The sequence below is a fragment of the Rufibacter sp. JT3400010 genome (assembly GCF_054956755.1).
This window is the reverse complement of record NZ_JBUDXA010000015.1, coordinates 1-115,343: the sequence shown is the minus strand read 5'-3', so window position 1 is coordinate 115,343 and position 115,343 is coordinate 1. Positions and strand designations below refer to the sequence as shown.

Below are 115,343 nucleotides of genomic sequence, written 5' to 3'. Positions count from 1 at the left end.
TCATGGTATGGCGCAACGCCAGAACAGACCATTTTTACGCCCCTTACCCCGGCCAGAAATCGGCCGATGATTTCAAGGTCTTTTACCAAAACCCCAAGGTATTCTTTATCAACAAGGTGAAGCAAGAGAACCTGTACGCACCGGTTCAGCAAGACAAACAGGCTGCTAAATAAAAAGAAGGCACGGTCACCTCATTACATCCAACTAACATCAAACACACCTCATGAAGTTAACAGCACTTGACGTCGGCATCATCCTCCTTTACCTGGTTTCGGTAGCGGCCATCGGGTTGATTTTGCAGAAGAGAGCCAAGGCCAATAAAGAAGCTTATCTGCTGGGTGGCAACACGCTGCCCTGGTACGCGCTAGGCCTTTCCAACGCCTCGGGCATGTTTGACATCTCAGGCACCATGTGGATGGTGATGCTGGGCTTTGTCTACGGCCTCAAAAGCATCTGGATTCCGTGGCTGTGGCCGTCCTTCAACCAAATCTTCCTGATGATGTTCCTGGCCGCCTGGCTGCGCCGCTCCAATGTGACGACTGGGGCCGAGTGGATGCTCACCCGCTTCGGGCGCGGCAAAGACTCAAACAAATCACACGCCATTGTGGTGGTATTTGCCTTGCTCAGCTGCATGGGCTTCCTGGCGTATGGTTTCATTGGCTTGGGTAAGTTCGTGGAGATTTTTGTGCCGTGGTCTGTAGTGCAGCCGTACCTGCCATTCACCATCCCGGCGGAGTACGTGCCTCATTTCTACGGTATGCTCTTCACCTTCTTCGCGGTATTTTACTCTATTCTGGGCGGTATGGCCAGCATTGTGTGGGCCGATGTGCTGCAATATTTAATCATGACCGCCGCGGCGGTGGCCATCGCGGTTCTGGCCATGAACAACCTGGAGGTTGCCCAACTAAACGTACCGGAAGGCTGGAGAACGCCCTTCTTTGGTGCTACGCTGGATGACCTGAACTGGACCGGCATTATTGACGAGGTGAATGCTAAGATTCAGGCAGATGGTTACTCTTTGTTTGGCATCTTCTTCATGTTGATGGTTTTCAAAGGCGTGTTAGCCAGTTTAGCCGGACCTACGCCTAGCTATGACATGCAGAAAGTGCTTTCGGCTAAGTCTCCGCAGGATGCTGCAAAAATGAGCGGTTTCGTGTCGGTGGTGTTGATTCCTACGCGCTACTTGATGATCATCGGGTTCACCGTATTGGCCATCCTAAATTACGACCAACTTAACCTGGAATCTGCGAAGGGGATTGACTTTGAGCGCATACTGCCCGCCGCTATCCAGAACTTTGCTCCGAGCGGTTTGATGGGCCTAATCTTGGCTGGTTTGTTGGCAGCCTTCATTGGAACCTTCGCGGGCACGCTGAACGCGGCGCAGGCGTATCTGGTGAATGACGTTTACCTGCGATATGTGAACCCAAAAGCCAGCAACACAACCGTAAACAGCATCAACTATCTCACAGGTGTTGTCGTGGTGTTGGTGAGTATGGTGCTGGGCTTGTTCGCCAAAGACGTGAATAGCCTGCTGCAGTGGATCGTGGCCGGTCTGTACGGAGGCTACATCTCGGCCAACGTGCTCAAGTGGTACTGGTGGCGCTTCAACGGCAGCGGTTTCTTCTGGGGCATGCTGGCAGGTATTATCCCAGCCTTGGTTTTCCCTTACTTCACCGAAGGCCTGGATCTGTACTACTTCCCGTATCTGTTGCTTATCTCTTTGGTGGGTAGCATTGTGGGTACCTACCTGGCTCCGCCTACCGACATGGAGACCCTGAAAAGCTTCTACCGCAACGTGCGTCCGTGGGGCTTCTGGGAACCGGTAGCCGAGCAGGTGAAAGCCGAAGACCCATCCTTTGTGGGAAACAAGAATTTCTGGCTAGACGTGTTCAACGTGCTCATTGGTGTGGTTGGCCAGATGGCGCTCACCCTTTTGCCTATCTATCTTGTCTTAAGCATGTTCACCGAACTCATGGTGGTACTGGGTGTCATTCTGGTAGTGGGGGTTATCCTCAAGAAAACCTGGTGGGACCGGCTGGACCATGACGGCGACAGCGTGGCCTCTTCTCTAAAAAGAAAATTAGTTTCTCATACATAAGTAATCCGCGGCCCAACGCTCGCCGCACGTTCAACCCTTTACCATTACCATCATGGAAAATATCTTCCAGAAAAGACAGCAAGAACTTGAGCAGTTTCATTCTGCCCTAATCACCAGAAAGAACGAGAAGCAGCCCCTTGGCAACGGCATCTATGACAAATATAAATTCCCGGTTTTAACTAACCAGCACGCCCCCATCGCTTGGCGCTACGACCTGAACCCGGAAACCAACCCGTACTTCATGGAGCGCATCGGCGTGAACGCGGCCTTTAATGCTGGCGCCATTAAGCTGAACGGTAAATACCTGCTGGTGGTGCGGGTGGAGGGAAATGACCGCAAATCGTTCTTCGCGGTAGCGGAGAGCCCGAACGGCATTGACAACTTCCAGTTCTGGGAGCGGCCTATCACCCTTCCAGAGACGGAAGACCCAGACATCAACGTGTATGACATGCGCGTGATACAGCACGAAGACGGCTGGATTTACGGCCTGTTCTGTACCGAGCGCAAAGACCCAACTGCCCCCGAAGGCGACCAATCTTCAGCCAACGCCCAATGCGGCATCGCCCGTACCCACGACCTGAAAACCTGGGAAAGATTGCCAGACCTGAAGACCACCTCCCCGCAGCAGCGCAATGTGGTTCTGCACCCCGAGTTTATCAATGGCAAATACGCCCTGTACACCCGTCCGCAGGATAGCTTTATTGAGGCGGGAAGCCGCGGCGGCATTGGTTGGGGTTTAACAGATTCCATGGAGAACGCCGTGGTAGCCGAGGAACTCATTGTAGACCCTAAGGCCTACCACACAGTATACGAGGTAAAGAACGGCCAGGGCCCCGCCCCTATCAAAACCGAGAAAGGCTGGCTGCACATGGCGCACGGCGTACGGAACACTGCCGCCGGCCTGCGCTACGTGCTCTACTTATTCTTGACCGACCTGCAAGACCCGTCCAAGGTGATCGCCAAGCCCGGCGGGTACTTCATTGCCCCTGAAGGCGAAGAGCGGGTTGGGGACGTTTCTAACGTAGTGTTCGCCAACGGCTGGATTTTGGACGAGGACGGCACCGTGTTCATCTACTACGCTTCCTCAGACACCAGAATGCATGTGGCCACTTCCACTGTGAACCAGCTTCTGGATTACGTGTTGAACACCCCGGCCGACGGGCTCCGTTCCGCCGCCTCCGTGGAGCAGATCAATCTGCTGATAGACAAAAATCAGGCGTACATCCAAAGCAAAAAGCAGGCAGTAGCCCCTGAGTTAAACAGCGTTCCTTCATGATTTCCGCTTCCAATACGGCTTTGGCACCCCAGCTTTCGGTCTACCAGCAGGAGATGGAAACCGAACTGGAAAGAATATTGGCTTTCTGGATGGAGCGCACCCTTGACCACCGGAACGGCGGTTTCGTGGGGCAGATGGACAACACCGGAACCGTCAACCCCGAGGCTCCCAAAGGCAGCATCTTGAATGCCCGCATCCTCTGGACGTTCTCCGCGGCGTACCGGCACACCAGAAAAGAAGAATACCTGACCATTGCCACCAGAGCCTTCCATTACTTAACCAACTCCTTCCTGGATACCGCTCACGGCGGTATTTACTGGATGGTGGACGCCAAGGGCCAGCCCCTGAACACGCGCAAGCAGATTTACGCGTTGGCGTTCACCATCTACGGCATGAGCGAGTATTACCTGGCTACCCAAAACCCCAAAGCGTTAGAGGTAAGCCAGGAGCTTTTCAGGTGGATTGAGAAAAACAGCTTCGATCCGGAGCACGGTGGCTATCTGGAGGCTTTCAGCCAGACGGGCAAACTGCTGGAGGACCTGCGCCTGAGCGAAAAAGACCGCAACGACCCCAAGACCATGAATACGCACCTGCATATTCTGGAAGCCTACGCCAACCTGTACCGCGCCTGGCCAGACCAGCAGCTGGCAAATCAGCTTAGAGGTTTAATTGAGGTGTTTCTGCAAAAGATAGTAGATACTTCCACCGGCCACATGAAGCTATTCTTCTCCCGTGACTGGACTTCTTCGGCCAACCTGGTTTCCTATGGCCATGACATTGAGGCCTCCTGGCTGTTGCAGGAAGCCGCCGAGGTGCTGGGTGACCAGGCACTTTTATCCGAAGTAAAGGAAGTGGCCCTCACCATGGCAAACGCTACCGCGGAAGCCCTGCTCCCAGACGGCAGCCTGTACCATGAGCTCAACTTGGACGAGAACCACTATGACAAACACCGCGAGTGGTGGGTGAGCGCCGAGGCGATGGTGGGCTTCTTCAACGCCTATGAGCTGACCGGCTCCCAGGACTTTCTGCAACGGTCTCTGAACTCCTGGAAATTCGCCCAAACCTACTTCCTGGATTTGACCGGCGGCGAATGGCACTGGGGCGTGAACGATGACTACACGCTTATGTCAAAGGAAGACAAAGTAGGTTTCTGGAAATGCCCTTACCACAATGCAAGGGCCTGCCTGGAAATTATTCACAGATGCAAGAAAGAACTAAGCCATAGCTAAACTGCTTCGGCAAGGTTTACAGCTTGTTTTTCGCAAAAGAACTCAGAAACGCCATCTGTTTTCTCGCTGAAGCAAACCATACATTTTGTCATCCTGAAAGTATCTTTTGGGCGAACTAGAAAGTCTCTTTTGAACCGCCATTATCGTTCGCAACCAAGATCCTTTCAGGATGACAAAGAAATAGGGCATCGTTCTTCTTGTCCTTGTGCTTACAACTAAACAAAACATCAGATTCCCTTACTTCCCCTGACCTAACTCATCAAACAAACATGAAAAAACTATTGCTCTCTTTAGCAGCCCTCACCCTCTCCTTTACGGCCTTAAGCCAGGGAAACAACTACACGCAGAACTACAAGAAGTTTGAAGGCTTAGCCATGACCCCGCCCATGGGCTGGAACAGCTGGAACAAATTCGCCTGTAACGTAGACGAGAGACTCATCAGGGAAACCGCCGATGCCATGGTGAGTTCGGGCATGAAAGCCGCCGGCTACGAGTACATCAACATTGATGACTGCTGGCACGGCGACCGCGACAGCCTGGGCTTCATCCACGCTGATCCTAAACGTTTCCCATCGGGCATGAAAGCCCTGGCAGATTACGTGCATTCCAAAGGCTTGAAGCTGGGGATCTATTCTGATGCCGGTTCCCAGACCTGCGGCGGCCGCCCCGGTAGCCGCGGGTATGAGTTTCAGGATGCGCAGATGTACGCCCAATGGGGCATCGATTATCTGAAATATGACTGGTGCAACACCGAAGGCCTGAAAGCCGAAGGTGCCTACAAAACCATCACTGCTGCGTTACGCAAAGCGGGACGCCCCATGGTGCTCAGCATCTGCGAATGGGGCACCGACAAGCCCTGGGATTGGGGTCCGGCTGTTGGTCACCTGTGGCGAACTACCGGCGACATCTACAACTGCTTTGACTGCGTGGAAGACCACGGCACCTGGAAATCTTTTGGCGTGATGCAGATTCTCGACAAGCAGGACGGTTTGCGTCAGTACGCCGGTCCGGGCCACTGGAATGACCCAGATATGCTGGAAGTTGGCAACGGCATGGCGGTGAATGAAGATCGTGCTCACTTCACTATGTGGAGTATGATTGCTGCCCCACTCATCGCTGGAAACGACTTACGCAAGATGAGCAAAGAAACCATAGCTATCCTCACTGATAAGGAAGTAGTGGCCATCAACCAGGACAAACTGGGCGTACAGGGTTTGAGATATACAGTCAAAGACAGCCTGGAAACCTGGGTAAAACCGCTGGACGGCGGTAAGTGGGCCGTGGCTTTTCTCAATCGGGCCAAGAACCCGCAGAAGGTAGATTTTGACTGGAAGAAGAATGTCATCACCGATGACGTAGCCAAAAGAGAACTGGACGGCGGTAAAACCACCTACAAAATCCGGAATGTGTGGACGAAGAAAAATCAGGGAACAACCAAAAAAGACTTTGAAACGACTGTACCGGCCCATGACGTGGTTTTGTTAGTGCTATCCGAATAGTTAATCTTACTCCGTTTAAGGCCTGTTTTGCAGAAAACAGGCCTTAGATGCATTTACAGCAGGAGCTAACGCTAACCACCGTTTTTTCAAAGCTTCTGCTTACCTTAAGAAAACACGCAATAGCTTAGGCAAGATGAAATTGAAATCACTAGGAAAACTCTTTTTAGGCATGCTCCTCACCGGTGCCACAACCTCGGCGGGAGCCGTTTCTTTGCCTGCCATCATCGGGAACCACATGGTTTTGCAGCGTAACGCTGAAGTGACCATCTGGGGGTGGGGCAATACCGGCGAGGAAGTCACGGTAACCGGAAGTTGGGACAACAAACCCGTCAAAACCAAGGTGAACAATCTGGCTAAGTGGGAAGTAAAGCTTCAAACCTCTGCAGCTGGAAGTCCACAAACGGTAACGGTGAAAGGCTACAACACCATCGTGCTGGAAGATGTGCTGTTGGGCGAAGTCTGGTTATGCTCGGGTCAATCTAACATGGACTGGAACGCCAACGCCGGCATTGACAACGCCGAGCAACACGTCAAAGAAGCCAATTACCCGTCCATCCGCTTTTTCCAAGTGGGCAAGCGCTCCGCCGATGCCCCGCAAGTAGACCTACAAGGCCAATGGGTGGTTTGTACACCGGAAACCATGAAACACTTCAGCTCGGTAGGTTATTTCTTCGGAAGGGAGATTCACCAGAACCTGAAGGTACCCGTAGGATTGATCAATAGCAGCTGGGGCGGCACGCCCATTGAGATTTGGTTTAGCGCCCCAGCCATTGCTGCCAACCCAGTTTTAGCCGAATCTGCCGCGAAACGCAAAGAGGTAGAATACGGCCCGGTACAGCCAGCCAAAGCCTACAACGCCATGATTGCGCCGCTCATCCCCTTCCGCCTGGCCGGAGCCCTTTGGTACCAAGGCGAATCTAACGTAGATGCCCCAGACGTTTACGCTCAGATGCTACCCGCTCTCATTCAAGACTGGCGCACCGCTTGGAAAAATGAATTCCCGTTCTACTACGTGCAGATTGCGCCTTACAAATACGGTGGGGCCGAAGAATGGCCGCGCTTAGCCGAAGCCCAAGTGAAAACCCTCAGCGTTCCCAATACCGGCATGGCCGTAATCAGTGACGTGGGCAACGTAGAGGACATCCACCCCAGAAACAAGCTGGACGTGGGCAAGCGCCTGGCTGCCCTGGCTATGAACAAAACATATGGCAAACACGAGGTGCCTTTCTCTGGTCCCATTTACCGCGAGATGAAGAAAGAAGGAAACAAGATCCGCCTGTATTTTGACCACGCTGACCAAGGCTTGGTGATGAAAGGCAAGGAACTTACCCAGTTTGAGATTGCCGGAGAAGACCAGAAGTTTATGCCCGCTACCGCTAAAATAGACGGCAAAACCGTGGTAGTAAGCGCCAAAAGCGTGAAGAACCCGGTAGCCGTACGCATGGGCTGGAGCAACACCGCCAACCCGAATCTTTTCAACAAGGCAGGCCTTCCCGCCTCCAGCTTCAGAACTGATACGTGGCCTCGGAAATAACGAGCTTGTAGTTTGTTTTTCAGCTGCTTTTTGGAAAATGGCTGTAAAAAGGACTTCAGAATAATCTTTAAGATCCCTTCTCTCCCCACCCCTCTTTGTCATCCTGAAAGAACCTTGTGGGCGTACTAGAATTCCTTTCTTTTTCCGCCACTGCCGTTCGCCACAAGGTCCTTTCAGGATGACAGAATGAAAGTTTGACTTTTTCTTCAGGCTAGGTTCGCCCCTATAGATGAGCCTTATTTAATTGAAAAGTAAATGAAAAGAATAGTTCTCCTACTCGCATTCCTATGCGCGGCTTTAACTCAGGTTCACGCCCAGGAGTCCGCCGACTTTGTGAAGACCGACGGCCACCTATTCACCCTCAGCGGCAAGCCTTACTATTACGTGGGTACCAATTACTGGTACGGTAGCCTGTTGGCATCTACCGGGCAAGGCGGCAACCGTGCCCGGCTCACCAAAGAACTGAATATCCTTAAAAAAGCTGGCATCACCAACCTGCGCATTTTGGCCGGCGCCGAAGGGCCCAACAACCAACCCTACCGTGTGTCGCCGGGATTGCAGATGTCGCCGGGCGTGTACAATGACACGCTGCTAGCTGGTTTGGACTTCCTGTTAGCCGAAATGGCCAAGCGTGACATGAAAGCGGTGCTTTACCTGAACAACGCCTGGGAATGGTCGGGTGGCTTCAGCCAATATGTGAACTGGAGCACCAACGTGCCTATTCCTTACGCACTGGCCAACAACAATGACTGGGCGAGTTTCATGAAGTACTCCGGGCAGTTTCACCAGTGCGGACCCTGTAAGCAGCAGTTCGCTGATCACGTGAAATTTATGCTGAGCCGCACCAATCAGTTCACAAACCGGAAGTACACCGAGGACCCAACCATCATGGCTTGGCAAATCGCGAATGAGCCGCGCGCCTTCTCCATGGCCAACGTTCCGGCGTATGATAAATGGATCAAAAACACCGCGGCGTTGATCAAGTCTCTGGACAAAAATCACCTGCTGTCTACCGGCTCCGAGGGCTCACACGGTTCTGAAGGCTCCATGGACGTGTTCAAACAAGTGCACACGGATTCCAACATTGACTACTTCACCATGCACATTTGGCCTAGAAACTGGGGCTGGCTGGACAGTAAAAACATTGCCGGTACGCTGGATTCTGCCATCGTGAAGACAAACCAATACATGGAACGCCACATCGCGTTTGCGCGGGAACAGAACAAACCTATTGTAATGGAGGAATTCGGTCTGCAGCGGGACAATAATGAGTTCAGTCCTTCGGCCAAAACCACGTTCCGGGACAGGTATTACCAAAACGCCTTTGAGCGGGTCTTGACCAGCGCGAAAGAGAAAGATGCCTTAGCGGGAGCCAATTTCTGGGCCTTCAACGGAACCGCCCGCCCTCACCCTACCCGTCACTTCTGGCAACCCGGTGACGAACTCATGGGCGACCCTCCGCAGGAAGAGCAGGGCCTGTATGGGGTGTATGACACAGACACTTCCATGCCGTTGATTGCCAAGTACACCAAGGCCGTTTCTAAGGCAGGTAAGAAAAAGAGGAGGTAAAACGCCCTTCTACCAAGCCCTCATTTGAACCAATTCTGCAATGAGAAATAAAAAAGCCCCGCTACTAGCTGGGCTTTTTTATGCTATTTCTTCAAAGGTGCACCTACCGGAATACTACAGTCATGCCCAAGTTGTCCGTGCGGAGGGTTCAGGCCCTTTGCGGTAGAGATGGGAGGCCCTGACGGCAAAACAGGTGCGGGTGGCAAAGGCGTAGCACTTGACGTAGCGGCGGCCCCTGGGGTTGAATTCAAAGGCGCACCTACCTGAATATCGCACCGGTGGCCGGGTTGGCCGTGAGGTGGGTTCAGCCCTACAGCCGTCGTTGGCTGCGTAACTGGCAGCGTTGTACTAGTTGCCGATGGTTGAGCCGTTGCCGCAGATTGTCCGGATGCGGAAGATGGGTTGACCACGGAAGGCGGAGTTGTTACGCTGGAAGAACCCACCGGCAGCGCGGTCTCCTGTGTTGGGGTCGTTTGGGTTACCGGCTTATCAGTGCTTTTAGAACACGCAGCAAAGCAAAACAAAGAAGTCGCCAACACAACTGGCATTGAATATTTCATAATTCAAGTAGTAAAGAAACGAGCCACCTTACCGGGCAGCCCATAACGTATAGCACATTTATTCTAGGAGAATTTATGAGTCAGTGGCCCTTTTGTCTGTTCAGGCAGCATCATAATGGAACTGACCTAAGTCTCAGTTGCAAGTGAATATACCAGAATAATCTGGTTTTCACCTTGCGGCAAACCGATGATTACTCTTTTGGCTTCAGAGCACTGCACTTAGAAGTAATCCGCTAGGCGGACTCCTTAGTTCAACATAGGGTTTTGCGGAAACTTGGAGAGCTTTGACTTGGAGGCGAAAACCAGCATTTGAATCAAAACCCCGATGGCGACAATCAAGACTAGTTCAAACTGGGTGAGAATGGCTGAACCGGCCATAATTTGCTTTGACTGCTCGTTCAGGCGCTTACCTTCCGCCACCTGTATATGGGACAATTGATTTAGATGAACCGCCGCCATTTTGTACTGGGTATCCATCTGGATTTTGGCTCGTTCCCGCTCCTCGCCCCCTGCTGGCTGCAGCAGAAACTGATTTTCTAGTTTTCTCAGCTCCTGCAGGTTTTGCTTGAAAGCACTAAAATACCGAGCCTCGTCTTCGGTTAACTCGGTCTTCTCGTACTCTTCCACCAGCCCCATAATGGCTGAATTATTTCCCTGCAACTGCCCCGGAAGCAGTCTGTGGTTGTCAGAGAAGAAAGAGTTGTCTACCATCATCTTCTTCTGGAACAGATGCCCCGAAAGCTGATAGATATAACTCTCCACCAGTAAACGGTCTTCATAGACAGAGGCAAAAGAAGATCCTAGTTTCGTCACGTTTTTACTGTCCATCATATTTTTGGCCAGCACCAATACCAACACTACCGCCAACAGCAACGCCGCTTTTGCTTTATGCTTCACACTATATGCCCATCTCATTTTTCAGGAAGTAAGAATTACAAAAACAGGATATGGGAAAGCACCTACTGCAAAACTCTCTTTTCTAATTCTCAAGAGATAACAAGGCTTCGCCCTGCTAGTAAGATACAAAAATTAAACGCTAAATACCAGTTCTTTACCTCTTTAATTCCTTCTTGAGCTTCCCAGGCAACCAGCAAAGAAAATCAACTGACAAATGGTTTAGGACCTGCTTTTCGGAAAACAGGTCCTAAACAGAGTTTATGACCATCGGGAGTTCATCTCCAGGAAGGCCGCATCATTCTCTTCCCTAGAAGCCTTCCTCCTGGTCTCAGAAGTCCCGAAACCTACCTCCAATTCACCGTTATCAATGCGGCTCATCACCGAATCTGCAAACTCATCTAACGGTGCCCCGAAGGTGTGCAAGCCCGTTCCGCCTAAATCTGTATTCACCGCAGGCGGCACTATCTCTACCACCTCTACACTGGTTTTAGAAAGCAGATACCGCAAAGACATGGTGAAGGAATGCAGGGCCGCTTTGGTAGCGCAATACACCGGCGCGAAAACCCCGGGCGTAAAGGCCAGTCCCGAGGTCACATTCACGATAGCCGCCGTGGGCTGCTGCCGGAAGTGCGGCGTAAACAGACTGCACAAGTGAATGGGGGCTTCCAGATTAATAGCTATTTCTTGCTGCGTCTGGCTCCAAGGTTCCTGCTCGTCTACCAGGTTCACCCGCCGTTGAATGCCGGCATTGTTCACCAGCACATTGAGCGCCGGAAACTCTTTTGTCGCCCACTCTACCAGCGCCAGCCGCTCTGCCTCTTGCGCCACGTCACAAACCCTGATTTGCAACCCAGGATGCTTCTGCTGCGCCTCTTGCAACTTATCTTCGCGCCTGCCACACACAATGACGGTGCTACCCGCCTGTAAAAATCGTTCGGCAATGGCTAGCCCAATCCCCGAGGCTCCTCCGGTTACCAATACTGTATTTCCTGCTAATTTCATTTTTCTATTTAAAGTTATAGGACCAACATGTACCTGCCTTTACTCCTTAGCCACACCCCAGGTTTTACCTGGCGCTCTGCTCGTCCAAAGCACATTGGCAAGATGGCAAAGGGGAAAATTTAAAATCATTTCCATTCTGTCAACACCTCCCACCTGCCCTGCGGAGCGTGTTTTCAGGTCATTTTTCTGAAAACAGGTTGAAAAAGCCATTCAGTAGCGAAGCCCTTTTGCTGGCAAACTTATCACCAAGCATGCAACCGAAACATCTTGGGGTTTAATAAAATAAAAGCCTCCTCTGTTAGCTAATGAGTAAACAAAGACAGTCATAAGTGACTTACTCCACATATATGCTTAAGCAGATACTACAAACCCAGCATTAAAAAATTTACATTTACCTTTTATACAACAAACACGCCTCACCTAAAATGATATTTATCATTTTCCAAAGCAAACTATTTTATTAAAGTTGATTTCACAAATACAAACAAGCTTATTAGCAAAACGAACCAAGACAACAATTTGCACTTAGCAAATCAATACTCAACTAAGACTCATGTATATAGTTTGCACTATTATAATTTAATATAGTTGTTATAGTTACTTTTAAAGTATTTTTATTATACTTTTTGTATTTATAAAATTATACATAAGATTTGCATTGTTAATAGTTCTTCTCCCCCCAAAGGAACTTTACAGTGTAAACCTCATCTTGGCAGCTTATGCTATCATTTAGCAATAATCCAAGCATTGAGTTAAATCTTAATTTAAACAAACAGATATATTCTTAAGCAACCCATTGCTTGCAACTTCATTATTTACCATTACCTACATAACCTCAACCCCAATAACGCACAGATAGCAGAAGAAACAGACCAGACAGAAGAGAACAGCCTATCAACAGATCTTAAAACAGTAATTTCAATCTAAGCACTATACCCATACTCTAACTTTACTACCCAACCCTTTATGAAAACCTTTACTATTAACTCTTCCCAAAAGAGTGAAAGTATACGGCATGCCTTTTTCAAGTCCTACTTAAGAAGGCCCATGCTTCGTCCATCAGGGCAAGTACTCAATTCTACTGGTACCTGTGATGGCATTCTCCCTACCTAATTTATGGGCAACGGACCTAAGCCTCTCTCTGAGAGATAGTCCTGCAGTAGGCATTCTGCAAGAAAAATCAGTGCCTGTAATTTCAAGAGCAAACAATCAACTCTAATAATGAAACACTCTTACGAAATGCCATCAAAACTACGGTGGCAGAAATTAGTTTTTGAAAGAGCGAAATCCAAATCGCTCTTGCGATGGATGGTTCCCATCCTTCTTTTAGGAATTTCCTTCACCAGCAAAGGACAGACAACTGAATTTACCTATACAGGGAATGTTCAGACTTATACTGTTCCTGCTGGTGTTACCCGCATAAAAGTGGAGGCTTGGGGAGCCCAAGGCGGAACGGCGGCAAATAATGCCCCAAGGTGCCCCAATATGGGTGGTTTAGGCGGTTATGCCGCCGGCGAGTTATCTGTCACGCCAGGGCAGGTCTTATCTGTTTATGTTGGGGGAAAGGGTACTGCCGGAAATAACGGCGGCTTTAACGGGGGAGGCCGCGGAGGTTCTGACGCCAATACTACCGCTACTGGCGGAGGTGCCTCTGATGTTAGAGCAGGTGCCGGAAGTTTAACTGATAGACTTATAGTAGCAGGCGGCGGCGGAGCAGCAGAATGGGCTGGTGGCTGTGGAATTGCAGGTGCTGGCGGCGGACTTACCGGTGGCACAGGGCCTGGTGACTCTCCTGCAAATAGCGGGGGAGGAGGAACGCAAACCACAGGAGGCATTGCTGGCCCGGGAGGTGGCTCACCCGGTGCTCTTGGTTTGGGTGGAAACGCAATCATTAATCACTCTGGTGCCGGCGGCGGCGGCTGGTATGGCGGCGGTTCTGGAGGAAGCAATGGGCATGGCGGCGGCGGCTCCTCTTATATAGGAGGTGTGCTAAATGGGTCCACTCAATCTGGAGTACGGAGCGGTGATGGGTCTGTAAAGATCATAGTTCTTACTTCAACCTATTACCAAGACTCTGATGGAGATGGGTACGGTAACTCTGCTGTAAGCGTAACAGGTTTAACTCCTCCAACAGGCTATGTACTGCGTGGAGGAGACTGCAATGACAATGACCCTACCATCAACCCAGGTGCAACCGATCTATGTGATGGTATTGACCGCAACTGTGACGGTGTAGTACTAACAAGACCAACCGGCGTTTTAAGCGGCGGCAATACTACGTGTGCAGGCCAAGCGACTACCCTTACTTTCACCTTAACAGGCACGGCTCCATGGAGCATTACCTATACAAATGGAACCACACCAGTTACTGTGAACGGCATACTGACCTCCCCTTACACCGTTTCAGTGAACCCAACGGCAACTACAACCTATTCCTTGACGGCTGTCTCTGATGCACGCTGTGAGGCCACTTCTTTTACTGGCTCTGCCACGGTAACTGTGAACGGAGCAGCGTCAATTACGGCACCTGAAAACATTACAGCATCAACAGAAGCAGGCAAGGCAGGCGCTACAGTTTCCTTTGAGGCAACTGCCACTGGTACACCAGCACCAACTATCACCTACACAATCAATGGTGTAACAGTTGCGTCTCCTTACTTCTTCCCTGTAGGCACCACAACTGTTACCGCAACAGCCACTAACAGCTGCAATGCCGATTCCAAGACATTTACCGTAACAGTAAATGACACCGAGAAGCCTACTATAACGGCAACCAACCTAACAGTGAATACAGATGCAGACCGGTGCGATGCATTGCTCACTATTCCAGCTTTGACACTGAATGACAACTCTGGTTCAGTCGGTTACATTGAGACCTTTGAGAACTTTACTCTGGGAAATATAAGTGGCCAGAACAACGTATGGGCAGCATGGCCCAATGGTCCTCTCTCTTCCCAGGTAAGTTCTGCCCAGGCAAACAGCGGCCAGAAGAGTCTTAAAGTAGAAGGAGGCCATAATGAAGACCAACTGTTCTTTATGGGAGACCAGACTTCGGGTATTTGGACCATAAAGTTCAAGATGTTTATTCCGGCTGGCAGCAAAGGCTACTACAACATACAACATGCAGAGGAACCTGGCTTAGAGTGGGCACAAGAAGTTCACTTCAACGCAGACGGAACCGGTGACCTATATGTGGGCAACTCCGTTCAATTCTCCTACCCTCAGAACCAGTGGTTTGAAGTTTCCCAAACAGTGAATTTAGATACCGACCAGGCAACTATATCCATCAACGGGGTAGTTGTTACAACTTGGCAGTTCTCTAACAATGAAATGGGAGAGCCAGGTATCAAAAAATTGGGAAGTATAGACTTCTATCCAATGGATGAGACAACACTATTCTACGTGGATGATCTTGCTCTTTATGGAACACCAACTGAAATGGGACAATACGTTGCCCGTACCCTGTCCAAATCGTATCCTACTGGCAAAACCACTGCTACTGTCTCAATCTCTGACCCATCAGGCAACACAGAGGCGGTTAGCTTTGATGTTACAGTAGAAGATAAACAAGCCCCGGTAGCCATTGCGAAGAACATCACCGTTCAACTGGATGCAACTGGAAATGCTACTATCACCGCAGAGCAAGTGAACAACAACTCTACCGATAACTGCGGCATCGCCACCATTGCACTTGACAAGACCAGCTTCACGTGTGCCAATGTGGGCGCCAACACAGTTACGTTAACGGTAACAGATAACAGCGGCAACACCCACACGGCCACTGCCACCGTAACGGTAGAAGACAAAGTTGCGCCGGTAGCCATCGCGAAGAACATCACCGTTCAACTAACCGCGGCAGGCACCGTGACCATCGCGGCAGCGGACATTGACAACAACTCTACGGATAACTGCGGTGTTGCAAACCTGGCTCTGTCTAAAACTAGCTTTGACTGCTCTAACGTAGGCGCCAACACGGTGACCTTGACCGTAACAGACGCACATGGAAACGCATCTACAGCCACGGCTACTGTAACCGTTGAAGACAAAATCAACCCAACTATTACTGCTCCTGCAGCGGTAACGGTAACCGTTGACCCAGGAAAAACAACGGCTTCTAATGTAACGTTGGGCACCCCGGTAACGGCAGATAATTGCTCAGTTGCTACCGCTACTAACAATGCTCCTGCTACTTTCCCAACTGGTAACACCACCGTTACCTGGACCGTGACCGATGCTTCTGGTAATACCGCTACTGCCACTCAAATTGTGACAGTGAAACCGAACGCGGTTTCTGCGGCAAGACCAGCCACGCTGGAAGTTCCTATCAGAACCACGTTCGCTAATGTAAACAAGCCTGCTACCGTAGCGGTGACCTTTACAGACGGAAACGCCGTGCAAGTGCCGGTAACCTGGCAGCAAGGAACCTACAACAGACTGGAAAGCGGAGACTACGAAATCACGGGTACGCTTACCATGCCTGCCGACCGGTCTAACGTGAACAACGTGGACGTAAAATGGACAGTGCGCGTGATGCCTAACCAGGCTCCAACCAACATCACGTTGAGCAAATCGTCCTTCCAGCCTAGCATTGGACCAGACCAAGCCATAGGAACCCTCACCACCACAGACGTGGATGATCCTATTGACAACCAACCAGAAAACCAGCACTTGTATGAATTGGTAACGGGCGCAGGCAGCACAGACAACGTGCTGTTCGAGATTGACGGAAACCAACTGTTCCTGAAATCAAACAAAGGCCTGTCTGGTAAAACGTCCTTCTCTATCAGAGTGAGAACGGTAGACCCTTACAACAACACGTTTGAGAAAACCTTCACCCTTACCAAAGAAGGCTACAACGTGGCCACGGTAGACCTGAAGATAGTGAATGCCTTCTCTCCTAACGGCGATGGCGTGAATGACACCTGGACTGTACCAGAACTGAAGTTCTACAACAACGTGGAGGTACAAGTATTTGACCGAGCTGGAGTTCGCCTTTTCCACACCACCAACCCTGAACAAGGCTGGAACGGACGCAACCAGCACGGCGATGTATTGGCAGGACCTTACCTGTACATCATCCACGTGAAAGACATCAACTATGTGAAGAAAGGTACTGTGACTATCCTTAAGAAATAACGAAAATGAAAAAGTTGACCTTATCCATTTGTTTACTGCTTTCTGCTCTGGGCGCTTCCGCCCAGAGCCGGAAACACATTGCTAACTTCTCCCTGTTCCAGCAGTACTTCAATCCGGCGCTGACCGGCTATGAGGGCTCCATGGTGAAGACCTTTTACCGCGACCAGTGGACCGGCTTTGAAGATGCCCCGCGCACCCTCTTCGCCTCCGTGGAGTTAGACCAGGCAGATATCTCGGCTTGGAGAAAAACCGATGTACTTAAAATCCGCGAAACCGATGAATACAGCCGCCAAGCCGGTGCCAAGCACGCCTGGGGTCTGTCTGTGCTGCATGATTCGTTCGGTCCGTTTGTAGAGACGCAGGTAAACCTGAGCTACGGTTCGCGCATCCGGCTTTCTGAAAGCCTCAGCCTTCGCGCGGGCGCGGCCCTAACCTATGACATCCAGCGCATGAACGGCAACAAGCTGGTCATAGACCAAGCCAATGACCAGGAGTTCGCCAATTACCTGGGCAACGAGAACCGCGTGAACAAGCTGGACGTGAACCTGGGCGTGATGCTGACTGGCGAGAACTTCTATGCCGGGTACGCGCTGCAAGATGCCACCAAAGGCGGAATCTCCTCGGGAGACGAGTTCATGGACGGCACCTACACCATCCAGCACGTGGCCCAGTTAGGTTACCGCACCGCGTTATCTGAGCAAGTAGGCCTGGTGGCTAACGGAATCTTCCGCTATGACAGCAAGCAGAAAGAAACCACTGAGGTACAAGCCAAGGCCGTGTTCCAGAACATCTTCTGGGCGGGCGGCGGCTACCGTCACAACCTGGCTTACACACTAAACGCGGGCGTTCGCCTGAATCAGTTTAGAGTTGGCTACGTGCACGAGATGCCTACCGGCGATGCCCAATACATTGGCAAAAACACAAGTGAGTTCATGGTGACCTACAACCTGTTTCCGGCCAAATACCCCAAAATGGGGAGAAAAGTAACCATGTGGTAACCAGAATTTTTCAGAAAAAAATGAAAAGAACCTTTTACACAATTGCCCTACTTCTGTCTACCGCAGCAGTTTCCCGCGCCCAATCTCCTATCAAAGAATCGCGCGAGCAGATGGCCGATGTTTTTCTGGTGGGTGAGGATTTAATGATCTATGCCGTAAAAACCGACGACGGACAGTACCTCTACTCTGAAAAACGCGGCGATCAGGCATCCTACAAGAAAGAGCCCATCCTGAACACCGGCGCGGTAAACGCCCTCATTGGCTCTAACGCCACCGGCGATGAAGTGTACGTGTATCAGAAAACCGGCCGGAAAAACGAGAAGATTGTTACCTACCGGTGGGATGGCGCTACTTTCCAGAAAACAGGCGAAAAACCATTTCCTAAACTCAAGAACCATTCTTATAACTTAGGCTCTTACCTGTCGCCAGACCAGAACACGCTTCTGATTACGGCAGATCTGCGCAAAACCAAAGGCTACGAAGACCTGTACCTGAGCAAGTGGGAAAACGGCAAATGGTCTAAACCGGCCAACCTAGGTGCGCCCCTCAACACCCGCCAGGCGGAGTTTTCGCCTTACGTGGTGAATGATTCGCTGTACTACTCGCAGAAATCTGGTGAGCAGGCGTACGTGTATTCCATGCCCCTGGACAAAGATTTCAAACCAACGGGCCAGCCCCTGAAAGTAGGAAGCAGCGTGAACAAGGAAAACGCCTTCACCTCGGCCTACAAACGGAAAGGAAACACCGAGATGTGGATCACCCGCACGCCAGACGGTCTTTCTACCGCTTACCTCACCCAGCCTGCTCCCGTGCAAGAGACACCTGCGGTAGTAGAAGCAGCGCCCGTAGTGCAAGCCGCTCCGGCACCCGCGCCAACCGAAATCACGTTAGGGTACGGCTTCAACGAGGTATTCTTGGTTCCTGACCAAACCGCGGCCTTAGACGCCTTCCTCACGCAACAACCCGACAACGCCTCGCTGTGGGTGAAAGGGTATTCTGACAGCATAGGGTCCGCCAAAGTCAAAAGCAAGGTAGCTCGCCAACGGGCCGAGTTCCTGAAAAAGTACCTTCAGCAGTACCACGGAGACCGCCAGTTCAAGGTAGAAACCGCCAGTGATGTCTTGGGCAGCGAAGGCCCGGATTTCAGAAAAGTGGAAGTGCACCTGCATTCTAAATAATAGCACACCACCCGTTCCAAAAGGGAGGCTTCTGACTAGAAGCCTCCCTTTTCTTTTTTGTGACGATCAGTTATCTCCTTCCTGCGCTGAAAAATAGAGGATGGAGCGATAGCGTTTCAGGCCCGTTTTGGCAAAACAAGGCAGAAACTACATCTTCTTCTCCCCTCTTTTATCTCTTTGTCTTTGTCTTTATCCCTTTGTCATCCTGAAAGGATCTTGTGGGCGAACTAGAATGGCTTAAAAGAAGCGCTAGTACAGTTCGCCACTAAGACTGTTTCAGGACGATAAAGAAAGCACTATTCTGTTGGTGGTTCCCGGCGAGTCTGGAGACTCGCTTCATCCTATGTCACTAGACTGGAGTCTCGCGCCAGTTGAGCTAACACTTTTTAAACCTGTTTTCTACAAAACAGCTCCAAAGACCTCGTAATGTGCGCAGCTCCTACAAGTATCTACGCCCGTGCCGTTTTCATGCCTGCTTTCCGCAAAACAGCCCAAAAGAGATTGCCGATGCTTTCTGGCTAGATTTTCCGAAAACAAGCTGTAAACAAAAACGCCTCACCTGCATAGCAGGTGAGGCGTTTTCAAAACATCAGAAAAGATTATTCCTGAATACCGGGCACGCCCAGTGGAAGGGCGCTGTGCCAGTCAAAGTCTGGGGCTTTCTTCTTGGTGGGGGCCAGTTCATCCAAGGTGTTAGCATCATAGAGACGACCGTTGCGCATCACGTATTTGATAGTGTTGGTGTTCCGGATGTTCTCCAGTGGGTTCTGATCCATGATTACCAGATCCGCCAGCTTGCCGTTCTGGATAGAACCTAAGTCACCGTCCAAACCTAAAGATTTCGCGCCGAGGATGGTAGCTACTTTCAAGGCATCTAGGTTCTTCATGCCGCCAGATTGGATAGACCAAAGTTCCCAATGGTAGCCCAAGCCTTGCAACTGCCCGTGGGAGCCAACACCGGCCAGACCGCCATCTTTCACCAGGTTGTTTACAAACTGCGCGTGCTTGTCAAAGATGTGCTCTTCCTTCATGAACCAACCTGGTCTGCGGCGCGATTTCTCGTCCAGCTCTACTTTAGGCGTGAAGTAGTTCAGCTTTTTGTCGCCGGCCAGATCCTCAGTGGCATAGTAGTAGTTCTCGGCCCAAGGTCCACCGTAGGCTACCAACAGCGTAGGCGTGTAAGCGATCTGTGACTTAGAAGCAAAATCAATCACGTCTTTGTACAGCGGATAGATGGGGTACGAATGCTCGTGGCCTGGGTAGCCGTCCAGAATCTCCGTCAGGTTCAGTTTGAAATCCAGACCTCCTTCGGTGGTTGGCATCAGACCTTGCTCTTTGGCGGCCATGATGATCCACTGACGGTGCTGGCGGTTCCCCACCATGTACATTTTGATGGTTTTGGTGTTGTAGTAGTCTGAGTACTGTTTCAGCACGCTCTTGGCATGATCCAGGCTTTTAAGGTTGTAGGACCAATACCCCACACCCGGACCTGTAGAGTACACCCGTGGCCCGATCATTTTGCCGGTTTCTACCATGTCTGAGTAAGTCAGTACGTCGGTAGTAGCGGTTTGCGGGTCGCGGGTGGTAGTCACGCCGTAGGCCAGGTTTGCAGCGTAGATCCATACCTGGTTGGAGTGTACGCCCCAACGTGGCCACATGTGCGCGTGGGTGTCTATGAAGCCTGGGGTGATGGTTTTGCCTTTCACGTCCATCACGGTAGCGTTCTGCGGAACAGTTAACGTACCAGAAGCACCTACAGCTTTGATGCGGTTGTCCTGGATGAGGATGTCTCCGTTTTCAATCACTTCATCACCGTTCATGGTAATGATGCGGGCACCTTTCAACAGGATGTTTCCGGTTGGGATGTCACGCGGTACCGTGATGGCTATTCTGGTTTCCACCGGCTTGTAGCCCTCAATCTTCACGGCTTCTTTGGCGCCGGTGCTGTCTTTCTTAACTTCAGTGCTTGGCTTGGCGTCTTTCTTCAGCTCCTCAGCGGCTTCCATTTCGCGCTTCTTCGCGAAAGCAGCGTCTAAATTGTAAGCGAAGAAGGCATTACCGATAGACCAGTACACACTCTTACCATCGGCTGACCAGCTCGGGAATTGACCACCAATGTCCGTTAATTTCCAGCTTGGAAACTGAGAGCTAGCTACATCAGCCACCGAGATGGTTGGGGTTTCGCCGCCCACAAACGGGATGGTCACCACGTAGATCTCGTTGTTGATCAGGGCCAGGGCTTTGTCACCTTTAGGGGCTTTGATCACCGTAGTAGCAGTAGAAGCCTGCATTTGCGGCTCACGCTCGTTCACGTGCGTGTTGTGGCTCATCTCCTCCTCCAGCATATCGGCGAACGAGCCGAAGGTGGTGATTCCTTTCACTTTCACGAACGGCTTCTTATCCGTACCATCCCAGCGGATGGAAATCAATCCGTCTGAGGAGCTGTACAGGTGAATGCGGTCATCGCCTTGCACGAAGTGCGGGTTAGCGCCCAGGTTGGCTTTGGTCACAAACGTGCTGGGCCCGCCTTTAGACGAGATCCAGTTAATGGTCTGCCGCGCGTCAAACGCACTTGGCCCCGCTGATTCTCTATAGGTTTGAGCAGCGCCTTTGATGAACACGATTTTATCGCCTTTGGGCGACCAAACCGGCTCCTGGAACACCGAGTTCTCCTGGCTCAGTTTCACGGGTTTCGCTTTGCCGTTGGCTGTTACTTTGTAGATAGCACCGCCGGTTTTCTCGTGCCAGGTCACAAACACCAGCTCTTTGCCGTCTGGCGACCAGGCCGGTTGCGCCTCAGTGAAATCATTGGTGGTCACGCGTTTCGGAGTGCCGTTCGGGTAATCCGTGATGTACAATCTGTCCAGTGCGGTGAAGGCCAGACGCTTGCCATCCGGCGACATTGCCGCATCGCGGATCTGCGTTACCTTCATGGTTTTGTCATCGCTAATCGGGTATTTGAACTCCAGTTTAGGCCCGATCGCGATTTTAGTATTCACCTCAAACGGAATCTCCTTGGCCTGGCCGCCATTTACCGGAATACGGTAGATTTTACCGCCGTAAGAGGCCACTAGTTCTTTACTATCTGGCGTGAACGACATGGCCGGCAACACTCCCAGCGGCGCTACTGATTCCTGCTCGTCGCGCTGCACCGGATACGCCAACCACTTCTCATCCCCTGATTTCAGGTTCTGCACTATCAAACCAGTTTGGTTGTTGTGGCGGGTTCCGTAGACCAGCATGGTGCCGTCTGGTGACAAAGTGGGCGAGAACGCCGATCCGTAGCGCGAGGTTCTGGTATCCGTTTCACCGGTTTCGCGGTCCAGTGTGGCCAATTGGTACTGCGGCAATTGCGCGTTGTAATTCCAACCACCAGTGCGGCGCGAATACCAGATATAGCGTGGGTCCTTGCCGAAGGCGGGCTCCACGGTTTTCAAAGTCTCAGGCGTTTTGATCAACTGCGTTCCGCTACCGCTGTCTTTGTGGTATAAGTGCAGTTTCAAATTCCGGCGACCTTGCGACACCACCAGGTATTCACCATCGGGTGTCCATTCTGCGGCCTGGAAGTTCTCGTTTTTGCTTTTGCTGATCTGACGGGTTTTCTTGGTCAACAGGTCCATTACCCACACGTTGTCATTTCCGTCGCGGTCTGACAGGAACACAATAGACTTTCCGTCTGGGCTGAAACGCGGCTGCACGTCCAGGGCCATGCCTTCGGTCAGCTGCTCGGCCTTGCCACCGGCCATCGGCAACAAATACAAATCACCCAGCATGCTGAAGATGATTTGTCCGCCGGCCGGATGTACATCCAACGCGAGCCAAGACCCTTCCTTGGTGTTGATGTCAATGGTGCGGCCTGCTTCTAAGGGCAGGTCTTTCTTCTCTTCTTTTTTGGGGCTGTCTTTCTTTGCCGGCACGGGTGCGTTCTGAGCCAACGAAGGCTCCACGAACAGACCCAAGGTGCAAAGCAGCAACACGGGTTTCTTCCAGCCAGAAAGGTTGCTGGTAAAAAACTGCTTCATAATAAAGGGGTTAGTAGAATGATAGTTTGGGAACTGTGAAGATAAGGATTGTTTTGATAAGTTATTGAAGTCTTAGGATTTGCCTAAGAACTTACAGTTCAATTTATAGGAGATGGTGTGACAGTTGCAAAGGTGCTTTGGGGCTGTTTTGCAGAAAATGGATGTAAAATAGCTACCCAAGCGGGGTCTTCCTTTGAGAGGCGGGATGTTAGCTCTTCACCCCCCTTTTCTGGTTCAAGTCTGTGACTTGGACCCATCACGACCTGAAGTTTGCAAATCAGTGAGGCGTGAGCTTCAAGATGTTTGCTTTGTTGTGCGTAGAGTTAGCGTCAGCCCTCTACGCACTTGGTGGACAGCCAATCTCCTGATTGGCGAAACAGGCGAGTTGATTACTTCCTACCTCATGACTCAGAACTCTGGACTCAGCACTCGCTTTGCGGAGGTTTGTCACTTTTCTCCTTGATGAGAAAAGTAACCAAAAGAATCAAGAAGCTCCGAACTCGCTGCCGCTCAGACAGGCGGAGCTTCAGAGGGTACCACCGGGTAAAAGCCTTCTGTTCCATAGGGAGCTTACGGTATTGCTGTTAAATCCGCCTCTGCTTGCGCTTACCTCCGCTTCGGGCTACGCAGGCGGCCCTCCGCTGGGGAAGACGCAGATGAACTTCATTACTGTTTGTTCCGTTGCAACGCCTTCATCGTCCTGCGGACGTACTGGAAGAACCCGACGTTGGTGTCTCGCTGTTTCCGCCGTTGTTGGTGTTATCACCAACAACCAGGACTGCGGCCCCACTAACCTCTTATGCCAAAACATAGCTGGGGAATTTTTAGAAACCTGTAAACGCAGTTCGGGCCTGCTTTTGGGAAAACAGGCCCGAACTAGAGTGCGATTGATGTAAAGGAAAGCTTACGCCAACAACGTGTTCTTCACGTAGTCACGGCTTTGTTTAATGCTTTGGAAGGGGTCCATGCCGGTGGCGAAGTTTTCCTGCTCTACGAAGATGCGGTCTACGCCGGAGGTCTTAGCTTGGGCGAAAATGGCTTTGTAGTCGATGGTGCCGCTGCCTACCTCAGTGTTCAGGTCTGGCTTGGCTTTGTCCATGTCTTTCACGTGCCACATCACAAAGCGACCTTTGTGTTGGTTAAACATGTCAACCGGTTTATGGCCGGCCTTTTCCATCCAGAACAAATCAGCCTCGAAGCTTACCAACGCCGGATCGGTTTCTTTGAGCAAGATGTCATAACCAGTGGTGTTGCCGTATTGCTTAAACTCGAAATCATGGTTGTGGTAAGCCAGTTTCAGACCAGAGGCTTTGCACAGTTCGGCGGCTTTGTTCACCTTCTCCGCAATGTTCTTGTAGGCATCGGCGCTGTTGCGCAGCTCTTCACCCAGGTAAGGCACCGTGATGTATTCGTGGCCTACAATATTACCGGCCTCAATGTAGCGTTTCACAATGTCGGTGTTGCCGTCTTTCATGTACTGGCCAAACTCATAGTGTCCGCTGGTAGAGAGCAGATTGTTGGCGGTTAGCAGTTCTTTGAAAGCGGTGGGCTGTAAGCCCCAGTAACCTTTGTCTACGGAATAGCCATATGTTTCCACATCATTGTATCCCGCTTGTGCCACTTTCCCAATCACGCCTTTCACGTCAGTGGGCAGCAACTCGCGCAGGGTGTAGAGCTGGATACCAATGTCACTGATGCCGGTATCTTCATTACCAGTGCTGGCCGTGCTGGCACCTGTGCCCTCCGCGGTGGAGGCGGTATTGCCGGTGTTTTGATTGGAAGAATCGCAGGAAGTAAGCAGCGAGGGCGCAAATGCCACGCCCGCTGATAGTAAACCGAGCTTCTGTAGAAAAGATCTTCTGTTGTTCATTTGGTTTTAGAGGTAGGTATAAACGGTTTGTTTGAGTTAGTTGAAAGAAAGCAAATCAGACATCGCAGATCTGAACGGCTTTTCTCAGGGAAGCTACTTTGTCTTTGGCCTGCGGAATGAACTCCTGCGCCACGAAGCCCTTGAAACCGGTGGCTTTAATGGCCCGCATGATGGCTGGGTAATTGAGTTCCTGCGTGTCATCAATCTCGTGCCTACCTGGCACCCCGGCGGTGTGGTAATGCGCAATGTATTGGTGATTGTCTCTAATGGTCTGGATCACGTTGCCTTCGTCTACCTGCATGTGGTAGATATCATACAGCAGTTTGAAGTTCTCTGAGCCTAAACGTTTGGCCAGTTCTGCCCCCCAGGCTGTTCGGTCGCACATATAATCTTTATGGTTCACTTTGCTGTTCAGGAGTTCCATCACCAGCACTACTTTGTGCTTTTCGGCCAGCGGCAGCAGTTTTTTGAGACCTTCCACCGAGTTCTTCAATCCGGTTTCATCATCCATGCCGTTGCGGTTCCCGCTGAAGCAAATCAGGTTGGTGTAACCGGCTTTGGAAACCAACGGAATCATGTCTGAATAATTCTTGACCAGCGTGGCGTGGTACTGCGGATGGTTAAACCCTTCGGTGAGGCTGATCTCTGCGCCGTTGCACATGGTTGAGATTAGCCCGTGTTTCTGAAGAGTTGGCCAATCTTTAGGCCCAACCAGATCAATGCCTTTCAGACCCATTCCCTTCGCGGCCACGCACAGTTCCTCCACTGATAAATCATTGAAGCACCAGCGGCATACTGAGTGGTTGATGTTTCCTTTTAACGGGTAAGCGGCTTCTGTTTTCTGCTCATTTTGGGCAAAACAGGCTAAAGACCCGGTGGCAGTCAAGGCGGCAGTAGTAGCCAGTATTCCTTTGATGGCAGTTCTTCTATTTTTATCTGACATAAGTGTACCGAGAGGGTTAGGGCATGTTTAGTTGGTACTTTCCTTCTTCGGCTCTGCCGAAGAGGCAAGGTTTCCGTCTACAGCCGCTTGATCATGATGTTGCGGTACCACACGTCATCGCCGTGGTCCTGCAAGGCTATTTTACCAGATTTGAAAGCCCCAAAACCAGCCATGTCTTTGAACTTGCTTCCGGCTATCATCTTTCTCCAATTATCGTCCCACAGGGTGGTAGTGACCACTTTCTTCCCGTTCTGGATGATTTCCAGGCGACCATTGTTGCTGATGATTTCCACCTGGTTCCACTCGCCGGCAGGCTTCACCGTTTCAGGGCTGCTGGCGATTAGGTCATACAAATCACCGGCACGGTGCTTGTGGATCTTGGCATCAGGGTGGCCTTCATTGTCCAGCACCTGCACCTCGGGGCCGGTGTTCCAGGTGTTAGGGTATTTGGCGGCATCATCCTGCACAAACAAGATGATGCCGCTGTTGCCGTTGGCGGCTATTTTCCAGTCCAGTTTCAGGTGGAAGTTATCAAAGCTTTCCTCCGTTACCAGATCTCCGCCGTCGCCCTTTTGCCAATTCTGCTTGTTGGCAGCATCCAGGTGCAGGGTACCATTGTCTACTTTCCAGGCTTTGCCCACCTCGGCTTGCCCGTAGGTGTGCCAGCCTTTGGTGGTCTTTCCATCAAATAAAAGACGAAAGCTAGCCTCTGCAGCGCTGCCCGCTGATTGATTGTTATCCATAACTGTTTTGGAGGGCGAAGACATACAGGCGCAAAAAGCACCCATTGCCAGTAGCGGAAAAATGTTCCGGAGGGCCATAGGCTATTTATTTTTTAAGCGACAAGATGTACTGCGCCATTTGTTTGGCTTCGTCTTCGCTCAGATTGGGATGCGGCGTCATGGCAATCTGTCCCCAAACACCGCTGCCGCCTTTGATGATTTTGCCGGCCAGGTAGTCGGTGTCTTTCTCGTTGTTCTCGTATTTATCTGCCACTGCCTGGTACGCCGGGCCTACCAGTTTCTGGTCTATTCTATGGCAACCGGTACAGTCTGACTGCGCTATCAACTTTTCGCCTTCTGCGTGCGCTGCCACGCCGGTGCCCGCCGTGCGGTCCGTGCCTATGTTCAGGCTGGTGGTGTCTGCGTCAGATTGACGGGTTGCGGCACTCATATTGGCCGCCGAAGAAGAATCTGCACTTGAACTTTCCACGGCACCTTCATTGGTGGTAGAATTGCTGTTACAGGCTGCCATGAAAGCGCAGCAGCTTAAGAGAAGGAAAACTTTTTTCATAGTGGGTACGCGTAATTCTATTTAATTTAGGTTTGGTAATGATAACTGGTCCCAGATAAACTTCCTCAGATTCAACAGAAAGCAAAATGGGTTTATTTTTCTGTTCCGGTTCTACTGGTTTCAGTGTTTGCCAACACAGAAGCCAATACTTGTTTCAGACCTATTTTCTGAAAATCAGCTTAAATACGGGATTTTATCTGGCAATCCTATCAGTTTCCCTCTTACACCCTACTTTTAAACTTCAGGAAAGCTCACAAAAGCAGGATAATTGGATTTGAGGGCGGCGTTTACTTTTAGAAGTGCTTCCCTTAGGTAGCCCAGGCTTTGTCTCCCTTTTTATAAGGCATACAACCCTCATAACGGCCCGGCACCGGAAGGTAGCGCAGGGCTTGGGTGGCCCCCACTTCTGAGGTGAAGTAACCCAGCAACGTCAGTTCCTTCATCATTCTGAAGTAATGGTTAGGGTCTTCCTCTTTCTTGTTTTGCTGATGGTTCTTTTGGTCCTTGTCTAGTTGGTTCAGGAGGGCGGTGCGTTCCTGGGCGCTTGCTTCCAGAAATTTCTTATTGAATTTCTTCTTGCTGGCATCATCCAGTTGGGAGATGCCTTTCAGGAACACTTTCTGATCTTCTGGGGTGTAGCAGTCCTGCACCATGGTGGCCATGAAGGTGCCAATCTTGGCGGCTTTTGCGCCGGGCGTGCTGGTTGTAGGGATAATGGTCTCCCCTACTTCATCTAAAAACGCTACCTGGTCCTGGTCAAATAGCTTGTTGACCTTGGGAGAGCTGTTGGTGCAGGATACCAGGAATTCGGCCCCAATCATGGTCCCGCCCATCAGCCAACCAATAGCGGCAATCGCTTCTCTTCTATTCATGTGTAAAAGGTTCTTTGAACTTCTGTTCTGTATTTTTATTGGAGTTGCCTATATGGTGGCAAGACTGCCATATAGGCCTAGTTAGGAATAGGCTTTTCTATGTCAACAAGGAGACCAATATTCAAACTTAATGAGCTTTCCATTCTTGAAATAAAACGTTGCCCCATCATCTCTATGGCTGGAAAAAAAGAATAATTCATCCACCGGTTTTTTATCAAATTGTTCTTTAGCCTCATTCCCGAAAAGTTTTATCATATCATTCTTGGTTGTTAGTCCACTCAGGTCTGTATCGCCATATTTCAATTTGGTTTTACCTTTAACATCAAAGTTGACTTCCTCTAGTTGAAATTTCTCTTTGTCACGTCCAATGTAATTGAACCCTTGGTAGAGAAGTTGGTAAAACGAGCTTCCGGGCTGTTCTCTAGAATGAGCGCCACATTCATAATCGGGGTAATTAACTTTGGGCTTGCCAAAAGTTTTTACGACTATCTCCTTAGACGCCAAAAAACTTACTCCATTGAATTTAATTCTGTTTAAATCGAATGAGGTTTGCTGTCCATAGCCACTCATTACCATAATGAAAAGCAAGCAAGTCGTGAATGCGTGTTTCATTTACTAGAGATTTAACTTATAGAATCTTACTTTATCTAACAACAACACCCCTACCCATCACACACCCAACGTCCATCCGGCGCGGTAATCGCGTTTCACGAACTGGTTTACCTCGTCAAAGTTGGTGACGCGCATGTTGTCGTTATCCCAGAGTAGCTTTACGCCACGGCCAGGATAATCAAACCCGTTCCCGTCTGCTTTAGGCCTGCGCACGTCAATCCCTCTGATGGCGAGATTGGCCATGAGCAAGGCCTCAGTGAGTGGACCAGCAATCTCAAACGGAGAGCTGACTTCCATTTTGCCGTATCCGGCCAGGCAGGCTTCTACCCATTGGGCATAATGTCCGTCGGCCCCGCCGGGTACTCTGGCTAGTTGGTGTTTTGGTTTCACTTTATGGGTGCGGGAAGTAGGCAGCAGGCGCGGGTCTGCCCCGTAGGTGCTGCACATCATCTTACCTTTTGTCCCCACGAAGAGCGTGCCGTTGCCGCCGTCGCCGAATACTTCATTAGGGCCAAGTTCTTCGGGGCGCTCGGGCTGAATACCGCCATCCATCCAGTGCAGGGTTACCGGACCTTTGGTTTTGTCGGTTTTGGGGAAGGTCAAGGTCACGTGGCTGGACGGGGGGCAGCTTTCTGGGAAATAACCGCGCTTGAACTCGTCTACATACACGCTGCCTACGCTGGCTTGCACATCGGTGGCGTACTGCAAATCAAGTACCCGGAACGGGGCTTCAATCAAATGGCAACCCATGTCGCCCAAGGCACCAGTGCCGTAATCCCACCAGCCGCGCCAGTTAAAGGGTACCAGTTTGTTCACGTACTCTTTGTAAGGCGCCGTACCTAACCACAGGTCCCAATCCAAGCCTTGGGGAACTTCTGCTTTGGAAGTGGGCCATTGAATTCCCTGGGGCCAAACGGGCCGGTTAGTCCAACTGTAAATGGTGTGCACCTTACCTATGGCTCCTGAATCATACCATTCGCGCAGTTGACGTACGCCATCGCCGGAGGCACCCTGGTTGCCCATTTGCGTGACTACCTTGTAGCGTTTGGCGGCATCGGTGAGCATGCGGGCCTCGTAGATGTCATGCGTGAGCGGTTTCTGCACGTAGACGTGCTTGCCCAACTGCATGGCCGCCATAGTGGTCACGGCGTGGTTATGGTCCGGCGTGGAAACAGAGACGGCGTCAAAGTTTTTGGCTTCCTTGTCGAATAGCTCACGCCAGTCTTTGTAGTATTTGGCTTTGGGAAACCGTTGCCGTGAGTTAGCGGCGCGGGCATCATCTACGTCGCAGAGAAACGTGATATCGGCTTTGCCGCTGTCATAAAAACTTTTGATGTCGCTTTCGCCTTTTCCGCCTACGCCCACGGCGGCTATCCGTAGTCGGTCACTGGGCGCGGTGTAGCCTTTGCCGCCCAGCACATAGCGGGGCACAATCATAAAGCCAGCGGCGGCCAGGGCTCCGGTTTTTAGGAACTGCCGTCTGGTGCTGTCTTGCGGGGCGATTTTTTTTTCTTCTTCGGCCATGAGGGTTAGCTAGAGGGATATCAGATGTTCATTTTTTTCAACTCACTTACGGCGTGGTCTACGGCGCGGGCAGTAAGGGCCATGTAGGTAAGCGATGGATTCTGGCAACCCGCCGAGGTCATGGCCGCGCCGTCTGTCACGTACACGTTGGGCGCGTCCCACACTTGGTTGTGTTGGTTCAGCACCGATGATTTAGGATCGCGGCCCATGCGGGCGGTGCCCATCTCGTGGATTCCCTGCCCCATGGCGTAACCGGAGTCATAGGTTTCCACGTTCTTGAGTCCGGCTATTTCCAGCATTTCTTTGGCGTCATTGGCCATGTCTATGCGCATTTTGTGCTCGTTTTCCTTAATCTCGCAGGAAATGTCCAGCACCGGAAGGCCCCATTTGTCTTTCTTTTCTTTGGATAGCTTCACCATGTTCTCATGGTACGGCAACGTCTCCCCGAAGGCATTGATACCCATGGTCCAGGCACCGGGCTCGGTCATGGCCTCTTTCAAGTCTGCGCCAATGCCCATTTCCGCAATTTCCCGGCCCCAACCGGTACGGCTGGCACTACCCTGGTACCCGAAGCCCCGGATGTAGTCGCGCTGTTCACCGTTTAGGTTCCGGAACCTCGGGATGTAGATGCCGTTCGGCCGACGGCCATAATAGTATTTGTCTTCGTAGCCCTCCACATCGCCTTTGGCCCCGGTCCGGAAGTGGTGGTCCATGAGGTTGTGGCCCAACTGTCCGCTACTGCTGCCCAGACCACCTTCCCAAACATCCGTAGCGGAGTTCATCAACACCCAGGTAGAGTTCAAAGTAGAAGCATTCAGGAACACCACTTTGGCGAAGTACTCATAGGTTTGGTTGGTTTCGGCATCCAGCACTTCTACCCCTTTGGCTTTCTTAGTATCTTTGTCATACAGGATTTTAGTGACAATGGAGAACGGCCGAAGCGTTAAGTTACCGGTTGCCATAGCCGCTGGCAGCGTAGACGACTGGGTACTGAAGTACGCCCCAAACGGACAACCCAGCCGACATTTGTTGCGGTACTGACAGTTGGTACGGTTGTGGTGAGCAGAGGTAAGGTTGGCCGTACGGCCGATGATCAGGTGGCGGTTTCCGTTGTAATGCGACTTGAGGCGGGCTGCCACGTCTTTCTCCACGCAGTTCAACTCCATAGGCGGCATGAACTCGCCATCTGGCAAATGCGGAATGTTGTCTTTGGAACCGCTAATACCCGCGAACTTCTCCACATAGCTGTACCAAGGTGCTATGTCTTTGTAACGGATGGGCCAGTCCACTGCGATGCCGTCTTTGGCGTTGGCCTCAAAATCAAGGTCAGAGAGGCGGTAACTCTGGCGACCCCACATAAGCGAGCGGCCCCCTACGTGGTAGCCACGGTACCAGTCAAAACGCTTGCTCTCTATGTACGGACTTTCCTTTTCATTTACCCAATAATCCAGGGTATCTTCACTGAGCACGTAATCCCGCTTAAGCACCGGATAATTCTCAATCATCTCCTGCGTGCGCCCTCCGCGGTGCGGCAACTCCCAGGGGTGTTTGTTGGCGTTTACGTAGTCTTTGACGTGTTCTATGTTTTTGCCCCGCTCCAGCAGAATGGTTTTCAGTCCTTTTTCGGTGAGTTCTTTGGCAGCCCAGCCACCAGAAATTCCAGATCCAATGACAATGGCATCGTAGGTGTTATTAGCCATAAAGAAGGTTGTTTGCTTAGTAGGTGTTTAGGGTTTAGGTCTAGGGGTGGAAGTAAAAATCAAGTAATATCAACTACTTCATCACTCCTCCACTCCTCGTTAAAATTGTCTTAACGAAACGGCACTTTAATAATAAAATTTAAAATCTTCAAAAGCAAACCCACCTTCCACTAAGAGGACAAGAAGAGCACGAAATTGAGGATTAAGGATTGAAAAACGATAAAATGGTTCTTACCAGAGCAATTGCATTTTGGGCTTCCTTTCTGGAGAATTGGTCAGAAACGTGCTTATAACACCCTCTGGCGCGAGACTGAAGTCTCATGACTTAGGATGAAGCGAGTCTGGAGACTCGCCGGGCACCACCAGCCGGGACACTGGAGTCCGGAGACTCCACTCATCCATCGGCATGAGTCTGGAGACTCACGCCAGCGTATAGCCAGATTGCCACGCTGTAGTAACTGCACTAAGTTGCAAGACCTCGTAGTGTGCGTAGATTCTACCAGTGTCTCCGTCAACTCCGTTTATAACCTGTTTTTTCGTAAACTGCCTAAAAACAAAAGCGGGAACCTTTACAGGCTCCCGCTTTTGTTTTCAGCACTTTCTTGAAAAATGGACCGTTAACGTCCTTGGGCGGTAATGTCTTTCGTTTTGATTTCGCTTTGGCGCAACTGCACGGGATCAGTTTTCTTCCGGAGTTTCATGTTCAGCATTTCTACCACCAGGGAGAAGAACATGGCGAAGTAGATGTAGCCTTTCGGGATGTGGGCATGCAAGGCTTCCACTACCAGCATCACCCCTATCAGGATAAGGAAGGAAAGGGCCAACATCTTCACGGTTGGGTGGTCGTTCACGAAGTCGCTCACATATTTAGAGAAGGCCAGCATAATACCCATGGAGATGATGACGGCCACAATCATGACAATTACGTGGTCTACCAAACCTACCGCCGTTAAGATGGAGTCAAAGGAGAACACAATGTCTACCAACACAATCTGGATAATGATCTTACCCATGGTAGAGGTTCCACCGGTAGAACCGTGCCCTTCTTCCTCGCCTTCCAGCTTGTTATGGATCTCGGTGGTACTCTTAGCCAACAGGAACAAGCCCCCGCCAAACAGAATAATATCACGCCAGGAAACCGCAAACGGCTCGTCCATCCAGGGCAGATTCCAGGAAAAGATGGGCTGGTTCGCGTTCACAATATGGCTGATGAAATACAACAGGATAATCCGGAAGACCAAGGCGAACATCAACCCAATGGTGCGCCCGCGGGCCTGCTGGGCTTTGGGCAACCTAGACACCACAATGGAGATGAACACAATATTATCTATCCCCAGCACTACCTCCATGAAGGTAAGGGTAAGGAGGCTTAGCCAGACATCTGGGCTGGAAAATACGTCAAACATAGTTCTATTAGATCAGGTGGTGTGTTATGGGAACAAGCTAGAGAGTTAAACGCAGTCTGCCAGATGGGGTTAAAGCAACTACGGCCCTGTCCCTCTTTTTGGGTATAACTACGTGAGCCCGCCGCTTAGGACTTCATGTTTACAAACTGCAGCGGAATTCCTAACTCGGCGCGGCGCAGCATGGCAATCACGTCCTGCAGGTCATCAATCTTTTTGGCTGTTACGCGCACCTGGTCGTCCATGATGGCCGGGGTCACTTTCAGCTTGCTGTCTTTGATGAGCTTCACAATCTTTTTTGCGTCTTCTTTGTCAATACCGGCCCGCACTTTCACGTCTTTCTTGATCATGGGTCCGCTGGGGAAGGCTTCATTGCTGAAATCAAGGGCGGTGGCATCTATCTGCTGCTTTACAATCTTGCTCAGGATAATGTCTTCAATCTGGCGCAGGCGCATGTCGTTTTCGGTGACAATGTGCACTATGTTGGTTTTCTTGTCCAGTTCCACGCTGCCTTTGGTATCTCTGAAATCAAAGCGCGTCTGGATTTCCTTTTTTACGGTATTCATGGCGTTTTCCAGCGTTTGCGGGTCCACCTTGCTCACAATGTCAAAAGAGGGCATAACAAAAGTTTTAAATGAAATGAAATGTATTTGAATAGTTTTATTGCCGGATGCCGTACAAAGTTACTAGTTTAGCGAAATTTTACGGAAAAGAGCTTAAAAACGCAGTCATGCAAATTATTCAGCCCTCCAGCTTTCACGAGTTTGAGCAGTATTACCGTTTACGTTATGAAATGTTACGCAAGCCCTGGCACCAGCCGGTGGGCAGCGAACGCATGGAAGACGACAACCAGGCCACCCACTTAATGGCCATTGACGAGAATACCGGTGAAATCATGGGCGGATGCCGCGTACACATGGAAACCGATTCTGAAGCCCAACTCCGGTTTCTGGCCGTAGGGCCCAAATACCAGAACAAACAAGTGGGCCGTCGGCTTTTACAGGCAGTGGAAGAAGAAGCCCGCCGCCTTGGCGCGAAAGATCTGATTGTGCAGGCCCGCGAGTACGCCAAAAACTTCTACAAGCGAAATGGGTTTATAGAAGAGTTCCCATCTCACGTCCTCTTCGGCGAAGTGCAGCATTTTCAGATGCGCAAGCCCCTCTACTAATCAGGGCAGGATAAAAGCCATTGCTTTACTTTCCATCTGTTTAGTTCAGGCTAACGGGTCATGAGGGGGCAATGGCTTTTATTTGTACTGCTATGAAGAAACCATTTGTATTCGCTACACTTGGCGCTGTTCTCCTGATCACGGTAGCTTTGTACCTGATGCGGCGGCCCAGTCACGCCCCTTTACCCACCGTACCTTCCGTAAATCTGCAGCGCTATGCCGGTAAGTGGTACGAAATTGCTCTTATTCCCAACCGTTTTGAAAAGGGCTGCCACTGTACCACCGCCCAGTACACTCCCAAAGAGGGCTACGTGGAAGTGCGCAACTCCTGCCGCAAAGGCAGCGCTTCTGGCAAAGATGATGGTGCAATAGGCAAAGCTTTTCCGGTGGAGGGCAGTAACAATACCAAGTTGCGGGTACAGTTCTTTTGGCCTTTTCGGGGAGATTACTGGATTCTGGATTTGGCAGATGATTACTCTCACGTTTTGGTTGGCTCCCCGGACCGGAAATTCCTTTGGATTTTGGCCCGTTCACCTCAGTTAGATTCTTCTGTTTATAGCCAATTAGCGCAGAAGGCGCAGAACTTGGGTTTTGATATTCGTCGGCTTGTTAAGACTGAACAGAGTTGTGGGGAGCGATAGTTGCCTGTATGGTTCTTTTGTGCAAGCAGTTGGCCTGTTGCTGGCGTGGCGGCCGGTTGATGCGGAGCCCTTATGCTGGGTTGTTTCATAGTCTCCCTCAGTGCGCTCACGGCCGCGAGGCCCCGTCTTCCCCTCGCGCACTGCCCTTTCGGCCTGAGAAGTTCTTTGCTCTTAGCCACTGTCTGTCTAGGGCCAAAAGCGAGGCGCGCTCGGGGAAGACTGGAAAGGGGAAAGTAGCTATGGAGATGGTGATATGGGAATAGGGATAATAAAACCCGTAGAGACCAGGCACTGCCTTGTCTCTCACGCATTGCTTTCTCCTTCAAAGGCGTATTCCCCTAGAAGCACAATATGGTTCAAGTTTTCAACTTGGACCTACAATGTTCGGAAGTTTGCAACTTCCGTGAGGCGAGAGCCTCAAAAATCTATTGCTGAATCAACTTCTATTGTTTGAAGGGCAGGTTCCGGTTCACCCTACAACACCGTCCCCTCAAAAGACCTCGCAGCGTCTTCCAGACCTGCGAGCGTCTGTGCCGAAAGCGGCTCACCCTCCTACTCTTCTTTACCATCCGGCTTTTCCGGTGAAATCGCAGGAAATGCTTTCTGCTGTAACGCCAACACTGCCTGTAATTCCTGGCGCAACTGCTTTACTTCCAGATGCAACTGTTCAATCTGCTGCGCCCCGGCTAGGTCAGAACTGTCGCTGGAGGCGTCTTGGTCCAGGAAGAAACTGGCCAGCAAGGCGGTGAAATACCCGAATACGGCGAACCCATACAGCGCGAGCACAAAGCACAACGCCCGTCCTTCGGGCGTTTTGGGCCAGTACTCACTGCCTAGTGAAATCAGGATCATGGCCGTCCACCAGAGTGCTTCGCCGTAAGAAGCAATGCCGCCGGCTACTTCGTTTTCAAAGGCGTACATTCCGGCCGCACCAGAGAACAGGACGGCTAAAGACAAGGCCAGCATATACCCGAAGCCCCGGCGGCCCATGGTGGCGCTCAGGCTTCTCATGCCTCGGTTCAAGGAACTCAATACCCGCACTAATCGGATACCCCGCACGGCCCGCACGGTTCTGAATACCCGCACCAACCGAGTAATCCGGAGAACGCGCAAGGCCGGTACTATCAGTGAAACAGCCATCAGCCAGTTCGCTTTCAGGAAATCCAATTTCTCTGGAGCCAGCATAAACCTCAGGATAAAATCCAGCACGAAAATGATCCAGATGGCGTAGTTCAGCAACTCCAGCACAGGACTCAGGCCCCAGATCAACTCAATGACCAGCAGCACCAGCCAGACAAACCCCAGAAAGACCATCGGCGCTTCCAACGCGTGCTGCACCCGCCACAGGAGCCGTCGGCGTTCACGGTTGATGGCATGTTTGGTGGAGGAAGCGGGAGGAGTAGGCACGTCGCGCATAAGAAGACTTTTTGTACAGCATACGCATTTGGAGCCACTTTGAAAGTAACCGCCTTTTTCCTTCCCTCGGCAACAGGAAAAAGAGCACTGTTTTGGAGCCAATTTTCGGAAAAAAGCTTAAAAACGCTGTTTAATCCTATTCTTTAACAAGACTATATGTAACCACAGCTATATAACTTGAGTACAAGTAACATCTCCTAATATTGCTACCTCATTCATTTTGTCTACGCATACTGTTAAGAAATATACGCTTAAGACACTGGCCGTGCTCCTATGGATTATTGGCGGGGTGTTAGTATTGGTAGTGTTGCTGTTAGTGGCACTGCAGATCCCCAAGGTGCAGGACTTTGCCGCCAGCAAGGCTGAGAATTACCTGCAGAACAAGATTGGCACCGAGGTGCGCATTGGCAAGTTCCGCAGTGATTTCCGGAAGGATATTCTGCTGGAAGGCGTGTACCTGGAAGATCAGAAAGGCGACACGCTCTGGTACTCTGAGCGGCTGGCCGTGAACCTGGATATTCTGGGCATTCTGAAGTCTAAAGTGGCACTGAAGTCACTGGAACTGGAGAACGCCACGGGGCACATCTACCGCACCCTACCAGACAGTGCTTTCAACTTTGACTACATCCTGGCAGCCTTCGCCACGCCCACAGACACCACCGTTGCCCAGGACACCACCAGTGCTGGTTTTGTTTATGACATAGGCACCCTTGATTTCAAGAACGTCTTCCTCACCTACCGTGATGAGGTGAACGGCCAGAACGTGCGTACCCGCGTGGGCAACCTCAACGTGGAGATGGATGAACTGGACCTCACCAAGGAAATCTATCGCATAGGAGATATCACGCTGCGCGATACCTACGTAGACATGGTGCAGACCAAAGTGCCGCCCGAAGGCGAATCAGAACCCATGACCATGCAGTTCGGGCTCAAAACCGTGGCGCTGGATAGGGTCAAGCTGAAGTACCGCAACGGCGTGGCCAAGCAGTACATAGACGTGAACCTGGGCCAGGCCCGAATGGCTTCTAACAAGATAGACCTCATCAACTCGCGCATTGACCTGAGCAACCTGGAACTGCACAACAGTACCCTCGCCTACTCCCAGAACGCCGAGATGCCCGCCGAGTACCGCGTGGTGAACCCCGCCGAAGCCGTGGAAGCCATTGAGGAAGCCGTTTCCAAAACCACGGGTGAACCCGTAAATTGGGTATTTACCTTAGACAAGTTGAACGTAACCGAAGTAGACGCCGCCTTTGACAACTATGACGCCCCCAAGCAGGCCCGCGGCATGGACTACAACCACCTCATGGTGCGCAACCTCAACATTCAACTCAACGACCTGTACTACAGCACCAACCGCACCACCGCCCAACTGGAGCAATTGACGTTCCAGGAGAAAAGCGGGTTTGAGGTAAAGCAATTCACGGCTGGTATTTTGTTTGACTCGGTTGAGACCGAATTATCAGATTTGGTGCTGGAAACGGGTCATAGTCGCATTGCCCGCCGAATCAAAGTGGGTTATCCATCTTTAGAAACGGCTGCCGATGACCTGAGCAAACTCACCCTTTCGGCTGACCTGCAGAACACTTACATCGGGTTCCGGGACATAGCCTTGTTGCAGCCTGCCTTAGTAAGTCAGCCACCATTAGCCGGAAATCTGAACCAGACGGTGCGCTTGAGCGGCGTGGTGAACGGCCGCATGGACAACCTGCTGTTAAGCAACGTGCGCGTGAGCGGCTGGCGCAATACAGAACTAGCCTTGAATGGGCGCATCAGGGGTTTACCTAATCCAGATAATCTGGCGGCCAACCTCCAGATCAACCGTTTCCATACCACTGCGGCAGATGTAAATTCTCTGCTTCCGGCAGGTACGTTACCGGCCAACATTACCCTGCCCCCGTCTATGGACGTGCAAGGCTCGTTCAGCGGCACCATGACCGCCTTTGATGTAGATGCCACCGTTCGCACTACCTTCGGCAACGCCATTGCCAAAATTGACATGACACCGGGCAGAACCGCAGGCCAGGAGCGCATCAAAGGCAACGTACGGCTCATGCGCTTTGACCTGGGCCGACTCATGAATGACAAAACCTTGGGACGGGCTTCTCTGGTAGCCAACATCAACGGAACCGGCCTTACCCCTGAAACCATGGTAGCCAGCATTGACGGAACCGTGCAAGGCTTTGAGTACGGCGGGTACAACTACCATGACCTCAACTTTGACGTAGACGCTAACCGCAACCGGTATGTCATCAAAGCCAACAGCACCAAAGATGAAAACCTGGACTTCGGGCTGAATGGCACCATAAACCTGCGGGGCGCGCAACCAGCCATAGCCATGAATGCCAACCTGCGGGCCGTAGACTTCCAGGCCTTGAAACTGTATTCGGAAGACCTGCGCCTGCGCGGCGATATCATTGCAGATTTACGCGGCGGCGATGCCAACAGCCTCAACGGTTCCATCATTGCCCGCAACACCGCCCTCACCAGCAACAACCGTCCGCTCCAGTTCGACTCCCTGGCGGTGTACCTGACGCAGCAAACCAATAGAACCGAACTACGGGTCTTGTCTGATGTGATCACCGCCAACCTGAACGGGAACATTGGTTTAGGAGACATTGGGGCAGAATTGATGAACCACATCAGCCGGTACTATGACCTGGGGAACGGGGGGTACAAACCTAGCGCACGGGCACGGCAGTTTGATTTCAGCATGGCGCTGCACAAACCGCGCGTGTTCCAAGCCTTCGTGCCGGGCCTCACGCGCCTGCGCTTAGATACACTTTATGGGAGCTACAACAGCCAAACCGCCAATCTACAAATGGTGGCCAGTGTGCCACGGCTTCGGTACAACGGCATACGGCTAGACTCCATCAGCCTCAATGTTTCGTCAGACCCTAATCAGTTGAACTATACAGCAAAGGCAGAGCGCATTCGCCAGGACACTACGTTTAGGGTGAACAACATTGTGCTGGGCGGAAATGTGCAGGATAACACGGTAGCCGTTCGCGCGGCCAATCAAAGCGAAACCGGCGAGGAAGAATCAGCCATTGGGGTACTGCTGCGGCAAATCACCAACGGGTTTGAAGTGAACGTAGCCCCAGACCTGCTCATTAACCGCGATGCCTGGACGGTGGCCCCTAACAATTTTGTGCGGTATTATACCAATTCTGGGGCTGTGGTGGCCAACAACCTGCGCTTATCTAATGGTCCGATGGCTATTGCCCTGCAAAGCCAGAACCCAACAGCACAGAACTCCCCGCTCAACGTCAACCTGACTAGTGTGGACTTAGGTTATCTGGCCCGCGCCATTGTGCAGGAAGACAGTCTGGTAGCCGGTACCCTGAACGGACAAGCCACAGTGAATGACATATCGGGGAACATGAGCTTTACCGCAGATATGGCCCTTACCGGTTTAGAGTACCAGACATTCCCGGTAGGTGACCTTACCCTTCAGGCCAGCAACCCTACCGCTAACCGCTACAACATGACCGCCCGCCTAACCGGCTACGGCAACAACGTTACCCTGGCGGGCTATTACCTTACAACCGAAGGGCAACCTATTTCCTTTGACCTGGACATGGGCCAGCTAAACCTGGCTAGTCTTCAGCCTTTCACGGCGGGCATGGTCAAAGACTTGGGCGGCAGTATTCTGGGCGATGTAGCCATTAGAGGAACCGTGGATGCTCCTAGCATTGCCGGCGACTTGCAGTTCCGGGAGGCTACTTTCAACCTGGCCATGCTCAACTCTACCTTCCGGGTACCCGATGAACGCCTGACCGTGAACAATGAAGGCATCCAGTTCAATGACTTTGTCATGCTGGACTCCCTGAACAACCGCGCCACCGTGAACGGAGCCATTCTTACTTCCAACTTCACAGACTACCGGTTTGATTTACGCGCCACCACAGATGACTTTATGGTCATGAACAGCACCGCCGCTGACAATGAGTTGTATTACGGCCAGGTATTCCTGGACAGCGACACCCGCATTACCGGTGACCTGAACGTGCCCATCATCAACACCAACGTAACGGTAGCCCCTAACTCCAACCTGACGTATGTGATGCCGCAGGAAGAAGCGGGTGTGAACCGCGAAGGCATTGTGGTCTTTGTGGATGTGGATAGTACCCGCAACCGCCGTATTAACCGGCAGAAGCAGATAGACACCGTGGACGCTGAGGTACAAGGCATTGACTTAACCATGACGCTCACGCTCACCGATGAGACGCCTATCACCGTACTGGTAGACCCAGAGTCTGGTGATAATCTTACCATCAGGGGCGTGGCCAATCTGAACGTGGGCTATGACGTGACCGAGAACATCACCTTATCGGGCCGCTATGACGTGACCGAAGGCCTCTACTCCATGAACCTGTATGAACTGGTGAAACGGGAGTTTGCTTTTGATCCCGCCAGTTACATTGTCTGGACCGGTGACATGCTGGACGCCGATGCCAACATCACGGCCATTTACAACGTTGACGCCGCCCCGCTGGAACTCATCCAGAGCCAGACCTCAGGGGTAGATGCAGGAAGCGCCGGGCAATTCCGCAACAAACTGCCGTTTGATGTGCGCCTGAACCTGGACGGTGAGCTCATGAACCCGGCCATCTCCTTCAACATTGAGTTAGATGAGAAAGCAAAAGGTGGGGCAGTGGAAGAGGTACGTGCCCGTCTGGAGCAGTTAAGCCAACCTACCCAGGAATCTGAACGCACCAAACAAGTCTTCTCTTTACTGGTGCTGGGCCGGTTCATGGCACAAGACCCATTGGCGTCCTCGGGCGGAGGGGGCATAGGCAGTTCCTTGCGCGGCAGCGCCAGCAAAGTGCTCTCAGACCAACTCAATGCCCTCACCGGTCAATACCTGGGTGGCTTAGGTCTGCAATTAGGGTTGAACTCCTATGAAGACTACTCTTCCGGCGATGCCCAGAGCCGCACAGACCTGAACGTAGCCATGCAGCGTCAGCTACTCAATGACCGTCTAACCGTAAGTTTCGGGACGGACATTCCGCTGGGCGGAGGCAACACCACAAATAACGCTGGTAACGCAGGAACCACCGGCGGCGGGTTTGCGGGCGATGTATCAGTGGAGTACTCCGTGACCCGGGATGGGCGGTTGCGGTTACGCGCCTTCCGGAACAATGCCTATGAAGGCTTCCTGGACGGGCAGTTACAGCGTACCGGTGTCTCCCTTCTGTTCGTGCGCGAGTATGACAGCCTCGCAGACCTCTTCAAAAATACTGGCAAAGCAAAATAATGATAGCGCCTACTACCCACTTGACCTTCTTCAAATCTCCCTTTTTCAGGAGCCTGCCTCTGGTAGCGCTCTTGGCCCTGTTGGCTGGCTGTAGCAGCACCAAAAGCGTGCCCCAGGGCGACTACCTCTACATTGGCGGCGACATCAAGGTAACCTCACCCTATCCTGAAACCGACACCAAGGCCCTGGAACCGGAATTGAATGCCGCCATTCGGCCGCAGCCGAATGTTTCTTTCCTGGGTATGCGTCCTAAACTCTGGATCTACAACGCCATGGGCGGCAACCGCGAGCGCAAGGGCATTGCCAACTGGATTAAAACCCGCCTAGGAGAGCCGCCAGTGTTGCTGAGCGAAGCGCACCCAGACCGCGTACGAGGCGCCATGATTAACCGCTTGTACAACAACGGCTATTTCTCCCCTTCCCTGGACCACACCATAGACACCACTAGCAAACGCAAAATGGCCATGGTGCATTACACCGCTACGGTAGGAAAGCAGTACATCATTCAGCAAATTCAGTTTCCGCAGGGGAATGACAGCGTTTCCATTGCCATTCGGGAAACTGAGCCAGAAAGCCTGCTGAAGGTGAATGACCCCTACAACCTGGAGAAACTCATAGCCGAACGCCTGCGGGTGAACGAGATATTGAAAGAGAAAGGCTTTTTCTTTTTTGACGAAAGCTATCTGATTTACCACGTAGACAGCACTCTCAACAACAAGGTCAACATCTATGTGCGCCTGAAAGACACAGCTCCGCAGAAGGCCTTGATCCCGTACCGGTACGGCCAGGTACGCATCTTTACGGACTTCTCTTTAGGTGACACCTTAGGCGACACAGAGCCGCCCGTGCAGTTCAAAGACTATAAGTATTATCCAGACGAGGAAACCTTCAAAGCCAAAACCATTCTGAACGCGGTTTTTGTGGAAAACGGCGATCTGTACAGCCGCAAACGCCACCTGCAAACGGTAAACCGCCTCATGGACCTGGGCACCTTCAAATTTGCCGAAGTGCGGTTCACCCCCTTAGATTCCATTGGCCTAGACGGACGCCTGAATGCGGATATTCTGTTGACCCAGGCCAAAAAGAAATCTATACGGGCTGAGGTAAATATGGTGCAGAAATCGAATGGGTATGCGGGGCCAGGTATTACGGTCAGTTTCCGGAACCGGAATGCTTTACGCGGCGCCGAACTGTTGCTCTTGAACCTGGTAGGTTCGTTTGAGTCGCAGCTTCACGGGGACAGTACCCGCACTTCTGGGCTTACCTCCATGGAGGTAGGTGCCGATGCCGAGATGCACGTACCCCGCATCATCTCGCCGTTCAACATCAGAATTGCGAGCAGCATGTACCAGCCCAGAACGCGGTTTAAGCTAGGCTTTCGGTTTATCAACCGGCAAGAATTCTTTCAGCAGAACTCCTTCAACTTTGAGTACGGTTACTCTTGGCGGCAATACGCCACCACTGAGCTCCAGATCAACCCAGTACAGGTACAATACTCCCGGTTACTCAATCCAACGCCCGCCTTTCAGCAGGAATTAGCAGACCGTCCGTTTCTGGCGCGTGCCTTTGACCAGCAGTTAATCATAGGCGGTAATTACCGGTTGGTGTTCAACACCCAAGGCATTGAAGGCCGCCGGCACCAGTTCTACATCAGCCCCGGGCTGGATTTCTCAGGCGGTTTATGGGGTCTTTTTTACCGGGCCAAGAACGGCCGTCCCGCCGACCCAGAGAATCCTAACACCTTCAGAGGTCAGGCGCTTTCGCAATACGCCAAATTTGACCTGGAAACCCGCTACTACTTCAATATCACAGATAAACTGGTACTGGCCACGCGCTTGCTGGGCGGTTACGGTTTGCCCTACGGCAATTCCAACGTGCTGCCTTACATCAAACAATACGGCATTGGCGGACCTAACAGCATCAGGGCGTTTCCGGCCCGCAGCCTTGGTCCGGGAACCTACAACCCCAGAGCCTTACAGGAACCCGGCAATGAGGTTTCCCAGAACTTTTCTTACTTTGACCAAACCGGTGACATCCGTCTGGAAGGAAACGCCGAGTTCCGGTTCCCGCTAATGGATCCATACCTGAAAGGTGCCCTGTTTGTGGATGCCGGTAACATCTGGCTCGTGAACGAAGACCCTACCCGCCCCGGCGGAAAGTTCAGTGGTAACTTCATGAACGAACTGGCCATTGGTGCCGGTGCCGGGGTGAGGATTGATGTGCAGTTCTTTGTGATACGGGTAGATTTAGCTTACCCGCTCCGCGATCCTACCTATCCCAACGGGGACAGACCCACCTCCGGCCTCTTCGGCACTGGGGTGTTGAATTTAGCCATTGGGTATCCGTTCTAGAAAGTTACTTTTGTTTAAGGCTCCCGTTTCTGTTCTGTTTTCATCAAACAGGCCGGAAACGGGAGTTTTTGTTCGCTTGGTGCGTGGATGCATGCAGTTGGCCTGTTGCGTAAGTAGCTTTTTGGAAGGTGTTTTGGTGCATGCCTTTTGCCTGTTGCTGGCGTGGCGGCTGGTGGATGCGGTGCCCTTATGCTGGGCTGTTGCATAGCTGCCCTTCGTGCGCTCACGGCCGCGAGGCCCCGTCTTCCCCTCGCGCACTGCCCTTTCGGCCTGCAGTGTCCTTTGCGCTTGGTTCTGCCAATACAGGGCCAAAAGCGAGGCGCGCTCGGGAAAGACTGGAAAGGGGAAAGTGGCAGAAGTGTAGATACTCCCCCTTTGAAGTGGGCGAAGGGGGATGTTTACAACTGCAGATCCACGCATTGCCTTCTTCTGCAAAGCCTTGTACTCCTTCAATAGTGACAGGAAAAGAAAGTTGTTTCTGATCTACTTTTTCCTATTGCCTGGCTGAAGAACCCTCCGTTTAGAGGCTATAATGGGAAAACAACCTCGAAACAGCATAAGCCTTGGAACGGGAAGTGTCTTTAAAATTTACAGACGGTGGCACTTAACTGTTCAGCTTCATTTTTGCTTCGCGGTAGCCTTTCTTCAGGTAATGTTCGCCGTCTGGCCATAGGGTTTGGCCTTTGGTAATCCAGGATATCCCGAAGGCCTCTACTGCTATGGTTTCCAGTATAAAAACAACGGGAACATCTGAAGGTGCAGCATCTGGCTTGAAAATGAAATAAGCGCCTAGCAAGACTACACAAATGACAATAATCCATCCGCAGATTCTGTAGACTCTGTTGCGTTTCGCTTTCTGGGTGAGTTCGCCTTGCGCGGTTCTGAGGCTGCATTTGTCTGTTCTAGGAAAGTACTTTAGGGAGATGATGGCTAAGGAAATAAAGAAGATGGCCGCAAAGATAAAGTGCCGTTCTATCCCCCAGAGAGTGGGCACTTTGGTCAGGATGGCATGAATGCTGAGGGAATTGGCACGTTGGGTAGCGGTAGGGCTAAAGGCAACGCCCAGTCCGCCTACTGCGGCTAAGGTAGACAGGGCATTTTCTTTCCAGTTGTAGCCTTGGTAGGTGATCAGAAATACACCCAGTACGCTAAGCATGACCACCAGCACATCGCCATTGCTGGAGTAATAATAGTCGCTGATAGAGGGTTCTACCCACCGGTCAGAGGTGGCCTTTTTAGTGGTTAAAAGCAAGACAAGAGGCAGCAGCATCCCACTTATCCCAATCAGGTTCCGAAGGGTGAGGTAGGATAATACCAGTTTGTTCCCGGCCTCTTTTCTTCGGTCTGATTTCTCCTGCGTTTCAGCGGTTTCCATTCTTATACATTTGGCAAAATGGTTGTATCTCCAGAACGGCGCAGTTGTCTTCCAGATTAAGCTGAGCCGCAAACAAGCTGTATTATAATGCCCTCTACTGGTTGAGTTTCTAACACTTTATCCTACAAAAAACTTTCCCTCTCCATTCAGTCTGAGCCTGATGGAACTGCCGGCTTACCAAAGTATCAGCAAATTGCCCCCCTTTCACAAGCTCAGGATTGGTTCATGTATCCCATACCCTGTCTTTGTTGCGTCTAATCTACTGGCTGGAATACTGATAACAATGAACCATCAATTAACTCATTACTGCTCTTCTTTCAACTTGCCTTCCATCTTCTTTTTGAACTTCTCTACTTTGGGGGTAGAGACGGCGCGCATGTAAGGGTTGTTGGGGTTGTTGCGGTAGAAATCCTGGTGTTCTTCCTCGGCGGGATAGAACTCTTTGAGCGCAGCCACTTGGGTCACAATGGGGGCCTGAAACGCGCGGGTGGCGTTCAGTTTCTTCATGTACGCGTCAATCTGCGCTTTCTCTTCTGGGGTGCGGTAGAAAATGGCCGACCGGTACTGGGTTCCTTCATCGGGCCCTTGGCGGTTGAGGGTGGTAGGATCATGGGCGGCGAAAAAAGCTTCCAGCAGAGTCTGGTAAGACACCACTTTGGGGTCATAGTAGATCTGAACCGCCTCGGCGTGGCCGGTTAGTCCGGTGCTCACCTGTTCATACGTGGGGTTCTTGGTAGAGCCACCGGTATAGCCAGATACTACCTCATGTACGCCTTTCAGTTTCTCGGCGGCTTCCTCGGTACACCAGAAACAACCTCCGGCGAAGGTGGCCACGGCAAGGCTGTCACGGGAAACGGGGGCTTGCTGGGCGGTAGAAGCCGTAGGTTTGGCGGCTTGTTTTTCTTTCCGGCCCTGGGCGCAAGACGTGAAACCAAGCAAGAATATGAAGGCAAAAGAGAGAAGTCTCATAAAGGTGAATCGTTCAGGAATGTACATACAAGTAAAACCGTAAAGGTAGGGTATAAGTTTCGGGCGATGGGCGGTTAGGGCAGGGTAACTTTTTAGGCCCTGGCCGGTACAAAGAGAAGTAAACCAATCACACCAAAACTATGTCAGAATCAGCGAAAACCACTACAGACCATGATACTATCCGCAAATGGGCCGAGGCCCGCGACGGCAAACCAGCCACGGTAAAAGGCACGGGCAAAGGCGAGGAAGCCGGTCTGTTGCGCATCAATTTCCCTGGCTACGCAGAAGATAACCTGGAAGACATCAGTTGGGAGGAGTTCTTTGAGAAGTTTGAGGAAAAGAAACTCGCCTTCCTGTACCAGGATGAAAAAGACAGCCGCTTCTCCAAGCTCGTGAACCGCGAGTAGAAGAATAGACTTTTTACTAAATCAGTTGGGTGGATTTGGGGCCTGTTTTCAAGAAAAGAGTCCCCAAACCCACCTGTTCTGCCTCCTTGTAAAAAGTGAGGAATATCAGTTAAAATTATTTGGACTAATTCTAAACAGGGTGTACTTTTGCATTGTTCCTTTTGAGCAGATTCGTAAAAGTCGCGTATGCCTACCCCACAAAACCTCCAAGAGCTATTCCGGACCCTATATGGCGCTGTGTATCAGTGTAACCGTTACAATTGCTATTACGTGGAGTTTGCCGGCAGTATCTCGCCTTTCAAAGTGAAGGATTTTCTGGATTTGAAGCAGCACGTAGATGCTATCAATGTTGCCAAAATGGCGAAAGATGCGTCTCGTGCCTCAGATGTGCATGTGCTCATGCCGTACCGTTCTGAGCGTTGTTTTGTGTTGACCTTGACGGATGTGCTGCATTTTCAGGAGTTGTTGCAGGGGGCCAAGGCTATGATGGCTTTGAATAGCATTCTGTATGAGTGTTTGTATGCGCCGGTAGCGTATTAGAAGTTTCTTTCTATTTTTTCTGTGAAGAGCTCTTTCTGCTAGAAGGGCTCTTTTGTTTTTTGGGCCCTTTACTTTCTACTATCATCTTTCCTTCTCTTTAGCTGAATTACTTCTTCGCTGTGCTTGCGTTGTGCGTAGAGTTAGCATCAGCGCTCTATGCACTTGGTGGCAGCCAATCTCCTGATTGGCGGAACGGATAGACTGATTACTTTCTACTTTCCTTCCTTTTAACTTCTCCTCGCCGTTGTTGGTGTTCTCACCACTAACCAAGACTGCCGTTCAAGTTAGCTTTTACTTTCTACTTCTTTTCTTACCAACCTCTTGGCGGCAGATGCGCTTTGCAGGCGTTTGTCACTTTTCTCCTTGATGAGAAAAGTAACCAAAAGAATCAAGAAGCTCCGAACTCGCTGACGCTCAGACAGGCGGAGCTTCAGTTCAGTACCACCTGGTAAAAGCCTTTTATTTCATAGGGAGCTTAGGCTGTTGCCAATTGAACCGCCGCTGCTTGCGCTTCCCCCCGCTTCGGGTTACGCAGGCGGCCCTCCGCTGGGGAAGACGCAGATGAACTTCATTACTGTTTGTTCCGTTGCAACGCCTTCATCGTCCTGCGGACGTTGTGATATTGGTTTGGCTTTTGCGAGGAGAAAGGCTTATGAGAGAATTCCCCTCCTTGAAGAGGTATGGGTAGGTGGCGCTTTTGCCTGCCTTTTCTGAAAAGCAGCCCAAAACACCGTAGGCGGAAAAGCTCCCCTCCTAAGTTAGGAGGGGTTGGGGGTGGTTAAAGCCGAGGACGCTTTTGCCCTCCTTTTCTGAAAAGGCAGGCAAAAACGGGATGACTATCTTCTTAGATAGACGTTTTAGCTTCCCGCATCTCTGAATTTAGACTGAATCTGTATTACCCCAAATGGAGCACTCATAAGAACCAACAGTGGTTTTTGCCGGTATATTTGAGTGAAGGCGTGTGTGTAAAGCGCGCCTGATAACAGAGATACAGACCATGAAAGATTTATTGAGACTGCGTACCTCTCTTTCAGAAGAAATAGAAACGCTCTTAAACGAACAGATAAAAGTAGAAGCTCATTCTTCGGCCACGTATTTGGCCATGTCTAGCTGGTGCAACCGTCAGGGCTTTGACTACAGCGCTGATTATTTTATGAAGCAGAGCCATGAAGAGCGGGAGCACATGCTCAAGCTCTTCAACTTTGTGAGTAATTTGGGCGGTCACGCCATTTCGCCGGAGGTGGTGAACATTCCGCAGGAGTTTGACTCGTTCAGAGATGTGTTTGAGAAAGCGTTGCAGCAGGAGATTTTTGTGACGCAGCAGTTCAATCGCCTAGCGGATCAGTGCATGAAGTCCAGAGACTTTATGACTTTCCAGTTTCTGCAGTGGTTCCTGCAAGAGCAGGTGGAAGAGGAATATGTGGCCCGCCGCGCCCTGGAACTGTTTGACGTGATTGGCGAGGAAGGCACCGGCCGCTGGGAAATTGACAAAAACGTGCGCAAAATCAAGTACGAGAACGACAGCACCGCTGAATAATTTCCTGGTAAAGCAACCCGTGTAAAAAGACAAACCCTCAGGCCCGTAAGCGTGAGGGGTTTCTTATTTTCCCAGTACCTGTTCTCTGAAAACTTGCAGTACTTCGGTCTCAGTCATGTCATGCAACCAGATGTTCTGGGGTTGTATGCTAAAGATGGGGCCATGTTTGCAGCGATCCGTACAGTCGGTTTTGATGATCTCCACTTCATCTTTCAGGCCCGCCATCTTTAGTTGGTCCCGCATTATCTTCCTGATTTCCTTGCCGCCGCGTTTCTGGCACTTGCCGCTACCGCAGGCATAAATCACCTGGCGGGGGTTAGTTGGGTATTTGCTCATAATCTGCCTTAATGCTCACGCTTTGTTGTACGGACAAATTCTATAATAGCTGCCTTGCTTACAGGAGAACTTACCACGGCACATCACTAAAGTTCCCCGCCTGTTTAGAAGCTCATTTCTGGAAAACAGCGCTGGAACGAAACCGAAGTTTCAGAAACAGCTATTCTTCGTAGGCATGCTGTTGGCGACGGGCTTTGAAAATCTGCCAGATGTACAGCAAGATACCCAACGCTAAGGAGGCGTAGATGGCATAGGTGAGAACACCATTGTTTTCCTTGGCTACAATGTCCTTTCCTGTAAAAAAGGAGATGTTCTTAGAAGGGGCAGTTAGTCCGTAGAGTCTCCGTACGCCGCCGTTTTCCAGTACGTCTTCCCGGTCACTGTATTCAATGCGAAGGCGGTCGCCGGGTTTGATGGCGGCTCTGAACGCGGCGGTGTCAAAGGTGGCTTCCTCCCGGCTGGAGAGTTCAAAGCGTTCGGCAAATTCTTTGAGCCAGATGCCGTAATCCTTCTCCCCTTCGGGCGTTTTCTTGAAAGAGTAATTGATAAAGGTTCCTTCCTTCACCACCAGATCTTGTGCCTGCTTTACCTCCTGCGTCAGGTTTTTGTAAATGAGGAGGCCCAGGCCCAGCACAATCAAAAGAATGGCGGGCATAAACTGGCCTGAGATGGGCAGCGGGAAAGTAGGAACGCCTAAGGTGCGTCTACCGCGTCTTGACATAGTATGCTTAGTATTAAATTAAGTCTAAAAGTATAAAACTAAGCTGGGATTAGAAGAGTTCGTTTTGCAAGACGGTAGTTAGGCCCAGGAAAGACTTGTCCTGTGAGGATAGCCTTTCCCGGGTTTTAAGGCCAAAATCCAGAAAAGGGCTAGAAAACCTTTCCTAGAAGGCAACATCTCGTAGCCGGCCTTCTTTAATGCTATATGTTTTAGAGGAGCGAGCATCATATACCTCCATCTCAAAATTGGCCGAGAAACGTCTTTTCTCAATGTCAAAATGGGTGATGGTGAAAATCCCGGTATGAACTGGGCCGGTAGAGAAAATGCCCGCAGAGTTGGCCGGATGGCGCCCTAAGAATTGAAGCGCCGCGTTGTTTCCTGCGCCATTGCCGGGAGTATTGTCCAGATTGTAGTACAGCTTTGACTGCTGATTGATAAGAAAGCTTCCGGGGGCGCGTACTTCTTATATTTCCAGGTGAATGGACTTGATGCTGTCATTGCAGCTGTCAGTACCTCTGATGTTCAGTTGGCCGGTGTTGGCGTCATAGGTCACCTCCAGGTTATTTTTGGGCAGGGTGGGTACGGGAATTTTCCCTTCCAGATTGGAACAGGCGGTAAAATCGCGTCCGTTCACTTTCGCCGTCATGGCAGGGTCTTCCATGAATTCATCACCACAACTGGAAAAAGCAACCAGAGAACAAAAAAAGAAGAGCGTATAGATAAAGCGCATAGACATGTAGCCAAAGGTAGAAGTCTGTTGCATGACAAGAGGAAGAATAAATACCCCTACGTTACTGGATAATTAAAAAGGTCATCTCAGAATCTCTACCCAGCCTTTGGCGCTGTTGCCCTCCGTGTCTTTTAAGATGTAGAAATACGAGCCTTCAGAAAGATTGCCGCCATTCCATTTCTGGTTGTAGATTTTCTCTTGGTGCACTTGTTTGCCCCACAGGTTAAACACGGTCAGTTCCGTAGGAAAACAGCTGAAATGCTGCACGAAGGTTTCGTTTTTGTCATCGCCGTTAGGCGTGAAGATATTGGGGATAAACGGCGGGGCCACTACCACCGTTGCTACGTCTATGGTTTCCTGGCAGCCGTTGCCGTACGTAGCCACCAGCGTAACCTTGTAAGCGCCCGGAGTTTTGTACAGGTGCCTGGGGGTTGGCTCATCAGACTCAGTACCATCCCCGAAGTGCCAGGTGAAGCCCGTGGCATTGGTAGTTCCGTTAGAGAAAGCCGCGTTGAATGGGGCATAGCCTGAAATGTCTGGATTGTCCTGGCAGGCATTGGTCAACTGCGCCGCCATGGTAGGTTGAGGGGGCACATTGATCAGCCTGGAATCAGAAATTACGCAAGGATCTGTAATGAAATAGGAAACCTTGATTTCTCCTGAGAAACCGGCCGGAGGCGTAAATAGGCCCGTGGCCGAAACCCCGTTGCCGCTCCAGGTGCCGCCGGGTACGTTCGCGCGTAACTGAAACGGCGTGAGGTTGCCGGGGCACAGGACGGTGTCTGGGCCAATCTCCACTACCGGCAGAAAAACCTCTATGGTTTGGGTGACAGCCCCGCAGAAGCCGTTGGTCCCATCGCTCTTGTACGTAATCACGTGCTTGCCCACGCCTGCTACCGAAGGTGTGAAAGTAGAGCCGGTAACTCCTTTGCCAGAGAAAACACCCCCGGCCGGGAAACCGGTTAACTGTACCGGCACCGTGGAACTAGAGCAGTACCTGGGCTCCGGAACCGAAAGGGTGTGCGGCGTGGGCGGTGTCACGTTCATGACCATGGTGTTGGCAATAGAGCAAGCTCCGGTTCCGGTCACAGTATACGTGAGGGTACGCTGCCCAATTAAGGCAGTGGTGGGCGTGAACCGGTAGATGCCATTGGTGGAAGAAACACCATCACCGGTCCAGACGCCGCCAGCGGGCGTGCCCTTGAGAACCAGTGAAAGGGCTTCCACGCATATATCCTGGTCGGGGCCGGCATCGGCGCGCAGTTCCTCCGCGAAGTCAAATTTAAAGGAGGCGTTGTTGCAGTTCAGGCTGTTGTTGTTTTTAGAGTAGAAGTTAGCGCCAGGCGGCATGGGGAAGTTGGAGCGGCCCTGACAGCCACCACACACGGCCTGGTACACGTAGCCTTTTTTGTCGAAGCGGCTGGTGCCGCCGTCTACGTGTTCAAAGCTGCCACCACCAAGAGACTGATTGCCCCCGTAAAAAGTGGCGTAGAGCAGTTGTTTGGCATCGGTGCCTAATTGCATGAGGTAGAAGTCGCCACCGTCAGTGGTGGTTTGCGCAGCACCGGAAGTAGTAGGGAGGCCGGTGGTGACCCCGTTTCCGTATGCTCCGCCGTTGTTGGTGCCGCCCCAGCCGGCTACGTAGATCCGCTGGCAGTCGTCTACCAGAAAAGCGGTAGGCGAAATATCAATGGTGTTGCGGCCCGCCCCAAACACGGTAGACCAGGCGGTGGTAGAAAGGTCGTTGCTTAGTTTATGCAGGAACTGCCGTCCGTTGCTGTTGCGGTACGTGCCATTGGTCACCGGATAGTTACCTAGGCTTTGGCCAAACAAATACACGTTGTTGGTGGCATCTAGCTGTAGAAAATACGTCTGATCATACGCCTGGGTGCCCAGGAAAGTAGCCGCCATGATAGAAGTACCCGCCGTGTTAATTTTTAGCACAAAGCCATCTGTATTCCCCGCCGAGGCTGGTTTCAGCCCATTGGCCGTGCCGGGCAGGGTTGTGCTGGTAGTACCGCCGCAGACGTACACCTGCCGCTTCTGGTCTAGCTGTATGGAGTAAGCCGCATCCATGCCGGTGCCCCCGTAAAAGCTGGACCATACCACCTGGCTTAAATCTGGCGAAAGCTTGCTCACCACCGCGTCATGCGTGCCGCCGTGCATCTGAGACCGGAAGCCGTTTTGCGCCGGAAAGTCTGCGGAAGAGGTGTTGGAAGCAATGTACACGTTCCCGTCTGGGTCTGTGATGATGTCGCCGCGGTATTGGTCGCCGTAGTTCTGGACCAGCGTGGGCGTGGTGGTAAGCCGGGGCAAGAGCCCGTCGTTCTGGCTGCCACCCAGAAAGGTAGAAGCCAACAACTGGCTACCGTTGCTGCTAAGCCGGGTAATGACCAGGTCGGCACCTCTGAGATAGGCCGGGTTTCCGCCCGCACCCAAAGGAGCAATGGCAGGGCCTCCCTTGAAAGTTCGGCTTAACGCGGTCTGGGAAGTGGGATAATCTGCCGAACTGGTAGTGCCCAGCACCAAAAGTTCATCAGCGGCATTCACCACCAGGCTATGAGGAGTCTCAGTGTCACTGCCCCCCAGGTAAGTGGCATACAGCCTGGCCGCCGCGCCGCTCACCTTGGTGTTGTATTTGATAATGGCGATGTCCCAGAACCCATTGAAGTCTGTGTTAAAAGCGCCTACGGTGGTAGGATATCCAATGCTGGAAGCAATGCCACCGGAGTACATGTTGCCCTGGCTGTCATAGGTTGCGGTATAACCCCAGTTGTCAGCCGAAGAACCCGTAAACGAAGAGAATTCCACCACGGGGTCAATCACCAGCGGATATTGGGGGTTGTAGCCTTCGGGAAACTGAAAGGAAAGGCTCTGGCCGCTGAGTTGGTACTGGCAGGCAACCGCTACCCGTTGGTTCTGCACCAGTTGGTAGGCCACCGGCCGGTGTTCTACCACGTCTCCCACCGAGGTTTCCAGACGCAGATTTCCTTCCTGCAGTGACAGGCGGGTAAGGCCTTTGTAAGTGAGTTTGATTTGTTCCGTTGACGTGCCCGGCGCCACATGCAGGTCGTATTTCAGTTTTCCGCCTTGTTCATAGAGTGCCAGGTCTACCCCCTGGTAGAGGCTTTGGTAACGCACCTGCCGGAAACCTCTTGCCCCGGTACCCCACTTCTTAGGGTCTTTGCCCAAGTAGTAATTGCGGGTGCCTGCCGTGGCTTCCTGCGGCTGCAGGGCGGGCGCAGGATTGGCATTCTCAAACGTGACCGAATAGGCATGATTTCTGACAAGGGAAGAAGGACCAACCGTGCGCTGGCTAGGAGAACTGTTCTCCTGGGAATGTCCGTGGTCTTGGCTGGTACTTACCGGTTCCCGGAGCGCATACACAAACCCGGTGGGCTGCAGAAACAGTTTACCGCCCGGTACATCTGCGGCGAAGGTTACCTGGGCAGGCCATTGTCCCTTGTTTTCCACGAACTCCAGGGAGCGGTTATCCTCTAAGTTGGTGCGGGAAACGACCGCCTTTACTGGTGCGGGCACCGCTACTGGCGCAGGTGTTTCCATAAAGAATGAAAACAAGGTCCAGAAGGCCGAGATAATAAAAGCTGGGACAGGCAGATACATCGTCAGAATCAGATAGTTCTGACTAAATAAACAAAATTTTTCTTAGATTTCTACTGTCTTGTGCCCCTTGTTTTAAGGCCTGTTTCAGAAATAAAGGCCTGAAACAATTACCACCCCATTCTCTCCCGCAAAGATAGAATATGCCCTACGTGATGCTCGCCGTGCCACGCGTACAAACCTGCCGCCTGAAACAAATACGTTTCGCCGCTTTGGGGGTGAAAGTACGTGCGGTGCCACTCTTCCATGCAGAGCGAGCGCAGCAAAATAACCCACCGGTGGTGCAAAGACTCCAGAAGCTGCAAAGACAACGCCGGGTCTGCCCAGCGGGCATCCTGCAGGTACGCCCAGGAAGACTCCTCGTACGGTTTAATCACGGGGTGGTCCTCGGTTAAGGCCAGCCGGAAGCGAGTGTAGGTATTGATATGGCTATCGGCCAGGTGGTGCACTACCTGGCGCAGGGACCATCCGCCGGGGCGATAGGCGGTGTCCAGTTGTTCGTCTGACAAATCCTTCACAGCCGCCCGCAGGTTGGCCGGAAGCGATTCAATAGCCTTCAAGGATTGTTTCACGAAGGCTGACCGGTACAAAGGCGGAGCTTCATACCTGCCTACCGGAAAGCGTAATAATTCCAGTGGTATAGTGGTTGTTTCCATACAAAGTAGGTACAGGTCTACACAAGTTTAACGAAATAGAACTTTCTTAGCTGCGTTTTTCGCCTGTATTTTTAAATTTAGGATAAAACGTATGCCTTGGGCTTACTCAACAGAGCGCACTCGCCCGCCGTTTTCTTACAAGTTTGAACGCACAAAGTGGTTTCATTCCTGATTCTCTTGGGAAAGAACGCCGCTGGTTTCTGACTCCTTTTCAGGAAACAACGGCGCCGCAAGTTTTGCCCGTAACCATGTGCCCCCTCTGCCTGTTGAAGGAAAGATGCTGTTTATAAGTCAATTTCCTGAAAACAGCCCTACAACGAGCCCCTTTTGCTATGCCAGAATTACCCGAGGTAGAAACGTACCGCCGTTTCATAGACGAAACCAGCCTGTACCTGCCCATCTCCGAGATAGAAGTGCAAGATCCCAAGCGCCAACTGCAGGTAGACCTAGACGATTTCAGGAAGGCCTTGCTGGGCAACCAGTTCACGGGTACTAACCGCCTAGGAAAGCAGCTTTTTCTGCTCACCGCCAACGGCCCCGTGGTGACCATGCACTTCGGGATGACCGGCGATGTGGCCTTTTACCACGACGAGGCCGATACGCCGCGCTTCGTCCGCGCCATTTTCCACTTCCAGAACGGGTTCAGGTTTGCGTTCATTGACTCGCGCAAGTTTGGCAGGATTGGCCTTACGCCTAGTGTAGAGGCGTTCCGGCAACAGAAAAAACTAGGGCCAGATGCGCTCACGCTCTCCACCGAAGAACTCACCCAAGGCTTGGCCAACAAAAAGTCGGCCATTAAACCGCTCCTGCTGGACCAGCGCATTGCGCCCGGCGTAGGGAACTGGATTGCCGATGAGGTGCTGTTCCAGGCCCAGTTGGAACCAGAGCGCCCTGCCCAGTCGCTCCTACCCGCCGAGGTTGACCGGCTGGCCTCCTCCATCAGAGAAGTGCTGGAAACCGCCATTGCCGCCGAAGCCATTTACCGCGACTTCCCCTCGCATTACCTCATTCACGCCCGCGAATGGGATGAAGCGCCCACCGCCTCGGCCACAGATGCGCACTTGCATTGCCCCCGCTGCCAGACGCTCATCCAGAAGAAGTACGTGGGCGGCCGCGCCACCTATTTCTGCCCCGTTTGCCAAAAATGAGGCCAAAACAGGAACGGGAAACAGTGTAGGCGTTTGCCTGGTTTCTTCGTTGTATTCTTATTTTTAAATATAGTATATTCGGTAGTCCAGTTACGGTTATCTGTCAAAATCAATGATAAACCGTATGTTTAGGGATAGACATAGGTCTGATAAGCGTAGGAGGTACGTTTATCCGATAGTTAGCCACAATTTAAATTATAGAATTTCAAGTAGTTAAATGAAAAAGGTTTTAGTAGCGATACCAATAATTCTAATAATAGCATGGATTATCTATTTAAACCTTCCATTTAATATAACGCGGTCAGCCGACATAGAATTTGGAAACAAACTTGTAGGCAGAATTGAGGAATACCGAAAGAAGAACAACAAGCTACCTGAAACAGATAATTGGGAAACTCTTGAGAGACTTGGGTTCAAAATTGAAATGTTAGGAACTAAACCAGCCTATGAAAAAATCAATAAAAACGAATATGAACTCATATATCTCGAAGGATTCGACGGACCTTACTTGCTTTACAATTCCCAAACAGATAAATGGAAAGTTGATTTTCCAGCAATTCCTGATAAACTAAAGGAAAAATAAAAGAAAAACAGTGGCTAACCACGTGTAAACGTCAGCCACGGCCGACGGCCTCGCCGTCGTTTACACAAGTACGTTATAGAGCATTTTAGAAAATCTTAAAATGAAAAATCTCAAGCATTTCGTATTCATCTCTATGTGTTTAACCCTCCTGAATTCTTGCTCAGAAGATGAAGAAATTCAGTCTTGTAACAAAACTGAAATTGTCTCGATGAAAATCAATGGCGAAAAAAGGCAATTTGAAGTTGTTGGACGTGGAATCAACTTTAACAATGCCGGTTCAGGACACACCTTGGAACTGAACTTATTTAGTGGCGTACTTTCTCCTCAACAGGACTCTTATGGTATAATTTTAAAACTGCCTTATGAGCGAACCGGTAATAATATAATAAGTGACATCACGTACTTGCGAGTACAAAACGCAGCTTCCATTGGGGGTGGCTTTGTTCAGGAAAAATTGCAAAGTAATGTTAGAGTGAACACAAATACTTGTATTAGCGCTACATTTTCGGGGAGCACCATAATTAATGGAAACGAAATAAGTATAACTGAAGGAACAATCAATCATAACTATGATACTCCTTTCTAAAACCACTACGGTATTAGTACAAACATACTTGACAATGCACCTACAGGAGATGGAGATTTAAGTATTGTAAGGATTTAATAGGCAAAAAGGCAAACTAAAAAATAACCCCTACCAACATAGTCTAAACGGCACCATCGACCTACCGCCTCGCCGCTGCTTACACTAACCGTTAAACAAGAAATAAGTCATTTATTGATGATAGAACTGGCGGTTTCTACCAGTCTTTACAGCCAAGACAAAGGCAGCTTGTCGTCTCTGTCAAAGCACTGGCAAGATTCTAATACAGAGATTCTGGCCTGAATTTAAAACTGGCATCTCGCTGCTATTCCACTAGCCATTTTCGCCTTCGTTCAGCTAAAACAGCCCCAAAACAGATTTCCCACCCATCTTCTTCAGAATAGCACATCAGCACATTGAAGAATCAGCACATTCAACTATTCTCTCAATGAATCAGGCAACTAACCCGTGCGTAGGTTCGTTTCCAGTAACCGGCAAGAATGGCTAGCTTTGCCCCTGTTTTTCTAGAAAAGATGTACCCTTGAAAGCAACTCAATTTTTGGACCTGTACCGGCAAGACCCCGTGGTGCAAACCGTGGCCCAACGCCTGCAGGCTCCTGAACGGCAACATATACAACTAAAAGGCTTGGTGGGGAGCTTAGATGCCGTGGTGGCGTCTGCCCTGCAAACCATGCAACCCGGCACGCACCTATTCATTTTGCATGACCGCGAAGAAGCCGCTTACTTTTACAGCGACCTTTCCAACCTGTTGGAAGAAGGCCAAGAAGTGCTCCTTTTCCCCAGTTCCTACAAGCGCGCCTACCAGTTTGACCACACTGAGAACGCCAACATTCTGCTGCGCGCCGAAGTCCTGAACCGCCTGAACAACCGCGCCGGGGCGGGTGCCATGATTGTGACCTACCCCGAGGCCCTCACCGAGAAAGTCATCAACAAAAAGTCTTTGGTGGCCAATACGCTAGGCGCGAAGGTGGGCGAGAAACTGGACGTAAATTTCCTCACGGAGATGCTGGCCAGCTATGACTTTGAACGCACCGATTTCGTGTACGAAGCCGGGCAGTTCGCCGTGCGCGGGGGCATCGTAGACGTGTTCTCCTATGCCAATGAACTGCCCTTCCGTCTGGAGATGTTCGGCGATGAGATTGAAAGCATCAGAACGTTTGATCCCAACACGCAGCTCAGCGTAGAGCAGAAAAAACAGATTTCCATCATACCCAACGTGCAGACCAAACTGCTGCAGGAAACCCGCGAATCGTTTCTGGACTTTATTCCCGAAAACAGCACGATTTGGGTCAAAGATTACCGCCACTCCGTGGAAGTAGTCACAGAATCGTATGAGAAGGCCGAGCAATCGTTTCAGGAGATGCTGGAGCACAGCGCGGGCGTGCAGATTGTCTCTAACCCCGAGGACTTGTTCGAATCAGGCAAGTCTTTCAAAAAGGCCCTGGAAACGTTCACGCTCATTGAATTCGGGAAACGGTTCAACTTTAGAAACGCCGAGGTGGTGCAGTTCCAGGCGCATCCGCAACCTTCGTTCAACAAAGATTTTCAGCGGCTGGTAGCCAACCTGCATGAAAACCAGAGCAACGGGTACGTGAACGTGATTGCCGCTGAATCGCCCCGCCAGGCAGACCGGCTCACCACCATCTTTGACGAACTGGACCAGGACGTGCGCTTCCACCATTTGATGCTCGCGCTGCGCGAAGGGTTTGTAGACGATCTGGTAAAACTGGTGTGCTACACAGACCACCAACTGTTTGAGCGTTTCTACAAGCACAAAACCCGCGAAGGTTACTCAAAATCAAAAGCGCTTACCCTCAAAGAGCTCCGCATGCTCAAACCCGGCGACTATGTCACGCACATGGACTACGGCATTGGGCGGTTCGCGGGGCTGGAGAAAGTAGAAGTAGGCGGCCGCTTGCAGGAAGCGATCAGATTAGTGTACCGCGATGATGATTTGCTGTACGTGAGCATTCACTCGCTGCACAAAATCTCCAAATACACCGGCAAGGAAGGCACCCCACCCACCATGAGCAAACTGGGCTCTCCGGAATGGGAAAACAAGAAAAAGAAAGTCAAAAGCAAAGTCAAAGACATTGCCGCCGAGCTCATTTCTTTGTACGCCAAACGCAAAAAAGCGCCCGGTTACGCCTACTCCCGTGACGGTTTCCTGCAGGCCGAGTTGGAGTCCTCGTTCATCTACGAAGACACCCCAGACCAGGGCAAGGCCACCGAAGACATCAAGAATGACATGGAGCAGCCGCACCCCATGGACCGGCTGGTCTGCGGAGACGTGGGCTTCGGGAAGACCGAGGTGGCGATACGCGCGGCGTTCAAAGCGGCCTGTGACGGCAAGCAGGTGGCCGTGTTGGTGCCTACTACCATCCTAGCCATGCAGCACTACAAAACGTTCCGGGACCGGTTAGAAGCCTTCCCGGTGAACGTAGAGTACATCAACCGTTTTAAGACCACCAAGCAGATAAAAGAAACCCTGGCCCGCGTGGCCGAAGGCAAGACCGATATTCTCATCGGTACGCACCGCCTCGCCAGCAAAGACGTCAAGTTCAAAAATCTGGGCTTGCTGGTGATTGACGAGGAACAGAAATTCGGGGTAAAAACGAAGGATAGACTGAAGGAAATTAAGGTGAACGTAGACACGCTCACGCTCACCGCCACCCCCATTCCGCGCACACTGCACTTCTCTTTGATGGGAGCCCGTGACCTTTCGGTGATTGCCACGCCGCCGCCCAACCGTCAGCCAGTCCAGACCGAGTTACACGTGTTTGATGACACGCTCATCAGAGACGCCGTGGCGTATGAACTCAAGCGCAAAGGCCAGGTCTTCTTCGTGCACAACCGCATCTCAGACATAGAGGAAATGGCTAACCTCATCCTGAAACTGGTACCCGATGCCAAAGTCACCTACGCCCACGGCCAGATGGACCCCGAGGAATTGGAGAAACGGATGATGCGCTTCGTGGAAGGCCATTATGACGTGCTGGTGAGTACCAACATCATTGAAAGCGGGCTGGACATTCCTAACGCCAACACCATCATCATCAACCGCGCGCACATGTTCGGGCTGAGTGACCTGCACCAGATGCGCGGGCGCGTGGGCCGTTCCAACAAGAAAGCCTACTGCTACCTGTTAACGCCGCCGGTGTCTGGTTTGCCTTCTGATGCCCGCAAGCGCCTGAGCACCCTGGAGGAATTCTCTGACCTTGGCGAAGGGTTCAAGATTGCCATGCGTGACCTGGACATTCGCGGAGCGGGGAACATGCTGGGTGGCGAGCAGAGCGGTTTCATCAATGACTTGGGCTTTGAGGCCTACCATCAGATCTTAGACGAGGCCGTGCAGGAATTGAAGGAAACCGAGTTCCGTGACCTGTTCTTCAAAGATCTGGAAGCCGATAAACTGTTGGAACCGGTGAGGGAATGTTCGGTGGAAACCGACCTGGAAATCCTTATCCCAGACTCGTACATCAGCAACATCTCTGAACGTCTGCAGATGTACAGCAAGCTAGACCGCGTCAAAGATCTGGAGAGCCTGGAGAAACTGGTAGAAGGCATGGTAGACCGTTTCGGGCCGATGCCCGCTGAAGTACAGCAACTGGTGAACATTGTGAAAATGCGCTGGGAAGCCTGCCACCTGGGTTTTGAGAAGCTCACGCTCAAGAAAGACACCCTGAAGGGTTACATTCCCAGCAACAACAATGAGGCGTTTTTCCAGTCAGAAACTTTCAGTAGAATCTTGAAATTCGTACAGCAGCATCCGCGCCGTTCGCGGCTCAAAGAAGCCAAAGACAAACTGATTGTAACGGTAGAAGATGTCTCCACGCTGGAACAGGCCAAGGGCATTTTTGAGGAAATGCAAGCATAATTCCATTTCGGGGCCGTTTTACAGAAAACGGCCCCGAAACAATTTCATACCGGTATTGCTTTGCATACCATAGGCCCCAGGGAAATACCTGAAAGGTCTACCCCAATATAAGTAGCTTTATTGCCATGACTTCCTCCTCCACGTCCACCCCTTCCCTTGATCTGAGGCTGGTGATTCAATCATTGCCGGGCTTGTACCTCATTCTGTCACCTGAGTTCACCATTCTGGAGGCTACCCAGGCATACCTGGAGGCTACGTTCAAAGACCGCTCCATCATTGGTAAGCACCTCTTTGATATCTTCCCAGACAATCCAGATTTGCCCGAAGCCGATGGTACCCTGAACCTACGGCAATCACTGGAATTCGCCAGAGACCACCAGGCAGCGCACCAGATGAGGCTGCAACGCTATGATGTTACCCGGCCCAGCGAGCTAGGCGGCGGTTTTGAGGAGAAGTATTGGCAGCCTTACAACAAACCCGTACTAAACGCCTCGGGCCAGGTCATGTACCTGCTCCACCATGTGGTAGACGTTACCCAGCAAGTAAAAAACCTGAAAGAAACCGAGAAACAGACCCATCAAGCCCAGGAAAACCTGGAGCGGTTTGAACTCATCGCCAAAACCACCAATGACGTCATCTGGGACTGGAACCTGGTCAATGATTCCATCTGGTGGAACGACGGTTTCAAAGTCACCTTCGGCTATAAAGAGGAAGAAATAGAACACGATGTAAATTCCTGGTACAGCCGTATTCACCCCAATGATACAGAGCGGGTGGTGCAGGGAATTCATGACGTAATTGACAACGGCGGAAGCGCCTGGCAAGATGAGTACCGCTTCAGGAAAGCAGACGGCACCTACGCCGACATACTAGACCGCGGCCACATTGCCCGTGACCCGCAAGGTAAACCTGTGCGCATGATTGGCGCCATGCTGGACCTCACCGAGAAAAACCGCTACGCCGCCGAGCTAAAAGCCAACGAGCAGCACGTGCGCGCGCTCATGGAAAGCATTCCTGAAATAGCCTGGGTGGCCCGCGCCGATGGCTACATTTACTACTACAACAAAGCCTGGTACCAGTACACCGGCAACACCGGCCCAGACGAGGGCTGGAACAAGGTGGTTCACCCGCAGGACCTGGATGCCACTATTGCGGTTTGGGCCCGCGCCCTGGAAACCGGCCAGGAATACGTGAACGAAGCCAGACTGAAACGCGCCTCAGACGGTAAATACCACTGGTTTACCATGCGCGCCACGCCCATGAAAGACCAGGACGGCACTATTACGGCCTGGATTGGGGTAGACACCAACATTCAGGAACAGAAAGACATCCAACAGAACCTGAAAGAGCGGGACGAATACGTGCAGCGCATGCTGGCCCAGTCGCCGGTGCATTTTGCCGTGCTTAAAGGGGCCGACTGGGTGGTGGACTTCGCCACGCCGCAGTTCAAGCAATTGGTGGGCGGCCGTGACACCGTAGGCAAACCTTTCCGCCAGGCCCTGCCAGAGCTACAAACCCAGGGCTTTTTTAACATCATTGAAAAAGTGTACGCCACCGGCGAATTGCACCTGGGCACCGAAACCCCTGCCTACTTAGACCGGGAAGGAAGCGGTGAATTGGAACTGGGGTATTTCAACTTCATGTACCAGCCGCTCTTTGACGAACACCAGACGGTAGAAGGCATCATTATTCTCATAGTGGAAGTGACCGAGCAGGTGAAGGTACAGAAAGAGGCCGCCAAGCTGGCGCAGGAGCTGCAAGTCTCGCATGAGCGCACCCTCCAAGTGCTGGATGCCCTGCCCCACATGACCTTCACGGCAAGAGCAGACGGGTACGTAGACTACTACAGCCAGCAATGGTATGACTACCTGGGCACCACGCAGGAAGAACTCACCGGCTGGGGTTGGGAATACTTCATTCACCCCGATGATCTACCTACCACTTATAACAAATGGAGTCAGTCCCTGGCTACCGGTGAGGTGTATATGGTGGAAAACCGCTGGCGTACCAAAGGCAGCGAAGAATACCGGTGGTTTCTGGTACGCGGAGTTCCCGTGCGCGATGAGGAAAGCAATATCAGCATGTGGGTAGGCTCGCATACAGACATCCAGGACCAGAAACAGATGCTGCTGGATCTGCAGGAAAGCACCCAGAACTTCCAGTTTTTGGCCGACAGCATGCCGCAATTAGTCTGGACCACAGACCAGCACGGCAACCATGAGTACTTCAACCAGAAATGGGTGGAATACACCGGGTATGATATAGAAGCCAGCCAGGGTCCCAGCGTCTGGACCACCCTGCTCCACCCAGAAGACAAAGACAGAGCCCTGGAACGGTGGCAACACTCCCTCACCACCGGGCTGCCGTATGAAATTGAGTACCGGTTCCAGCGGGCCGCAGACGGTGAATGGCGGTGGTTTCTAGGCCGGGCCCTGCCCCTGCGCGACCAGGAAGGAACCATTGTAAAATGGTTTGGCACCTGCACAGACATAGAAGACCAGAAACGCAATGAGGCCCTTATGGAGCAAGCCAACCGCGAGCTCCGCAGCATCAATGAAGACCTGGATAGCTTTGTCTATACCGCCTCCCATGACCTGAAGCTGCCCATCATCAACATGGCCAGCATCTTTCAGGAGCTTACCAAAGAAGCCACCTTCCATGATCCAGACGCTTCGCTCCTGATCAACATGTTCAACCGGTCCCTGAAGCAAATCAACGCCACCATTTCAGACTTGGCTGAGATTGTGAAGGTGCAGAAGGAGATTGACGCCCACCAGGAAGAGGTAGTCTTATCTGAACTGGTAGAAGAAGTGAAACTGAGTATTCAGGATTTGATCCAGAGTTCCGGGGCCAGCATTACCTGTGATTTCACGCAGGTGCCTCAGCTGGTTTACTCCCGCGTGAACCTGAAAAGTATACTCTACAACCTCATCAGCAATGCGGTGAAGTACCGTTCAGCAGAACGTACCCCCGTTGTGTACCTGCATACGTTTCACCAGCAGGAGTTCATTGTGCTCCAGATACAGGACAACGGCATGGGCATGGATCTGGAGAAACACGGCACCAAAATGTTCCAGATGTTCAAACGTTTCCATAACCACGTAGAAGGCTCTGGGTTAGGCCTGTACATTCTGAACCGGATTGTACAGAAAAACGGCGGCCGCATTGAGGTGGAAAGTCAACTAGACAAAGGCACCACGTTCACTATTTATTTAAAAAATAACATTCAGTAGTCTTAGTGCTTTCTATATTTGCCCTATGAAAAGGTTGAACCTGATTTTACTGGTAGACGACGACGACACCACCAATTTCTTAAACAAGCGTCTGCTCACCCGCATGGACATTGCAGACCAAATAGAAGTGGTCACCAACGGCGAAGAGGCCCTTAAGTTCCTCAACAACGCCATTGCCCAAGGGCAACCCCTGCCAGACCTCATGTTCCTGGATATTAAAATGCCGGTGATGGATGGCTTCGAGTTTCTGGACAAGTACCACCAATTACCCGAGGCGTACCAGAACTGCATTCTGGTCATGATGCTTACCTCTTCGGCCAGCTTCTATGACCTGGAGAAACTGAAGAAATACAACGCCGTGGAACAGCACATTTCCAAACCCCTGGAAGAAGCGCACGTGCGCGAAATATTGAACCAGCATTTCAGTTAAGAAATAATATCCTTTACGAAAGAGGGCGGCTTTGTGTAAAACAAGGCCGCCCTCTTTCGTTTTAACGCTTTCAGAAGTCAGAGGAGAACACTCTCGCAGAGCAAAGGAGCCTGTCTTTTTCGCCGCTATGGATTATTCTCACCAACACTTCTTATCAGTTCCGTTTGCTGCCCATTTTGAGAAGAGAGCCGATTAAGGATTGTTGGTGAGAACACCAATAGCGGCACTAAAGAAGTAGCGGGCTTTGCAAGAGAAAGGAATGCGTGTGACCGGCAGGTGTAAACATCTCCCTTCGCCCCCTTCAAAGGGTAGGGCCGTTAAGTTCTACATTGGAGGTTTAAACTGTGGTAAAGTCCATTGCCCTTCTTGCAGAGTTTGAGGCTAACGCCTCACTGATTTGCAAACTTCAGCTCATTTTAGGTCCAAGTTGAAAACTTGAACCATATCAATTTTTAGAACTTAACGGCCCTACCCTTCAAAGGGGGAGTCTCTGCTCTATCGTCCTTCTGCTACTTTCCCTTTCCAGTCTTCCCCGAGCGCGCCTCGCTTTTGGCCATAGACAGACAGAAGCTAAGAGAGACAAACAGTGCAGGCCGAAAGGGCAGTGCGCGAGGGGAAGACGGGGCCTCGCGGCCGTGAGCGCACGGAGGGCAACCATGCAACAACAAAGCATAAGGGCGCCGCATCAACCAGCCGCCACGCCAGCAACAAACATACTGCATGCACCTTACATTATTCAGAAAAACACTTTCCTTACTGAAAGACAAGCTCAAAAGCAGTTATTTCCAGCGTAGCCTCCCACATTCCGGCAGCAAAAACAAGCTCCTTCTTTTCAGAAATCGCTCCCAAAACACACTCCCGCAAAAGCGTGAACTTAACCCTCTGCAGAGGCTATCGTACATATACATACCTCTTATTTCTGAGAGACATGCATTGTGATCTTTAACCGATAGAATCATGAACGATAATCAAAGAAACCGCTTCACTCCCAACGGAAATGGAGACGAAGAAAACCACAGAGTAGGCCGTGAGTTATACAACCGGGACCAACAGCGCCACCAACCCAACCAGCACCGGCCGCAAGACAACCACTGGGACAACGGCAACAACTTCCACACCGGGCCCAACAACCAGAGCAGAAGCCACTTCCCAGAGGATTCCTATGAGCGCAACTCCAACGCAGACCGGGGCGCCAGCCTAAGCAAGCACTACGGCGAGCGCGAGTACAGTGCCTACCGCAACCCCAACAGCCTGAACTACGGCGACGGCCGCGGCAATAGCACGCATCAGTCTGAGCGTCAGCAGGGCGGTTCTGCGTTTAACAACCCCAACAACCAAAACTCGCAGTTTGGAGATGGACGCGGCAATTACAATGCCCGCCAAGATTCCTATGGCCACGCCAATAACCGCGTGCACTCAGACAACCGAATCAATGAGCAGCGCCACCGAGACGACTCCAACGAAAACTATTACTGGGGCGGCTACATGGACTCGCGCGGCGTGCGCGAAGAACTGCCGCGCCCAGACAGCAACCCCTACAATGAATACCCGGGTACCCGCAGCCGCTACAAAGACGATGATTACCGCTACGGCAGCGGCAACCACACCTGGTATGATGAGCACCGCTACACCTCTAACGATGGCCGCCGCGCAGACCGCGACAAAGGCGATGTATTAGGCGAAATGGGCGCCGGTGCCCGCGAAGCCTGGAATGATGTGAAACACGGTGTGCAGAACCTGTTCAACCGCAACTCTGGCCACCAGAATGCAGACCAGAACCGCTACAACCAGGACAACCGCAACCATGACTATGAATACCGTTCCCGTCAGGACCGCGGCACCGAAAGAGGACCGCGGTGGTCAGATGAAACGGATTCTGGAGATGACAACAACTCCCGTTACAACCGTGACAACAACCCGCGGTATTATTAATCAGAAACGCTTCTAAATCACTAACCCCATGAAAGCTTTGATGATAACCCTGGTAGTTACCGGCGTAGTCGCCTCGTTCTTACTTTACCAGGCATTTCCGGCAGACGAAGTCTCTGCGAATGGACACCCAGGAGTCTAAAAATAACTTGATGGAAGAAGTGAAGCCGGTACCCCAGGGACCGGCTTCTTTTTTACCCCCATTTCTGCGCCCTTTTCCCGAAATTTGCCTTAAAACAGCTTCGTGCTATGCCCGCCATGTTAGAAGAACTTCTTCCCCAGATCAGAGCCTGCCAGTTGTGCGCCGCCCACTTGCCGCACGGCCCCAGACCCGTGTTGCGGGCCTCGGCCTCTGCCAAGCTCATGATTGTGGGGCAGGCACCGGGCACCAAAGTCCACGCCTCGGGCATTCCGTGGGACGACCAGAGCGGCAAACGCTTGCGCACTTGGCTAGGGCTCACGCCCGATGAATTCTACAACGAGGCCCACATCGCCATCATCCCCACGGCCTTCTGCTACCCCGGCACTGGCCGTTCCGGCGATTTACCCCCTCGCCCCGAATGTTTCCAGCACTGGCATCCGCAGTTGCTGCCTTTGTTGCCCAACATTGAACTCACGCTGCTCATTGGCACCTACGCGCAAAAGGCTTTTCTGGGAGCAAACGCCAAAGCCACCCTCACCCAAACGGTAGAAGCCTGGCAAGACTATCTACCTAAATACCTGCCGCTGCCGCACCCCTCGCCCAGAAATATTGCCTGGTTTAAGAAGCACCCCTGGTTTGAGCGCGAAGTAGTGCCCACCTTGCAAGAAATAGTGCAGGCAACCTTGCCGGGCTAACTAGACGTAAACCGTTTTTTGCCTATTTTCACCAAAACAGGTCTACAACGCATGCACTTCCAGATACTCAGCAAACTGCCCGCCGTGAGCACCACTATTTTCTCTACCATGAGCCAGTTGGCCCAGCAGCACGGGGCCATCAACTTGTCGCAGGGATTTCCTGATTTTGATTGCCCGCCGGAGTTGGTAGATTTGGTGACGGAAGCCATGCGGGCCGGTTTCAACCAGTATGCGCCCAGCCCTGGTTTACCGCTGCTCAGGCAGAAAATAAGCCAGAAAACGCAGCAACTGTACGGCCATGATGCAAACCCAGACTCAGAGATAACGGTAACTTCCGGAGCCACCGAAGCCTTGTTTTCGGCCATTGCCGCCGTGGTACAACCCGGTGATGAGGTGCTGGTGCTGGAGCCCTGCTATGATTCGTATGTGCCCGCTATTGAGTTAAGCGGCGGCGTACCGGTGTTTGTGCCCTTGCGGTTCCCGGACTTTAGCGTAGACTGGCAACAGGTAGAGGATAAAATCACAAAGAAAACGCGCCTGCTCATTGTCAACTCGCCGCACAACCCCAGCGGTGCCGTGTGGCAGCAAGCCGACCTGGATGCCTTGACCCAGATTTCGCAAAAACACCCGTTTTTCATTCTAAGTGACGAGGTCTACGAGCACATTGTCTATGACGGGCAGCCGCATTGCAGCGTGCTCACCGTTCCGGCTCTGGCAGAGCGGTCGTTTGTGGTCTCTTCCTTCGGGAAAACGTTTCATGCCACCGGCTGGAAAGTAGGCTACTGTATCGCGCCCGCGCTCCTTACCACTGAGTTCAGGAAAGTACACCAGTACCTCACCTTCAGTACCGCCACGCCGCTGCAACACGCCATTGCCGCCTACTTAGACAACCCAGACCATTACCTCAGCCTGCCGCAGTTTTATCAGCAGAAACGGGACTTGTTCGCTTCTTTGCTACAGCCTTCCAAATTTGAACTGCTGCCCTGCACCGGCACGTACTTCCAACTAGCCCGCTACGGTCAAATCTCTGACCTGCCCGACGTGAAGTTCTCCCATTGGCTCACCAAAGAAGCTGGGGTAGCGGTGATTCCCATCTCGGCGTTTTACCACCAGGGCGTAGACCAAGGGGTGATCCGGTTCTGCTTCGCGAAGAAAGAAGAAACGTTGCAGGCGGCGGCGGAGCGGTTATGCGGGCTGTGAGTTCTGATTTGTAGGGGCAATCCCTTGTGGTTGCCCTTTGGGGTTCCGGCTGTATATCGCTTGCTCCAAAGACCTCGTAGCGTCTGGAAGACCTGCGAGCGTCTGTGCCAATAGCTTTTCCCTTCACGCCAATCTGGAGATTGGCTGTCCGGTAAGTGCGTAGAGCGCTGTCGCTAACTCTACGCACAACGTAGGGCACAACTTAGACAACTTCGTTTAAGACCTGTTTTCTGGGAAACAACCTCTAAACTGGCTTAAACTTTACAGCAACTTCTCCGCTACTTCACGCCAGGTACTTACGCGTTCAAACTCGTGGATATTCACGTTGTGGGGCGAGGTGAAAAGCAGTTTCCGGTCGCCAGAAAAGGTACGGAGGTTGCGGGGGCGGTCATCAATCATGATGTCAGCGCCAATGATGCTTTTGTCTCCGCAGAGCACGTAATTTCGCCAACTAATGAACGGGAAGTGGTCTTGCAGCCAGTCAAATTTATCTATGAGCGAATTGCGGAATTCCATGCCGGCGCTCACAATAAACACCTCGTATTTTCCCATAAGCGCTTTGATAACTTCCTGGCTATCTGGAATTACCTCTAAATCCCGGAAGAAGCCTTCGGCGTTGATATACTCCCAGGTTTTGCTGGAATGTTCCGGCGGCACCACCTCGTAGATTTCTTTCCCGTGCAGCGCCTCTAAGGTTAATTCCAAAGCGCAGTCCTGGTTATAGAGTTTAATGAATTTCGCGATGGGGTCTGCCATCACCTCGTCCATGTCAATGGCAATCTTTTTCTTTTGAAGCTCCATGCAGAATATTGGGTGTAACCGTAAGTGTCAGTACCTTTATCGTAGGGCTGGCTGATTAGGTTCGCCTGTTCCTGAAAAACCACCTCTTACTTCCTGATTCTTACTTATGAGCATGTATGACCTGCGCCTTTCCCTTCTTCAAGCTGACTTAATCTGGCACGATGCCGCTGCTAACCGGGCAAATTTCCAGGCGAAAATAGAGCAGCTGCCTGCCACGGATCTCATCATTTTGCCCGAAATGTTTACGACGGGTTTCAGCATGGAAGCCTCGCTTCTGGCCGAGGAAATGGACGGCGTTTCGGTGGCTTGGATGCGAGAAATGGCCCAGAAACAGAACGCGGTGGTCATGGGCAGTTTGATTATTCACGAGAACGGCCAGTACTATAACCGCCTTATCTGGATGCGCCCCGATGGCACGCACGCCCACTATGACAAACGCCACCTCTTCCGGATGGCGGGCGAGTGTGAAGCGTATTCCCCGGGCACCCAGAAGCTGATTGTAGACCTGAACGGTTGGAAAATCTGCCCAATGGTGTGCTATGACCTGCGGTTCCCCGTGTGGTCACGCAACACGCCGCTCGCGTATGACGTGCTCATCTACATCGCCAGTTGGCCCGACCGCCGCCGTCTGGCCTGGCAAACGCTGCTACGCGCCCGCGCCATCGAAAACCTGGCGTACTGCGTAGGCGTGAACCGCGTAGGCACCGATGCCAAAGGCCACGCCTATTCCGGCGACTCCGCCGCCTACAATCTGCTGGGCGAAGAACTGCTACACCATGAGTTTGAAGAGGCTGTCTCCACCATCACCCTCTCGCGCCAGCACCTGGAAGAAACCCGCCAAAAGCTCCCCTGGGACATTGACGCAGATGCGTTCACTATTCATCTGTAAGAGAATGATTGGTTGAATGATGGAGAGAATAGATTTCTAGTCTTTTACTAATTTACTAAAAGAGCCTCTTCAGCTAATAAGCAGCGCTTCATAGCTGAAGAGGCTCTTTATTGATTGGTCATTCTACCCTCTATTTTTTGTCATCCTGAAAGGATCTTGTGGGCGAACGATAATGGCGTTATATCAACACTGTTGCCGTTTCCCTAGCACGCGTACCTCCTCGTTACAGGGTAACGAGGCTACATTATTCTGTAGCGCCGTTACCCTGTAACGGCGTACGCATTCCTTCTTACCCTTACGGCTATGGTGTTTCCTAATACTGCTTTTGAAACGGATGCACCATGAATGAGGGAATATTAGTGCTTCACCACCAACTTATGCGTTACTATCCGTCCGTCAACCGTCTGTACCCGCAGCAGGTAAAGTCCCGGGGAGAGGGCAGCGGTGGAGATTGTCTGTGATTTCGCGGCCACGATTTTGCCTTGTTTTAGCAGGGCACCGGCGGCGTTGTGCAGTTGGTAAGTTGCGTTCTTCTCCGTGATGAGCTGCACCGATTTATCGGCTGGATTTGGGAAAACCTTGCCAAACGAGAGTGCTTCCGTTGGGTTCTGTACGCTTAACGGTTCAGAGATGGCTTTCAGAAAACGAAGCCCGCCCGCGTGGGTACCTATCAGGATTTCAGGCAGAGAATTGCTGTCTAAGTTGGCAGTAGCTATCACCATCCCGGTTCCCAGATTGGCCGGATTGTACTGTTGGGTGATGGGTTGCCAGAGCACGTTTTCCTCTACCGCAAACGTGCCGGAAAGCGCAGCCTGAAAGCCGGGGAATACGCGCAGTTGGCCGCTGTCATCGGTGGCGAGTAAATCGGGTTGGCCGTCTTGGTTGAGGTCTGCCACGGTGACTTGCAAACGGCGGCGCTCTACGTTGGCCGCAATTCCGCCTAGCGCATCTGATACCAAATTCCAGGTGGGTGCAGTGCTGGTGCCGGTGTTTCGGTAATAGGTGAGCCCGCCCGAAGAGCGGCCAATCAGTACGTCTAGTTTCCCGTCTTTGTCTACATCATAGAGGTAGGGCGTATCTCCTCTGAACAGCAGCAGACCCGGCACGCCCACGGCGTTGGTCAAAGAAAACTGCGCCGGTTGGCCCGCTGATGCTTCATTTAAAACATACTTGAATTCTACAGAATTGGTAGACTGTTTATAGGCACTCCAGGCGAGGTCGGTTTTCCCATCGGCGTTAATGTCCAGCAATTGAGGTTTCAAAGAAAGCAGACTTTGCGATGTGAAACCCAGATAGTCTGTATCTACTGCCTTGAAAGAAGCGTCATTGGTGGTACCGGTATTCTGGTAAAGCGCCAAAGAAGCGGCGTAGCGGCCATTTTCCAGCACGGCGGTATTGCCTACCAGTAAATCCAAGGCTTCGTTTCCGGTGATGTTTCCTAAAGCCGGAGCGGCTCCTTCGCCTACGTCCAGCATCTGGTCTTGCAGGAAAGGCTGCTTGGTACCAGTAAATCTGGGTTGCGCGGCAGTGCCGGTATTGGCATACACCCACACCGAGTTTTTCAGGCTCACATTCTGGTGCGAGTTGGAGGTCATGTTAGGCGCAATAACCAAATCGGGAAGGCCGTCAAAAGTGACATCCAGGTAATAGGCCGCCGGAAAAACGCTGAATTGCTTCCCGGTAATATCGGGTGGAAGGTTGTATTCTGCCCGCGTGATTTTGGGCAGCAGGTTGGTGCCGGTGTTGTAGAGGCTTACCAAATCGGGGCAATCATCGTGGCCGGCTAGCACGTCCAGCACGCCATCGGCATTCAGGTCAAGCGGGAGCACGCTGGAACCGCCAATGTGCTCGGCAGACGGGCATGTTTCATTGAAGCGGTAGTTGTTGCAGGTGCCTATGCAGCGGCTCACCTGCCCCCAGTAAGACGTGACGCGGGTAAACTTCAGTGAATTGCAGGTAAGACTCTCCTCTACCCGTTCGTTGCGGTAATACTCCAAAGTGGTACCGCCCGACCATTCCCAGGTGAGGATATCCAGGTCGCCATCGCCGTCTATGTCTGCAATGGCGGGCATATCTTCTGAACCAACCAGTAGGTTAGCACCAGCGTTGAAATACACTACTGGGTGCGTAAGGTCAAACTTCACACCGGCCCCGGCCGAGGATACGTTGGTGTACACCACTATGCCCAGGTTTGAAGCGGTAAATAAATCTGGGGCACCGTCACAGTTAAAATCCCGGAGCAGTGCAAAAAACCGAAGCTCTTTGGGAAAGGAATTCTCGTACTGCGGCGCGTGCTGGTAGGCCCAGTTTCCGTTGGTTTGTACCGCCAGAAACGTAGTGACGCGTTGCGAGCTTCGGTCAAAGACAAACAAATCCTGCCGCCCGTCCTGGTTTAGGTCAATGGCCGAGAACTGCGGACTGTTGAACCCACCAGCCCAAGGCAGGCGCAGGGCCTGACCCGCTTGGTTTTGCACCGTGGGTCCGGCTACCTCCTGCATCCGGATGGGTTGCTGGGCCCAGGCAGTTTGCGCAGGCCCCACCATCCAACTTAAAAAAAAGGCTAGTACCTTTAGTGCTCGGTTCATTTATTCGTATCCTAGACGTAAAAAAGCAATCTATACTATGGCGGAGCTAGTGGAGCACCTGTATCAAAAATACCTGGAATGCCGGAAAGTAAGCACTGATTCCCGGGCGGAGCAAGAGAACACCCTCTTTTTTGCCTTAGACGGCCCTAACTTCAAAGGAAGCAAGTTTGCTCATATGGCCCTGGAAAAGGGTGCCCGGTATGCGGTGGTACAAGACCCGTCGGTTACCGGCCCCAACATTATTCAGGTAGAAGACACTTTGAAAGCCTTGCAGTCCTTGGCGCTGCACCACCGGTTACAGTTGTCCATCCCGTTTATCGGTATTACGGGCAGCAACGGCAAAACCACCACCAAAGAACTCATCAATGCGGTACTGAGCCAGAAATTCAACGTGCTCTGCACCAAAGGTAACCTGAACAACCACATCGGGGTGCCGCTCACTTTGCTCAGCATTCAGCCGGAGCACGAACTGGCCATCATTGAAATGGGGGCCAACCACCCCGGCGACATTGCCGAGTTGTGCTCCTACGCCCTGCCCACCCACGGCCTGATTACCAACATTGGCAAAGCGCACTTAGAAGGCTTCGGAAGTCTGGAAGGCGTGGCCCGCACCAAGAGTGAACTGTACCTGCACCTGGACAAAGCCAACGGCACCGTCTTCGTGAATACTTCTAACGAACACCTCATGCGCATGGTACGCCGAATCGCAAACAAAATCACGTACTATCAGCCGCAGGACGATTACACTGCCGAACTGCTCCAAGCCGCCCCGCAGGTGATTTACCGGGCCGCCAACGGCGAAGAAGTGCACACCCACCTGATGGGTTCCTATAACTTTGAGAACATGGCCGCCGCTGCCTGTATTGGGCAATTCTTCGGGGTGCCGCACGAAGCTATCAATGCCGCCATTGCCGGATACGTGCCTACCAACAACCGCTCGCAGGTGGTACAGAAAGACACCAACACCATTCTGCTGGATGCCTACAACGCCAATCCCAGTTCCATGAACTTATCGGTTTCCAACTTCGCCCAGATGGCCGGCGAACCCAAAGTAGTGATTCTGGGCGATATGCTGGAACTAGGCCAGGAAAGCGAACCAGAGCACCGCGCCTTGGGCGAACAGTTAAACCAACAAAACTTCACCCAGGTATTTCTCTGCGGAAAAGAAATGCGCTACGCCGCCGAGGTAAACCCCGATTTCCGCTACTTCGCGGAGAAAAGCGCCCTGGAGCAATGGCTCACCGATCATCCCGTTCGCAACTGCCACGTCCTGATCAAAGGCTCCCGCGGCATTGGACTGGAGACAGTGGTGAACTTGTTGTAAGAACTTCGGTTTGAGGCTGATTTCTGTAAAACAGCCTCAAAACGGATGAAGAAAGAGCTTCGTCTATTTCCCTCTATTACCCCATTACAAAGGCTCTGTTTCTAGGCGGGTTTTCAAAAATCAACCTAGAAACAGAGCCTTCTACTTACGTTGCTGTGCGTAGAGTTAGCGTCAGCGCTCTACGCACTTCTTCGGACAGCCAATCTCCTGATTGGCGTTTTAGACCTCTTTTCAGCCAAAGCACAAAAAAGGGAGCCTATTCAGAATAGGCTCCCTTTTTATAAAAAACGACTTCCCGTCTACTGTTTGATCACTTTGTTGTAGAAGATCTGGTCTTTGTCAATCAGTCTCATGAAGTAAGCGCCGTTGGCCAAGTTGGTAAGGTCCAGTTCGGTTTTGAAGGTGCCGTTCTGTCCTTTCACCTCTAACTGCTGAATTGGCGTACCTACCGCATTGTAGAGGATGATGGTTACCTTCTGCGACCCGGCACTGGAGGTATACTCTACCTGTGCCTTGTCGCGGGTGGGGTTAGGGTACAGCTTCACGAAGGCGTTGCCCAGACCGTATGGAGAACCCGTGATGCTATTTTTGGTGGTTCCGCTGGCGACAGCGCTGTACTCAGACTGGGCGTTGGTCGCGTTAATGGCTTTTACCCGGTAATAGTAGGTGGTCTTCGCCGTTAAGCCCTGGTCTGTGTACGCCGTGGTATTGGCTGGTAATGTTGCCACTACCACAAATGGTCCGTTTTGCGTATTGGCTCGCTCTAGCACTATGCCCGTTTCTAAAGTAGAATTATCAGACCAGGTTAAAACCATTTGGTTGGCCGTAATTCCCTCCGCAGACAGGGCGCTTGGCGTCAGAAGTACCGGGTTCACCGCTATCACTTTGGAGACCGAGGCCCCGCAATCGCCGTTGACGGTGTAGGTGATAGTGAAGGTTCCGGTTCCTACCAGGGCAGGATTGAAAGTTCCATTTACCACGCCCATGCCGGTGTACGTACCACCCGCTGGCGAACCACCGGTTAAGGCAAACGGAGCCGTGCTTTCAGTCACTGGAGCCAAGGCCACCAACGTTACCGCTGGTGCTGCTGTCACGGTTACTTTCCTGGCCACGGTGGCCGTACAGCCATTCACTTGCACGGTGTACGTGAGCGTATGCTCTCCTACGCCCGCGGCGGCAGGGTCAAAGGTACCGGTGGCGCTCACGCCGTTTCCGGCCCATTTCCCAGCTTCCGGGCTGAAACCGCTGAGGGCAAAAGCAGCCTGGTTCTGGCACACCGTCAGGTCAGCCCCCACATTTACCGGAGCAGTGATTCCAACCGTAAAGACTTTGTCGCTCACATCGGTGACACTGGCGTTAGCTGCGTCTTCCACCTTAATCACAAAGTTATCCGAAGCCGTCACCGATGTGGGCACCGTCCAGTCAATAGAACCAGTAGCGGCCTGGTTGGTGGCGATGCTCTGGAAGGTTTGTCCGCCGTTAGCCGAGTACAGCACATTCACGTTCTGCACGTCCTGACTTCCCCAGGAAACTTTGATGGGCGTGCCTGGGCAATACTGCTCTCCGCCGTTGGGTTGCAGCACCGCCACTCTTCTGCCGTTATCGGTTCCTTTTACCAACAAGCAGGCTTCACCCGTCAACTTCATGGCTTCCAGGTTGCCCACGTTGTCACGACCGATGGAGAAGAAGCAGTAAGTTTTGCCCGGCTGCCCGGTGAAGGCGTAGGTCGCTGTTGGAGCCAGCTTTTCTTTCAACAAGGTGAAAGCACCTCCGTTTTCAGACACATACAGGTCATACGACTGCACCCCACTGCCTTTGGCCTCGTCCTGAATAGCAATGGCTACTGCCGTAGAGGCTTCTACAATGGCTGGTAAGTCCGTTACTTTAGACTCGGGCGCTTTAGCATCCAGCAGGTTCTGCGCGCGGTTGGTGATGATTGGGTCATTGGTGTCAAACACGATAGATCCTCTGGCGTGAATGGTGTCTCCGGTCACGGTGGTGTTCTTGGGGAGAACCGTATAGGTCACGAATCCTTCACCGGCTCCGTTGGCGTTGTTTTTAGGCAGGAACCCTTTCAACGGATCAGTGGGTGGTAAACCGGTTTTAGGATCAACCGTCTGCAAAATCCAGAAAGCTTCGTTTTCCAGTACATCAATTCCGGCGGTTACGTCCACATTGTACCCCAAGGTATCAGCCAGGCTTAAGGTGGTCTGGTAACTGGCGGCATCTGCCGGCACATTGAACGTAAACGATCCAAACCCGAAGGAGCCAAGTCTAAAGCTGAGTGGGTTCAACTCCTTATCCAGTGGAACGGTGACGCGCACCCGCTGCGCCGGGGCCGAGGCCAGTGTTGAATCATTTTCATAGGTCACTTTGTAGCCCATGGGCAGCGTGGAGGCTACCATCCGGTTCGGTCCGAAGCCTACGGGCCCTACAATCTCATTGGGGTCACAGGAGGCTACAATGTCTGTGCAAAGTGCTTTCCCGGCGCAGGTTGCAATGTTAATGGCTACTTCTAAGCCAGAAGAACCATTCAGACAACTAATGCCGTCAATGATGTACTGGTACATTTGTTTCTTCCAGGGGTCTGTTTCTGCACAGTTTACCCAAGAGAGCCCAAATTTCACCACGTTCAAGCCGGTGCTTACGCCCAGCACAATCGGGTTTGGCCCACCCGTAGAGACAGAAGAAATCAAGCTATTGAGCCCATCGCCCGCAATACCCACCGCGGCACTGGTTCTACAGTCAGAGATGGAAGTGGAGACCGCTCCTACCACTGCTGAGTAGGGATCACTTGCGCCTGTGCGTACTTTCACCATCTGGTTCAGGAAATCTAAGGTTTTCTTGCAATCATCAGCTGAGAAGAGCGTCTCATCACACTTCTTAGGAGCCGTAGGGGGTTCTACCTCTTCCGGGTCCTGCGGCTGTTCCTGCGGCCAATCTGGGATATAAGACTTGGTGGTTCTATAGGAACCAGGCCCCTTTGGTCTGGAAGTGGGCCTTCTGTGCGGCGGAGTGCCCGGCGGAGTACCCGGAGGGGTGCCCGGTTGTTCGGGAGCGGTGGGACCAATAGGTCCTGTTGGGCCCTCTGGACCTGTACCTTGCGGTCCTTCGCCTCCTTCTCCACCTTCGCCACCCGGGCCGCTGCCCGGTCCTCCCGCGCCGCCTGGCCCACCAGGGCCACCCGGACCGGTAGGACCCGCAGGACCACCTTTCCCGCCAGGACCGCCAGCGCCACCATTAGGCCCACCGGCTCCCCCAGTTCCTCCCGGCCCCGGACTTACCGTGCCAGAAGCTGGTCCGCCTTGCCCGCCTGGGCTACCGGCCTCGCCCCAGCCACCAGGTGCGCCAGGCACGCCTGGTTCTCCTGCTTGCGGCACATAGGCTGTGAAGCAGAGGTACAGCGTATTGCCGGATACTCTCAAGGAGAATTTCCCTTTGTAGGTAAAGTTATGGGCCACAAAGCGGGAATCGTCAATGGCGAATTTCTCTTCAGAGAAACCAGTGATTCCTCCCTGGGCTACGGCAATGGGCCAACACTTATCTACCGCTGGGTACCAGCCTGCTAGGTAGCTTGGGTAGTTGTCATAGTCCAGAGAAGATATCCTAACCACAAATGGGTTCTGTGCCGTGGCGGTGATATTCAGCCTGCCATTGATTTTGATCAAATCCCAGCCTGGGTCTGCTCCGGCCGAGCCGTTGTACTTGTTGATTTCCCATAAGTAGTCTTGCCCCGGGGCAAACGTAGCCGTTGGCATGATGGTAGACCCCGGGCTAGCCCCCGGATCATAGTCAAACGCCACCACTTCAGCACTCTCCTCTTCCGCTGGTTGGGGCTGCACGTTGGTTGGGATCTCCCCGCAAGAAGGACAGGTGAAATCAAATCCTAGTGTATCAGCCGAGGTCAGGAATCCATTGCTGAACAAAGGAGCCATGGACATTTCGGCGTACTTGCGTTGATTTGCCGCCAAAGCTACCAGCCCGTCAAACTTATCTGCCTGTAAGAGCACAGGATTGAGCAGAATGGCCCGTCTAGTAATCTCTATCTGTTCAATCAGGTTCTGCATGAAATACTCCTGCGAGTAGCCTGCCAAACTTACCGTAAGCGGAAAGCGGTTCAATTTGAAGTCCTTCAACCCTACGTTCACGGCAATCGTCATCTTATCACCGGGGGCTACGTTGCGGGCAATGAACGGAATTTGTTTAGAACCGCCTACCACGGTATAGTCAGTATTAGGTACACCAGGGGCCAGCGGCCAGTCTGAACCCGTGAGAAACTTCCCTTCCACTTTCTCCACCGACACCTGGGCATCATCCAGCAAGGTTAAGTTGCCGTGCATCACCGGAATGTCTACGTTAGAAGTGTTCCGAAAAGAGAAGGTGTACAAGCCACCCTTGCCCCTGCGCAGCACGTTTGGCGCTTGCGGAACATAGTCTACCGTGTAAGGTTTCACGGCCTCTACCGTCACGCCCTTGGCGAGCACCTGTTGCTGGTTGTTAGGGTTGGTAGCCACCACATCATAAATACCGGTAGGCGTATTAGTCAATTTCCACCGCAGTTGCAGCTCCATGCTATTGACCATCTTCATGATTTCTGCCGTAGCCGCGACAGTACCGTTACCATTTTTCAACGTAACCTGAATGCCTTGCCGAAAGCCAGCCCCTCGCAGGGTGGTGGTCACTACCCCCTGCCCCATCCGGCTGGGCGAAATACTGATGAGCGAGAAAGGCAATGCTTTTGCCAGCAAGGTAACGTTCTGATTTCCTCCAAATCCTGAGGACGCTTTCACCAGCACATAGTAATTGCCTGCTTTTGTCTGAGGCACCAGCACCTTCTGGTTAGGGCGGTTGACATCGGTGTACTTGTAATCAAAGTTGGCGGCAGTAGGAATGCGGTTGTACGCCACGTACACTTCGTTTAAGCCATACGTCTGGTCACTGTTCAACGTCAGTAATAGATCCTGGTCAGCGGTAACGGCTACCTGGTAGAACAACTGGTCGTTCTGTTTTAGGGTGGCAATCTCCGGCACATCCAGAAAGAGCGATTTAATCTTCACATTCACGGGCGTTTCACCCACTTTCTGGTTGTTGTCCAGATTGTTTTCATGCACCGCATTGCTGGAGTTGGTCAATACTATGCCCTGGTAATTGGTGGGCAAGATACCCGGCACCGGTGCCATTAACGTTCCAGACATAGATTGGCCCGGCTCCAGTTTAATGCGGGTTTCTCCATAATAGAGCAGCACATCGGCGGCGGCATCCAGGGAGCCATCGGTAGACAGGAAGGCACTATTGCGCAAATTGCCCACGGCAGGTACCGTGCCCACGTTTTTCACGGTATAGGCGGTCTGCAGGTTCTCTCCCAGGTAAACGCTTGGGGTCAGGTTTACTTTTTCTACAATCAGATCGGCGGGTGGAGCCGTGGTTACTTTTATAGGAACAGCAACAGATAAGTTATTACTCTCCTGGTCATGCTCAAACACCATGTCCTGGTTATCGGCACGCACAAACAGGTAGTACTCGCCGTTGAGGTAGGTAGGCAAGCGAACTTCAATACTGTCTTCATAGGTGCCTTCCCGCACCAAGGCGCCGGAACGTTGATTGCTACCTAAGGCCTGGCTTGTGGCAGTTGAGGCCAAAGCCGGATCTAAGCCCAACCATACCATATCACGCCAGTAAGTCAGGTCTGGATACTTGCTGGCGGCCACGCCTTGGCCTTGGTTCTTCACCGTGAACTTCACTTTCAGGTATTGACCGGCATACGCCTCAGCGGGAGCGTCTATCTTGGTAATGATTAAATCTGCCGCCGGAGAAGAGGAAAGGGTGATTTCTTTTACTTCCAGGTTATTCTTCCGGTCAATGTCATTGGTGATCAGTTTTTCGGCATCTGCCAGGAATATCAGGTAATACTTTCCAGATAAACCTCTTGGCACTTCCGGGGAATACGTGGCGGTATACGAACCCAACGGGCTTAACCCGCCGGTATGGAAGTACTTGGAGAACAGCACTTGATCAGTGGGATCCAACTCTCTGTCTTTGGACAGGTAAACGGCGTCTGCCCAGGTAGAAACCGCCGGGCTTCCGGTTCCTTTGTTGTTTACTTTCCAATCTAGCTTAATGGTAGTACCCGCCTGGGCCACCAGTGGTGCCGTGAACTCTCCAACCTGCAGATCTGGCTCCAGCGGGGCGTACTTCACCAGCACCTTAGAAGCAAACATTTTCAGGTTATTGGTTTCGTTGTTCTCGTAGATCTTGTCAAGGTAATCGGACTGCACAAAGAAATAGGCTTCCCCAATGGCATTTGGAGCCCGTAAGGTTATCTCTCGGTTTACTGTCTGATTGGGCAAAGGATCTCCTCCCTCCGTAGGAAGATCATCTAGTTGTTTAGAAGGGTCCCAGGTGGTAGTGCTGGAGTAAGTGACCATGTCCTGGTATCTGAAAACTGGTCTACCCGTGCCGTTGTTTCTTAGCTGGTACTTCAGCTTGAACTCTCGTCCGGCAAATACCTCCGTAGGCATGTCCACATTCAGCACTTCCAAATCGGCGTAGTTTCCTACGGCAATACTGATGGGGTTTTCGCTTCTTTTGATGTTGTCTGCCGTGAAAGTGTGTTCAAATACCTTGTCATCATCATCGGTGACCACGTACACAAAATAGTCTCCGGCAATGCCGTCAGGAATACGAAGGCTCTTTGTTTCTGTGTAGACACCTTTTGCTCCTACAAAGCCAGCCCCTGGGGTTTGGTAGAATCTGCCTAAGCTAATGCTGGCCTCTTTGTTGAAGGTGTTTTCTTTGGAGATGTACACGTGGTCATACCAGAGGTTTTCCGTGGCTCTGGGGGCAGCGGCACCGCTGTTTTTGACGGTCCAGGAAATAGGGGTTTCTGTACCGGCTGTTGCCGTAGGTTTTACGGTAAGAGCGGCTACCTCCAGGTTTGGTGGCGGAGATAACTTAATGGTGATTTCTGCGCTGGCCATGTAGTTGTTGCTGGTCCTATTCCCTTCGTCTACCCCGTCTTTGTCTGCTGCTACCACAAAAATGTAGTACTTGCCCAGCTTGTTGACGGGTAGTGTCACGGGCGTGGTCATGGTGTAGGTTTGTTTGGCCGGCAGCGGAATCTCTGCAAAATCTCCGCAGACATTTTTCTGGGTGGTGCTTTTCAAGGCCACAAAGGAAGCGCCCAGGTACTCATCTGTTTCAGGGGAGAAATTATTGTCTGAGGACAGGTAGATGCCGTCTTGCCAGTAATGGTCATAGCAGCGGGCGGGAGGTCCTGGCCTTGCGCCGCGGCCCCCTAACACTTGTGTCTGTGGCATGACGCCGCTGGCATATGTCTTTTTACCCAACGCACTGGCCTCTCCGTCATTGAGCACTTCATACGTGACATTGATGGTGCTTCCGTTGAAAACATCTGTGTTTGTGCCCACAGACAGCATCTTTAAGTCAGCGGCGGGCCCAGTCTGAATGTTCAGAAGTTGGTACGCGTAATTGTTCTGTTCATTGCCTTCATGCAGGCTATGGTTGCCTATGCGGCGTTCATCAGGGCATTGATCACCCGTCAGCGTTCCGGTACAGTTGGCGTGCTCGTTATCAGTGATGATGAAGAGGTAATAGGTGCCCGGCGTAGAAGGCAGCGTTACTTCCTGGGTTTGCCGGTATGATTGTCCGCCCTGCAGATAGGTGACCTGCGGAAACGTACCCAGTAACTGATCTTCATCTTTTCTCAGGTCAAGGTCTGCAGATAAGTACACCCGGTCCACCCACTGCGTGTTGCCCGTTCCGGCTTTGCCCGCGTTCTTCACATCCCAACTCACCGGAATGGTTGCGCCGCTGGTAGCCGTTGCCTGAACAGATTTATTCAGCACCACAAGATCCGGCAGCGGCCTGGTCCGGAATGTCTGCACTGGTCCATCGGTGCGGGCACAGTTATTGCGCGATACTACCTGCCACTTGTATTCTACATCAGCAGCTAACCCTTGGGTAACGTTATACGCCGGGCCCACAATGTTAGAGGCGAAAGGCGACGTAGGACGAGTGGCTTCTGAGGCTGGCCAAATGAACACCTCGTACGAAGTGGCATTTGCCGCGGCAGTCCAGCTAAGGGCAATAGGTACCAGTAAGCTTGGCGTACCATTGGCAGGCTTCATGTTGGTAACCGCCGCCGGAGTCACAGGATTGCCCACTGTTACAGCAAGGGTCTGCGACTGACCCGATGCACCACAGGCTGAGATGGGAGTAACCGTAATGGTATGCGTCCCCAAAGCCGTCCAGTTTACGGTTAGTTCTCCATTTTCCACCGTCATGGTGCCGCCGCCGGAAATCTGCCAGCTGTGGGTGGCCCCGTTGCTATTCTTTACCTGATATTTCCAGGCACCAGGGCACACGTTGGTAAGACCCGTAATGGCTTGTGGCTGATGAGGAGGTAAGCAAGTAGGTCTGAAAGTCTGCACAGGGCCGTCCTGCACTTTGCAGTTGTTCCTGGCAACTATCTGCCATTTGTACGGCAGGCCGTATTCAATACCATTGGTTACCCTGAAGGTAGTGGCGGTAATATTACTACGGACTGGCATTCCTGGGCGTGGACTTCCGTTATCTGGCCAGATGTACACGTCATAAGAGGTGGCGTTGGCGGCAGCGCTCCAGGACAAATCAAAAGGCACGAGCAGGTTCACGGTTCCGTTGGCGGGCTGCATGTTGGTAACTAAACCAGGGGTTGGTGCATCCAGCACGGTTACCTCTAGGGTACGGGCCGGCCCCGCCTGTCCGCAGGCCACTGATGGCGTAACAGTTAGCGTGTGGGTACCGGCCTTGTTCCAGGTAACCTGCACAGAGTTCCCGCTGCCAGAGACAGTACCAGCCTCACCCGCTGACCAGGTGTAGGTAATACCGTTCACCTCCTCTACGCCATACACGTGTTGTGCGCCCAGGCACACACTGGCTTCTCCTGAGATGACCGATGGTTGGCTTGCTGCAATACAATTGAGGGTAAAAGTCTGCGGAACACTTTCGGTCTGGAAACAGCTATTTTTCGCAATGACCTGCCACTTGTACACTTCGCCAAAGTTGACGCCAGTAGTTAAGGAATAAGCGGGAGTGGTAAGATCATGGGCTTGCGGAAAGCTTGGGCGGGGAGTGTCTTCTTTCCAGATATACACATCATAGTGGGTGGCGTGGGTGGAAGCAGCCCAGGTTAAGTTAAGCGGCAAAGACAGATTGGTGCTGCCTGTTGCCGGTAGCATATTGGTCACTGCCACTGGCATCTGTACATTCTGCACGGTCACCTGCAAGGTACGCGCAGGTCCGCTCTGCCCACAACCTACCGAGGGAGTGACAGTAAGCGTATGCGTGCCCGGCTTGGTCCAGGTGACTTGCACTGAATTTCCGCTGCCCGAAATGATACCAGCATCACCCGCCGACCAGGTATAGGTCAATCCTTCTACCCGTTCCACGCGGTAATCCTGTTGTTCCAGACAAACACTGGTTTTTCCGGAAATGGTGCCGGGCTGTACCGGTGCTACGCAGTTGATGATGAATGTCTGCAATGGTCCAGCCGTTTGCTCACAACCATTTCTGGACACCACTTGCCAGTTATAGGTAACTCCGTCGCTCAGATCATCAGTGATAGTGTAGGTTAATGCCTGCAGGTTCTCGGCGGTTGGGAAAGAAGGCCGGTTGCTTCCGTCCCGCCAAACGTACACATCATACCGGGTGGCATTGGTAGCTGTGCCCCAGGTTAGGGTTAACGGAAGCGAGAGGTTGCCTGTACCATTGGCGGGCTGCATGTTACTTACCTGCCCGGGTGCCACCATCTGCGTTATGGTAATCTGCACACTACGGGATGGACCAGAACTGCCGCAACTTACCGGTGTAACGGTTAAGGTGTGAGTGCCGGGCGTACTCCAGGTAACCATGGCCATGTTCTTAAACGAAAGCAACTCTCCGCCTCCAGACAAAGACCAAGTATAGGTAACCCCATTCACGGCTTCCACCGTGTAGATTTCCATTCCGGCGCACGCCTCTACCTTACCCGAGATCAGGGAAGGTTGTATTGGCGGCGTACAGCCCAGAGTAAAGGTCTGCACCGCACTTTCTGTGGACTGGCATTCTGTTCTGGCTACTACTTTCCATTTATAGGTTACGCCGTTAGTTAACCCCGTAGTGATGGCAATAGAAGTAGCCGTGATGTCGCTTTTGAACGGGCTAGTGGGTTCCACCGGCAGGCTGGCGTTCCAGACATACAGATCATAGGCTACCGCGTTGGAGGATGCACCCCAGGAGAACGTGAGCGGTAAAGACAGGTTACCGGTATTCTGAGCGGGAACCAGGTTGACCACCGCACCCGGTTTAGGGCTGGTAATTACGTTTACCTCAAAGGATTTTGACTTGCCGGTAGGTTCACAATCGCTGGAAACCGTCACGGTAAGGGTATGTTTCCCGGTATTCGCCCACTGGACCGTTACTTCATTCTCAGAAGAACTTACAATAGTACCTCCGGCCGAGACTGACCAGGCGTAAGTAGCGCCTTCTACTTTGTTCACCGAGTATTTCTGTACGCCTACACAATTGTTTCCTTCCTCAATCTCCAGGTTCTGGGGCACCACTACCTTCACGCAGAAGGTTCTTTCCACAGGTGGGGCTGGCGCGTACACACTGTTCCCGCTCTGGGCTGCCGTAACCGTTACCCGGCCAAAGCCATTGAGGTACAAAAGGTTTCCAAATACCTGAGCAGGGCCGGTAGTCGTGTAAGACACGGGCAAACCAGAGCTTGCTTTGGCATTTAGAGTGACCGTCTCATCGTTCTCCCGGTCCTGAATGGCTTCAAACTGAATGTTTTGTGGTGTTTGGCCCGTAGACAGCTTCCCGTCTCCTGTTAACTGGAGAATGATCACCTTCTCGGTTCCATTTCCGCCCAGGCTGTAGCCGCCGGGGTTTGCGATCACGGGCAGGTCTGTGCTGGAAGAATAGCCAACCGTTACCACATTCCCGTCTGCATCAGTAGCTACCCCGGTCAGGTTGTCTTCACTTGTTCCGCCGTAGTAGGTAGCCCACTGCCGGGTACCCGCTGCGTTGAATTTAAGCAGAAAGCCATCTCCAAATCCATCTGAAGCACCTTGTAATTGGTTCATGCCGCCCGCAATGGCTTGGGTGGGTAACCCGAGGCCCTCGGTGGCTCCCACCACGAACACATTGCTGTTCCGGTCAGTGGCGAGGCTCTTGCCTTCGTCTTCCCCCGGGCCACCGTAATAGGTAGCCCAGAGACTGGCACCTCCGTTGGTAAACTTCAGGATAAAGGCATCGGTGTTGCCGCCAAATGTGCTCTGGTTGTATGCCCCCGCTAAGTTCTGCAGCGGGAACGATTCTCCTTCAGTGGTACCGGTGACCAACACGTTGTTAGCCGCATCTACCGCAATTCTGCCTCCGGTGTCATCTCCTCTACCACCATAGTAGGTTGCCCATTGGCGCACTCCGCCCCCAGAAAACTTCAGGACAAATGCTTCAGTCCTCCCCGAGGAGCCTGTGTACGTCTGGTTGTAGGCACCGCCTAGGGTTTGCAATGGCATTCCTGAAGCCGCTGTACCTGTGACCCAGATGCTGCCGTTCTGGTCTGTGGCAACACCGGTGGCCCCTTCTTCATTTCTCCCGCCATAGTAGGTAGCCCACTGCCGGGCACCGTTCTGGTTGAATTTCAAAATAAAGGCATCTGGATTGCCGTCATTCCCTCCGAGGCTAGTCTGGTTGTATCCACCAGCTGCGGACTGAACAGGCAAATTGCTGCTGAACGTGTGGCCCACTACCACAATGTTCCCGGCACCGTCTGTGGCGACATCTGTTCCTTCCTCGTCCTCAGAGCCACCGTAGTAGGTGCTCCAAAGCCGGGCTCCGTTTGAACTCAACTTTAAGATAAAAGCATCTTGTGACCCACCTAAAGAGGTTTGCTCATAGCCTCCTCCTGCCAACCGCGGCAGGTTGGTACTGGTAGTATACCCCGTTACGATCACGTTCCCGTTGTTATCAACGGCCAGGCCTTTCGCTTCTTCGTTGCTTCCGCCGCCAAAGAAAGTAGACCACTGCGGCACGCCGTTTTTATCAAACTTTACCACAAACGCATCATAATCGCCCCCGTGCAAGGTCTGGTTGTAGCCGCCGTTAATGGTTTTAGTAGGGAAATCACTGCTGTAGGTACTGCCCGTGAAGTAGATGTTACCCGCTGCATCTGTTGCCACATCAGTGGCTTGCTCAAACAGGGAACCTCCGTAATAAGTAGCGAATGGGTCGATGACCAGATTTTTTGTTGCATCATAATTGCCCACCTGGAAACCGATGGAATTTTCGCCCTTCAGGACAAAAGCGGATTTTACTTCCTGTGCGTTTTCTGCTTTTTGCCCCTGATACGTGTAGGGCGCGTCTTCCTGAATGCTGCCTAACGGGTGCAACACCCGCAACTGTCCTTTCTGACTGATGCTGATGTCTGTGGTTCCTTCATACTGCATTTGAATGTCTGCTGGCTTCCCTCCTGGATGCACCACAAAATCATACTTCACGCCCTTAGGATCGGCGTGGAAAATCAGGTCAATGTTTGGGTAGACATTTTGGTACACCAGCTTCCCGTACGCCGGAACGCCGGTAATGCCTTGCGGAATATGCGGCAGGTAGTAGTTATAGAACTCCTGTACTTTGTCCTGACTTACAATCTTTGCTGCTTTGTTGCCGTTCACCAACCGCATGATTACTTGCTGCTTTTCAGCGGTAGCGGAGTTTCCCTTCTTCTCTACTTTCTGGAAATCATACACAATATGATCTGAGGTAAAGTAAAGCGTAGCTCCGGGCACGGTGGCCGTGTACTCCACTTCTTGAGCATTCCCTTTTCCCAACTGCACTTGCCCCCTGTTCTGAATGAAATGAACAGATTTAACGGGCTTCAGCGGAGCGGCGGCTACTTGCTGTACGGCAAGCACAGCTAGAAAAAACAGTAGAAAAATTCTGGTAGAATAAATTTTCATCGGCAGGTTGTAGCGGATAAGAAAAGATGAAGGGAAGAGGGAAGCAGCCAGGCAATGAACAGGCTGAGGAACTTGCAAGGGCTTGAGCAATCAGGAATAAAGTTGAAGTCTCAGCTTCTGGATAGGGAATGGATTGCCATTAGACAAGGGAACGGAAAGACTTCTGTTCCACAAGGAAGAGGTTTCGCTTTTTGCATATCTTTTAAATCATTTAAGATGGTATAGGCTACTTTTCTAAAAATGATAGACAGGCCTGCACTGAAAATCCCCTATTAGTTTTATAAGAAATCAGAAATGTTTAAATCTTAACTCTAGATCAGAGTAAGTAGCACTTCCTGTTTTTGCTTCTTTTTTCTAAAACAGGATTGAAACTGATAGTAGATTTAGACTTGGATGTGGCTTCTGGCGAAGGTTGCTGCTGGAATAGATTGCTCCTTGATGAGGCCGAAATGGGATAGGGATACTCGTAAAGTAGGCACGCCAGCAACTGCGTTTCACACCTGTTTTCTGGAAACAAGCTTCAAAACGGGAAATAAAAAAGCCTCACAAGTCTTGAAGACCTGTGAGGCTTGAAGTTTTAGTAGAATCAATACTTAGAAAGGAGAATCGAAGCCTTCCAACGTAGGGAGGATTTCGTCTTTTTCAGACACCAGGGGATTATCAATTCCCCAGTTAATGTTGAGGGTAGCATCATTCCAGAGCAATCCTCCTTCAGAGGCTTTGTCATAGTAATTGCTGCATTTGTACTGGAAAATGGTGCCTTCTTCTAAGGCCACAAAGCCGTGCGCAAACCCTACGGGAATAAAGAACGAGTTCCGTTTTTCGGCATCCAATACACAGGTAACGTGTTGGCCATACGTAGGCGAATCTTTACGGATATCTACGGCCACGTCTAAGGCTCTTCCTACGGTCACGCTTACCAGTTTCGCCTGCGCGAAGGGTGGTTTTTGGAAGTGCAATCCGCGGAGCACGCCTTTTTTGGAGATGGAGAGGTTGTCTTGCACAAAGGCTTCGGTGATACCAGCCTCGGCCAGTAAACGGGCACTGAATGTCTCCAGGAAAGCACCACGCTCATCGGTAAAAATTCTGGGTGTGATTTCCACTACTCCCGCAATTGGGTAGTTCTTTACTTGCATATCTAATGGACTGAATGTCTGATTGAATGATTGAGAGAATATAGAATTAAGGAATGACGAGAATTGATTTACAATCTTTAAATCTCCTCATCTTCAAATTTTCAAATCTATTTTATTTACCGGTTGCTTCTTTGATGGCTGCAAAATAACGGTCTATCACGAACTTCTCATCAAATTTTTCTTCGGCCAGGCGGCGGCTGTTTTGACCCATGGTTTGTAGGGCAGTGTCAGAAAGCAGATAGAGTTGCTCCATTTTAGCGGCCAGATCGGTAGCGCTGCGTACGTCGCAGAGATAGCCGTTGTAGCAGTGAACCACAGTTTCTTTGCAGCCAGGCACGTTGGTGGTCACAATGGGTTTGGCTAAGGCAGCGGCTTCTAGCAAGGTGCGGGGCGTGCCTTCGCGGTAAGAGGGCAGCACTACACAGTCTGCGGCATGCATTACGCTGGCTACGTTATCTGAGGTGCCCAGGTATTCGAGCCAGCCGTCGTTGGCCCACTGTTCCACCAGCACCCGCTTCACGCCAATGTTGCCTTCCTCGTCAATGCCGCCCAGCAATTGAATGCGTAGCTCGGGGTATTTGGCTTTCAGGATTTTAGAGGCCTCTACGTACTCCACTAAGCCTTTTTCATACAGCGCTCGCGAAACCATCAGAAATACGAAGGGATTCTGGCGTTGAAAGGTAGCAGCCGGTTTATATCTTTTGGTATCAATGCCCGAGCCGGGAATGACTTCGGTGATGGATTCGCGCACCAGTTTCCGGTCTAAGAACAGGGCTTTGTCGTCTGAGTTCTGGAAAAAGACTTTGGCCGGAAACTGGAAGGAAAACCGGTACAGCGCCATCGCGATTTTGGACACCAGGTTCTGCACAATAAATACCGTTCCTAGGCCAGACACGTTATTGATGGTAGGAATGCCCGCCAAGCGTGCCGCAATAGAGCCGTAAATGTTGGGTTTGATGGTGTATTGCAGGATCACATCGGGCTTTACGCTTTTGTAAGCCTTCAGGAATTTACCCACCAGCAGCATGTCTTTGAGCGGGTTGGTACCTTTGCTTTCCATCGGCAACGCCACAAATTGACAACCTTCCGCCACTAGTTTCTGTGAATAAGCATCTTCGGGGGCAATGGCCACTACGTCATGCCCGGCGGCCATCAAAGCTTTGACCAGGCTGAGGCGAAAGTTGAAGATATTCCAGGACTTGTTGATAACAATAGCAATGCGCATGGGGTACAATAAAGCAAAAAACAAAGATAGCAGCAGATTTGGCAGCAACCCGCACCGGCAGACAGAATCTGCACCGGTTTATCGGTTTTAAATCTCTTTGTGTTTACTTTGCCCTGCTTTCTACCCAATACCACCATGACCACCGCTTTCTTACACATTCATGTTCTGGTAGTAATCCTGTTCCTAATCTTGTTTCTGGTAAAGGCGTTTCTGCTTTTCCTCAACAAGCCTAAAAACTTGGACAAGACCCGCGCCTCCACCAAAATGCTGGACATTGTGTTTGGCGCGCTTATTCTGGTTTCTGGTGGGTATCTGGCATTTAACTACAACGGGCCGTTGCCTGCCTGGCTGCTGGTGAAAGTAGTGCTGGTGTTAGCGGCCATTCCGCTGGCCATTGTGGGGCTTAAGCGGCACAGCAAACTTTTAACCGCCGTAGTAGTACTTATTTTCGGGTACGTGTACGGCATAGCCGAAACCAAAAGCCTGAAAATACGTGCTGATAAAGGCGAAGCCGTTGCCGTTTCTCCTAACGGGAAAGTGGGTACGGCCTCTCCCCACCCCGGAAAGGCCAGCCACCCCATTTTAGCCCAGTTGGAAGGAACGCAGTTGGAAAACACCAAAGCCATTTACACGGCGCTGTGTGCCAATTGCCACGGCGAAGACGGACAGAAAGGAGCCAGTGGGGCCGTAAACCTGCAAAAAAGCACCTTAAACGTGGCAGAGCGCCGCGAGGTGATTGCCAACGGTCGCGGCCTGATGCCCGGCTACAGTTCCCAACTCTCTGAACAGGAAATAGAGCTGCTGGCGCTCTACTCCACCTTGCTTAAAAAGTAAAATTACATGAAGAACCAACTCCATATTACTGCCAAAGAACAGGAAACCGCCGTACTGGTGGCCGTTCCTGAATACAAGCAGACCGACGAAAAAACCAAAGAGTACCTGGACGAACTCGCCTTTCTGACCGAAACCGTAGGCGCCAGAACCCTGAAGCGCTTCGTGCAGAAACTAGACAAACCAGACTCCAAAACCTACGTGGGCAAAGGAAAACTGGAAGAGATTGTGGCCTACGTGAAGGAACATAAGGTAGACATGGTCATTTTTGACGATGACCTTTCCCCGTCACAGGTGCGCAACCTGGAGCGCGAGCTGGAAGTCAAAATCATTGACCGCAGTTTGCTCATCTTGGACATCTTCGCTCTAAGAGCCCAAACCGCCACGGCGCGTGCCCAGGTAGAACTGGCGCAGTACCGCTACCTCTTACCCCGCCTAACCAACATGTGGACTCACTTAAGCCGCCAGAAAGGTGGGGGCGTGGCCATGCGCGGACCAGGTGAAACCGAGATTGAGACCGATAGACGGATTGTGCGCGATAAAATCTCGTTGCTCAATGATAGGTTGGAGAAATTTGAGAAGCAGAACTTTGAGCAACGCAAGTCCCGCTCAGGCATTGTGCGCGTTTCTTTGGTGGGGTATACCAACGTGGGCAAATCTACCATCATGAACGTGCTCACCAAAGCAGACGTCTTCGCCGAAAACAAACTGTTTGCCACCGTAGATGCCACCGTGCGCAAAATGGTGATTGAGAACATTCCGCTGCTGCTCTCAGACACGGTTGGGTTCATCAGAAAACTGCCTACCAAACTGATAGAAAGCTTCAAGTCCACGCTGGATGAAATACGCGAGTCTGATCTGCTGCTGCACGTGGTAGACGTGTCGCACCCTTCGTTTGAGGAGCACATTGCCGTAGTGAATAACACCTTGAAAGACATCCATTCAGCGGACAAGCCGGTGATTCTGGTCTTCAACAAAACCGATCTCTACCTGCAACAGCGCGAACAGGAACTGAAAGAAGACAACCCAGAGGCCTTGCCAGACATCAACGAACTGAGATCGTCTTACATGGCCAAGCAGCACACACCGGCTATCTTTATCTCGGCGGCCACCCGCACCAACATAGATGAGTTACGCCAGGTACTGCTGGAGCAGGTTTCCAAAATCCACTATGAGCGGTACCCCAACAATGCCCCGCAGACAGAGCAGTATTAGTCCTGTTTTCTGTAAAACAGGCCTGAAACGGACCTTTGTTTTAGTAAAGCATGCATCGGGAATCATCCACGTGAAAAACGGCTGGTTTTCCGGAAAGAATACAAAAACAGACCATTCTTCCGGCACAACCATTTTAGGGTTCATTCAGTAAACATGAAAGCCACAGCTGCACCTCAGTTGTGGCTTTCATGTTTACTGAACGCGAGATGAAAACACTATATCTATTACGCCACGCCAAATCCAGCAGGAAATATGAGGAGCTCAGTGACCATGACCGGCCTTTAAACAAAAGGGGTCGCACAGACGCTATCCTTATGGGTCAGGAATTGGTAGAAAGGGAAATAAAGCTGGACTTGATTATCTCCAGTTCAGCGGTACGCGCCATCACCACCGCCACGTTGGTGGCCAAAGAGCTAAAGGTGCCCACAGAGAAAATAGGCGCCCAGGAAGAGCTCTACCTCATCTCCCCAGATGACCTGCTCATTTTTGCCCAAGCCTTGCCAGATGAATACAACCACGTTATGCTGGTAGGCCATAACCCTACGCTCACAGAACTAGCCAACCGGCTGAGTACAGAGAAAAGCATTGACAACCTGCCTACGGGCGGTATAGTAGGCATCAGCTTTGACTGCAACTATTGGGGGCAGATTTCCCCAGACAATGCCAGGCTGCTTTTCTTTGATTTCCCTAAGAACTATCGCTAAGGCGGGGCTGTATTGCCGCGCAAAACCAAACCAGAATGGCCTCAAAAGATAATATTGATTTAACTGAATCTTCACAGGCCAGCGCTTCTCACCAAGATGTCCCGCTTATCAGCCGGGAGCTGAGTTGGCTGGCTTTTAATTACCGGGTGCTCCAGGAAGCCAAAGACCCGCGGGTTCCGCTGCTGGAACGCCTCAATTTCCTGGCAATTTTCTCCTCTAACCTGGACGAGTATTTCAAAGTACGGGTGGCCACCATGCGCCGCCTGGTAAAGCTGAAAAAGAAAACCCGCGACAAACTGGAAGACGACCCGTCACCGGAACTGGAGGAAATCATTGCCGAGGTAACGCGGCAGCAGGCAGAATTTGGCCAGGTTTACCGAAATGAGTTGCTTCCTGAGCTCCGCCAGGCGCACATTCACCTCATTGATGAAAGCGAATGCACAGACGGTCAGCACCAGATGGCGCTTGACTATTTCCGGCATCAGGTGAAGCCGTTGCTGGTGCCCATTATTTTCAGCACCAACCCCAGCCCGCTTTTCCTCAAAGACCAGGTGGTATACTTCATCGTTCGGCTTACGCCGAAGGAGGGGCCCGAACAATACGCCCTTCTGGAGATTCCTACCCAAAAACACGGCAGCCGGTTTGTGCAGTTGCCCGTGGAGCAGGGCGAGCATTACGTAATGCTGCTGGATGATGTGATTAGGGTAGGTTTAGCAGAACTGTTTCCCGGCTTTGCCGAAGTGGACGCCTACGCCATCAAACTCTCCCGCGACGCCGAACTGGACATTGAGGAAGAAGTGTCGGGCAATTTAATGGCCAAAATCAAGAAAAGCCTCAAGAAACGCGAAACCGGCCACCCCAGCCGCCTGCTGTATGACCCTGAAACCCCGGAACCCATGCTGCACGCCCTGCTGGACCGCATTGGCATCACCACAGATGAACTGGTAGAAGGCAGCCGTTTCCACAACTTTCGGGACTTTTTCGGGTTTCCCAAGTTTACGCTTCCCGGGCTTTACTATGAGCCGCAGCCCCCGTTGCCGCACCCTGTGCTGGAGAAAGCCCCCAGCATTCTGGCCGCCATGCAAGAACAGGAAATCATGGTACACTACCCGTACCAAAAGTTTGACTACGCCCTCCGGTTCTTTGACGAAGCCGCCGATGACCCGGCGGTGACCAGCATCAGTGTCACCCTGTACCGCGTAGCCGATAAATCAAAAGTGGCCAAAGCCTTAATCAAGGCCGCCGAACACGGCAAACTAGTGACGGTGGTAGTGGAACTGAAAGCTCGTTTTGACGAAGAATCCAATATTTACTGGGGAAACAAACTGGAGAAAGCTGGAGCCAACGTCATCTACGGCGTGCCAGACCTGAAAGTACACAGCAAGATTGCCTTGGTTACGCGCCAGGAAAACGGCAAGTCTGTGCAATACGGTTACCTGAGCACTGGTAATTACAATGAGAAAACGTCCCGCATCTACACAGACCACGCGCTCTTCACTACAGATGAACGCCTCACCAGTGAGTTAAGCAAGGTCTTCCACTTTCTGGTAGAAGGCGAACGGAACCTCACGTTTGAGCACCTCTTGGTAGCCCCGTTCAACCTGCGCGACGGCTTGAATGCGCTCATTCAGCACGAGATGAAACTGGCCCAGGAAGGCAAACCGGCGTACCTTATTGCCAAGATGAACGCCCTGCAAGACAGCCGCATGATTAAGCAGTTGTATGAGGCCAGCCAGGCGGGCGTGAAGATTGAGTTGTTGGTGCGTGGCATCTGCACGCTCATCCCGGGCGTACCCGGCCTGAGCGAAAACATCTCTGTGCGCAGCATTGTAGACCGCTACCTGGAGCACGGCCGCATCTATGTGTTCGGGAACGGGGGCGAGGAGAAAGTCTATGTCGCCTCCGCTGACTGGATGAACCGGAACCTTAGCCGCCGGGTGGAAGTAGCGTTCCCCATCTACAACCCTACCCTGCGCCAAGAAATCCGCCACGTGCTGGACTTGCACATGCGAGACAACCATAAATCGCGCCTGTCAGACAACCAGTACTGGGCTTCTGAAGAGGCTTCCGTTTCCATGCACGCCCAGTATGCCACGTATGACTACCTCAAGCAAATGGCAGTCCAAAGCGGCCTAGAAGTGACTCCTGCAGACATCAAAGTGTAGCAGGAATCTGCCAAACTATGGAAGACAATGTCTGTGCCTGCTAAATACCATTCGCTCGCGTCTCGCGAGCGTGAGCTACCTTCAGCCTCTGGCCGTTTCTTAGCTCGTTTCGAATAAACATATCCAAAGCGGCGGAACGTCGCAGGTAGCTCACACTCGCGGGACGCGGGCGAGTATTCTGCTCTAGTTTATTCCTTTAAAAGATGAAGCCCGCCACATTCTCTGTGGCGGGCTTCATCTTTTAAACCTTTACAGAAACGTTTAGAGGCTATTTTACTTAAAACAGGCCTGAAACCACAACACGCTACTGCTTCAGGAATCGGCGGGGCGGCACCAGGAACAGTTCCACGTTAAAGTAAACCGCATCTTTGATGTGCGTTTCAATCAAAGGGGTGGCAGTGCGCTGACGGCCGTCATACAGGTTAAACCGGTGGTTGTAACGGTACCCAGACTCCAGCGCGAACCACAGGAAATCATAGATTTCGCGGTCCCACCGCAGCCTTGCTTTCAGCTCTGATTTGCGAAGCTCCACGGTTTCATATTGGTTGAAAGGCTCTGTGTTTATGTTGATGTTGTACGTGGCCCCTTCAATCTTGTAGCCCATGTAGAGCAGCGACTTCTCAGAGAAATTACGCCTGAACGTGACATTAGCCGGAAAGATGGCTTCCACGCCCCATTGGTCATTAAAGGTGCGGTTATACAAAAGGGCGGGATAAAAAGTCTGTCGGCCGAAGGCATAGCCCAGTTGCACGCCCACCCCAAAGGAAAAGTAAGGGCTTTTCTTCCAGCCGTAAATAGCCTCCATGGAGGTTCTCAGGTACCGAGTCAGGCTTATGTCTTTGTACTTTCCGTAATCGCCGTTCAGCTCACCTTTTACCCGGAAGATGATAAAGTTTTGGTAGTTGATGGGCCGCAACATGACCAACTGCCCGTCCAGTGAGCGCAGGTTTTTGTCCTGAAGGCGTTGGTACAACGGGTATTGCTGCGTAGCGGGTTCTTTGTAGTTGAATTCCTCCAGAAAGTACCCGGCCCCAAACACCAGCTTGAAGTGCGGATTGTTCACCAATGGCGCGTACCCCTTGAACTCAAACCGATTGCTTCTGAGCACATCTGCCCGGGCATCTTCCACGGTGCTCTGCTGGCCCCGGGAATGCATCCCAAACCGAGGCAGCCGCTCATACCTTATAATCAGCCCCTTGCTTTTGCCCATGCCTATAACCGAGGGGTTGGCCAGTTCCTGCGGGTCTGTGGCTGCCTGCGCCGCTCTTACTGAATCACTGAAAAGACCTTGTGCGTTTACCTGCTCCCACGCGTGCAACAGAATCAATATCCCCAACAGAATTAAAAGCTTTTTCATGCCCGGCAAGCGTTTTGTAAATAATGAAGGTGCAACCTGTTAAAACAAGAATCCGAAGTTCACATTGAAGAGTTTGTCTTCTTCGCCCACAGAATAGGTGGCATTTACCACGGCCTGCTTGAGTACGTCAATCCAGATACCGCCGCCCACGCCGCGGTGTATTTTGTTGGAGTCTTCCCCATCGGTCCAGACGCGGCCGTGGTCTACCAAACCCATTATCCCAAACTTACCCGGAAACAGGTACACGTTGAACTTGAAGACCTCCACTCGTACCTCGGTGTTCTGGTAGAGCGAGCTGCGCCCGGCGAAACGGGTACGGCGGTAACCTCTCAGGTTGGTGAGTCCGCCCAGGGTATTGGCCTGGTAGAACGGGAAATCGCCTATGTTGTGGGCACCGCCAAACCGGGCGGCCAAGGTCAACTGGAACGGCAGACGCGGTCCAATGTAGAACATGAATTCTGAGCTGAGGCGGCCAAAGTTCCGCTTCTCTGCGCCTAGTTGGCGGTTATACGAGAACTCGTTCAACCATTTGAGGCCAATGCGCGGGTTAATGGGCGTGCTTACCGCCTGCAGGTTCAGGAAGCCCCTTACCCCCGTGAACTGCTCCATGCCGAACTCATCTTCCGGCAAGGTCTCTCTCACAAAGGCTCCTGATTCGCGCTGAATTTCAAAGCGGTCATAGAATGGCCCAATGCCCATGCGCACAAAATGGGTGAAACTGGTATTGATGGTGGGCGAAACCACCATGCGGGCTATTCTTAAGTGGAAATCATCAATGTCGCGGTTCTCTATGGTCTCATTACCCAGCCCGAAGTAGTTGATCTGGTACTGCGGCCCGTAAATGGCGGCTTTCACCCCCAGATCCAGGTTGTCATTGAGGATCTGCTTGAATTCTGAGTCATACCTGATGTTGTAGGCCTTGGTAGCAAACGCGTAATTGGCCCGCAGGTAATGCTGAGAGGCGTACGGCTGTTTCCGGAACTTGTGGTTGCGGTACACGACCCCACCGCCCAGGAACAGACCATCATCTACGTTATACTCTACAGACAAACGCGGCCCGAAGTAAGGGATTTTGTAGTTGTCGCGGTCATAGAGGTTTACTTCTTCAAAGGCCTCGGTTTTATCTTCGGCCTCTGGGCTAAGCGCCAGCACGTTTTTCTCGCCGGTGAAATCATAGACTTTGGTTTTGCGCACCGCCCCTTTCACAAAGGATTGATCTGAAATGGAATCATTACCCTCGCCGCCAATAATCCTGAGCATGGGGCTTCTTTTCACATTGCCTGTTACCTCAAACACGTCATCGCCGCCCAGGCCGTACAACCTGATTTCTTCGGTTTCTTTATTCAGGAACAGACGTTTGTACAACACCTTAGACACGCGGCCCTCTTTGTTGATCTTGCGCATGGTCACCTCGGTTTCATCATCTGAGATACGGCGCACCTCAAACTTCTCGCGTTTGTCTGACCCGGCAATGTCCACGTCCTCGGCTAAGTGCAGGTAATACTTCTCGGCTACCTGCGGCAACAGTTCCCTTCTGGACTTCAGTTTGGAGATGAGTTCTGGGCCGGAAATAGGAAATACTTCCGGGGGCATCTGCCGCACGGCTGCTTCAATGGCAGAATCGGTGAGGGAGGCTTTCACCTCATTGGCCATGGCTATCCACTGTGCCCGCGTCACGCTGGACAGAAACGTGCGGTCTACGGTAAGGGCGGTCAGGTTGAGCCCTTTGTAGTCGCCGTAATCTTTCCCGAAATGCTGGAAATTGCGCACGGCCCACCTCCTGCTCACCAACCAGGGAATAAGGCCATCTGCCTTGAAGAAAGCAATGTCACGGTCTTCGGGTACGGGTCTATAGGTTCTGTTATCATCACCGGACTTGGTTTCCACCCAGCGCCATTGGCCCTCGTGCCGGTCCCAGTCGCCGATGAACATGTCCAGGAGGCGCGCCCGGGCAAACTCCGTTTCCACTATTTGGTTGTCATGGTCGTTGCGCTTGCGTTCCAGCAATTTCTCAGTGCCTATGATGTTGGTGGCGTTCCCCAGGCTGGCTACGTCTGAGTGGTCTTCGTCAGCATCTTCTTCCAGAAAGCCCACGGTGTTGCCGAACTCATCCAGGTACTGGCGCAGGCGCGGGTCACTAGGTACATACACCAGTTTGGGGTTGGTGTGGTACACCCCGGCGGCTTCTGCCAACTGGGCGGCAATGAGCGCCCCGTACGGATGCTGCGCCGAGATCTGGTCCTGCAACAAATCACGGGCGAAGGTTTCCTGTAAAGCTTCGGGTAACACATTGGTAGGGTCTTTGTTCACCGACCGCAGTGTGTACTCGCGTCCTTCTTCATTGCGTAGTTTCAAGGAAGAGGTCTGCTTTCCGCCGCCTTTCTGGTAAGGTACCAAGCCGCCTTTTTCGCGTTGTAAATCAAGCACGGGAAGGGTGACCGGAGTCAGCCACTCGCGCCGGTAATGGTTGCCCAGTAAGCCGTTCTTGAAGCTGCCCGCGCCGTAAGAAACGTTGGCTGCCACCGTTATGGTGCTGTCTCTGTAATCTTCGGTAGAGACGGCAACCTGCTCGGCCTCTGGCTTGGTTTTGGCGTACATGGGGGTTCTGAAGGACATGCGAGCCGGTTCATCGTCATCGTTCTTCGCCCAGAATTCTACCCATGCTTCTCCATTCTTGTAATAGTTGATTCTGGCGTATCCCTGCGATTTTTCGGCGTACAGGGCATCTCCTCCATTTTTCACGTGCTGCGTCTTACAACCGGCCCCACTCACAATGTGCGGCAACTTGCCTTCTTTGAAGTACTGGAGGTTATGCTCATGCCCTGCCGCGTACACTATGTTGTCATACTTATTGAAGATGTTCAGCAACCCGTTAATGTAGGCCTGGTAACTGGGGTGCGGAATGTCCTGGGCAATACCGCCGTACTTACGGGCCAGCGGATAGATGGACCCGATAATGGGCAGCGGCAATACCCAGCCTTTTCTAAGGATAGTGAGCGGAAACAAATGGTCTGTAAGCGTGAAATACCCGCCATGTATACCGTTACTGAACAGCGGATGGTGCCCCACCACTACAATGTTTTTGTCTTTGTTCTTTTCTATGATGTCTTCTAGCTGCACCAGCACGTCTACTTCATTGACTACCCCACAAGGGCTTTCGTCGCCGTAGGGCTTGTCATAGGGGTGCAGCCACCAGTGGGAATCCAGCGCAATCAAGACGATTTCTTCCTCCACCAATACCTCAAAGGGTCCGGGGCAACCATTGCCGGGCACATAGAAATCAGTTCCCACCACAATGTTGCTGTCTGCGAGGTATTCTTCCACAAAACGTTCTTCACGCACCACGGCATTCCAGCCATCTGGGGTGCCGCTTCCGCCGCCCCAGTCGTGGTTACCCGGGATCATGTACTTTTCGCCTTTGTACCCTTTGAGGATGTCTAACTGCGCCTTCATGCGGTCCTCGGCCGTTTTACGGTCATAGGCATCTGGTTCGGGCAATCCGTTGTGGTAGATGTTGTCTCCCAGGTACACCACAGTGCTTTTCTCACCAGCCCGGTCAATCTGGGACTTGAGGTGCATTAAGGTGGGATCTGGCTTGTCGGTGAGTGGGGCACCGGCATCTCCTATCAGAAAGACGCTGTACACAATCTCAGAAGTGTCTTTGGGCGTTTGTTCCTGCCAGTTCAGGACATTGCGGTTATAGTAAGGTTTAGAGGTGGTACAAGCCTGCACCAATCCTAAAATAATAAGCGGCAAAAGGAGTAAAACGTATTTTTTCTTCATGAACGATAGGTGCAAAGCTTTCTACTTCTGCGGGCACGTACTGCAAAACAAGAGGTGTGCTGGAAAAATGAGAGACGCAAAATTGCTCCTTATACGGAGTCTGGGCTTCAGGGATTATCCCAACCGCTGTTAAATAGCTTTTGCAGAATATTCACTCCTAGGGCGCAAGTTGTAAATGAACCCATCCACAGACTTTTCTTCGCTGATTCTTCTCTGCCACAGAAGGTAGCAAGAAGCTGTTTTAGAATTGGTTTCAGAAAATCAGTCTTGAAACGGTCCTTGGAGGAAAGCTACATCAGCAGGACAGGAGACCCCAAATTCCAACTTAACTTTCTTGGTAATTGTGGTATATTGGCTGGGCAGTAGTTGCGCCTAATGCAGCAGAATACACGATGATATCTACTTTATTACTGATGTTAATGATGCTGTTTGTTTCATGCAACGGTAAAACAAGCCCACAGGAAAACGTGCCTGAAAACAAACCAGAAAGTACGGCTGCCACTATCAAGAAAGCTCCAGTGTTGCCCTCAACGGTTGAAGTGAATTACGCCAGGCCAAACAATTCAGGAACATCTATTCCCAAAGCGATAGACCCAAGCCAAGTACCAGGTGCATCCGTTGCGCTCAACTTTATGAATAGCTATGTGGATTTCTGCAATGAACGCAAGCAAAATGTCATAGAGTGGTTAAACCGCAGCCAGCACGTTACCAAAAGCTTCAAGGCAGAACACAGAAGCCTTCTTGAGGAAGCATGGAAAGATGATCCAGAATTAGGTTTAGAATTCGATCCAATCTTTGACGCCCAAGATTATCCTGACAAAGGTTTTACCTTGATAGCGTTTGACAAAGAAGGATATCTCACCTTGCAAGGTAAAAATTGGCCAGAATTCACAGTAGTTGTCAAGGTCAAACAAGAAGGCGATGATTGGCTGGTTGAAGGAGCAGGTGTTCTGAATGTACCTGAAAGTAGAAGGGCAACAAGATAAATAACATTCCTACCTACCGTTTAACCGCTCTTTTCAGCCAACAACTTCCCCATCCAATTGACCAAAAATACATGAATAAAATTCATCTTCTCTTTTTCGCTTTCTTATTGCATGTCGTTTTAAGTTGCTCTGATGGTTCGCCTACTGCTGAAGGCTCTAAAGAAAGCCCCGCCATCCATTTTGAGCAGGATATCAGAAAACAGACACAAAAGGACGGGCTTTCAAGTCTCTTAGAGATAAAACGGCAAATTGAAAAGGGGAACTACCGCCAGATAGAAGACCTGATGAACCAGGTTAATACTCACGTTTCGGGAGACTCAATCCAGATGACCGTAGAAGAAAGATTAAGCTTTCCGCAGCCAAGTAAAGAGGTTTTGATAGACTTCTTGAAATCAATCAACGTGGATTCTTTACAAGCTACCAGAAGGTTTGAGAAGAAATATTCCTTTGGTACTGCCCCCACTAAATATAAACCCGACAGCAAGGAATGCCCAGATGGAGTTACTTTGTACGTTGACGAAAACACCAACCAATTCGCCCTTTCTATATTAAACAGTTTCTTGGTTGATGCTGCTATTGGGTGCGCAGAGTCAATGACTATTTACTATTTAACGGCAGAAAGAGGAAAATTACTGTTAAAGAAAATAGACTACGCTGGTTAAGATAACCTGTATCAGGAAGTAGTACCAACACACCACTCTCTCAACGCAAGGCAAAAGAAATTTTCCATTTTAAAAGTAGTTAGTTGAAAACGAGCCTGAAATACAAGAAGGCATGGGCAATTTAAAGGAGCGCCACCGGCAAAAATGAATTGGGCTAACCTTCAGGGCCATATTCGCGTTGTAGACCTTTGGATTCAACTATAACAGAAGCAGCCTATCCGCTGCTTTTAGACAAGTGCTACGGGCAATATCGCTCTCACCTATCTTTATGGAAAACGAAGATCTCATCCGGAAAGCGGGCAACTATGTGTTCACGCTTTTCAAAGAGAAACTATCAAAGAAGTTAGTTTACCACAACTACAAACACACGTTTGAGGTGGTAAAAGAAGCCAGGGAACTGGCCCAGGGGTACATGCTGCCTCCAGAAGAATTGGAGATCCTTACGCTGGCCGCCTGGTTCCATGACACCGGCTACATTACCACCTATGCGAACCACGAAGAGGAAAGTGTAGACATTGCCACAGCCTTTCTGCGGGAAGAGGAATACCCCGAGGACCGTATTGAGCAGGTGATCAACTGCATCATGGCCACCAAACAGGGCCAGATCACGCACCATCTGTTGGAAGACATTTTGGTAGACGCAGACATTGCCAACATTGGCAAAGACACGTTCTTCGCTACCGCCGAGCTCTTGCGCGTGGAATGGGAGATTTACCTGAACCGAACTTTCACTGACCTGGAATGGGCACAATACCAATTGGACTTCCTGCTTTCCGTCTCCTTCAGGACGCAACCGGCCCAAGCCAAATTTTCTAAGCAACTCAGTAAAAATATTCAGGAGCAACGCAGTCATTTGCAGGAGCTCTCCAAAAAGAAAAAGAAAAAAGAGAAGAAGAACCGGGAGAACTTGGCGCAGCCCAAACGTGGTATAGAAACCATGTTCAAGAGCACCTATGACACCCACATCAGTTTGAGTGCCATTGCCGACAATAAGGCCAACATGATGATCAGTTTGAACGCCATTATCATGTCCATCATTATCACGTACCTGGGTACAAAATCTTCCATTATTGGTGCCGAGTTCACCCGCAATCCTATCTTAATGATTCCGGTGGGCATTCTGCTGGCTACTACGCTGGCCTCGGTGATTTCAGCCATTATTTCGGCGCAGCCCGAAGTGACCAGTTTCCGGTTGCGCCCCAACAAATTGACCAGCCGTCGCATTAACCTGCTGTTTTTCGGAAACTTCACTAAAATCCCGCTGGAAGATTTCCAGAATGGCATGCATGACATCATGCGCGACAAGAATGCGCTCTACAATAACATGATCACCGATATTTATTACCTGGGAGATGTGCTGAAAAACAAATACCGGCTCCTGCGTATTTCGTACACCATTTTCATGATAGGCATTATCTTAACCGTAGTGTCCTTCGTGATTGCCATTGCGCGTTAGTCTATAACTCCATTAATAAGTCAGAAGGGGCTGCCGTTGCGTAAACGGCAGCCCCTTCTGACTTACGGGAGTAAGGTTCTTATACAAATCTCTGAAAGGACCTTCCATCTAAGGCCAAATGCATTTGGAAGAAAGTAAATGCAAGCGGGTATTATTCCTGCCTGTTTTTATACAATTGCTCGCAAAGTAACTTGAGTTGCAGCAGCGACGCTTTCATGAACCCTTTGATCTGCTTCCGGCCGAAATGGTCATAGAAATAATCGCCTACAGACACTCTGCTGTAATGGAATTCCAGGGTGAGCTGGGTTCCCTCCTGCCCCTGGTACAGGTAATAGAAGATAAGCGAGTTAGGAAACATCTTGAAGTTCGCCATTTTCTCAATCACCTCTATTTTGTCTGCCGTTACCCTGCTTTGCAAGGTTTGCATTTCAATGGAACCACCTTTCTCCATTTCGCAGAAATAGTTGGTGCCAATGCGGGTGCCTTTCTTAGTGTCAAATTGAGCGCTTTTCACGCGGTGCATCCACTTCGGCTTTAGCCGGTAATTCTGAATAACCCGCAGCACCAACTCCACCGGGGCTTTGATGTGGTCTTTCAGCGAAAAGGTATTGGGATACTGCTTGTGTGTGTGCTCTACCTCGGGGTCTGTCACCAGCAGGCGCAGGGGCGTGAGGAAGGCATATTTGTAGTGGATTTCTCCCACATGCTCATAGCTGTTTATCCCGTCTCTGAGCTGAGTCCACTCAAAATTATTCGCTACTGCCTCGGGGTTTTGGGTATTCAGGTATCCTTCGGTCAGGAGCACGTATTCAGAGCCTTCTATGCTGTTCTTGAGTAAACGATGAGCCAGGATCACATCAGTGCCCATGAGCTTGATGTGGTCTCTTATTTGGGTCACGCTTATGCGCCCGTAGTGTACTATGACTTTGAGGGTAAGCTTATTTTCCGACAACTTGGGGCTGGCCAGAATATCGTCGCGCTCCATGATACGCAGGTAGTTCTGGAAGTCCAGGAAAATCTGCTTGCATTGGCTTACAATCTGATCTACCGACGGGGCATCGCCAAGTTTGTAAAACAGAATGGCATCGCCTTGTATCTCGCAGACCTCCATGTTCAGGATATTGGCCTCTATGATAATCTCCAGTAAATCGGCAATAAGGTTACGGCTGTACTGCACCCCGTTTTCATGCATGAAACGGGTAAAGCCACTTATATCTGGAATGAACAGCAGCGCGGGCTGCGAATCATCCGCGTCATGGGGTGCTAAAGAGATATTGGTTACTGTTGACTCCATGGAATACAATCTAAAGCAGAAGCCTTTCAGTTGAAGTACTCAACCCATGTGCTCTGGTGGCCAGTTATCTGCCAACGCCTCATATACGTGAATAACGCTTGTTCCTTTGCCTTTACAGCATACTTGTTTTCAATTTTCCTGAACTTATTTGGCGTCCTCTCTCCAAAGCACTTGCCCAGCCGTGCACGACTATGTTCTGCTAGCGTTTATTTCTGCCCAGCAAAAGAAAATAGAAGGAAGGAAACAGTGACACGTTGTTTCACTTTGGCAGTAGAAACAAGCATATGTATGGGTAGACTTTGCCTTAGAAAATGGAGGACAAAAGGTGTGGTAATTACTTGCAGCCGTTTTGCATCTGTTTACACAAAACAGGCCTAAAACAAAAAAGGAGTGATGAGCCACGTACATGGTCTCTCACTCCTCTAAATGAACGTACGTTCCTGATTAAGATTCAGCTTCAGCGTTTTTTGGCTTACGGCCTCTTTTAGCGCCTTTCGGCTTGTTCATGGTATCTGGAATTTGGTTTAAAGCCTCGTTCATTTGGTTGAAAATGCCTAGCATTAATTGAACATCTTCCACATTTTGGCAATCGCGGATTACCTCCATTTGCATCTTGTCAAGCTTGCTTTTAAGTTGATCTCTCATAGTGAATGGGTGGTTATAAATTTTAACTGGTGCAAATATATAAATAACAATGAATCTTCAGCATAAAGCTGACAATTGCTCCTATTAATTTACTCTACGAATTAACAGACACAATGTATTTATTATTTACAGAATTACTTTGTCTATTATTGCCTTATTCTAAACTATTTCCTTCTAAAAAAAAGAGAATGCTTAATTATTGAAAGATCAGGCTGATGTTTATCTCAATAAATTGCCCTCGTGAAAGCCGAAGTCTTTCATGAAGGCATCAAAACAAAAGCCGTCTATCAGATTTGATGCACATAAAATTTCTTCACAAGCAATTTTATTTTACTTTTGCAAGCCAGGCAATCCTGCCTTGTCACAAAGGCCCCGTAGTTCAACGGATAGAATAGAAGTTTCCTAAACTTTAGATCTGGGTTCGATTCCCGGCGAGGCCACATATTCTTTCCATTCGCACAGAAACAGCAGCCTTCTTGTGCCCCTTTCTGTTTTAAAATCCTGTTTACCTTTCAGAGACAAAACTTCTCTTGTTTGTGGCAGCGTTTTACTTAATCCAATATTTCATCAGAAATAAGACTGGCAGCAGAGGTACTAAGAATTTATCTACACTAAAATTTATTCCTATTTCCGCTGAAGACCGGTGCATATTAAAGCAGTTAGCCACTTAACAATTGAGGCAACTGGTCTTCGCCTTTTTGATTTATTTTCAGCCCCGGACACACCTGTTTAGAAAAGTAGCACAGAAGTATTGATCTGTTCTCCGGCAGTTATTGCCAGAACTTGTTTCCGAAAACATTTAGATTTCTTTACTCATACCTGCCTTGAAAATCTGATTATTACGTTTCTTCCACCACAAACAATGGCTGCAAGCAAGAAAACCTAAGATGGATTAACACGAAGTTATTTCCGGCTGAATGTTGCCGCATTTTGGTAGAATTTCTACGGGGCGCTCGCATGCACGCACTGGATAATTCCTATTCAAAAGGGCAAGCAGGAAACCAGCAGAAAATAAAAAAGGGCAAAACCTTTTAGGTGATGCCCTGCTCTTCATGTTGCCTATAACTACCGAAGAATAACTTTCCTGACTTCGCTATAACTGGGAGTTTCCAATTTAACGTAGTACAAACCTTTGGAAAGACTACTTAAATTCAAGTTCTTCACGTACCGTTCCGCTGGGTCTTGAATTACTTCACGGTAGACCACATTCCCAATCACATTCATAATCCGTAGATCAGTTTTCTTTCCTTCAAAACCTTCTAAAGAGATAGTGATAGGACCATTGGTAGGATTGGGGTAAACAGACATTGACTGGTCATATTGACCGGCTTTCGCCTCACTACTTTGCTCTGTTGGCAGCGGCCGGGTTTTTACCTGGGCCGGTACTTCATAGAAACTGAGACAAATAACTAATAAGAGTAAAAAGTGTTTCATGAGTTTTCTTTATCCTTGAATACCAAAGCAATACAGCATATTTATCTTTTTAACGATGAAGGCGTACTCTTGGTTTTGGATTTTAAAATGAACAAATACGTAAATCAATTGTTTCAAATACCGGCAATTGAATAATAGCAACATCTTAGCCAGGCATTATGAATACCCGCAAAGTCATTGTCATTGGAGGAGGATTAGCCGGCCTGGTCAATGCCCTGCAACTATCACGCCAGGGCGTAGAAGTGATAGTGATAGAGAAAAAAAGGTTTCCCTTCCATAAGGTCTGCGGGGAGTATATTTCCAACGAGGTGCTTCCCTTTCTAAGCAGTATTGGAGTAAATGTAGAGGAATTACAGCCTTCCCACCTAACCCATTTCATGCTTTCTTCCCCAATGGGCCGTTTTCTTCAGACACCCTTAGATTTAGGTGGTTTCGGCGTAAGCCGATACAGATTAGATTATCATTTGTTTCAATTAGCCCAGCGGCAGGGTGTCACATTTATGCAACAGGTGAGCGCCACGGAAGTAGATTTTAAGGACAATTCCTTTACGGTAAACCTGTCTACCGGTGAGCAATTACAGGCACCGGTGGTGATTGGGGCGTATGGCAAGCGTAGTGGGCTGGACCGCAGGTTTAACCGTTCGTTTTTTGAGCAGCGGTCTCCCTATCTGGCGGTAAAATATCATATCCGTACCCAGTTGCCCAAACACGTCATTGCCTTGCACAACTTTTCTGACGGTTACGCAGGAGTGTCTGCCATTGAAGAGGACCGTTACTGTTTCTGCTACCTGACTACCCGCCAAAATCTGAAAAAGCATGGCACCATTGCCCAAATGGAAGCGCAGGAATTAAGTAAAAACCCCTGGCTGCGCGACCTCTTCAGCAACAGCGAATTTCTGTACCCGCAACCCGAGGTGATCAACGAGATTTCTTTTGCCCCCAAAGCCTGCCTGGAAGACCATGTACTCATGAGCGGAGATGCGGCCGGACTAATCACGCCCCTCTGTGGAAACGGAATGGCCATGGCTATTCACTCGGCTAAACTTTTGTCTGAACAAGTGCTGCTTTTCCTAAACGGGCAGCAAAACAGAACCCAACTGGAAACCAATTATTCCGCCGTTTGGAAACAGCAATTTGGTACCCGGCTGCAAACGGGCCGTCTGGTGCAACACCTGTTCGGAAAACCAGTACTGTCTGAACTAGCGGTGGCAAGTCTGAAATACATACCAGGGGCGGTGAAAGCGATCATGCGGCACACCCACGGCAAACCTTTTTAGTGAAAAAGTAGCCTCCGCCCATAGCTTCTTTTTGTTTGAAACTCAGTTTCCAGAAATAAGGCTAAAAAGGACAGTGGCAAAGAAATCCTTCCAGTTGAAAACAAACCTTTGTGCAGCAACCAGCCAAAAGCCAATTAAATAAAAAACTTCGGAAACCAACAAGGCGTGTAAGAGCCTAACTTTCTTCAGCTTTTACGGTCACTTTTTCGTACTATAAATCAAGAACCTATTGAACTTATTGAAAACTTTTATAGTAATTTTACAGGCTACTATCTAGAAACCAGCACTTTTCAGATAGCAGAATAAATCCTAAAAGACAGTACCCCCCGGCTAAAAAGAATGGATTCAGTTTAATCAAGGTTCTACCAGAGCCACGGCATCTTATTAAAATGATATATATACAATGTATCCCTTAGAGAGAAATAATGTGAAGATATTTGGCAAGGGAGAACAAGCTTTGATTTTTGGGCACGGGTTTGGCTGTGACCAGAACATGTGGCGCTATGTCACTCCTTCCTTTCAGCAACACTACAAAATTGTGCTATTTGACCACGTAGGTGCCGGGCAGTCTGACCAGACGGCTTATGACTACACCAAATACGCATCACTGCAGGGCTACGCCGATGACATTATAGAAATTTGCCGGCACCTTGATCTCTCCAACCCTATTTTTGTGGGCCACTCAGTAGGCGCTATGATTGGGGTGCTGGGCGCCATTCGGGAACCAGATCTTTTTGAGAAACTGGTCTTGATTGGGCCTTCCCCTTGCTATATCAATGACGGTGACTACCTGGGCGGGTTTGACCTCCCAGACATACACTCCATGTTGGAGTTCATGGAAACGGATTACATGGGCTGGTCCGGCACGTTCGCTCCTTTCATCATGGGCAACCCAGACCAACCGTCTCTGGGCGAAGAACTGATGCACAGTTTCTGCAACACCAACTCCAGCATTGCCAAACATTTCGCCCGCACTACCTTTCTGTCAGATAACCGCGCTGATTTGGCGCATCTGCAAACCAAGGCTTTGATTCTGCAATGCAAGGAAGACATGATTGCCCCGGCAGAGGTAGGCGAGTTCGTCCATAAAAACATCAAAAATTCCAAGTTCGTGCAGATGAAAGCCACCGGCCACTGCCCCCACCTGAGCGCCCCTCTTGAGACCATCCAAGCCATGGACTTCTTTCTCCAGAACTAGAACCATTCCCCCGGAAAGACCCACCTTTCAGGGAAATTCAATTGAATAAACACACATTCTTTCCCTTTGTCATTTTGAAAGGACCTTGTGAACGAACCAAAGAAGCACGTTTGAACGGCACCTTCCGTTTACTATCAGAACCCTTTCAAAATGACAAAGCGCATGATGTAACGTATTCTCCTACGCACCTCTTCTGGTAGATTAAAAGCATTTCAGGCATCTCCTCTGCAACGTACCGCTGCTTCTATTTTAAGGCTGTTTTTCAGAATAACGGGTCAATTCAGCAAGCTCTGCTTCTTAATTTGCCAACAGTTTCTTCTGAGATAGCGCTTACTCAGGCTCCTGGCAAAACCCGAACTGCCCCAAGAGAGTATGAAAGCAAAAGGCAATAAATTCCCCCTTCGGCCATAAACTTTGTTTAAACAAACGTGCCGCTCTAAACATCTTGCCGCTTTTTTGCTTATACTTAGAATATGAAGAGTTATCTCTGCGCCATCGGCACGGCTAATCCACCGCATGCTTTTCCTCAGCAACAGATCGCTGATTTCATGGCCGAGGCCCTTCAGTTAGGCGAGCAAGATACGCGCAAACTCAAAGCGCTGTACCGGGTGTCGGGCATAGACCAACGGCATTCGGCGTTGTCAGATTTCGGTCGGCAGAACGGCGAATACGAGTTCTTCCCCAACACGCCCGGCCTGGAACCTTTCCCCACCGTGGGCGACCGCATGCAGGCCTACCGCAAAGCCGCCTTGCCGCTCTCTGTGGAGGCCGCTCAGGAATGTCTGGCTCAACTTCCAAATCTGGAGACAAACCAAATCACGCATCTCATCACGGTCAGTTGCACCGGCATGTACGCCCCGGGGCTGGACATTGAATTGGTAGAGGCGCTAGGCTTGTCTACCCAGGTGCAACGCACATGTATTTATTTCATGGGCTGTTACGCGGCCTTTAACGCCTTAAAGGCGGCCGACACCATTTGCCGCGCCGATGCCCACGCCCGCGTGCTCATTGTCTGCACCGAGCTTTGCACGCTCCATTTCCAGAAACACCCCGAAAACGACCACTTGGTCTCCAACTCCCTCTTCGCCGATGGGGCCGCCGCCGTCTTGGTCAGCCCAACGCCGCTATCGCCTTTGTCTTTGCGGGTAGATGCGTTTCACTGCGATTTGGCGCCTTCGGGGCAGAAAGACATGGCCTGGCACATCCATGATTTCGGGTTTGAGATGACACTTTCTTCGTACGTACCGGCATTAATCAAGCAAGGAATTGGCCAACTGACTCAATCACTGCTGCAGAAACTCAACTTAAAGCTGGAGGAGGTAGACTTGTTTGCCATTCACCCAGGTGGGCGCAAAATCTTGGAAGTGATTGAGCAGGCCTTGGGCTTAACCACCAAAGACAACAAGCACGCTTATCAAGTGCTGCGGCAATTCGGGAATATGTCTTCGGCTACGGTGCTGTTTGTGCTGCAGGCATTGTGGCGGGAACTGCAACCAGACCGCCATGAAGCCCCTATCCTCAGTTTTGCCTTCGGGCCGGGCCTCACTTTAGAATCCATGCTGCTCTCAGTACACTATGTTTAAGCAGCGGTCCACGGAGTTGGAGTTGATGGATGATCTCACCCTCGCCAGTGATGACCTGCGCCGAAACCTGCAGGAATTGGAGTTCATCAATGTTTGGCTAGGCGGTCATGACGTAGTCCGCAATGGGCTCAATCAAATCCTGAAGCACCCGCTTTTAACCTCTTTCCCCAAAAGGACGCTGAAAATAGCTGATTTGGGCAGCGGCGGGGGCGACACCTTACGCATGGTAGCCCAATGGGCGAGAAAAAACAAACAGCCCGTAGAGTTGGTGGGCATAGACGCCAACGCCTTCATGCTCCAGTACAGCGCTTCTTTAAGCCAGGAATACCCCGAGATCTCTTTTCGGCAAGCCGATGTTTTCTCCCCGGAATTTGCGCACCAGCAGTTTGACGTGGTGATCTGTAGCCTGTTTCTGCATCACTTTCCAGACGATGCCTTGTCTGCGTTACTGGCGCAGTTACGCCAACAGGTGCGCGTAGCGGTGCTCATCAATGACATTCACCGGCACCCGCTGGCGTATTATTCTATCAAAGGGCTTACCCAAGTTTTCTCCCGTTCGTATCTAGTGAAGAATGATGCGCCGCTGTCGGTGCTTCGGGCTTTTTCCCGCGCAGATTGGCAGCGCCTTCTGGACAAAGCCGGAATTACTGCTTACCAGATGCAATGGAAATGGGCTTTCCGGTGGAAAATTGTTTTCGGGCCGATTTCAGAAAAAGAGCACCAAAATCAACTTTAATTTGTAACTTACTATAAAAGAGCACCATCCATGTATTTGCCGCACATCAAAAACACGGCAACTACGCAAAGGGCGTTCTTCTGAAAGCAAAGGCCTTCCTTTTTGTGAAGCTGCGTTTGCCTATTGTTTCACCAACTTTTTACCCATGGGCCGAAGTTCCTCCAAACAACCCCTTCAGTTCTGGCTGCTTTTAGCGGCCTCCCTCTTTTTATCAGCCATGGTCATCAGTCTGTTTTTCAAAATCATGCAGGTGATGATCTACTTACTGCTTGTGCTCCTGCTGGTGCCGCTCATTTACCTGGCACTCAAACGCTCCCTCCCCTTCCTGCGGGGCTCAGACGCAAAACTAAAATCCCGTAATTGACAGTTCGTATCACGTAGTGCGTATCATGTATCACGATAATAGTCTTGCTACTTGATACGCACTACGTGCTACCATTTTAAAAGAAAATCTGCTGGGCTAGCCGGAAGGTATTGGCGTGGGCTTCCACTATGTCTGCGATGCGGGTGGAGTAGCCGCCGCCCATGCTGGCGCAGACGGGCACGCGGTTCTGGTGGCACAATTCCAGCACCTGGCGGTCGCGCTCTTTACAACCGGCCAGCGTGAGGGCCAATTTTCCCAGTTTGTCTGAGGCCAGCACGTCTACCCCGCACTGGTAAAACACGAAATCGGGGGCTACCTGGTCCATAAGGGCAGGCAGGTGTTCCCGCAGAAGTTTCAGGTAAGCGGCATCATCTATGCCATCTGGCAGGGGCACATCTAAGTCAGATTGCTCTTTGTGAAGCGGGTAATTGTTGCCCCCGTGCATGCTGAACGTGAACACCCGTGGCTCCTGGGCAAATATCTGGGCGGTGCCGTTCCCTTGGTGCACGTCTAGATCTACAATGAGCACCTTGGTGGCTTTGCCTTCATCTAACAGATACTGGGCGGCCAGGGCATTGTCGTTTAGCAGGCAGAAACCTTCGCCCCGGTTGGTGAATGCGTGGTGGGTGCCTCCGGCAATGTTCATGGCCGCGCCATACTGTAAAGCATATTCGGCAGCTTTCAAAGTACCGCCCATAATCACTACCTCTCGCGTCACCAGTTCCTGCGAGAGCGGAAAACCGGTTTTCCTGATTTCCGAAGCGCTCAGTTCCAACCCGTGCAGTTTGCGCCAGTACTCCGGCTCATGCACCCGCACAATATGTTTTTCTGAGATGGGACTGGGCTGGAAGAAGTTTTCCTGGCTTACCGTTCCCTCATACAGAAGTTGCTCGGGCAGCAGTTCATATTTGAGCATGGGAAAGCGGTGGTTTTCGGGAAGCGGGTGGGCGTATTCTGGGGACCAGGCAATTTTAAGCATATACGTGGGGCAACTTTCTATTGGATTATTTCAGCTGTCTTTTCTTCTCACAACATTGTACCCAGCCCAGATGTTTGATTGCAACATTCCGGCCAGCAGACAGTATAATAGGTACGGTCTACTGCACAGGGTGGACTTACCGAACCTATTCCAAATGTACTATCTGCTATGAAAAAAATCTGTTTACTTTTAATAAGTGTATTTTTCTTTGAAGCGGCGCAGGCGCAGGAACGTGTCTTAAACAGAGGCGTCATTAACCACAACGAAGAAACCGGAGGCGATGCGCGTACCAACAGTGGCTTCGGGGTGAAAGGCGGCGTACTTTTCAGTGCCCTGCAAGGCGATGGCAAAGATGCCTTGGACAACCTCAAAAACACTAAGAACTGGCACGCCGGTTTCTACTCGCAATTCAGCGTTGGCCGCATCTTTTCTATTCAGCCGGAAGCCCTTTACACCCGCCGCAACGTGGAAGACGTAGCCGGCGACCGGCGCTTCGACTATATTGATGTACCGGTGCTAGCCGTATTGAACCTTACCGAAACCATCAGTATACATGCCGGCCCGCAGGTGGGAATCATGTTAACCGCCAAAGAAGGCGACCGGGAAATTGACAAAGAAGGCCTGAATACCTTTGACTACGGAGCCGCCGCCGGACTGGAAGCCAGACTTGCTATCTTCCGGCTGGGAGGCCGTTACTACCGCAGTTTCGCAGACCTGGGGAAATTTGATGCCGCCAATGCCAACCGCGCTCTGAACGACATTAAAGCTGGTAACTTCCAGATTTATCTGGGGGTTGGGTTCTAAGCAGCATTTATAAGGCTTTTGAAAGAAAAGGTGCTTCTATATGGAGCACCTTTTTTGTTTAGCACAGAAGCTAAGTATTTGCGAATCAGCAGCAAACACTTTGAGGCTTTCGCCTCACGGAAGTTGCAAACTTCCGAACATGGTAGGTCCAAGTTGAAAACTTGAACCATGCTTTTCTTTGGCAATGATGCAGAATGTGTGACTTACCCCTGCCATTTAGAGGCCACTTTCCTAAGTTTAGAGGGTAATTTTCCTGAAAAGCCTCTAAAACAGCAAAGCCGACGGGAGTTCCATCGGCTTTCCTGTTTTGCAGTGTAAGGGGCTTATGCCCGGTCGTGCTTTCCTTCGGCGAATTCTTCAATCATTTTCTTGTTAAAGGCGGGAATATCATCTGGTTTCCGGCTGGTTACTAGACCATTATCAGTGACTACTTCTTCGTCTACCCAGTTGGCTCCGGCATTGGCGAGGTCGGTTTGCAGGGAAGGCCAGCTGGTCATTTTCCGGCCTTGCACGGCTTGGGCTTCAATCAAGGTCCAGGGACCGTGGCAGATGGCAGCAATAGGTTTTCCGGAGTCATTGAACGCCCGCACAAACGCGACGGCCTGGTCGTTGACCCGCAGATAATCTGGGTTCATGACGCCGCCGGGTAACAGCAAGGCATCATAATCTGACGCTACAGCACTCTTCAGTTCTTTGTCTACGGTGAATTCCTGTCCCCAATCGGTCTTAGCCCAGGCTTTCACTTTACCAGACTGCGGGGAGATGATATGGGTTTCGGCACCGGCTTCTTCCAGGGCAGCCTTGGGTTTTTCCAGTTCCACTTGTTCAAATCCATTTTCAACCAGAATGGCTATTTTCTTTTCAGCGAGTTTTTGTGACATGTTTATTAGTTTATCTATATGTTAAAATCGTATATAGTTGTACTTTAGTACAGATAGAAACGTTACATTTAGTATGATATACAGTACGTCTATGTTCCCCCGCAGAATCTTTTTAACGTGCGCGCTGCTCTTCAGCCTTTTGCTGGCCGGCAACTCCCTCCTGGCCCAAAGCCAGAAAGTTGCTATGGTAAAGCTGCCGCATTTGCAGAAATACCTGAACTCCACGTCAGACACTACCTACATCATTAATTTCTGGGCCACCTGGTGCAAACCGTGTATTGAGGAACTCCCCAACTTTGAGGCCGTCCAGAAACAGTACGCCGGTCAGCCGGTACAAGTGGTGCTGGTGAGCATGGACTTTGCGAAAGACCTGGAAAAGAAAGTAGTGCCGTTTGTGAACAGACATAAATTGCAAAGTACCGTTTTCCTGCTGGACGAACCCGACCAGAATGCCTGGATTGACCTGGTTGACCCCTCGTGGAGCGGCGCCATTCCGGCCACGCTGTTCGTTAACAATGCCCGTAAGCAACGCCTTTTTCTGGAGAAGCCCATTACGTTGGCGCAACTGAACACCTATTTAACTTCCACCTTTTCACATACCCCTTAATGCTATGAAAAAACCTTACTTTCTTTTTTTACTCCTGAGTGTGTTCACGCTATGGGGAGCCTCGGCGTACAAATTTGCCGAAGGCGGCTATCAGGTAGGCGACACTGCCACAGACTTTAAGCTGAAAAACGTAAACGGCCAAATGGTGAGTCTGCGTGATCAGAAAGAGGCAAAAGGTTTTATTGTCACTTTTACCTGCAATACCTGCCCCTACGCCAAGCTGTACGAAGACCGCCTCATTCAACTGCACCAGAAATATGCGGCCAAAGGGTACCCGGTCATCGCCATCAACCCCAATGACGTGACGGCATCGCCAGAAGATTCTTACGCCCACATGCAGAAACGGGCCAGCGACAAGAAATTCCCGTTTGTGTACCTGCATGACGAGACCCAGGAAATAGCCAAGCGCTACGGGGCCACCCGCACCCCACACGTGTACGTGCTCACCCGTTCGGGCCAGGACCTGAAGGTGTCTTATATTGGCGCTATTGACGATAATTCCGGCGACCCTGAGAAAGTGCAAAAACGCTATGTAGAAACCGCCCTTGACAATCTGCTCTCTGGCAAAGCAGTACCGCAGGCCAGCACCAAAGCCATTGGTTGCACTATTAAGTGGCGCAATAATAGTTAATTTACA

78 protein-coding genes and 1 tRNA gene (1 of these 79 running past the window's edge) are annotated in these 115,343 nt (G+C 51.2%); 44 read left to right on the top strand and 35 right to left on the bottom strand.

Going from position 1 to position 115,343, the window contains the following annotated elements; genetic code table 11:
* From ACY0JR_RS14360 to ACY0JR_RS14330, 7 genes are all read left to right on the top strand, one after another.
* Positions 1-173, top strand: partial view of a glycoside hydrolase family 26 protein gene (locus ACY0JR_RS14360; RefSeq protein WP_462634797.1) — the final stretch only. The gene continues 991 nt to the left of window position 1, outside the view; the window shows 173 of its 1,164 coding nt (coding positions 992-1,164); its start codon lies off the left edge, out of view; the stop codon is at positions 171-173.
* Between the two features lie 50 nt (positions 174-223).
* Positions 224-2,098: a sodium:solute symporter family protein gene (locus tag ACY0JR_RS14355; RefSeq protein WP_462634796.1), complete on the top strand. Its 1,875-nt coding sequence runs from the start codon at positions 224-226 to the stop codon at positions 2,096-2,098.
* Positions 2,099-2,150: 52 nt separating this feature from the next.
* Complete coding sequence (locus tag ACY0JR_RS14350) at positions 2,151-3,374, top strand: glycoside hydrolase family 130 protein (protein ID WP_462634795.1); 1,224 nt, start codon at positions 2,151-2,153, stop codon at positions 3,372-3,374.
* The gene (locus ACY0JR_RS14345) at positions 3,371-4,603 is read left to right on the top strand and encodes an AGE family epimerase/isomerase (RefSeq protein ID WP_462634794.1); all 1,233 of its coding nucleotides are present in this window, start codon (positions 3,371-3,373) and stop codon (positions 4,601-4,603) included. The genes ACY0JR_RS14350 and ACY0JR_RS14345 overlap by 4 nt, the downstream gene beginning before the upstream one ends.
* Positions 4,604-4,872: 269 nt before the next feature.
* Positions 4,873-6,102: a glycoside hydrolase family 27 protein gene (locus ACY0JR_RS14340; protein WP_462634793.1), complete on the top strand. Its 1,230-nt coding sequence runs from the start codon at positions 4,873-4,875 to the stop codon at positions 6,100-6,102.
* A 133-nt stretch (positions 6,103-6,235) separates the two neighbouring features.
* A complete protein-coding gene (locus ACY0JR_RS14335) occupies positions 6,236-7,636 on the top strand; it encodes a sialate O-acetylesterase (protein ID WP_462634792.1) in 1,401 nt (466 codons plus the stop codon).
* Positions 7,637-7,891: 255 nt separating this feature from the next.
* On the top strand, positions 7,892-9,205 hold the full coding sequence (locus tag ACY0JR_RS14330) for a glycoside hydrolase 5 family protein (RefSeq protein ID WP_462634791.1): 1,314 nt from the start codon (positions 7,892-7,894) through the stop codon (positions 9,203-9,205).
* A gap of 83 nt (positions 9,206-9,288) precedes the next feature.
* Here the strand turns inward: ACY0JR_RS14330 and ACY0JR_RS14325 are convergent, their stop codons facing one another.
* The 3 genes from ACY0JR_RS14325 to ACY0JR_RS14315 form a co-directional block, all read right to left on the bottom strand.
* Positions 9,289-9,765, bottom strand: coding sequence for a hypothetical protein (locus ACY0JR_RS14325; RefSeq protein ID WP_462634789.1), 477 nt, complete (start codon positions 9,763-9,765; stop codon positions 9,289-9,291).
* A 246-nt stretch (positions 9,766-10,011) separates the two neighbouring features.
* The gene (locus ACY0JR_RS14320) at positions 10,012-10,680 is read right to left on the bottom strand and encodes an MCP four helix bundle domain-containing protein (RefSeq protein ID WP_462634788.1); all 669 of its coding nucleotides are present in this window, start codon (positions 10,678-10,680) and stop codon (positions 10,012-10,014) included.
* Between the two features lie 240 nt (positions 10,681-10,920).
* Positions 10,921-11,664 (bottom strand): SDR family oxidoreductase, encoded by a 744-nt coding sequence (locus ACY0JR_RS14315; RefSeq protein WP_462634787.1) that lies wholly within the window; start codon positions 11,662-11,664, stop codon positions 10,921-10,923.
* Between the two features lie 1,239 nt (positions 11,665-12,903).
* On the opposite strand from ACY0JR_RS14315, the gene ACY0JR_RS14310 reads away from it, so the two are divergent.
* From ACY0JR_RS14310 to ACY0JR_RS14300, 3 genes are read left to right on the top strand one after another with little or no spacing between them, the layout of a single operon-like run.
* On the top strand, positions 12,904-16,800 hold the full coding sequence (locus tag ACY0JR_RS14310; protein ID WP_462634786.1) for a glycine-rich protein: 3,897 nt from the start codon (positions 12,904-12,906) through the stop codon (positions 16,798-16,800).
* A gap of 5 nt (positions 16,801-16,805) precedes the next feature.
* Positions 16,806-17,798, top strand: coding sequence for a PorP/SprF family type IX secretion system membrane protein (locus ACY0JR_RS14305; protein ID WP_462634785.1), 993 nt, complete (start codon positions 16,806-16,808; stop codon positions 17,796-17,798).
* Positions 17,799-17,818: 20 nt separating this feature from the next.
* Complete coding sequence (locus ACY0JR_RS14300; RefSeq protein ID WP_462634784.1) at positions 17,819-18,976, top strand: OmpA family protein; 1,158 nt, start codon at positions 17,819-17,821, stop codon at positions 18,974-18,976.
* A gap of 599 nt (positions 18,977-19,575) precedes the next feature.
* On the opposite strand, the gene ACY0JR_RS14295 is transcribed toward ACY0JR_RS14300, so the two are convergent.
* From ACY0JR_RS14295 to ACY0JR_RS14245, 11 genes are all read right to left on the bottom strand, one after another.
* A complete protein-coding gene (locus ACY0JR_RS14295; protein ID WP_462634783.1) occupies positions 19,576-22,998 on the bottom strand; it encodes an amidohydrolase family protein in 3,423 nt (1,140 codons plus the stop codon).
* Between the two features lie 904 nt (positions 22,999-23,902).
* Complete coding sequence (locus ACY0JR_RS14290; protein WP_462634782.1) at positions 23,903-24,868, bottom strand: sugar phosphate isomerase/epimerase family protein; 966 nt, start codon at positions 24,866-24,868, stop codon at positions 23,903-23,905.
* Between the two features lie 55 nt (positions 24,869-24,923).
* A complete protein-coding gene (locus ACY0JR_RS14285; RefSeq protein WP_462634781.1) occupies positions 24,924-25,811 on the bottom strand; it encodes a hydroxypyruvate isomerase family protein in 888 nt (295 codons plus the stop codon).
* 77 nt (positions 25,812-25,888) lie between these two features.
* Complete coding sequence (locus tag ACY0JR_RS14280; RefSeq protein ID WP_462634780.1) at positions 25,889-26,554, bottom strand: 3-keto-disaccharide hydrolase; 666 nt, start codon at positions 26,552-26,554, stop codon at positions 25,889-25,891.
* Between the two features lie 85 nt (positions 26,555-26,639).
* Entirely contained in the window at positions 26,640-27,104 is a 465-nt protein-coding gene (locus tag ACY0JR_RS14275; RefSeq protein ID WP_462634779.1) for a c-type cytochrome, read from the bottom strand.
* A gap of 308 nt (positions 27,105-27,412) precedes the next feature.
* Entirely contained in the window at positions 27,413-27,976 is a 564-nt protein-coding gene (locus ACY0JR_RS14270; protein ID WP_462634778.1) for a gluconate 2-dehydrogenase subunit 3 family protein, read from the bottom strand.
* 102 nt (positions 27,977-28,078) lie between these two features.
* A complete protein-coding gene (locus ACY0JR_RS14265; protein ID WP_462634777.1) occupies positions 28,079-28,588 on the bottom strand; it encodes a hypothetical protein in 510 nt (169 codons plus the stop codon).
* Between the two features lie 57 nt (positions 28,589-28,645).
* On the bottom strand, positions 28,646-30,112 hold the full coding sequence (locus ACY0JR_RS14260) for a Gfo/Idh/MocA family protein (RefSeq protein WP_462634776.1): 1,467 nt from the start codon (positions 30,110-30,112) through the stop codon (positions 28,646-28,648).
* Between the two features lie 20 nt (positions 30,113-30,132).
* On the bottom strand, positions 30,133-31,812 hold the full coding sequence (locus ACY0JR_RS14255; protein ID WP_462634775.1) for a GMC oxidoreductase: 1,680 nt from the start codon (positions 31,810-31,812) through the stop codon (positions 30,133-30,135).
* Between the two features lie 617 nt (positions 31,813-32,429).
* Entirely contained in the window at positions 32,430-33,218 is a 789-nt protein-coding gene (locus ACY0JR_RS14250; protein WP_462634774.1) for a TerC family protein, read from the bottom strand.
* 125 nt (positions 33,219-33,343) lie between these two features.
* Positions 33,344-33,835, bottom strand: a complete 492-nt coding sequence (locus ACY0JR_RS14245) for a YajQ family cyclic di-GMP-binding protein (RefSeq protein ID WP_462634773.1) — start codon at positions 33,833-33,835, stop codon at positions 33,344-33,346.
* A 110-nt stretch (positions 33,836-33,945) separates the two neighbouring features.
* Here ACY0JR_RS14245 and ACY0JR_RS14240 point away from each other — a divergent pair, with 110 nt between their 5' ends.
* Together ACY0JR_RS14240 and ACY0JR_RS14235 are read left to right on the top strand one after the other, a co-directional pair.
* Entirely contained in the window at positions 33,946-34,383 is a 438-nt protein-coding gene (locus tag ACY0JR_RS14240; protein WP_462634772.1) for a GNAT family N-acetyltransferase, read from the top strand.
* A gap of 92 nt (positions 34,384-34,475) precedes the next feature.
* The gene (locus tag ACY0JR_RS14235; RefSeq protein ID WP_462634771.1) at positions 34,476-35,024 is read left to right on the top strand and encodes a lipocalin family protein; all 549 of its coding nucleotides are present in this window, start codon (positions 34,476-34,478) and stop codon (positions 35,022-35,024) included.
* A gap of 552 nt (positions 35,025-35,576) precedes the next feature.
* Here the strand turns inward: ACY0JR_RS14235 and ACY0JR_RS14230 are convergent.
* A complete protein-coding gene (locus ACY0JR_RS14230) occupies positions 35,577-36,440 on the bottom strand; it encodes an ion transporter (protein WP_462634770.1) in 864 nt (287 codons plus the stop codon).
* A 265-nt stretch (positions 36,441-36,705) separates the two neighbouring features.
* Here ACY0JR_RS14230 and ACY0JR_RS14225 point away from each other — a divergent pair, with 265 nt between their 5' ends.
* The gene (locus tag ACY0JR_RS14225; protein WP_462634769.1) at positions 36,706-41,700 is read left to right on the top strand and encodes a translocation/assembly module TamB domain-containing protein; all 4,995 of its coding nucleotides are present in this window, start codon (positions 36,706-36,708) and stop codon (positions 41,698-41,700) included.
* The gene (gene tamL, locus ACY0JR_RS14220; protein ID WP_462634768.1) at positions 41,700-44,051 is read left to right on the top strand and encodes a translocation and assembly module lipoprotein TamL; all 2,352 of its coding nucleotides are present in this window, start codon (positions 41,700-41,702) and stop codon (positions 44,049-44,051) included. Before ACY0JR_RS14225 ends, tamL begins: the two co-directional genes overlap by 1 nt.
* Here tamL and ACY0JR_RS14215 read toward each other — a convergent pair.
* The 3 genes from ACY0JR_RS14215 to msrA all read right to left on the bottom strand — a co-directional run bounded on the left by ACY0JR_RS14215 (position 44,028) and on the right by msrA (position 46,395).
* A complete protein-coding gene (locus ACY0JR_RS14215; protein ID WP_462634767.1) occupies positions 44,028-44,504 on the bottom strand; it encodes a hypothetical protein in 477 nt (158 codons plus the stop codon). The genes tamL and ACY0JR_RS14215 overlap by 24 nt on opposite strands.
* A gap of 151 nt (positions 44,505-44,655) precedes the next feature.
* On the bottom strand, positions 44,656-45,426 hold the full coding sequence (locus tag ACY0JR_RS14210) for a hypothetical protein (RefSeq protein WP_462634766.1): 771 nt from the start codon (positions 45,424-45,426) through the stop codon (positions 44,656-44,658).
* 303 nt (positions 45,427-45,729) lie between these two features.
* Entirely contained in the window at positions 45,730-46,395 is a 666-nt protein-coding gene (gene msrA, locus ACY0JR_RS14205) for a peptide-methionine (S)-S-oxide reductase MsrA (protein ID WP_462634765.1), read from the bottom strand.
* Positions 46,396-46,535: 140 nt separating this feature from the next.
* Here msrA and ACY0JR_RS14200 point away from each other — a divergent pair, with 140 nt between their 5' ends.
* The 3 genes from ACY0JR_RS14200 to ACY0JR_RS14190 all read left to right on the top strand — a co-directional run bounded on the left by ACY0JR_RS14200 (position 46,536) and on the right by ACY0JR_RS14190 (position 48,879).
* Positions 46,536-46,802 carry a hypothetical protein gene (locus tag ACY0JR_RS14200; protein ID WP_462634764.1) on the top strand — a complete coding sequence of 89 codons (267 nt, stop codon included), beginning with the start codon at positions 46,536-46,538 and terminating at the stop codon, positions 46,800-46,802.
* 186 nt (positions 46,803-46,988) lie between these two features.
* On the top strand, positions 46,989-47,342 hold the full coding sequence (locus ACY0JR_RS14195) for a hypothetical protein (protein ID WP_462634763.1): 354 nt from the start codon (positions 46,989-46,991) through the stop codon (positions 47,340-47,342).
* Positions 47,343-48,339: 997 nt separating this feature from the next.
* A complete protein-coding gene (locus tag ACY0JR_RS14190; protein WP_462634762.1) occupies positions 48,340-48,879 on the top strand; it encodes a ferritin in 540 nt (179 codons plus the stop codon).
* Between the two features lie 63 nt (positions 48,880-48,942).
* Here ACY0JR_RS14190 and ACY0JR_RS14185 read toward each other — a convergent pair whose 3' ends face one another.
* The 5 genes from ACY0JR_RS14185 to ACY0JR_RS14165 form a co-directional block, all read right to left on the bottom strand.
* Positions 48,943-49,215 (bottom strand): (2Fe-2S) ferredoxin domain-containing protein, encoded by a 273-nt coding sequence (locus ACY0JR_RS14185; RefSeq protein ID WP_462634761.1) that lies wholly within the window; start codon positions 49,213-49,215, stop codon positions 48,943-48,945.
* Between the two features lie 160 nt (positions 49,216-49,375).
* A complete protein-coding gene (locus tag ACY0JR_RS14180) occupies positions 49,376-49,936 on the bottom strand; it encodes a hypothetical protein (protein ID WP_462634760.1) in 561 nt (186 codons plus the stop codon).
* Positions 49,937-50,399: 463 nt separating this feature from the next.
* Positions 50,400-50,699, bottom strand: coding sequence for a hypothetical protein (locus tag ACY0JR_RS14175; RefSeq protein WP_462634759.1), 300 nt, complete (start codon positions 50,697-50,699; stop codon positions 50,400-50,402).
* Positions 50,700-50,747: 48 nt separating this feature from the next.
* On the bottom strand, positions 50,748-54,230 hold the full coding sequence (locus tag ACY0JR_RS14170) for a DUF7948 domain-containing protein (RefSeq protein ID WP_462634758.1): 3,483 nt from the start codon (positions 54,228-54,230) through the stop codon (positions 50,748-50,750).
* Between the two features lie 167 nt (positions 54,231-54,397).
* Positions 54,398-54,943, bottom strand: a complete 546-nt coding sequence (locus ACY0JR_RS14165; protein WP_462634757.1) for a YfiT family bacillithiol transferase — start codon at positions 54,941-54,943, stop codon at positions 54,398-54,400.
* Positions 54,944-55,275: 332 nt separating this feature from the next.
* Here ACY0JR_RS14165 and mutM point away from each other — a divergent pair, with 332 nt between their 5' ends.
* The 9 genes from mutM to ACY0JR_RS14120 all read left to right on the top strand — a co-directional run bounded on the left by mutM (position 55,276) and on the right by ACY0JR_RS14120 (position 68,784).
* Positions 55,276-56,091, top strand: a complete 816-nt coding sequence (gene mutM / locus ACY0JR_RS14160) for a DNA-formamidopyrimidine glycosylase (RefSeq protein WP_462634756.1) — start codon at positions 55,276-55,278, stop codon at positions 56,089-56,091.
* Positions 56,092-56,308: 217 nt separating this feature from the next.
* Positions 56,309-56,674, top strand: coding sequence for a hypothetical protein (locus tag ACY0JR_RS14155; RefSeq protein WP_462634754.1), 366 nt, complete (start codon positions 56,309-56,311; stop codon positions 56,672-56,674).
* A gap of 100 nt (positions 56,675-56,774) precedes the next feature.
* Positions 56,775-57,260 carry a hypothetical protein gene (locus ACY0JR_RS14150; protein WP_462634753.1) on the top strand — a complete coding sequence of 162 codons (486 nt, stop codon included), beginning with the start codon at positions 56,775-56,777 and terminating at the stop codon, positions 57,258-57,260.
* Positions 57,261-57,798: 538 nt separating this feature from the next.
* Entirely contained in the window at positions 57,799-61,155 is a 3,357-nt protein-coding gene (mfd, locus tag ACY0JR_RS14145) for a transcription-repair coupling factor (RefSeq protein WP_462634752.1), read from the top strand.
* A 125-nt stretch (positions 61,156-61,280) separates the two neighbouring features.
* A complete protein-coding gene (locus ACY0JR_RS14140) occupies positions 61,281-64,388 on the top strand; it encodes a PAS domain-containing protein (RefSeq protein ID WP_462634751.1) in 3,108 nt (1,035 codons plus the stop codon).
* Positions 64,389-64,413: 25 nt separating this feature from the next.
* Entirely contained in the window at positions 64,414-64,818 is a 405-nt protein-coding gene (locus ACY0JR_RS14135; protein WP_462634750.1) for a response regulator, read from the top strand.
* Between the two features lie 957 nt (positions 64,819-65,775).
* Positions 65,776-66,750 (top strand): hypothetical protein, encoded by a 975-nt coding sequence (locus tag ACY0JR_RS14130; RefSeq protein ID WP_462634749.1) that lies wholly within the window; start codon positions 65,776-65,778, stop codon positions 66,748-66,750.
* 246 nt (positions 66,751-66,996) lie between these two features.
* Positions 66,997-67,584 carry a uracil-DNA glycosylase family protein gene (locus ACY0JR_RS14125; RefSeq protein WP_462634748.1) on the top strand — a complete coding sequence of 196 codons (588 nt, stop codon included), beginning with the start codon at positions 66,997-66,999 and terminating at the stop codon, positions 67,582-67,584.
* A gap of 51 nt (positions 67,585-67,635) precedes the next feature.
* Positions 67,636-68,784, top strand: a complete 1,149-nt coding sequence (locus ACY0JR_RS14120; RefSeq protein ID WP_462634747.1) for a pyridoxal phosphate-dependent aminotransferase — start codon at positions 67,636-67,638, stop codon at positions 68,782-68,784.
* Between the two features lie 261 nt (positions 68,785-69,045).
* Here ACY0JR_RS14120 and ACY0JR_RS14115 read toward each other — a convergent pair whose 3' ends face one another.
* A complete protein-coding gene (locus ACY0JR_RS14115) occupies positions 69,046-69,585 on the bottom strand; it encodes a 5' nucleotidase, NT5C type (protein WP_462634746.1) in 540 nt (179 codons plus the stop codon).
* Positions 69,586-69,691: 106 nt separating this feature from the next.
* On the opposite strand from ACY0JR_RS14115, the gene ACY0JR_RS14110 reads away from it, so the two are divergent.
* Positions 69,692-70,474 (top strand): amidohydrolase, encoded by a 783-nt coding sequence (locus ACY0JR_RS14110; RefSeq protein WP_462634745.1) that lies wholly within the window; start codon positions 69,692-69,694, stop codon positions 70,472-70,474.
* Between the two features lie 356 nt (positions 70,475-70,830).
* Here the strand turns inward: ACY0JR_RS14110 and ACY0JR_RS14105 are convergent, their stop codons facing one another.
* The gene (locus ACY0JR_RS14105; RefSeq protein ID WP_462634744.1) at positions 70,831-73,059 is read right to left on the bottom strand and encodes a T9SS type A sorting domain-containing protein; all 2,229 of its coding nucleotides are present in this window, start codon (positions 73,057-73,059) and stop codon (positions 70,831-70,833) included.
* A gap of 37 nt (positions 73,060-73,096) precedes the next feature.
* On the opposite strand from ACY0JR_RS14105, the gene ACY0JR_RS14100 reads away from it, so the two are divergent.
* Positions 73,097-74,383 (top strand): UDP-N-acetylmuramoyl-tripeptide--D-alanyl-D-alanine ligase, encoded by a 1,287-nt coding sequence (locus ACY0JR_RS14100; RefSeq protein WP_462634743.1) that lies wholly within the window; start codon positions 73,097-73,099, stop codon positions 74,381-74,383.
* A 299-nt stretch (positions 74,384-74,682) separates the two neighbouring features.
* Here ACY0JR_RS14100 and ACY0JR_RS14095 read toward each other — a convergent pair whose 3' ends face one another.
* The 3 genes from ACY0JR_RS14095 to ACY0JR_RS14085 form a co-directional block, all read right to left on the bottom strand.
* A complete protein-coding gene (locus ACY0JR_RS14095) occupies positions 74,683-87,384 on the bottom strand; it encodes a DUF7948 domain-containing protein (RefSeq protein WP_462634742.1) in 12,702 nt (4,233 codons plus the stop codon).
* Between the two features lie 593 nt (positions 87,385-87,977).
* Positions 87,978-88,520 (bottom strand): dTDP-4-dehydrorhamnose 3,5-epimerase, encoded by a 543-nt coding sequence (gene rfbC, locus ACY0JR_RS14090; protein WP_462634741.1) that lies wholly within the window; start codon positions 88,518-88,520, stop codon positions 87,978-87,980.
* Positions 88,521-88,632: 112 nt separating this feature from the next.
* Positions 88,633-89,745 (bottom strand): glycosyltransferase family 4 protein, encoded by a 1,113-nt coding sequence (locus tag ACY0JR_RS14085; protein ID WP_462634740.1) that lies wholly within the window; start codon positions 89,743-89,745, stop codon positions 88,633-88,635.
* 135 nt (positions 89,746-89,880) lie between these two features.
* Here ACY0JR_RS14085 and ACY0JR_RS14080 point away from each other — a divergent pair, with 135 nt between their 5' ends.
* The 4 genes from ACY0JR_RS14080 (at position 89,881) to ppk1 (ending at position 94,660) form a co-directional block, all read left to right on the top strand.
* Complete coding sequence (locus tag ACY0JR_RS14080) at positions 89,881-90,579, top strand: SirB2 family protein (protein ID WP_462634739.1); 699 nt, start codon at positions 89,881-89,883, stop codon at positions 90,577-90,579.
* Between the two features lie 6 nt (positions 90,580-90,585).
* Complete coding sequence (hflX, locus tag ACY0JR_RS14075; RefSeq protein ID WP_462634738.1) at positions 90,586-91,791, top strand: GTPase HflX; 1,206 nt, start codon at positions 90,586-90,588, stop codon at positions 91,789-91,791.
* Positions 91,792-91,997: 206 nt separating this feature from the next.
* Complete coding sequence (locus ACY0JR_RS14070; RefSeq protein ID WP_462634737.1) at positions 91,998-92,495, top strand: SixA phosphatase family protein; 498 nt, start codon at positions 91,998-92,000, stop codon at positions 92,493-92,495.
* Positions 92,496-92,530: 35 nt separating this feature from the next.
* The gene (gene ppk1, locus ACY0JR_RS14065; RefSeq protein ID WP_462634736.1) at positions 92,531-94,660 is read left to right on the top strand and encodes a polyphosphate kinase 1; all 2,130 of its coding nucleotides are present in this window, start codon (positions 92,531-92,533) and stop codon (positions 94,658-94,660) included.
* 304 nt (positions 94,661-94,964) lie between these two features.
* Here the strand turns inward: ppk1 and ACY0JR_RS14060 are convergent, their stop codons facing one another.
* Complete coding sequence (locus ACY0JR_RS14060) at positions 94,965-96,017, bottom strand: DUF6268 family outer membrane beta-barrel protein (RefSeq protein ID WP_462634735.1); 1,053 nt, start codon at positions 96,015-96,017, stop codon at positions 94,965-94,967.
* A gap of 39 nt (positions 96,018-96,056) precedes the next feature.
* Positions 96,057-99,800, bottom strand: coding sequence for a metallophosphoesterase (locus tag ACY0JR_RS14055; RefSeq protein ID WP_462634734.1), 3,744 nt, complete (start codon positions 99,798-99,800; stop codon positions 96,057-96,059).
* A 392-nt stretch (positions 99,801-100,192) separates the two neighbouring features.
* On the opposite strand from ACY0JR_RS14055, the gene ACY0JR_RS14050 reads away from it, so the two are divergent.
* From ACY0JR_RS14050 to ACY0JR_RS14040, 3 genes are all read left to right on the top strand, one after another.
* On the top strand, positions 100,193-100,786 hold the full coding sequence (locus ACY0JR_RS14050) for a hypothetical protein (protein WP_462634733.1): 594 nt from the start codon (positions 100,193-100,195) through the stop codon (positions 100,784-100,786).
* 71 nt (positions 100,787-100,857) lie between these two features.
* Positions 100,858-101,448 carry a hypothetical protein gene (locus tag ACY0JR_RS14045; RefSeq protein WP_462634732.1) on the top strand — a complete coding sequence of 197 codons (591 nt, stop codon included), beginning with the start codon at positions 100,858-100,860 and terminating at the stop codon, positions 101,446-101,448.
* Between the two features lie 268 nt (positions 101,449-101,716).
* A complete protein-coding gene (locus tag ACY0JR_RS14040) occupies positions 101,717-102,904 on the top strand; it encodes a Pycsar system effector family protein (RefSeq protein ID WP_462634731.1) in 1,188 nt (395 codons plus the stop codon).
* A 151-nt stretch (positions 102,905-103,055) separates the two neighbouring features.
* On the opposite strand, the gene ACY0JR_RS14035 is transcribed toward ACY0JR_RS14040, so the two are convergent.
* A complete protein-coding gene (locus ACY0JR_RS14035) occupies positions 103,056-104,198 on the bottom strand; it encodes a DUF2652 domain-containing protein (protein WP_462634730.1) in 1,143 nt (380 codons plus the stop codon).
* Positions 104,199-104,642: 444 nt separating this feature from the next.
* Positions 104,643-104,843 (bottom strand): hypothetical protein, encoded by a 201-nt coding sequence (locus tag ACY0JR_RS14030; protein WP_462634729.1) that lies wholly within the window; start codon positions 104,841-104,843, stop codon positions 104,643-104,645.
* Between the two features lie 368 nt (positions 104,844-105,211).
* On the opposite strand from ACY0JR_RS14030, the gene ACY0JR_RS14025 reads away from it, so the two are divergent.
* Positions 105,212-105,283: transfer RNA gene (locus ACY0JR_RS14025), tRNA-Arg, on the top strand.
* 625 nt (positions 105,284-105,908) lie between these two features.
* On the opposite strand, the gene ACY0JR_RS14020 is transcribed toward ACY0JR_RS14025, so the two are convergent.
* The gene (locus ACY0JR_RS14020) at positions 105,909-106,277 is read right to left on the bottom strand and encodes a T9SS type A sorting domain-containing protein (RefSeq protein ID WP_462634728.1); all 369 of its coding nucleotides are present in this window, start codon (positions 106,275-106,277) and stop codon (positions 105,909-105,911) included.
* A 158-nt stretch (positions 106,278-106,435) separates the two neighbouring features.
* Between ACY0JR_RS14020 and ACY0JR_RS14015 the strand changes: the two genes are divergently transcribed.
* The 5 genes from ACY0JR_RS14015 (at position 106,436) to ACY0JR_RS13995 (ending at position 111,435) form a co-directional block, all read left to right on the top strand.
* Positions 106,436-107,554 (top strand): NAD(P)/FAD-dependent oxidoreductase, encoded by a 1,119-nt coding sequence (locus ACY0JR_RS14015; RefSeq protein WP_462634727.1) that lies wholly within the window; start codon positions 106,436-106,438, stop codon positions 107,552-107,554.
* Between the two features lie 403 nt (positions 107,555-107,957).
* On the top strand, positions 107,958-108,752 hold the full coding sequence (locus ACY0JR_RS14010) for an alpha/beta fold hydrolase (RefSeq protein ID WP_462634726.1): 795 nt from the start codon (positions 107,958-107,960) through the stop codon (positions 108,750-108,752).
* A gap of 473 nt (positions 108,753-109,225) precedes the next feature.
* Entirely contained in the window at positions 109,226-110,335 is a 1,110-nt protein-coding gene (locus ACY0JR_RS14005; protein ID WP_462634725.1) for a type III polyketide synthase, read from the top strand.
* On the top strand, positions 110,328-111,071 hold the full coding sequence (locus ACY0JR_RS14000) for a methyltransferase domain-containing protein (protein WP_462634724.1): 744 nt from the start codon (positions 110,328-110,330) through the stop codon (positions 111,069-111,071). Before ACY0JR_RS14005 ends, ACY0JR_RS14000 begins: the two co-directional genes overlap by 8 nt.
* 145 nt (positions 111,072-111,216) lie before the next feature.
* A complete protein-coding gene (locus tag ACY0JR_RS13995; RefSeq protein ID WP_462634723.1) occupies positions 111,217-111,435 on the top strand; it encodes a hypothetical protein in 219 nt (72 codons plus the stop codon).
* 76 nt (positions 111,436-111,511) lie between these two features.
* On the opposite strand, the gene ACY0JR_RS13990 is transcribed toward ACY0JR_RS13995, so the two are convergent.
* Positions 111,512-112,414, bottom strand: coding sequence for a histone deacetylase family protein (locus ACY0JR_RS13990; protein ID WP_462634722.1), 903 nt, complete (start codon positions 112,412-112,414; stop codon positions 111,512-111,514).
* A gap of 168 nt (positions 112,415-112,582) precedes the next feature.
* Between ACY0JR_RS13990 and ACY0JR_RS13985 the strand changes: the two genes are divergently transcribed.
* Positions 112,583-113,218: a porin family protein gene (locus ACY0JR_RS13985; RefSeq protein ID WP_462634721.1), complete on the top strand. Its 636-nt coding sequence runs from the start codon at positions 112,583-112,585 to the stop codon at positions 113,216-113,218.
* A gap of 323 nt (positions 113,219-113,541) precedes the next feature.
* Here the strand turns inward: ACY0JR_RS13985 and ACY0JR_RS13980 are convergent, their stop codons facing one another.
* Positions 113,542-114,099: a type 1 glutamine amidotransferase domain-containing protein gene (locus ACY0JR_RS13980; protein ID WP_462634720.1), complete on the bottom strand. Its 558-nt coding sequence runs from the start codon at positions 114,097-114,099 to the stop codon at positions 113,542-113,544.
* 91 nt (positions 114,100-114,190) lie between these two features.
* Here ACY0JR_RS13980 and ACY0JR_RS13975 point away from each other — a divergent pair, with 91 nt between their 5' ends.
* Both ACY0JR_RS13975 and ACY0JR_RS13970 read left to right on the top strand, forming a co-directional pair.
* The gene (locus ACY0JR_RS13975; RefSeq protein WP_462634719.1) at positions 114,191-114,706 is read left to right on the top strand and encodes a TlpA family protein disulfide reductase; all 516 of its coding nucleotides are present in this window, start codon (positions 114,191-114,193) and stop codon (positions 114,704-114,706) included.
* Between the two features lie 4 nt (positions 114,707-114,710).
* Positions 114,711-115,337 carry a thioredoxin family protein gene (locus tag ACY0JR_RS13970; protein WP_462634718.1) on the top strand — a complete coding sequence of 209 codons (627 nt, stop codon included), beginning with the start codon at positions 114,711-114,713 and terminating at the stop codon, positions 115,335-115,337.
* Positions 115,338-115,343: the final 6 nt, after the last annotated feature.

What these genes read in the sequence shown, in the direction of transcription:
- ACY0JR_RS14355 (WP_462634796.1), top strand. Translation starts at nt 224, where the DNA reads ATGAAGTTAACAGCACTTGACGTCGGCATCATCCTCCTTTACCTGGTT.
- ACY0JR_RS14350 (WP_462634795.1), top strand. Translation starts at nt 2,151, where the DNA reads ATGGAAAATATCTTCCAGAAAAGACAGCAAGAACTTGAGCAGTTTCAT.
- ACY0JR_RS14345 (WP_462634794.1), top strand. Translation starts at nt 3,371, where the DNA reads ATGATTTCCGCTTCCAATACGGCTTTGGCACCCCAGCTTTCGGTCTAC.
- ACY0JR_RS14340 (WP_462634793.1), top strand. Translation starts at nt 4,873, where the DNA reads ATGAAAAAACTATTGCTCTCTTTAGCAGCCCTCACCCTCTCCTTTACG.
- ACY0JR_RS14335 (WP_462634792.1), top strand. Translation starts at nt 6,236, where the DNA reads ATGAAATTGAAATCACTAGGAAAACTCTTTTTAGGCATGCTCCTCACC.
- ACY0JR_RS14330 (WP_462634791.1), top strand. Translation starts at nt 7,892, where the DNA reads ATGAAAAGAATAGTTCTCCTACTCGCATTCCTATGCGCGGCTTTAACT.
- ACY0JR_RS14325 (WP_462634789.1), bottom strand. Translation starts at nt 9,765, where the DNA reads ATGAAATATTCAATGCCAGTTGTGTTGGCGACTTCTTTGTTTTGCTTT.
- ACY0JR_RS14320 (WP_462634788.1), bottom strand. Translation starts at nt 10,680, where the DNA reads ATGAGATGGGCATATAGTGTGAAGCATAAAGCAAAAGCGGCGTTGCTG.
- ACY0JR_RS14315 (WP_462634787.1), bottom strand. Translation starts at nt 11,664, where the DNA reads ATGAAATTAGCAGGAAATACAGTATTGGTAACCGGAGGAGCCTCGGGG.
- ACY0JR_RS14310 (WP_462634786.1), top strand. Translation starts at nt 12,904, where the DNA reads ATGCCATCAAAACTACGGTGGCAGAAATTAGTTTTTGAAAGAGCGAAA.
- ACY0JR_RS14305 (WP_462634785.1), top strand. Translation starts at nt 16,806, where the DNA reads ATGAAAAAGTTGACCTTATCCATTTGTTTACTGCTTTCTGCTCTGGGC.
- ACY0JR_RS14300 (WP_462634784.1), top strand. Translation starts at nt 17,819, where the DNA reads ATGAAAAGAACCTTTTACACAATTGCCCTACTTCTGTCTACCGCAGCA.
- ACY0JR_RS14295 (WP_462634783.1), bottom strand. Translation starts at nt 22,998, where the DNA reads ATGAAGCAGTTTTTTACCAGCAACCTTTCTGGCTGGAAGAAACCCGTG.
- ACY0JR_RS14290 (WP_462634782.1), bottom strand. Translation starts at nt 24,868, where the DNA reads ATGAACAACAGAAGATCTTTTCTACAGAAGCTCGGTTTACTATCAGCG.
- ACY0JR_RS14285 (WP_462634781.1), bottom strand. Translation starts at nt 25,811, where the DNA reads ATGTCAGATAAAAATAGAAGAACTGCCATCAAAGGAATACTGGCTACT.
- ACY0JR_RS14280 (WP_462634780.1), bottom strand. Translation starts at nt 26,554, where the DNA reads ATGGATAACAATCAATCAGCGGGCAGCGCTGCAGAGGCTAGCTTTCGT.
- ACY0JR_RS14275 (WP_462634779.1), bottom strand. Translation starts at nt 27,104, where the DNA reads ATGAAAAAAGTTTTCCTTCTCTTAAGCTGCTGCGCTTTCATGGCAGCC.
- ACY0JR_RS14270 (WP_462634778.1), bottom strand. Translation starts at nt 27,976, where the DNA reads ATGAATAGAAGAGAAGCGATTGCCGCTATTGGTTGGCTGATGGGCGGG.
- ACY0JR_RS14265 (WP_462634777.1), bottom strand. Translation starts at nt 28,588, where the DNA reads ATGAAACACGCATTCACGACTTGCTTGCTTTTCATTATGGTAATGAGT.
- ACY0JR_RS14260 (WP_462634776.1), bottom strand. Translation starts at nt 30,112, where the DNA reads ATGGCCGAAGAAGAAAAAAAAATCGCCCCGCAAGACAGCACCAGACGG.
- ACY0JR_RS14255 (WP_462634775.1), bottom strand. Translation starts at nt 31,812, where the DNA reads ATGGCTAATAACACCTACGATGCCATTGTCATTGGATCTGGAATTTCT.
- ACY0JR_RS14250 (WP_462634774.1), bottom strand. Translation starts at nt 33,218, where the DNA reads ATGTTTGACGTATTTTCCAGCCCAGATGTCTGGCTAAGCCTCCTTACC.
- ACY0JR_RS14245 (WP_462634773.1), bottom strand. Translation starts at nt 33,835, where the DNA reads ATGCCCTCTTTTGACATTGTGAGCAAGGTGGACCCGCAAACGCTGGAA.
- ACY0JR_RS14240 (WP_462634772.1), top strand. Translation starts at nt 33,946, where the DNA reads ATGCAAATTATTCAGCCCTCCAGCTTTCACGAGTTTGAGCAGTATTAC.
- ACY0JR_RS14235 (WP_462634771.1), top strand. Translation starts at nt 34,476, where the DNA reads ATGAAGAAACCATTTGTATTCGCTACACTTGGCGCTGTTCTCCTGATC.
- ACY0JR_RS14230 (WP_462634770.1), bottom strand. Translation starts at nt 36,440, where the DNA reads ATGCGCGACGTGCCTACTCCTCCCGCTTCCTCCACCAAACATGCCATC.
- tamL (WP_462634768.1), top strand. Translation starts at nt 41,700, where the DNA reads ATGATAGCGCCTACTACCCACTTGACCTTCTTCAAATCTCCCTTTTTC.
- ACY0JR_RS14210 (WP_462634766.1), bottom strand. Translation starts at nt 45,426, where the DNA reads ATGGAAACCGCTGAAACGCAGGAGAAATCAGACCGAAGAAAAGAGGCC.
- msrA (WP_462634765.1), bottom strand. Translation starts at nt 46,395, where the DNA reads ATGAGACTTCTCTCTTTTGCCTTCATATTCTTGCTTGGTTTCACGTCT.
- ACY0JR_RS14200 (WP_462634764.1), top strand. Translation starts at nt 46,536, where the DNA reads ATGTCAGAATCAGCGAAAACCACTACAGACCATGATACTATCCGCAAA.
- ACY0JR_RS14195 (WP_462634763.1), top strand. Translation starts at nt 46,989, where the DNA reads ATGCCTACCCCACAAAACCTCCAAGAGCTATTCCGGACCCTATATGGC.
- ACY0JR_RS14190 (WP_462634762.1), top strand. Translation starts at nt 48,340, where the DNA reads ATGAAAGATTTATTGAGACTGCGTACCTCTCTTTCAGAAGAAATAGAA.
- ACY0JR_RS14185 (WP_462634761.1), bottom strand. Translation starts at nt 49,215, where the DNA reads ATGAGCAAATACCCAACTAACCCCCGCCAGGTGATTTATGCCTGCGGT.
- ACY0JR_RS14180 (WP_462634760.1), bottom strand. Translation starts at nt 49,936, where the DNA reads ATGTCAAGACGCGGTAGACGCACCTTAGGCGTTCCTACTTTCCCGCTG.
- ACY0JR_RS14175 (WP_462634759.1), bottom strand. Translation starts at nt 50,699, where the DNA reads ATGCAACAGACTTCTACCTTTGGCTACATGTCTATGCGCTTTATCTAT.
- ACY0JR_RS14170 (WP_462634758.1), bottom strand. Translation starts at nt 54,230, where the DNA reads ATGGAAACACCTGCGCCAGTAGCGGTGCCCGCACCAGTAAAGGCGGTC.
- ACY0JR_RS14165 (WP_462634757.1), bottom strand. Translation starts at nt 54,943, where the DNA reads ATGGAAACAACCACTATACCACTGGAATTATTACGCTTTCCGGTAGGC.
- mutM (WP_462634756.1), top strand. Translation starts at nt 55,276, where the DNA reads ATGCCAGAATTACCCGAGGTAGAAACGTACCGCCGTTTCATAGACGAA.
- ACY0JR_RS14155 (WP_462634754.1), top strand. Translation starts at nt 56,309, where the DNA reads ATGAAAAAGGTTTTAGTAGCGATACCAATAATTCTAATAATAGCATGG.
- ACY0JR_RS14150 (WP_462634753.1), top strand. Translation starts at nt 56,775, where the DNA reads ATGAAAAATCTCAAGCATTTCGTATTCATCTCTATGTGTTTAACCCTC.
- ACY0JR_RS14140 (WP_462634751.1), top strand. Translation starts at nt 61,281, where the DNA reads ATGACTTCCTCCTCCACGTCCACCCCTTCCCTTGATCTGAGGCTGGTG.
- ACY0JR_RS14135 (WP_462634750.1), top strand. Translation starts at nt 64,414, where the DNA reads ATGAAAAGGTTGAACCTGATTTTACTGGTAGACGACGACGACACCACC.
- ACY0JR_RS14130 (WP_462634749.1), top strand. Translation starts at nt 65,776, where the DNA reads ATGAACGATAATCAAAGAAACCGCTTCACTCCCAACGGAAATGGAGAC.
- ACY0JR_RS14125 (WP_462634748.1), top strand. Translation starts at nt 66,997, where the DNA reads ATGCCCGCCATGTTAGAAGAACTTCTTCCCCAGATCAGAGCCTGCCAG.
- ACY0JR_RS14120 (WP_462634747.1), top strand. Translation starts at nt 67,636, where the DNA reads ATGCACTTCCAGATACTCAGCAAACTGCCCGCCGTGAGCACCACTATT.
- ACY0JR_RS14115 (WP_462634746.1), bottom strand. Translation starts at nt 69,585, where the DNA reads ATGGAGCTTCAAAAGAAAAAGATTGCCATTGACATGGACGAGGTGATG.
- ACY0JR_RS14110 (WP_462634745.1), top strand. Translation starts at nt 69,692, where the DNA reads ATGAGCATGTATGACCTGCGCCTTTCCCTTCTTCAAGCTGACTTAATC.
- ACY0JR_RS14105 (WP_462634744.1), bottom strand. Translation starts at nt 73,059, where the DNA reads ATGAACCGAGCACTAAAGGTACTAGCCTTTTTTTTAAGTTGGATGGTG.
- ACY0JR_RS14100 (WP_462634743.1), top strand. Translation starts at nt 73,097, where the DNA reads ATGGCGGAGCTAGTGGAGCACCTGTATCAAAAATACCTGGAATGCCGG.
- ACY0JR_RS14095 (WP_462634742.1), bottom strand. Translation starts at nt 87,384, where the DNA reads ATGAAAATTTATTCTACCAGAATTTTTCTACTGTTTTTTCTAGCTGTG.
- rfbC (WP_462634741.1), bottom strand. Translation starts at nt 88,520, where the DNA reads ATGCAAGTAAAGAACTACCCAATTGCGGGAGTAGTGGAAATCACACCC.
- ACY0JR_RS14085 (WP_462634740.1), bottom strand. Translation starts at nt 89,745, where the DNA reads ATGCGCATTGCTATTGTTATCAACAAGTCCTGGAATATCTTCAACTTT.
- ACY0JR_RS14080 (WP_462634739.1), top strand. Translation starts at nt 89,881, where the DNA reads ATGACCACCGCTTTCTTACACATTCATGTTCTGGTAGTAATCCTGTTC.
- hflX (WP_462634738.1), top strand. Translation starts at nt 90,586, where the DNA reads ATGAAGAACCAACTCCATATTACTGCCAAAGAACAGGAAACCGCCGTA.
- ACY0JR_RS14070 (WP_462634737.1), top strand. Translation starts at nt 91,998, where the DNA reads ATGAAAACACTATATCTATTACGCCACGCCAAATCCAGCAGGAAATAT.
- ppk1 (WP_462634736.1), top strand. Translation starts at nt 92,531, where the DNA reads ATGGCCTCAAAAGATAATATTGATTTAACTGAATCTTCACAGGCCAGC.
- ACY0JR_RS14060 (WP_462634735.1), bottom strand. Translation starts at nt 96,017, where the DNA reads ATGAAAAAGCTTTTAATTCTGTTGGGGATATTGATTCTGTTGCACGCG.
- ACY0JR_RS14055 (WP_462634734.1), bottom strand. Translation starts at nt 99,800, where the DNA reads ATGAAGAAAAAATACGTTTTACTCCTTTTGCCGCTTATTATTTTAGGA.
- ACY0JR_RS14050 (WP_462634733.1), top strand. Translation starts at nt 100,193, where the DNA reads ATGATATCTACTTTATTACTGATGTTAATGATGCTGTTTGTTTCATGC.
- ACY0JR_RS14045 (WP_462634732.1), top strand. Translation starts at nt 100,858, where the DNA reads ATGAATAAAATTCATCTTCTCTTTTTCGCTTTCTTATTGCATGTCGTT.
- ACY0JR_RS14040 (WP_462634731.1), top strand. Translation starts at nt 101,717, where the DNA reads ATGGAAAACGAAGATCTCATCCGGAAAGCGGGCAACTATGTGTTCACG.
- ACY0JR_RS14035 (WP_462634730.1), bottom strand. Translation starts at nt 104,198, where the DNA reads ATGGAGTCAACAGTAACCAATATCTCTTTAGCACCCCATGACGCGGAT.
- ACY0JR_RS14030 (WP_462634729.1), bottom strand. Translation starts at nt 104,843, where the DNA reads ATGAGAGATCAACTTAAAAGCAAGCTTGACAAGATGCAAATGGAGGTA.
- ACY0JR_RS14020 (WP_462634728.1), bottom strand. Translation starts at nt 106,277, where the DNA reads ATGAAACACTTTTTACTCTTATTAGTTATTTGTCTCAGTTTCTATGAA.
- ACY0JR_RS14015 (WP_462634727.1), top strand. Translation starts at nt 106,436, where the DNA reads ATGAATACCCGCAAAGTCATTGTCATTGGAGGAGGATTAGCCGGCCTG.
- ACY0JR_RS14010 (WP_462634726.1), top strand. Translation starts at nt 107,958, where the DNA reads ATGTATCCCTTAGAGAGAAATAATGTGAAGATATTTGGCAAGGGAGAA.
- ACY0JR_RS14005 (WP_462634725.1), top strand. Translation starts at nt 109,226, where the DNA reads ATGAAGAGTTATCTCTGCGCCATCGGCACGGCTAATCCACCGCATGCT.
- ACY0JR_RS14000 (WP_462634724.1), top strand. Translation starts at nt 110,328, where the DNA reads ATGTTTAAGCAGCGGTCCACGGAGTTGGAGTTGATGGATGATCTCACC.
- ACY0JR_RS13995 (WP_462634723.1), top strand. Translation starts at nt 111,217, where the DNA reads ATGGGCCGAAGTTCCTCCAAACAACCCCTTCAGTTCTGGCTGCTTTTA.
- ACY0JR_RS13990 (WP_462634722.1), bottom strand. Translation starts at nt 112,414, where the DNA reads ATGCTTAAAATTGCCTGGTCCCCAGAATACGCCCACCCGCTTCCCGAA.
- ACY0JR_RS13985 (WP_462634721.1), top strand. Translation starts at nt 112,583, where the DNA reads ATGAAAAAAATCTGTTTACTTTTAATAAGTGTATTTTTCTTTGAAGCG.
- ACY0JR_RS13980 (WP_462634720.1), bottom strand. Translation starts at nt 114,099, where the DNA reads ATGTCACAAAAACTCGCTGAAAAGAAAATAGCCATTCTGGTTGAAAAT.
- ACY0JR_RS13975 (WP_462634719.1), top strand. Translation starts at nt 114,191, where the DNA reads ATGTTCCCCCGCAGAATCTTTTTAACGTGCGCGCTGCTCTTCAGCCTT.
- ACY0JR_RS13970 (WP_462634718.1), top strand. Translation starts at nt 114,711, where the DNA reads ATGAAAAAACCTTACTTTCTTTTTTTACTCCTGAGTGTGTTCACGCTA.